Below are 109,370 nucleotides of genomic sequence, written 5' to 3'. Positions count from 1 at the left end.
ACTCGGCGTCGCCTTCGTCCCGTACTCGCCGCTCGGCCGCGGCTTCCTGACCGGCTCGTTCGTCAGCGCCGACAAGGAACTGGGCGACGACGACTTCCGGCGTACGCAGCCCCGGTTCACCGGCGACAACGCGGCCGCCAACGCGGCGCTGCTGGAGCCGGTGCGGAAGGTCGCCGAGGCCCATGGCGCGACGCCCGGCCAGATCGCACTGGCCTGGGTGCAGCAGCAGGCCACCGCGCGCGGCCTGGCCGTCGTGCCGATCCCCGGCACCCGCAAGCGCACCCGCGTCGAGGAGAACACCGCTGCCACGCGGATCGAGCTGAGCAAGGAGGACCTGGCCCTCCTGGAGCCCATCGCCGGACAGGTCGCGGGGGCGCGCTACGCGGATATGACGTTCACGTCCGCCGGGCGGGAGTAGGGCCCGTCGGGTGGGCGGGGCGGGCGTTCCCGGCCCCGCTCACGCCCACCCCAGCGCGAACACCGCGAACCCCGTGGCCAGCACGCCCGCGACCGCGCGACGGAAGCGGGTGACGCCGGTCCACGGTGCCTCGAAGCGGCGGGTGGTACGGCCGATGAGGATCAGGGCGGTGGCGAAGACGGGGAGCCAGGCGAGCCGGGCGAGGATCCAGCCGAGCGTGTCGGGCGCGACGGTCAGGCCGGGGACCGCGTTCAGGCCGAGGAAGGACGCGGGCACGGCGGCCGAGAGCATCGCGGTCTGGTGCCAGCACAGGATCGTCATCGCGGAGAGGTTGATCACGACGACCGGCGCCCACAGGGCGGGCCGGCGCAGCAGCCTCGCGAGCCGGTCGCGGAGCAGGATCGCCGCCCCGGACTGCGTCGCCGCCAGGGCCAGGACCAGCAGCGACGGCGGGTGCGAGTTCGTACGGTCGGTGCCGGGGACGCCGACCATGCTCGCCGGGTAGTGGAAGAACAGCAGCAGCGCGGCGAACAGGGCGGCGCCGCCGAGGAGAAGCGACCGGGCGGCGCGCACGCCGAGCCGCTTCTCGCCCCAGGAGACGCCGAGTTGGTAGGCGAACATCCAGCCGGGGAGCAGGTTGAGCAGGCTCAGCCAGGACGGCATGGCGTCGGCGAACGGTCCGTAGCGCAGGAAGTCCACGACGGCCACCGTGGCGAGGAGCGGTGCCGCGGCCCAGGCGCCCATCCGGCGCGCCGCACGGACGCAGTACGGCGTCAGCGCGGTGATCGCGGCATAGACGCCGACGAACCACAGCGGCTGGATCACCAGCGTCGCCCCGGTCCGCAGGGTCGCTTCCGGCGCCCCCAGCGCGTACAGGAGCGGGGCCATCGCCGCCCATACCGCGGTCACTCCCAGCACCGGGCGGCCCAGCCGCACGAGCCGCCCGCGCAGCCAGGCGCCGGCGGATTCGCCGCGCTCGGTGGCCCGCCGGAAGGAGAGCACCGAGGCATGGCCGCCGACGAGGAAGAAGATGCCGAGCATCTGGAGCGCCCAACTGGCGGGCGAGAGAAAGCCGAGGGCGGACAGCGGGCTGGCGTTGTGCAGTGCGCCGTCGGCGTCGACGGTGAAGCCGCCGAGCAGCCAGTGACCGGTGGGCACGGCGAGCAGCGCCAGTGCCCGCAGGCCGTCGATGGCGCGGTCGCGGTGCGCGGGGGTGCGGTCGTCGATGGCGCGGACCGCTTTCCTGGCGGCGCGCAGGACCGCTGCGGATTCCGGTGCCGGTTTCCGGCCCGTACGGCGGGTGGGGGCGAGGAGTGCGAGGGCCATGAGGCGTCCTTGAGGTGAGGAGTGGCGAGGCGGCCGGTGCGTGGCGCGGGCCCGGAGCGGGCGCTCAGCGCACCTCGCCGTAGCGGCCCAGGGCGATGGCGGCGAAGCTGCGCAGCGAGTCCGTGCCGGGGGCGAGATAGCCGGTGTGGCCCTCGGCCCGCTCGGCGGAGACGCGGCGGGCGCCGAAGTCGGGGTCGGTGGGGTCCGCGCCGTGGCCCAGGCCCAGCAGTTCGACGTTCGGTATGTCACCGATCCAGTCGGACGCGTCGCGGGCGGCCCAGACCCGTGCCGAGGTATGCAGCTCCGCCACGTCGGCGCGGCGCATACCGGGGGAGCCGAAGACGATCAGGTCGGCGATGGCGCCGCGGCCCGCCCTGGGGGCGGCCAGTCCGCAGACGACCGAGCCATAGCTGTGGCACAGGACCGTGGGCGCCGGGGCGCCGGTGGCGGCGAGGCCGGTCAGCAGGCGGGCCAGCCGTGGCGCACCGGCCTCCGCGAGCCGGCCGGTGGCGGCGTCCACACCGATACCGACCGGTGTGGTGTAGCCGGCCCAGGCGATCACTGCCGTACGGGTGCCGGGCGCGTCGGCGGCCATCCGGGCGCGCAGCGAGGTGGCCATGCCGGTCGGTGTGCCGTACGGGTCCTTGGCACGGTCGAAGGTGGCCAGATCGATGTCCGAGCCGGGCACGATCACCGCGGTGCGTTCGGCGGTGGTCAAGTCGCCGTGCGCTTCGGCGACCTGACCGCGGCCGCGCGGGTCGAAGGCGAGGATGTGGCGGCCCGGCTCCAGCAGGTCCGCGCAGCGGGCGGCCGCCTTCCTGGCCTCCCGCTGGTCCTGGAGCGAGCCGCCCTGTTCGGCGGCGCGGGCCAGCTGACGGTCCCGTTCGGCCTTCAGGGCAAGGGAGTTGGCCTCATACCGCAGTGTGACGGGAGCGCCGTCGAGATTGCCCACGGTCAGCGGATGCCGGGCCGCGAGCGTATGCCGCTGGGCTTCGGTCAGCGAGGCGAAGAAGCGGGCGACGTCGGCGGGGGCCGCGGTCGCGGGGTCCGGCAGCCGGGTGCCGAGGGAGTGGTCGGCGCGCCAGGCGGCGGCGCCGGGCGGTGGCCCGGTGATGGCGGTCTGCGCGGAACCGGCCGCCCAGCCGCCGGTTCCGGCGGCGATGGCCACCGCGAGTGCGGCGGCGATGAGCGTGCGCTTGCTGCGCCGAGCGGTGGCTCGCAGCACGGACATGGTGGCGTCTCCCTCTCCCGTTGGTGTGGCAGAGGGAAACGTAGGAAGCGGGTGTATGACGCGGCGTCACACCGGGGAGCCAACTCCCTTGTGATACCGGGGTATGGGGTGACCTGCTCCTTCGTCCTCAGGACGGAGCGGCCGGCCCCACCCCTTACCGGGGGGGCGGCCCGACCCCGCCACCGGGGGTTAACCCCACCCCGCTCAGCGTTCCCCGGGTGCGACCAGCCCCGACTCATACGCGAAGATCACGGCCTGGGCGCGGTCCCGCAGCTCCAACTTGGCGAGGACCCGGCCGATATGGGTCTTCACGGTCTGCTCGGCGAGGACCAGCGAATCCGCGATCTCCTGGTTCGACAGGCCGCGGGCGATCAGCTCCAGGACCTCCGTCTCGCGCGGGGTGAGGCCGTTGAGGCGGAGCGAGGTGCGGTCCTTGCGGGGGGCCGGGCGCTGGCGGGCGAAGTCGGCGATCAGCCGTCGGGTCACCGACGGCGCGAGCAGCGCCTCGCCGGCCGCCACGACACGGACGGCGGAGATCAGATCGGCCGGCGGCGCGTCCTTGAGCAGAAAGCCGGACGCGCCCGCGCGCAGCGCCTCGTACACATAGTCGTCGACGTCGAAGGTGGTCAGCATCAGCACCTTCGGGCGGTGGGTGACGCCGAGGGGCGGATCGAGCAGCCGACGCGCCGCCTCCAGCCCGTCCATCTCCGGCATCCGTACGTCCATCAGCACCACGTCCGGATGCACCCGGCGGCTCAGCTCCACGCCCCGCACGCCGTCCGGCGCATCACCCACCACATCGATATCGCTCTGTGCGGCGAGCAGCGCGGCGAAGCCCGCCCGCACCATGGCCTGGTCGTCGACGATGATCACCCGAGTGGTCATACGGAGGGAGAGTCCTTTGGCGAGGCGGAAGGAGCGGGGGAGGACGGAGACGGGGTGGCGGTGAGCGGGAGGCGGGCGGCGACCCGGAAGCCACCGTCCGGCAGCGGCCCGGTGTCCAGCGAACCGTCCACCAGCCGCACCCGCTCCCGCATGCCGATCAGGCCATGACCGGTCCCGGTGGTCTCCAGCGGCTCGGACGGCGCGGGCGGCGCGGAGTTGACCACCACGACGGTCAGTCGCGAGCCGTCCGCCGTCGTGGTCACCGACACCCGGGTCTGCGCTCCCGGGGCATGCCGCACCACGTTGGCCAGCGCCTCCTGAACGATCCGGTACGCCGACAGATCCACCGCCGGTTCCAGCGCCACCGGTTCCTCGGGCAGCGTCAACTCGACCGGCACACCGGCCCGTACGGTCCCCTCGACCAGCTTCGGCAGCTGCCCGATCCCCGGCTGCGGGGCCTTCTCCGGGCCGCCGTGCCGCTCCGACTCCTCGCTGCGCAGCACGCCCAGCAGCCGGCGCATCTCCGCCAGCGACTCGCGCGCGGTCGCGGCGATCGTCCCGAACTCCTCCTGGGCCTCCGGGGGTATCCCGCTGATGCGGTACGGAGCGCTGTCGGCCTGGACCGTGATCACCGACATGTGGTGGGCGACGACGTCATGCAGCTCGCGGGCGATGCGGGTGCGTTCCTCCAGCAGCGTGCGGCGGGCGCGCTCCGCCTCGCTGATGGTCTCCTGCTCCAGCAACTTCCGCTGGGCGTCGCCCCGTTCCCGCAGAGCGGCGCCGATCAGCAGCATCACGCCGGAGAGGACGAAGAGCAGCACCCAGGTGCTGATGCTGTGCGCGGGTATGAGCAACTCGGACAGGAAGCCCGCCACCCCGGTCGTCAGCCATACGGCGACGAGGGTGCGGCGGCGCTCGCGCAGGGACAACGCCAGCATCAGGACGGCGTAGCCGACGATCGCCGTGGGCGGCCAGGGCCAGGCGCGGCCCGCGACGCCGGCGGTGCCGAGGAGGGCCGGCGCGGCCACCACGTCCGCCGCGAAGATCACCCACCATGCCTGGAGCGGCCGGGTCACCGCGAGCAGCAGCGGCACGGTCTGCGCGATGGCGAGCCCGCCGGCCAGCCCGCCGTTCATCCCGTAGTCGTTGCCCAGGACGTTGATGGTCGACGGCAGCAGCGAGACCGCGAACGCGAACGCCACGACGTAGGGCAGCGTGCGCAGCCAGCGGTTCTGGACGGTGCCGAACAGCGGGGCGCCGGGATCGGCCGGGGTGCCGAGCTCGACGGCGAGCACCCGCAGCGCCTGCCGCGCGGCCCGCAGCGCCCGGCTGCGGGCCGACTCGTGCCCGGCGCCGCGGGCCGGCTCGCGTTCTGGAATGAGAGATCGTCTGGACATCGCGGGTTCAATGTAAGCGGCCCGCCCCGCCGAAGCGTCATACCAGGGTCCGGCTTCGGAGCCGTACCACCGTACGACCCGGCATGCCTAAAGTTCCGCCAGCAACTCCGCCTTCTTGGCGCTGAACTCGTCGTCCGTCAGCAGCCCCGCGTGGTGCAGCTCGCCGAGGTGCCGTATCCGGTCCGCGATGTCCGCCGGGTCGCGGCGCGCGTCCCCGGCCCGCCGCACCGGCTCGCGGGCCGTCGCGTCCTGCGCCGGCTCGGCGGCCCGTACGGCCTGCAGCACCGAGGCTGCGAACGGCAGCGACTCATGGACCGGGCCGTAGCCGAGCCCGAAGACCACCGCGGCCGGGTCCTGGTCGGCCTCGTCGGCGCCGGCTTCCCGGCCGCCGCGCTCCAGCAGCCGCAGATAGCCGTTGAAGATCTCCGGCGAGCGCCACTCCACACCGGCCAGCTCACCGACGGTGAAGGTCTGGTCGCCGCGCTTCCACTTCGCCGACGACGCGCCCGTCCAGAACCAGCGGAAGGCGACCGACTGGCCGTCGAAGGACGCCTTGCCGTCGTACGCCTTGAAGTGCAGCGGCGGCTCGGGAGCGGCCACCAGATGGCGGTCGGCGGGCTCCTTGGAGGCCGGCCCCAGCGCGGTGCGCAGTTCGTCGGCGTAGTACTCGGCCAGCGTCTCGCGCTCGGCGGGGAGCACCAGCCGGTAGGGATCGGCGTCCTCCTTGAGCTGTCCGTCCGCCGCCTCCATCAGCGGGTCGGCGCCGTGCCGGGGCACAGCGTGCAGCACCACCGTGCCCCGTCTGCCCTCGGACAGCTCGACGGACCTCAACGCCTCGTACGGAATGCGTCGCTCACCGAGCGCCTGGAACAGCTTCGGCCTGCGGATCCCCCGTTCGAAGCGGATGAGCACGGAGTCCGTGTCGAACTCCCAGACGGCGTGAAAACCGGCCAGCACATCACCCATGCGGCTCATCGTATGCGGGCGGTCGCCCGCTCGTCCCCCTTCCGACGCCTTGCGCTACGCGCGTCATAGGGCTCCCGGCCCTCCGCCCCGCCCCCGTCACCGCGGTTTCCGCAGGCCCGGCCCGTCCCCGGGCGCCGGGCCGGACCTGCGGCCGCGGGTCGTCGGATTCCCGCCCTCAGACGAGATCCGAGCTGCACTGGGGGTCGTCGGACGCGCACTCCACGGAGTCGACGGCGCCGACCCCGACGAGCGCGAAGTTGCGCAGGCTGCGGGTGCCGGGCGCGAAGTAGCCGGCGTGTCCGACGGCGCCGTCGGCGGACAGGACCCGGGACCCGAAGGACGGATCGACCGGGTCGGCGCCGTGGCCCAGCCCGCCGACCTCCAGGTACGGCACGTCCTGGATCCAGTCGTCGGAGTCCCGCATCGCCCACACCCGGGCGTGCGTGCCCAGTGCGGCGCTGCTGTCCGCGCGCATCCCCGGGCTGCCGGCGACCGCGATGTCCTCGACGTTGGACGGCAGCTTGCGGGCGGCGACGCCGCACACCACGGACCCGTAGCTGTGGCAGAACAGCGAGACGGGCCCGGAGCCGGGCAGCGACTTCACGAGCGCGCGCAGCCGGACCGCGCCGGCCTCGGCCATCTGTCCGGTGGCGGCCCCGACACCCAGGCCGGCCGGCGAGGTGTAGTCGGCCCAGGCGATCACGGCGGTACGGGTCTGCGGCCGGGCGTGTCGCTGCGCCGCGTACAGGGACCGCCCCATGCCGACGGGGGCGGTCGTGGCGCGGGCGGTGCGCTCGAAGGTCGACAGATTGGTGTCCACGCCGGGCACGACGACGGAGACCCGGCGGGCCTTGTCGAGGTTGCCGAAGACCTCCGCCGCCCGGCCGCCGGCGGCCGGATCGAAGGCCAGGATCTGCCGGCCGCCGCTCATCATCGACTCGAAGCGGTGCATCAGCCGCCCCGCCTCCTGGCGGCCGTACGGTGTCAGCCGGCGGTCGCCCATGCGCTGCTTCTCGATGGCGCGGGCGTCGTCGAGCGCCATCCGGTTGGCGCGGTAGCGCAGTTGGACGGGGGCGCCGCCCATGTTGCCGACGACCAGCGGGTACCGGGTCGCCAGCTGCCGGCGCTCGGCGCGGTCGAGGGTGGCGAAGAAGGCGCTGACGGCGGCCGGACCGGCATCGGGATCGGGCAGCTGCCGCCCGTGGAAAGTGGCGTGCTTCCACGCGGCTTTGGCGGTGGCCAGGGGGTTGGCGTCCTCATGGTTTTCTCTGATGGCCGTCCAGCCGGTCATGGCCAGCATCACGAACACCACCACCAGGGCGAGGGCCGCGCGCCAGGCGGTGGACTGCAGGAAACCGGAGGAGGGGCCGAGCCCTGGGAAGGAAGTCACCGCGAGCCACCCTAGGAGACTCGGCAGGGTACCCGCTGAGCCCGTGAGTCATATCACGTTTCGCGGCGGGTATTTTGCGCAAACCGGACATCGCTCGGGCGTTTCCCGTGCTCAGGCGTGCGGACCCGTTCTCAGGAGTCCGGCCAAATGATCACACTGGGGCGAGCTCCCGTCACCGGGTGTCGGCCTCGCCCGCCGTGTGCCAGTCGTCGTCGATCGCCGGCGCGATGTGATCCAGGTAGGACTTGGTCAGTTCGCGGATGGACGCCACGCTGCAGTCCTGCCCCTCGCCCCACACCTTGCCGGCCACCCGCATCACTCCGCTGAACGCCGCGACCAGCACCCGCGGCCGCGGATCCGTGTCCACGTCCAGGTCCTCGCGCCGGGCGATCAACCGGGCGATCTGCTCCTCCAGTTCGGAGGAGCGCCGCAGATGTACGGCGACCAGTGCGGGCGTCGACTCGATCATCCGGTACGAGCGCATGTGCAGCTCCACCGGGATCACCGACTCGATCGCGCCGCCGATGTCGTCCCAGGCCACCATCACGGCGCTGCGCAGCGCCGTCAGCGGGGCCTCGCTCGCCGGCCGCGCGCTCAACTCCTCCAGGAAGCGCGCCTCCACCATCTCCTGGACGGCGAAGACGACCTCCTCCTTGTTGGCGAAGTAGCGGAAGTAGGTGCGCTGGGAGACGTCCACCGCCTCCGCGATCTCGTCGATCGTCGTCGCCTCGTACCCCTGCTCCGTGAACAGCTCCAGCGCCGCACGGATCAGGGCGTCGCGGGTGCGCTGCTTCTTGCGTTCCCGCAGCCCGCCGGGGGCCGCCGTCTGCGGCGTCGGGGTCGCCATCCTGCGCCGCCTTTCCAGTGGCTTCTCGCTGATCAGAATACCTGTGAGGTAAATGACAGCTACCGACTCATGAATCGCTTTGTCAACTGTCAGTGGCTGACATTAGCCTCGATGTATGACCACCCACACCCCGGTCGCCGACCGCGCGCCGGACCTTCCCGTACCGGAGCCCCGCAAGGGGCTGCGGGGCCACCCGTGGCTGACCCTCATCTCCGTCGCCATCGGCGTCATGATGGTCGCCCTCGACGGCACGATCGTCGCCATCGCCAACCCGGCCATCAAGCAGGACCTGGGCGCCTCGCTCGCCGACGTCCAGTGGATAACCAACGGCTACATGCTCGCCCTGGCCGTCTCGCTGATCACGGCCGGCAAGCTCGGTGACCGCTTCGGCCACCGCCAGACCTTCCTCATAGGCGTCGTCGGTTTCGCCGCCGCCTCCGGCGCCATCGGGTTCTCCGACGAGGTCGCGCTGGTCATCATCTTCCGGGTGCTGCAGGGCCTGTTCGGCGCGCTGCTGATGCCCGCCGCGCTCGGCCTGCTGCGCGCGTCCTTCCCCGCCGAGAAGCTCAACATGGCGATCGGCATCTGGGGCATGGTCATCGGCGCGTCCACCGCCGGCGGCCCGATCCTCGGCGGACTGCTCGTCGAGCACGTCAGCTGGCAGTCGATCTTCTTCATCAACGTCCCGGTCGGCATCCTCGCCCTCGCACTGGGCCTTGCGATACTCAAGGACCACCGCGCCGAGAACGCCCCGCGTTCCTTCGACATCCCGGGCATCGTGCTGCTCTCCGGCGCGATGTTCTGCCTCATCTGGCCGCTGATCAAGGCGACGGAATGGGGCTGGGGCGACATGAAGACCCTGGGCTTCCTGATCGGCGCGGTCGTCCTCTTCGCGCTCTTCGCCGTCCTGGAGACCAAGGTCCGCGAGCCGCTGATCCCGCTGCGGATGTTCCGCTCCGTGCCGCTGACCGCCGGTACGGTCCTGATGGTGCTGATGGCCTTCGCCTTCATGGGCGGCCTGTTCTTCGTGACGTTCTACCTCCAGAACGTGCACGGCATGAGCCCCGTCGACAGCGGACTGCACCTCCTCCCGCTCACCGGCATGATGATCGTCGGCTCGCCGCTCGCGGGCGCCCTGATCACCAAGTTCGGCCCGCGGATCCCGCTCGTCGGCGGCATGGTCCTCACCGCCGTCGCCATGTACGGCATGTCCGGGCTGGACACCGGCACCGGCACCGGCCCCATGTCCGTCTGGTTCGCGCTGCTCGGCCTGGGCCTCGCGCCCGTCATGGTCGGCGCCACCGAAGTCATCGTCGGCAACGCCCCGTTGGAGCTCTCCGGTGTCGCCGGCGGTCTCCAGCAGGCCGCGATGCAGGTCGGCGGCAGCCTCGGCACGGCCGTGCTGGGCGCGGTGATGGCCTCCCGTGTCGACAACGATCTCCCCGGCAACTGGCAGTCGGCCGGCCTCCCGCCGGTCCCGCCCGCCCAGATGTCCCAGGCGGCCGACGCCGTCTCGGCGGGCATCGCCCCGGTGCCGAAGGGCACCCCGCCGCAGATCGCCGAGAAGATCACCTCCGTCGCCCACGACACCTTCGTCTCGGGCATGGGCCTGGCTTTCACGGTCGCCTGCGGGGTGGCGATCGTGGCGGCCGTCGTCGCGATGTTCACCAAGCGCGGCGCCAACGCGGAGGCGGGTGCCGGCGCCGGCCACATCTGACGGCGGCTGCCCACCTTCCGGCACGACAACGGCGCGTGGCCGGCCGAGACACCCCTCGGCCGGCCACGCGCCGTCGCGTTTCGCCGCCGAAGCCGAAGCCGAAGCCGAAGCCGAAGCCGAAGCCGAAGCCGAAGCCGGGCGGCGGATGTCAACGGCGCGCGTCAACCGGCCGCTTTGGGCCGCCGCCCGCCCCATCCGCCCTCTCCCCGGCGTCAGTTGACCTCCGTCGCGGAGCCGAATCCCTCATCCGGATGATCCGCCGCGGGAACCGAACGCCGCGCGCACGGCCTCCCGCGTACCGCGCGCGGACGCGGTCCACGGCCAGGCCCGGGAGGAACGGTTTCCGCGGCCCGCTTCCGCCACCCGCCCCGCGTCAACACCGCGCACCGGCGCCCCGCCGCGCGCCCTCCGCGCTGTCCACATACCTGATCCGGGTGGGCCCGCCGTCCCGGCCTTGGCAACCGCGCCGCGCCCTCGCGAAGCTCGACACCACAGCACCCGCCGCGGGCAGCCGGCTCGGGCGGGACGCCATCGTCGTACTTCACGGGGGAGAGATTCCTATGCGACCGCGTATGTCCCGCACCGCCGCGCTCTGCACCGGCCTCGCCGCACTGGCCACGGCCCTCGCCGTACCGCCCGCCCTCGGCAGCCCGGCCGCGCACGCGGTCGGCGGCGGCCGAACCACCGCCCCGGCCGAGTGCGCCGAAGGCCAGCTGTGCCTCTGGCCGGAGGCGGGCTACGGCGGCGAGCGCCGGACCCACGAGCTCTCCGACACCGACATCGAGAGCTGCGTCCCCCTGCCCGAGGGCGTCACCGCCGCGTCGCTCGCCAACCGCACAGGCCGGCCGGTCACCACGTACCAGAGCGGGGAATGCGCCGAGACCGGCGAGTTCGACACCTATCCGGGCGGCGGCACCTGGGTGCCCCAATCCCCCTACCGCGTACGGGCGTTCAAGATCTGGGAGAGCTGACGCCGGACGCACCTCGCCCCCGACAGCGGGCGCTGCCGGGGGCGAGGATCGCGTGCTGCGGGCTGCGCCTCAGGCGTCGCCGCCGGCCTCGCCCGCCTCCGCTGCCGCGACATCCAGCAGCTGGTACCGGTCGATCGCCTGCTTCAGCAGCGAGCGGTCGATCTTGCCCTCCTTGGCGAGCTCGGTGAGCACACCCAGGACGATCGACTGCGCATCGATGTGGAAGAAGCGACGGGCCGCGCCACGGGTGTCGGCGAAGCCGAAGCCGTCGGCGCCCAGCGACTGGTACGTGCCCGGGACCCAGCGCGCGATCTGGTCGGGGACGGCACGCATCCAGTCCGAGACCGCGACCTTCGGCCCCTCGGCGGCCTGGAGCTTCTGCGTCACATAGGGGACGCGCTGCTCCTCCTCCGGGTGCAGCAGGTTGTGCTCCTCGATCTCCACCGCCTCGCGGCGCAGCTCGTTCCAGGAGGTCGCCGACCAGACGTCCGCCTTGACGTCCCAGTCGTCCGCGAGGATCCGCTGGGCCTCGATGGCCCACGGCACCGCCACACCGGACGCCAGGATCTGGGCGGCGTGCGTGCCCTTCTCGGCGGGCTTGACGCGGTGCAGACCCTTGAGGATGCCCTCGACGTCCACGTCGGCGGGCTCCGCCGGGTGCAGGATCGGCTCGTTGTAGACGGTCAGGTAGTAGAAGATGTCCTCGCCGTGCGGGAACTCGGCGCTCGCGCCGTACATCCTCCGCAGACCGTCCTTGACGATGTGCGCGATCTCGTAGCCGTAGGCCGGGTCGTACGCGACACAGGCCGGGTTGGTCGACGCCAGCAGCTGCGAGTGGCCGTCGGCGTGCTGGAGACCCTCACCGGTCAGCGTCGTACGGCCGGCGGTCGCGCCGAGCACGAAGCCGCGCGCGAGCTGGTCCGCCATCTGCCAGAACTGGTCACCGGTCCGCTGGAAACCGAACATCGAGTAGAAGACGTAGATCGGGATCAGCGGCTCGCCGTGCGTGGCGTAGGCGGAGCCCGCCGCGATCAGCGAGGCGGTGCAGCCCGCCTCGGAGATGCCGTCGTGCAGCATCTGCCCGGTCGGCGACTCCTTGTAGGCGAGCAGCAGTTCCCGGTCCACCGACTCGTACTGCTGGCCCAGCGGGTTGTAGATCTTCGCCGACGGGAAGAACGCGTCCATACCGAAGGTGCGGTACTCGTCGGGCGCGATCGGCACGAAGCGCTTGCCGATCTCCTTGTCCCGCATCAGGTCCTTGAGGACCCGCACGAACGCCATGGTCGTGGCGATCTTCTGGTGGCCCGAGCCCTTCTTGGCACCCGCGTAGACCTTGTCGTCCGGCAGCGCCAGCGGCTTGCTGCGCACGACACGGGTCGGCACATAACCGCCCAGCGCGTTGCGGCGGTCGTGCATGTACTGGATCTCTTCCGAGTTCCGGCCCGGGTGGTAGTACGGCGGGGCGCCGTCCTCCAGCTCCTTGTCCGGGATCGGCAGGTGCAGCCGGTCACGGAAGCGCTTGAGGTCGTCGACCGTCAGCTTCTTCATCTGGTGGGTCGCGTTGCGACCTTCGAAGTTCGGGCCGAGCGTCCAGCCCTTGACGGTCTGCGCGAGGATCACCGTCGGCTGGCCCTTGTGCGCCTTGGCCGCCGCGTACGCCGCGTAGATCTTCTTGTGGTCGTGACCGCCGCGGCCCAGGTGCAGGATCTGGTCGTCGGTCATGTTCTCGACCATGGTGCGCAGCCGGTGGTCGTCACCGAAGAAGTGCTCGCGGATGTACGCACCGGTCTCGGTGGCGTACGTCTGGAACTGGCCGTCCGGCGTGCTGTTGAGCTTGTTGACCAGGATGCCGTCGCGGTCCTGCGCGAGCAGCGGGTCCCAGCTGCGGTCCCACACCAGCTTGATGACGTTCCAGCCGGCGCCGCGGAACTGCGACTCCAGCTCCTGCATGATCTTGCCGTTGCCGCGGACCGGTCCGTCCAGGCGCTGCAGGTTGCAGTTGACGACGAAGGTCAGGTTGTCCAGGCCCTCACGGGCGGCGAGGGACAGCTGGCCGAGCGACTCCGGCTCGTCCATCTCGCCGTCGCCGAGGTACGCCCAGACGTGGGACTTGGAGGTGTCGGCGACACCGCGCGCCTCCATGTAGCGGTTCATCCGGGCCTGGTAGATCGCGCCGAGGGGGCCGAGGCCCATCGAGACGGTCGGGAACTCCCAGAAGTCCGGCATCAGCCGCGGGTGCGGATAGCTGGAGAGACCGTGGGGGGCCTTGGACTTCTCCTGGCGGAAGGCGTCGAGCTGAGCCTCGGACAGCCGGTCCAGAAGGAACGCGCGGGCGTAGACACCGGGGGAGGCGTGGCCCTGGAAGAAGATCTGGTCGCCGCCGTCACCCTCGTCCTTGCCCCGGAAGAAGTGGTTGAAGCCCACGTCGTAGAGGGAGGCGGAGGACGCGAACGTGGCGATGTGACCGCCGACGCCGATGCCCGGACGCTGGGCCCGGGAGACCATGACCGCCGCGTTCCACCGGGTCGCGTTGAGGATCTTGCGCTCGATCTCCTCGTTGCCGGGGAAGAACGGCTCGTCCTTGGTCGCGATGGTGTTGACGTAGTCCGTGCTGCGCATCTCGGGCACGGCCACACGCTTCTCGCGGGCCCGCTCGATCAGGCGAAGCATGAGGTAGCGGGCACGTTCCCGGCCTCGCTCATCGACGGCAGCGTCGAGCGAGTCGAGCCATTCCTGGGTCTCTTCGGGATCGAAGTCCGGGACCTGGCTGGGAAGGCCACCAATGATGATCGGGTTTCGATCGGATCCGGAAGCCACGCTGTTCCTTCGTGTTCGGGTCGTGTCGTGCTCTGCACGCCATTGCTGCTGCGCACGTGGACGAATGCGGTCTGTACTGTCTGGGTGTCGGGGTCGCGCCGTCTTCCATCGTGTACCGAGCCACACGGATACGTCATCTCTACCGTTGGGTAACCACCCGCCGAGAGATGGGCGCTGAAAAGGCCGGGTTCTCAGGTCGGCCAAATCGCAACCATACGCCCATGTCGAATGTCCTTCGCATACGGCCGTACGGTGATCGAAAGCCGGTCCGGCGCGCGCTCCCCGCCCCCCAAAGGGCCCAGTCGCGCGCGTCTACCCCATAAACCCCGCAGAACGCTGTGGTGTGAATCACTTCGCCCTGTGCTGCTGGGATGGTGGTCGGTCGTAGTTGCGGCGAGACGCGTTCAATCGTCACCGTTTCGACGGTCTCGGCGGCCGGGTACTTGCGCGATCCGCCCGGCCCGTGTGGACTACGCCCAATGCTCCGCGCACGCGCGGGGTTCAAAAGCATTTTCCGAAACATGACAGGAGGCAATCCGTGAGCGCGACCGCGGACCACGCGGAGGAGCGGACCAACCTTGCCGCCAGGCTGGGGTTCGAGCCCGGACAGGTGGTCCAGGAGATCGGCTACGACGATGACGTCGAGCAGGAGCTCCGTGAAGCCATTGAGGCCGTGATCGGCCAGGAGATCGTCGACGAGGAATACGACGACGTCGCCGACGTCGTCGTGCTGTGGTTCCGCGATGACGACGGCGACCTCACGGACGCGCTGGTGGATGCCATCGGGCTGATCGACGAGGGCGGCGAGATCTGGTTGATGACGCCCAAGACCGGCCGTGACGGTTACATCGAGCCGAGCGACATCAATGAGGCCGCGCAGACCGCGGGTCTGTCCCAGACCAAGAGCATCAACGCGGGCAAGGACTGGACCGGCAGCCGACTGGTCACGCCGAAGGCGGCGAAGTCCGGCAAGCGCTGATCGGCACCACCCGAAGTTCGTTCCCCACCGAGCCCTCTCCGGCCTGTTCCGGAGGGGGCTCGGCCCTGTTCAGGAGGGGTTTCTCGGGGCGTCCCGCGCGGCGCGTAGGGTTGTCCGCGTCCAGTTGAGCGAGAGCGGAAGGGAAGCAACCCCATGGCGATCGAGGTCGGCACGAAGGCTCCGGATTTCGAGCTGAAGAACCAGCACGGCGAGCTGGTCAAACTCTCCGACTTCCGCGGCGAGAAGGCCGTCGTCCTGCTCTTCTACCCCTTCGCCTTCACCGGTGTGTGCACCGGCGAGCTGTGCGCGCTCCGCGACGAGCTGCCGAAGTTCGTCAACGACGACGTCCAGCTGCTGGCCGTCTCCAACGACTCCCCGTTCTCCCTGCGCATCTTCGCCGAGCAGGAGGGCCTGGAGTACCCGCTGCTGTCCGACTTCTGGCCGCACGGTGAGGCCTCGCGCGCGTACGGCGTCTTCGACGAGGAGAAGGGCTGCGCGGTCCGCGGCACCTTCGTCATCGACAAGGAGGGCGTGGTGCGCTGGACCGTCGTCAACGGCCTGCCCGACGCCCGCGACCTCAAGGACTACATCAAGGCGCTCGAAGCCCTCTGACCCGGCCGCGCCCCCAGGGCGTCCGGAGCCGCCGGACCGACATCCGCGTGCCTCGCGTGCGATATCTGTAACTCGGCGGGAACCCGTCACTAGGATCGATTCGTTGATCCGATGCCATGCACGCCGGGGGCGCAAATCTTTACGTACCCCTCGAATCTATGGGAGGACTCGTGGGAGTCAGCCTCAGCAAGGGCGGCAACGTCTCGCTGACGAAGGAAGCCCCCAATCTGACCGCCGTCCTCGTCGGTCTGGGCTGGGACGCGCGTACCACCACCGGTACGGACTTCGACCTGGACGCCAGCGCCCTGCTGGCCAACGACGCGGGGAAGGTCGCCAACGACCAGAACTTCGTGTTCTTCAACAACCTGAAGAGCCCGGACGGTTCGGTCGAGCACACCGGCGACAACACCACCGGTGAGGGCGAGGGCGACGACGAGGCCATCAAGGTGAACCTCGCCGGCGTGCCGGCCGATGTCCACAAGATCGTGTTCCCGGTGTCGATCTACGACGCCGAGACCCGTCAGCAGAGCTTCGGCCAGGTCCGCAACGCCTACATCCGCGTGATCAACCAGGCCGACGGCAACGAGCTGGCGCGCTACGACCTGAGCGAGGACGCCTCGACCGAGACCGCCATGGTCTTCGGCGAGCTGTACCGCAACGGCGCGGAGTGGAAGTTCCGCGCCATCGGCCAGGGCTACGCCTCCGGCCTGCGCGGCATCGCGCAGGACTTCGGCGTCAACGTCTGACCGAGCTCAGCACCCCGTCCGGCGCCGTACGCCCCCCAAGGGGAGTGCGGCGCCGGGCGCGCTTGAAAAGGGGAGGCGGGCCGCTCCTGGCGGCCCGCATCGACACCGGGGAGGAAACGAACACTATGGGCGTCACGCTCGCCAAGGGGGGCAACGTCTCCCTGTCCAAGGCCGCTCCGAATCTCACACAGATCATGGTCGGTCTGGGCTGGGACGCGCGCTCCACGACAGGAGCGCCGTTCGACCTCGACGCCAGCGCGCTGCTGTGCCAGTCGGGCCGTGTGCTGGGGGACGAGTACTTCGTCTTCTACAACAACCTCAAGAGCCCGGAGGGCTCCGTCGAGCACACCGGCGACAACCTCACCGGCGAGGGGGAGGGCGACGACGAGTCGATCCTGGTGGACCTCTCCCAGGTGCCGCAGCAGGTGGAAAAGATCGTCTTTCCGGTCTCGATCCACGAGGCCGAGCTGCGCGGCCAGAGCTTCGGCCAGGTCAGCAATGCTTTCATCCGCGTCGTCAATCAGGCCGACGGCGCCGAGCTCGCGCGTTACGACCTGAGCGAGGACGCCTCCAGCGAGACCGCGATGATCTTCGGTGAGGTGTACCGCCACAACGGCGAGTGGAAGTTCCGGGCGGTGGGCCAGGGGTACGCGTCGGGCCTCAGAGGGATCGCTCTAGACTTCGGGGTCAACGTTTCGTAAAGGCGCCGCGCCCCGCGCGCGGAGGACCCCCACACAGCGAGGGATTGGGTAGGCAGTGCTCCTGAAAACCTTTGGCTGGTCGTTCGCCATCACGGCGCTCGGTCTGGCCTTGGCCGGCGTCCTCTGGGGGTGGCAGGGGCTCGCGATTGTCGGAATCCTGTCCATCCTGGAGATCTCGCTCTCGTTCGACAACGCGGTCATCAACGCGGGCATCCTGCGCAAGATGAACGCCTTCTGGCAGAAGATCTTCCTCACCCTCGGCATCCTCGTCGCGGTGTTCGGCATGCGACTGGTCTTCCCGGTCGTCATCGTCGCGATCACCGCGAAGCTGGGGCCGCTCGAGGCCGTCGATCTCGCCATCCACGACAAGGCGCAGTACGAGGAACTGGTCACCAGCGCCCACCCGGCCATCGCGGCCTTCGGCGGCATCTTCCTGGTGATGATCTTCCTCGACTTCATCTTCGAGGAGCGCGACTACAAGTGGCTGGCCTGGATCGAGAAGCCCATGGCCAGGATGGGCAAGCTCGACACGCTGTCCATCATCATCGCGCTGGTCACCCTGCTGGTGACCGCCATGACGGTGGCCACCAGCGTCGCGCACGGCGGCGGTGACAAGAGCGCCACGGTCCTGCTGGCCGGCGTCGCGGGCCTGATCACCTATCTCATCGTCGGCGGAGTCTCCAGCTTCTTCGAGGACAAGCTCGAGGAAGACGACGAGGACGAGGACGACGAGGGCGAGGAAGCGGCCGAGGCTGCCGCGGCGCCCGAGAAGAAGGGCGTCGGGACCGGCGCGGCCGTGGGCCTGGCCGGCAAGGCCGCGTTCTTCATGTTCCTCTACCTGGAGGTCATCGACGCGTCCTTCTCCTTCGACGGCGTCATCGGCGCGTTCGCCATCACCAACGACATCTTCATGATGGCGCTGGGCCTCGGCATCGGCGCGATGTACATCCGTTCGTTGACGGTCTTCCTCGTCCGCAAGGGGACCCTGGACGACTACGTCTACCTGGAGCACGGCGCGCACTACGCGATCGGCGCGCTGGGCGTCATCCTGCTCATCACGATCAAGTACGAGATCAGCGAGGTCGTCACCGGTCTGGTCGGCATCGTGCTGATCGCCCTCTCCTTCTGGTCGTCCGTGGTGAAGAACCGGCGCGACGCCAAGCCCGAGAGTGCCTCGGGAGAGAAGGCGGAAGTCACGTCCGGAGTGTGACGCGGCGCTGATTGAGGAACGCTTTCTGCGGGGCGGCCGTGGGGTTTTGACCCTGCGGCCGCCCCGTAGCGATTCGGGGCCGGATATGGGGTGGGCAAGGTGTCGTTCCTGGGGAACTGGTGGCGTGGTGGTGCGCCGAAGTACGACAACGGCGGGGCGTCGTATGTCGTCGAGCTGACGAAGCGGAATCCGGTCGTCTCACTGACCAAGCAGGGGGCGGCCACCGGACATCTGAGGGTCAATCTGCACTGGCAGATGCGCACCTCGGACCTCGGCGAGCAGCGCAGGGGCAGTCTGCTGCGGCACCCGGGCAAGCTGTTCAAGCCCGAGGTGGTGCAGGCGCAGGGCCCTGCCGTGGTCAAGATCGACCTCGACCTGGCCTGTATGTACGAGCTCAAGGACGGCACCAAGGGCGTGGTGCAGCCGCTCGGCAACTTCCTGGGCGACCTCAACTCCCCGCCGTTCGTGAAGCTCAGCGGCGACGACAGGTTCGGCTCGCCGTCGGGCGAGACGCTGTACATCAACATGGACCACCGCGACGAGATCAAGCGACTGCTGATCTTCGTCTACATCTACGACGGGACGCCCGCGTTCGACCGTACGCACGCGGTGGTGACGCTCTATCCCAGCAATGGGCCGCGGATGGAGATCAAGCTCGACGAGCGGGCCCCACAGGCCCGGTCCTGCGCCATATTCATGCTCGAGAACACCAAGGACGAGCTGACGGTGCGTCGCGAGGTGAAGTACGTCTACGGCTTCCAGGCGGAGCTCGACCGGCTGTACGGCTGGGGGCTCCAGTGGGGGCGGGGGTACAAGTCGAAGGTCTGAGAGCGGGGCTGGGGCGTGGCTGTGATGCGGGGCCGGGGTGGCGCCTCCCCGGGCGGGGCGGCGCCGCCCCCGGCGGAGCGGCGGGTGCCGGCCGGCGCTGGGGCCTGTCCTGGTGCCTGTCCGACGGGTCAGGGTCGGACAGGCTGCCCTAGCGACGCTGGAACTGTGGGCCCTGCGGCGGCAGTACGAAGGACGGATCCGGCACGAAGGGCTGGTGCTGCGTCGGATACCCGTAGGCCGGGGCGGGGGGCGCCTGCTGCTGGGGCGGCTGCGGATAGCCGTACGCGGACGGCGGTTGCTGCTGGGGCTGGTACTGGGGCGGCGGACCCGGATAGCCGTAGGTGGGCTGTGACGGGGGCTGGGCGGGCGGCTGGGGCGGCGGCGGTGGAATGTCCTGCGGATAGCCGTAGCCACCGGTGGGCTGCGCCGGGGGCGGCTGGGAAGCCACGTCCCCCGATGGCGGCGGAGCGGCCGAGAGCGGCTCCGGCATCGGGTCCGGCACATGCTGGGTAACGGCGTCGGCGCCCGCCGCGTACGTCTGCGCGTCCGCCGCGGACGGCGCCCCGACGGCCTCTTCCGGCCAGGCGCTGGGCGGCGGGGTCATGGAGGCGGGGGACTGGGTGGGGGCGGACGGGCTGCCTGCGGCCGGGCTGCCGGTGGTCGGGCCGTTGTCGGGGGACGGTGCGGCGGGGGCGGGCGCCGGTGCTTGCGCGTCAGGCGCCTCCGCGGCGGGCGGGGCCGACTGTCCGGAGGCCGGGGAGTCCTTCTCGTCCACCGAGATCCCGAACTCCGTTGCCAGACCGACCAGACCGCTGTCGTACCCCTGCCCCAGCGCACGGAACTTCCAGGTCTCACCGCGCCGGTACAGCTCCCCGCAGATCAGCGCCGTCTCGTCACCCGTCTCGGGCACGACCTCGAACACCGCGATCGGATCGCCGTCACCGTCGCCCGCCGCGTCGAAGAGGAGTATCCGCAGATCCGGTACGAGCCCGAACGTGCCGCCGTCCGACGAAGCGGTCAGCATGACCCGGTCCACGGACGCGTCCAGAGCGGAGAGATCCGCCTCGATGGTGTCGGTCAGGCTGTCGGCGAGGCGGGTCTTGGGCCGATGCCGGACCAGGCCGCTGGGATGCCGCGGCTGGTTGTAGAAGACGAAGTCCTCGTCGGAGCGCACGCGTCCCTCGGTCCCGACGAGCAGCGCCGAGGCGTCGACATCGGGGACTCCGGCCCCGGGCGTCCAGCGCAGGACGGCCCGTACAGCCGTGGCATCGAGGGGTACGTTCGACCCTTTCAGCATCGCGTGCGTCATGCCGCAATCCTGCCTTCCCGGAGGTCGCAGCGACAACGCGGGGGCCCGTCCGGCGCGCACGAGCCGCGAGGACGGACACCTCGGCGACTCGTTCGGGTTACGAGATTTTCACGCACCGGGGAACTAACGCCACTGCGGCACACGTACGATTACCGGCTGGATCCAGACAGCGAGACGCAGCGGGGTGTGCCCGGGTCCCGCATGTATTACGGGGAGATGTATGCGTCATTTTGGGCACCTTCCGCCCGACATCCGGAAGGCACTGTTCCATCAGGAGCCGGGGGAATTCACGGCCGACTCGCCGGCCCGCACACTCGCGGTAGCCCTGGGCGCCACGCTCTACAGCCCTGCCACCCGGCCGAAACTCGCCGCCGACATCCTCAAACAGTCGGCACGAGGCGTGATGTCCATGGTGCTGTGCCTTGAGGATTCCATAGGGGACGGTGACGTGGCGGCCGGCGAGGAGAACCTCGTGCGGCAGTTCGCTCTGCTCGACGAGGCCGCCGCGGCGGGCACAAACCTTCCGCTGCTGTTCATCCGCGTCCGCGAGCCCGGCCAAATCCCGGACCTGGTACGCCGTATGGGGCCCACCACCCGCAGACTGTCCGGATTCGTACTGCCGAAGTTCACCGAGGAACGGGGAGTGCCGTTCCTGGAGGCGCTGGTCAAGGCCGAGTCCGCCTGCGGGCGGCGGCTCTTCGCGATGCCGGTGCTGGAATCTCCGCAGCTGCTGCACCTGGAGAGCCGCACCGAGACGCTGCAGGGCATCGCCAGGACCGTCGACAAATACCGGGAACGGGTGCTCGCCCTGCGGCTCGGTGTCACCGACTTCTGCTCGGCCTACGGACTGCGCCGGGCACCGGACATGACGGCGTACGACGTCCATATCGTCGCCTCCGTGATCTCCGACGTGGTGAACGTGCTGGGCCGGGCGGACGGTACGGGCTTCACGGTGACCGGCCCGGTGTGGGAGTACTTCCGGCTGCACGAGCGGATGTTCAAGCCGCAGCTGCGGCGCAGCCCGTTCCTGGGGCGGGCCGAGGAACTCCGCACGGCGCTGATCGAGCACGACATGGACGGTCTGCTGCGCGAGATCGAGCTGGACCGCGCGAACGGTTTGCAGGGCAAGACCTGCATCCACCCCTCGCATGTCGCGCCGGTGCACGCCCTCTCGGTCGTCAGCCACGAGGAGTTCAGCGACGCCGCGGACATCCTGCGGCCCGAGCGGGGCGACGGCGGAGTGCTGCGCTCGGCCTATACGAACAAGATGAACGAGGTGAAGCCGCACCGCGCCTGGGCCGAGCGGACTCTGCTGCGCGCCGAGGCGTTCGGCGTCGCGCGCGAGGGGATCGGCTTCGTGGAGTTGCTGACGGCGAGCCTCCCGCAGGCATAGCACGGGAGCCGGACCGGCTCGGGAACGGGCCGGCCCGCGAACCGGCCGGGCAGGAGGCACCGGACGATGACGACGACCAGGTCCACGACAGACGCGGTGAACGAGGCGATGAGGACCACGGGCGACGACAGGGCGGAGAACGCGCCGAGCAATTCGGCGGACGAAACGATGGAGGAGACGGAACGCGTGGTGTGGACCGGAGAGTGGGTCGCCGAGCGGCTCGGTGTCTCGCTGAGCGGCGGGCACGAACTGCCGAAGCTGCTGGGCCTCGCCCTGCGACGCAACCCCAAGCGGGCCCATCTGCTCGTGTCGAACGTGCTCGGCAAGCACGTACCGCAGCGGCCTGGTGTGGTCCACGGTGCCGGCGTCGGGCTGGGGCGCAGGGTGCGGGAGCTGCTGGGGGACGAGGCCGCCGCCCGCTCCGTGGTCCTTGGCTACGCCGAGACCGCCACCGGACTGGGGCACTCCGTGGCCGACGGGCTGGCGCTCGCGCCGTATCTGCACTCCACCCGCCGGCCGGTGACGGGCGTCGCGCAGGTGGGCGGCTTCGAGGAGGAGCACAGCCACGCGACCTCGCATCTGCTGCTTCCGGAGGACCGCGACCTCCTCGCCGGGGACGGACCGCTGGTGCTCGTCGACGACGAGTTCTCCACCGGCAGGACCGTCCTGAACACCATCAAGGCGCTGCACGCGCACTTCCCGCGCGAGCGGTACGTGGTCGTCGCACTCGTCGACATGCGCTCCGACGCGGACCGCAGCCGGCTGGAGAAGTTCGCCGCGGAGCTGGGCGCCCGCGTCGACCTCGTGGCCCTGGCCGCCGGCGGCGTACGCCTCCCGGCGGACGTCCTGGCGCGTGGCCAGGAGTTGGTAGCTGCCCATGAGTCCCTCGCGAAGTCCCCGGCGAGTCGACGGGCCACGGGCGCCGAACGCATTGCCCTCGACTGGCCTTCCGGCCTGCCGGACGGCGGGCGGCACGGCTTCACGCCGGCGCACCGCGAGCGGCTGGAGGCCGGGCTGCCGGCCATGGCGGCCCGGATCGCGGAGCACTTGGACGGCGCCCGCCGCATCCTCGTCCTGGGCAACGAGGAGCTGATGTACACGCCGCTGCGGATCGCCGAGGCACTGGACACCCACGTCGCCAGCGCGGCCGGAGCCACCGCGGCGCATGCCGGCGAGCCGGGCTGGCCCGGGGGAGCCGGGGTCTACTTCTCGACCACCACCCGCTCGCCCGTCCTCGCCGTGGACGACCCCGGCTACGCGATACGCACCCGGCTCTCCTTCCCCGCCCATGACCAGCCGGCCGACGGTCCGGGGGACCGGTACGCGTACAACGTCGCGGCCGGAGCCGACCCGGCACGCCGCTTCGACGCCATCGTGGCCGTCGTGGACTCGCACGGAGACCGCCCCGAGCTGCACGCCGCCGACGGGCTGCTGGACGGTCTCGCCGAGCACACCGACCGGCTGCTGCTCGCCGTCATCCCCTCGTACACCCCGCGATCCGGGACGTCTCCCGAAGCGCCGCCCCCCTCGCACACCCCGCAAGGACAGGCCCGACCCATGCCCCTCCCCGAGCCGCTGCGCGGCCCCGCGTTCTCCTCCTACGCCGCCGACGAGGTCGGCTGGCTGCTGCAGGACCTCTCCGACGTCACGCTGGAAGCGCCCACCGAGGAGCGCGAGGAGGCGATTCAGCGCGGCGGCGCCCACTACGCCGAGTCGCTGCCCGTCGAATACCAGCCGAGCGAGCAGTACCAGGCGCTTTTCCACAGCGCGCTGCAGGCCTCCGCGAGCCGGATGGCGCAGGCGGTCGGGACCGTCACCGAGACCGTTCTCGCCGAGCGCACGAAGAGCCCGGTCCTGGTGTCGCTGGCGCGGGCCGGCACGCCCGTCGGTGTGCTGATGCGCCGCTGGGCGCAGCACGCGCACGGCCTGGACGTGCCGCACTACGCCGTCTCCATCGTGCGCGGCCGAGGCATCGACACCACCGCGCTGCGCTGGCTGGCCGCCCACCACGATCCCTCGGACGTCGTCTTCGTGGACGGCTGGACCGGCAAGGGCGCCATCACCCGCGAACTCGCCCAGGCGCTGAAGGACTTCCCGGGTTTCGACCCCCGGATCGCCGTACTCGCCGATCCCGGCGGCTGCGTCGAGACCTATGGCACCCGCGACGACTTCCTCATCCCTTCCGCCTGCCTCAACTCCACCGTCTCCGGCCTCATATCCCGCACCGTCCTGCGCGACGACCTGGTGGGCCCGGACGACTTCCACGGCGCCAAGTTCTACCGCGAGCTGGCCGACAGTGATCTGTCGGGCGCCTTCCTGGACGCGGTCACCGCACGGTTCGACGATGTCGCCGAGGCCGTCGCCGCGGAGGTGAAGGAACTGGCCGCCGCCGACCGCGCCCCGACCTGGGAGGGCTGGGCCGCCGTCGAGCGGATCAGTGAGGAGTACGGCATCCACGACGTGAACCTCGTGAAGCCCGGTGTCGGTGAGACCACGCGCGTACTGCTGCGCCGGGTCCCCTGGAAGATCCTCGCCCAGCGGGGTGCCGGGGCCGATCTCGATCATGTGCGTCTCCTGGCTGAACAACGGGGTGTGCCCGTCGAAGAGGTCGACGAACTGCCCTATACCTGTGTCGGGTTGATCCACCCCCGCTTCACTCGCGGGGCCACGGGCGCTGACGGCAAGGCGGTGGCCTCCTGATGAGCGCGATCGTCGCCAGCGACCTCGACCGCACCCTGATCTATTCGGCCGCCGCGCTGAATCTCGCCATGCCCGACGCCGAGGCGCCGCGGCTGCTGTGCGTCGAGATCTACGACCGCAAGCCGCTTTCCTATATGACGGAGACGGCGGCCGGGCTGCTGGCCGAACTCGCCGGTTCCACCACCTTCGTGCCGACCACCACGCGCACCCGCGAGCAGTACGGTCGGATCCATCTCCCGGGCCCCGCCCCGGAGTTCGCTATCTGCGCCAATGGCGGCCATCTGCTCGTGCGGGGCGAGTCCGACCGGGACTGGCAGCGCACCGTCGCCGAGCGGCTCGCCTCGCAGTGCGCACCCCTCGACGAGATCCGCGCACATCTCATCCGCACTGCGGACCCGGCCTGGCTGCTCAAGGAACGAGTCGCCGAGGACCTCTTCGCCTACCTCGTTGTGGAGCGCTCGCTGCTGCCGGAAACCTGGGTGAAGGACCTCACCGGCTGGGCGGAAGAACGCGGTTGGACGGTTTCTCTGCAAGGCCGCAAGATCTACGCGGTGCCGAAGCCGCTGACCAAGAGCGCTGCCGTCGCGGAGGTGGCCCGTCGCACCGGCGCGTCCGAGATCCTCGCGGCCGGTGACTCTCTTCTCGACGCCGATCTGCTGCTGGCGGCCGACCGCGGCTGGCGACCCGGCCACGGCGAACTGGCGGACTCGGGCTGGCAGGCCCCGCATGTCACGGCGCTCGACGAGCGTGGTGTCGCGGCGGGCGAGGAGATCGTGCGGGCCTTCATCCGCGGCGCCGCAGCCCCGGGCCGCGCCTGCTGACGCGCACGAGCACAAAGGCCGCCACCGCCAGCGCCGCCGCCGCGAGCACCACCTTCGAATAGACATCCACATAACCGGTCACCTCTTCCCAGTTCTCGCCGAGCGCATAGCCGGCGAGGACGAAGATCGCGTTCCAGATGAGACTGCCGAGGGTGGTCAGAGCGAGAAAGGTCCGTATCGGCATGCGCTCGATGCCGGCCGGTATCGAGATCAGGCTCCGGAAGACGGGAATCATCCGGCCGTAGAACACCGCCTTGGACCCGTGCCGCTGGAACCAGCGCTCCGTCTTCTCGATGTCGGAGATCTTGACCAGCGGCAGCTTCGACGCGATCGCGATCGTGCGCCGGCGCCCGAGCAGTGCGCCCACGCCGTACAGCGCCAGAGCGCCGATCACCGAGCCGAGCGTGGTCCACGCGAGCGCGGTGGACAGCTGCATGGTGCCGCGGCTCGCCGCGAAGCCCGCCAGCGGCAGGATCACCTCGCTCGGCAGCGGCGGGAAGAGATTTTCCGCTGCGATCGCCAGACCGGCGCCGGGCGCGCCGAGCGCGTCCATAAGTTCCGTGATCCAGCCGGGTGCGGTGTTTCCGATGCTTTCGATCATGTTTCAAAGCTAGGAATTTCCGGTCGGCCGCACATTGCGGTCTACCGCACAAAAGAGTGCGGTTTTCCGCAGTGTGTGCGGACGCGAGCTGCGGCTAGCGTTCTGATCATGTTGGGAATCGCACGACGCGGATTGCGTCTGACGACAGGGCTGGTGTTCGGCGCCGCGATGGCGGTGGCCGAGCTCCCCTTCGTCGTGCTCTCCGGCTTCTCCCTGCTTCTCGTCCTCGCCTGGCCGCGCGGCCGCCGCGCGGTCCTCAAGCCCGTGACAACCGCCGCGCGAGCCCTGACCGAGACCAACCGCCGCCGCCTCCGCGGCTATTTCTCGGCCGACACCTCAGACACCTACGCCGACCACCGCATGCTGCAATATCTGTCGCTGCGCTGGTCGTTGGGCCTGCTGGGCATTCTCGTCGTCAGCGCGGCGCTGATCGGAACGGCGTACGGCATCGCCTGGATCTTCTTCCTGCTGCTCGGCGAAGTCCGCTATCCGCTCACCCTCGCGACGTCGAGCATCGGCGGACTCTTCCTCCTCTTCCTCAGTCTGCAGGGCAGTTTCGGAGTCGCCGACCTGGAGACAAAGCTGGCGCGGCGCTACCTCGGGCCACGCCATCAGGAGGAACTGGAGCGCCGCATCGAGCAGTTGGCGACCACCCGCGCCGGCGTCGTCGCCGCGGTCAACGACGAGCGCCGCCGCATCGAGCGCGATCTGCACGACGGAGTCCAGCAGCGGCTGGTGGCCCTCGGGATGCTGCTCGGTCGTGCCTTGCGCGGCAAAGACGAGATGCGCGCTGACCAACTCCTGCGCCAGGCACATGAAGAGAGCCGTCAGGCCCTGACGGAGCTGCGTGAAGTGGCGTGGCGGGTCTATCCGACGGTGCTGGACGAAGCCGGGCTGCGAGCCGCGTTGGAGACCGTCGCCGAGCGCTCCGCCATCCCCGTACGCCTCGATTACGACCTTGCCGGTGAGCCGGATACCGCCGTGGCGACGGTCGCCTACTTCGTGGTCTCCGAAGCCGTCACCAATGCCGTCAAGCATTCGGGTGCCGGGCTGATAGCGGTCCGCGTCGCCCCCGGCGAGGCCGGCGTGCTCGTGCGAATCGAGGACGACGGGCTGGGCGGCGCGGATGCCTCCGGCAGCGGCCTGTTCGGGCTGGCCCGCCGGGTCGCCGCCCTTGACGGCCGGTTCCGGGTGGACAGCCCGGCCGGCGGACCCACCATCATCACCGCGGAGCTGCCGTGCGCGTAGTGCTGGCCGACGATTCGACACTGCTGAGGGAGGGACTGGTACGCCTCCTTGCCGAGGAGGGGCACGAGGTGGCAGCCGCGGTCGGGGATGCCGACCAGCTGATCGCCGTGCTGGAGCGGTCAGTTGTGACGGGAGAGAAGCCGGACGCGGTGGTCGTGGATGTGCGGATGCCGCCCACGCACACCGATGAGGGGCTGCGGGCGGCCGTGCAGATCCGGGAGCGTTGGCCGGGCGTCGGCGTGCTCGTTCTGTCCCAGTACGTCGAGCGCCGCTATGCGACCGAGCTGCTGACCGAAGACAGCGAGGGAGTCGGATATCTGCTCAAGGACCGGGTGGTCCAAGTGGACGAGTTCCTGAACGCGCTGGAGCGGGTCGGGGCAGGACAGGCGGCCTTCGATCCGGAAGTCGTGCGGCAGTTACTGGTGCGCAGCCGCCGCTCGGATCCGCTGGGCACGCTCACCGCGCGCGAGCGGGAGGTGCTCGGGGAGATGGCACAGGGCCACACCAACGCGGCGATCGCCGGCCGGCTGCATATCTCGCAGAGCGCGGTGGAGAAACACATCAACGCGATCTTCGAGAAGCTCGATCTCACAGGCACGGCGGGATACTCGCGCCGGGTGCTGGCCGTACTGCGGTACCTGGGGACGTGAGGGAGTGGAGAGGGAGAGGGAGGGAGGGGAGTGATCGTGGGACGGGAATGAGAGTTGAGGCGAATGGGGCGGCAGTGCTCGGCTAGTCTCGCCGAGCGGTTGGCTGTGCCCTCCGGAAGCCGGCCGTGACCACTGGCCGGGATCAAGAGGAGACCGAGTGACCGAGTCCAAGAGCACGCCGATCACGGCGGAGATGTACGACTACGTTCTCGCCCACAACCCGCCGCTGGACTCCGTGCAGCGGGGTCTCGTGGAGACCACGCACCGGGAGTTCCCCGATGCGGCGGTGATGCAGTCGGCGGAGGAGCAGGGTTCGCTGCTCGCGTTCCTGGTGCGGCTGATCGGGGCACGGCACCTCGTCGAGGTGGGGACGTTCACCGGCTTCTCCTCGTTGTCCATGGCCCAGGCGCTGCCCGCGGACGGCACGCTGATCACCTGCGATGTTTCGGAGGAATGGACGGCGTACGCCCGTGAGGCATGGGCGAAGGCCGGAGTCGCGGACCGCGTCCAGCTGCGGATCGCGCCCGCACTGGACACGCTGCGGGCCATGGCGGCGGAGCCGCACATCGACCTCGCCTACATCGACGCCGACAAGGGGGGCTACATCGGCTACTGGGAGGAACTGGTGCCGCGCCTGCGCCCCGGGGGCCTGATCGTCGTGGACAACGTGCTGTTCCATGGCGAGGTCGTCGACACGGAGGCGACCGGGTCGGCACGGGCGATCATTGAGTTCAACGACCATGTGATGGCGGACGACCGGATGGAGGCGGTGATGCTCACCGTGGCGGACGGAGTGACGGTGGCCCGTCGGCGGTAGGGCGGCGGGCCCGCAGGGCGCCCCGCTCACTCGGGGCGCCCGTTGCCCGATCCCCTAGCCGCAGCAGCCGCCACCACAGCAGCCGCCGCCTCCGCCCGGGGCGGGCGCGGGGGCGCTCGCGGAGCCGCCGACGGCGACCGCGGAGAGCAGCTTCACGGTGTCCTCATGGCCTTCGGGGCAGACGGCCGGGGCGGAGGACTCGGCCATCGGCCGGTTCAGTTCGAAGGTGGAGCCACAGGGGCGGCACCGGTACTCGTAACGGGGCATGGCCACAGATTAGCCGTGGCTCAGGTCAGCGCACGACGGTGCCGGGATGTGCGCCCAGCATGCCCAGCTCGGCGCGGGTCGGGGCGCCCTCCCAGTCCCCGGGCGAGGCGACCGCGAAAGCGCCGGTGGTGACGGCTCGCTCCAGGCGCACGGCCGGCTCTTCGCCATCCAGCAGGGCCGAGAGATAGCCGGCTACGAAGGCGTCGCCCGCGCCCACGGCGTCCACCGCCCGGACCGGCTTGGCGGGCCGGTGCAGCGAGCCGTCGTGGGTGAAGGCGGTCGCCCCGTCGGCGCCGAGTTTGACGACGACCTCGCCGATGCCCAGGTTCAGCAGCTGTTCGGCCTGGGCGGCGAAGGCGGCGGACGGGTCGCCGGTGATCGCTGGCGCGCCGGTGGTCGCCGGGTCGCTAGTGGTGCCGGGGCCGCCGACGGTGGGCTCGACGGCCCCCGGCTCCGGGAGCCCGTCCTCGCCTGTCGGCAGGCACAGAGGCAGCTCGTCGTGGGAGGCGATCAGGATGTCCACGTACGGGAGCCACTCGCGCAGGACCTCGGAGGCCTGCCGTGCCGTCCACAGCCGTGCACGGAAATTGACGTCGAGGCAGACCAACGCGCCATGGCGGCGGGCGAGTTGGAGGGATCCGTGTGCCGCCGCACGGGCCGTGGGGCTCAGGGCGGGGGTGATGCCTGTCAGGTGCAGTACGCGGGGCGGGGCGGCGGAAAGGGCGCGTTCGATCGTGCCGGGATCGAGCCGCGAGCCGGCCGATCCCGCGCGGTAGTAGTGCACCCGGGTGAGCTCCGGCAGCCGCGGCTCGAAGAGGATCAGTCCGGTCGGGGCGTCCGGGTCGGTCGTGGCGCCGGAGACCTCGACGCCTTCGGCCCGTAGCGTGCGTAGTACCAGCTGTCCGGCCTCGTCCGCGCCGACCGCGCCCGACCAGCGGACGCGGTGACCGAGCCGGGCCAGGCCGATCGCGACATTGCTCTCCGCGCCGGCGATGGAGACATGCATCGTGCCGCCGAGCTTCAGCGGGCCGCTGCCCCGTAGGGCGACCATCGTCTCGCCGAAGGTGAAGACGTCCGGCCCTGGCTCCTGCCCCAGACTCTGCTCCGGCCCTTCATTCCGGTGCCCCGTCCGCTGCCCGTTCTGCCTGCTCATCCCGCGCACACCGCCTTCACTCCTTCACCCCTTCACCTCGCGTTCTTGGCCTGCGGCCGGCCGCAGGGCCGGGTCACCATTCCGCGAACGCGCCGTCCGCATAACGCCAGACGGGGTTCCGCCAGGCGTGGCCCTTCTCGTCGGCTGCCCGCACGGCAGCCTCGTCCACGTCCACACCCAGGCCCGGACGATCGGTCCGCAGCAGCGATCCGTCGTGGAAGCGGAACGGTTCCGGGTCCGCGACGTAGTCCAGCAGCTCGGCGCCGCGGTTGTAGTGGATGCCGATGGACTGCTCCTGGATGAGGAAGTTCGGGGTGGTGAAGGCGACTTGGAGGCTGGCGGCCAGTGCGACCGGGCCGAGCGGGCAGTGCGGGGCGAGCTGCGCCCCGTACACCTCCGCGAGGGCGGCGATCCGGCGCAACTCGGAGATGCCGCCCGCGTGCGAGATGTCGGGTTGCAGGATGGCCACCCCGGCTTGCAGCGGAGCCAGGAATTCCCGCCGGGTGAAAAGACGTTCACCGAGTGCCAGGGGGATGTTGGAGGCGTTGACGAGGTCGGGGAGGGTCTGCATGTAGTCGGGCAGGACGGGTTCTTCGACGAACATCGGGGCGTGTTCGGCCAGCAGGGGGAGGAGACGGCGGGCATTGGCGGGGGAGACCCGGCCGTGGAAGTCGAGCCCGAAGTCCCGTTCCTCGCCGAGTACTTCGCGTGCGGTCTCGGCGCGCCGCAGGCATTCCCGTACCTCGGCGCGGGTGGCCACGGGAGTCATCCGACCGCAGCCGTTCATCTTGACGGCGGTGAAGCCCGCTTCGAGCTGCGCGGTCAGTGCGTCCCGGATGGCCTGCGGTTCGTCGCCGCCGACCCATGCGTAGGCCCGGACCCTCTCGCGGACCGGCCCTCCGAGCAGCTGATAGACGGGTACGCCGTGCCGCTTCCCCTTGATGTCCCAGAGGGCCTGGTCCAGCCCGGCGACGGCGGACGACAGGACGGGGCCGCCCCGGTAGAAGCCGCCCTTGGCCATGACCTGCCAGTGGTCCTCGATGCGCGACGGATCCTGCCCCAAGAGGTACTCGGCCAGCACCTCCACGGCCGCCCGCACCGGCTCGGCCCGCCCTTCGACAACCGGTTCGCCCCAGCCGACGACGCCCTCATCGGTCTCCACCCGTACGAACATCCAGCGCGGCGGAGCGAGGAACGTCTCGATGCGGCTGATCTTCATGGACCGGACCGTCCTTTCGGCAACGCACTCATGCGTGTTCCCGGGCGTGTTCCCAGGTGTATCCCAGCACGGCGTCCTCTCGCAGACGGCGTCCTACGAGATACGGACGGCGCTACGAGTGGTTGCGCGCGGACATGTCCAGCAGTTCGAGCATCGAGACATAGGCGCCGTCGGGGTCCCGCTCGCGTACGGCCTCGACGACCTTGGCGTGCACGGCACGCGGCTGCTCGAATTCGCCGCTCGCGCGCACCGCCCGATCGCGCTGGATGAGCACCGGCACGATCACCCTGTGCATCTGCGCGTAGAAGCGGTTGTTCGACGCGGCCAGCATCGCCGTGTGGAAGGCCGCGTCGGCGCGCACCAGCATCACCGGATCGCGGTCGGTCGCGGCCATCGCGCGCAGCGCGGCGTCGAGGGCCGCGAGATCGTCGTCGGTACGGCGCTCCGCGGCGAGCGCCGCCGCGGCCGGCTCAATCGACCGGCGGAGTTCGAGCAGGTCGGCGAAGAAGTCGGAGGAGGCGCCGGCCGCGAGCTTCCAGCGCAGCACGTCGGCGTCCAGGAGGTTCCACTCCTCTCTGGGGCGGACGAATGTGCCGCGCTTCTGGCGGGCGTCGAGCAGGCCCTTCGTGGACAGCACCTTGATCGCCTCGCGCAGCACGGTCTGGCTGACTTGCAGCTCCGCCATCAGGTCCGGCAACGCGAGGGTGTCGCCCTCTCCATAGGTGCCGTCGAAGATCCGCTTCGCGAGCGCTTCGACCGCCACTTTGTGGATCCCGCGTCCCGCGTACGAGGCGGTGTTCCCCAACTGCCTCATGGTGCTGCTCCCTGGTCAGGTTGCGGCGTCCCCCTGTGCGCCCTGGTAAAGATCTGCGCGTTCGCCCGGCCCCGCCCCGGCCATTAATCGGCAATTAACACGCCCCTTCATTGACGCGCTTCTTCATGAGTAAGGGCGTACCGGGAATTCGCACCTCGGCACGCCCCTGACCTCATGACCTCATGACCCTCCGCTCGGAGGGGGCGCGACCGCGTCCTCGCTCCTGCCGTCGGCGAGTTCGCCGCGCTTCCTGTGACGTTCCTGCTGTTGCCTGGCGAGCGACGCCTGCCGCGCGGCCGTCATGCCCGGTGCGGGGTGCATCCGCCCGCGGTCGAACTGTTCCGCTTCCGAGGGGTGCCGGGCGCGCCAGTACGGATTGTTCTCCGGTAGGCCGCCGCTGACCCGTCCGTACATTCCGAATACCAGCAGCATCAGCCCGACCACAAAGCTGAACAGCACATTCTGGATTTTGAAGGCGAGGAAATTGGCGTCCGTCTGCAGAAGTGCCAGATTCACGAATCCGCTCAGCAGGAAGAGCACACCGAACACGATATTGGCGGTGGAGGCGAAATTCCCGCCGATCACCATGCAGCCGAAGAGCAGAGTTCCGACGACGATCGAGAGCACGCTCAGGGCGCCATTGGTGTTCAGGCCCGCGAGGGTGTCGCCGCCGGTGTCGAAGAAACCGATGTTGTGAGTGAGGCCGAGGATGCCGAACGCCACCAGCACCAGGCCCATCAGTCCCGCGCCGATGCGGTAGACCTTGCTGAGCCGGTGATCCACGGGGAGATGCTCATTGAGCCGGATGTGGTGCACCTTCATCCAGCGGATCGGGTTCGTGGGTCTGTGCAGGACCTGGTCGGGAGCCTCAGTAGCCATAATCCGGCCTCCTTCACGCAGAGGTGCCCGGGCCGTACTTCCCTCCAGGATCCGCCCACCCGCCGCTTCACGCCATCGCGCCCGGACCCCCTGTGCCCCCTGGCGAACGGTCCCCCTGTACCCCCCGCGCCCGGACCCGGCGGTCCCACTCCTTGAGCCCGCCCCTTGAGCCCGCCCCTGAGTCCGTCTCCTGAGCCCCCGCCTCAGCTGCCGGTACCGCCCGCGCCGCCCCGGGCCTCCCGGATTTCCTGCACCACCCGGGCCGCCGTCTGCCGTACCGCCTCGGTCTCGGTCAGGAAGTGCCACCAGTCCGGATGCCGCCCCTCCAGGCCCGCGACCGCGCGTTCCAGCCGCGCCACCGCTTCGTCCAGCGGTCCGGCATGCCGCGGATCCGGGGTGCTGCGGCCCGCCATGGCCAGCCGCTGGGCGTCCCGGACCGCGAAGCGGGTCCGGTCGATCTCCTTCTGCCGGTCGAACGACACCGAGTCCAGCCGCTGCAACCGGTCACCGGCCGCCGACACCGCGTCGTCGGTGGTGTTCAGCAGCGCGCGGACGGTCGCCAGCAGGCTCATGGCGTCCGCCCAGCGCTGCTCGTCCCGTGCCTGCTGCGCCTCCCGCAGCTTGATCTCGGACTGCCGGACGGAGTCCGCCGCCTGCTCCGGTACCCGCTGGAGGTCCTGCCAGCACGCCGCGCTGTACCGCCGTCGCAGCTCGCTGAGGACCGGATCGACCTTCCCGGCCCGCGTCGTGATCGCCTGCGCGCGGGTGCGCAGCGACACCAGCCGCTTGTCGATCTCCGCCGCCTTCTCCGGCAGCCGCTCGGCCTCGCTCCGTACGCCGTCGGCCTTGCGCCGCACCTCGTCGGCGCGCCGGATCGTTTCTTGTACGCCGTGCTGCCCGGCGCCCTGATTGAGCTTGGTCAGCTCCGGGGCGAGCGCCGCCAGCCGCGCCGCCAGGTCATCCGCCTTCAGCCCCTGCGCACGGACGGCGTCGAGCGCGTTGCTCGCCGCCAGCAGTGTCTGGCGGGCCCGTTCCACCGCCGGGGCGAGCCGCGCCAGCTGCGTCTCGGCGGTCTGCAGCAGCGGCCCCAGGCCCTGCGCGAACCTGTCGAGCTCGCCCTTGACGCGGTCCAGCTCCTCCTTGGCCCGCGTCAGATCGCCGCGCGCCCGCGACGCCGCCGCGGCATCGAGGTCGTCGCGGTCCAGGTCGTGGGCGTCGACGGCGGTGATATAGCCCTGGCTGACCTCGTCGATCCGGCGGCCGAAGGCCTCGTAGTCCTGGGCGGCCCGGCGCGCCGACGGCGAATCGTCGACCGCGGTGATCGTTTCTATGGAGATCCGCAGATCCCGGTGGGCGGTGTCCAGCTCGTAGAACGCCGCCGCCGCGGCATCCTTGGCAGCCTGCGCATCGGCCCGCTGGCTCTCCCCGCGCCCGAACCAGCGGCGGGTGCCGCCACCCGCGAACGCGGCCGGCGCCATCGCGGCCAACAACGGCAACGGCAGCAGCACGAGCGCCACGACATCCCGGACCGGACCCCCACGGGGTCGACGGCGTGCTCGCTGCTCATGCGGCTGCGTGTGTGTCGCCGTCACATCCCTCTCCCGATCGGATCGCTCCAGGGCCGTCATTCTCCCACCCGCGGAAACGAACGTGCTGGCCGGTAAGTTCGCAATTCGCGCACGGGTTTGCAGTGCAGGCCTGCGGGCAAGGTAGTCTGTCGGCTCGGCCAGGGCGCATAGCTCAGCGGTAGAGCGCTGCTCTTACAAAGCAGATGTCGGCGGTTCAAATCCGTCTGTGCCCACAACGGTAAAACGCCTGGTCAGCGGCCCTATCAACTGTTCCAGCGGGGGCCGCTGGCTTGGTCAAGAGTCCACTAAGAATCCACATCTCCAATGGATCATGCGGACGACCGCCCGTCGCAACGCAGCCGCCCCGCTCCCGGATCCGGGAGCGGGGCGGCTCGTTGACGAGATGGGCCGTGAGGCGGGACCTATTCGCTGTCAGCATCCTCGGGGGCGGACACGATGAAGCCGCGAAGCGGCGGACCCTCGTCACTCCCAATCGCCATCTCAGCCACCCGCAAGGACGCTACGAGATCGACATACTCCGGGTGAACCCACTCCATGACAGTCCTCTCGTCCGCTGGTGAATCAGGCTACGCGAATCCCTTGGGCTTCGGGATGGGCACGATCGGGCCGCGGTCGTCGGAGTGCTGGCAGTTCGCCGCCACGCGTACGCGGTCATCGTCCGGCCGGCGCCACATGTTCGGGTTGATGGAGTACCCGGCCTCCTCGATCAAGGACGTAGTTCGTGCGATCAGCGCCGCGTCATGGCGGGACGGGTCGGGGGACTCGGGCCGGTGGTGCACAACTGCACCGAGCCGGCTGCACAGCGCGGCATAGATCTCGGTGTGCAGAATGAGGGCGTGCCAGCCCTCATCTACGGTCCGGGACGGAACCAGGCGAACCTCGGGGAACAGGGCGCACGCGGCTACGAACGCGAGCGCCTCGTTGAGCACGGCGGCCGCGACCAGTCCATGCATCTCAGGGTTGTTGTCCGCGATGGTGGTCCTGACAGCCTCGAACTGTTCGTCGGTCAGTAACTCGCTGGCAGACTTGCTCATGGTGCTCTCCTTGTGTGGTGATGCCTCGCTTTGGAGGCCCGGTCCCGTCCCGGTCAGCGATCCGGCCAGATCACGACTGACCGGGACGGGGTTTGCGTACGGCCAGCCGCCGCCATAGTGAGGTTGCGGCGGCTGGCCTTCCCGCGGCGCCTCGGGGGTCGCAGCGCCACGGAGTCTTAGGGGCTCAGGATCGGCGGGTCGCCCGGCAGTCGGACACCAGCGCCGCGAGCCAGGATGCGGCCCACCGCCTCAGGCACCGCGCTAGGGCCAACCGTGCCGCGCGCGCAGATCCCGCACACGGTGATCCGGATGCACGGGCCGCTGGCAGAGTCGATCTGCACCTCGCGCAAGTCGAGATTCGAACCGCAGGCGCACGAGTCAGCCACGGTCGCCCCCGATGATGCCGACAACGAGCATGACCGGATCCGGGCGCTGCTCGTGGCTCACGGGGCAACCCGCATCGTGTATTCGTCCAGCAACCACAGGCAATCTCTGGCGAGCAGTTGGACCTGGACGAGACCCGAGAACGTACTGTCACCGAGCCCCTGCCTGGTCTGCCGCTCGATACCGTCAAGGCGTGCCGTTCTCCGGTGCCAGTCGATGCCGCCGCGCCACAGGCGCTCTGCCGCCTGGCGGGCGGACGGCAGTAGCAGGGCAATGTGTCCGCGGAGCATGCGTTCCAAGTCGACAATCTCGCCGGCGTGCATCGAGCTGGTGCCGCTACGGAGCGCCGCGGCGATTGTGGCCTCAATGGTGCCCACGTCTATCGGGTCTTCAGCGGCTGGCGCCGTCGGCGCGGCCGCCTGTTCGTCCACGGCACTCATGGTCATTTCCTGTCCACTCGTGGTGACTGAGGTAGGCCGAGCGTAGGGACTGAACTAGCACACACACAATCCCTCGACGTGAACTAGCTCAAAAGAGTGGCCGTGTGGGACCCTCGGCGCATGAGCACCCCGAATCTCCGCCTCGCCGAGCACTACCGCCAACAGATCCGGGACGGGAAACTGCGCCCAGGAGACAAGCTGCCCACCGTCCGTGACATGGCCGAGGAACACGGCGTCGCAACCGCCACTGTGCGCGCCGGCCTCTCATGGCTCCGCACCGAGGGATGGATCGTCACCACGCAGCGCGGCTCATGGGTCGCCGACGAGGTGGTCAACACCGCGGCGCCCGCCGACCGACTCGAACGCATCCGCCGCACCGGCTCCGTTCTCGGCGACGGCGAGACAAAGCGCGTGGTGTCTGCCGCGCTCATCATCCCGCCGCTCTACGTTGCCGAACTTTTCGATCAAGACCCGCGCGAACAGGTCGTTCGTCGCGAGTACGTCATCGGTACCGGCGCGCAACGCCTCGCCCTTGAGGTCGACTGGTACCCGGCAGCGTTCGCCGAGCAGGTGCCCGACCTCCTCGGCGCCGAGCCCGGACCGGCCACCGCTGAACACCCCGGCCGCGGCAACGATCTGTTGCGGCAAATCGAGCAGGCCACCGGACGAACCGTCACCAACGGACGTGACGCCATGCACGGACGGACAGCCGACCAGCGCGAGGCCGGACACCTCGGCATCGCCGTCGGCGCCCCGATCCTCGCCGGTACGCACGAGTGGAGCGACGATCAGGGCGTCATGGTCTATGGCGAATGGTGCCTTCCGGAACGGCTCACCATCGGCTACGAATACAAGATCTAGGATGCTCGGCAGATGAGCGCCCCACCTCGTACGGAGAGGTGGGGCGCTTGCGTATGAGCGGGTCACGGTCGACGGCGTTCCGGGGCGAGGATCGCAGGCGGCGCGCTGGTCGTCGGGGATGGATCAGGTGACGGGGCCCCGTCGCGGCGACAGACAAGCGCGTCGGGATCGTTTGCGGGCGGCTGGAGCGAGTAGCCGTCTGGGCAGGTCTGGCCATCCTTCCCGTCACGGCCGTCGGTCCCGTCCTGACCGTCGACTCCGTCCCGTCCTTGTGGGCCTGCGGGGCCTGCGGGACCGGCCGGGCCGGGAACGGTACTGTCCGCGCCGGGCTGCCCGTCGGCACCGTTCTGGCCGTTCTTGCCGTTGGTCCCGTTCTTCCCCGGCTGGCCAACTCCGTTCGTGCCGTTCTTCCCCGGCGGACCCTGCTCCCCTCGGGGGCCGGGGATCGGCACCGGCACCCGCGCCCGATCCCGTAGGCCGTCGATGGCCTGAGATGGGTCCGGCGCGGCCGGCGTCCGACCCGCGGCTTTCACCTGCGCGCGGAGTGTCCGTACATCAGCGGCGAGGGTCGTCACAGCCGATCCGCGCCGGTCGGCCTCGGCGGCGAGTTGGTCGGCACGGTCGGCCTCGGTCGTGATGCGGGCCCAGATGACGATGACGGCACCGGCGAGCGCGACGAGGGTGCAGACGAGCGCGAGGGAACGCCATCGGTGCGCAAGAGCCCGCTCGGTGCGGGTCACGGGGTACCTCCGAGTTGGATCACGAGGGCACGCAGCCGGATCAGCTCTGCCTGATCGGCGGCGCGTAGCGAGTGGGACTCGGTGAGCTGAAGGCGGAGCGCGTCGCGCTCCTCCTGTAGGTCTTGGGTGAGGGAGCTGTAGCCGGTGATGGCGTTCTCACCGCGCTTTCCCACGAACGCCACCACGCCGCCGACGACCGCGCCCACGCCCACGAGCAGGCTGCCGAGGGTGGTGGCGTCCAAGGCGACTCCTATTCGGGCAGGGACGTCGAGCCGATGCGCGGCGTGTGGCGAGCGTTGTAGCCGCTGAGGAACACCACGAGCGGCGGCACTATCAGCGTCGCGAGGTGCTGCAACCACGCAGGAGCGGAGCCGAGCAACTCGGCGTCTCCGACAGTGGCGTTGAGAACGGTGATGGCGACGGCGGCGGCGACACTGCCGAGCGTCGCTGCGCTCACCTTCTTTTCGACGGGGGCGGTTGGCATGGCGTGTCTCCTCACTTGAGCCTGAGCTTTTGACCGACGCGAATCACGTCGGGGTCCTTGAGGCGGTTGAGCTTCACGAGCGCGGCCACCGTGGTCCTGAACCTCCTGGCGATGGCGCCGAGGGTGTCGCCGGACTTGACGGTGTACGTCGAGGACGTGCCGCCGGGCTTCACCTTGAGGCGGGCGGCCACGTCGTCCCGGTACTCGTCCATGTCCGCGAATCGCTCGCCGCGGGGGTCGATCTTCCCCGGCTGCCACTCCTTGTGACCGATCACCGACCGCGCCGACCAGCCATGCGCCCGGCACAGTGCAGCCGCGGCCTTGACCATGGCGTCGTACTGGACGGCCGGCCACGGGTCGCGGCCGTCGCCGAGGTTCTCGCACTCGAAGCCGTAGAAGCGCGAGTTGCCGTCGGTGTTCGCCTCGTTCGCGGGCGGCGGTCGGTCGCCGTACGACTCGGCGATGACGGCACGGAGGACGTCGTCGTCGCCGAGTCCCGCATGGTTCGCCCTGCCGTAACCGACGACGTGAACGGTGCCGTCCTTGGCGATGACTCCGTGGCACAGCGGGCCGGGCAGGGAGCTGTAGCCCTTGCGGCATATCGCGACGGTTGCGTCAGTCCCGGATGTCACGGTGTGGTGCATCATCACGCCGTTCATCGGGCCCCACGCGCCCTTGCTGTTGCGGTTGTGGTGTTCGGCGTCGCCGACGATTTCGACGGTCAGGCCCTCGGCCCGCAGGGCGGAGATGAAGCGGGTGAAGGTGAGGGGAGTTGCCATGGCGTTCCTTTCAGAGTTGGCGAGCGAATCGCGGGGCGGACCCGATGGAGCCGCCGCCGCCGAACTTGCCGCCGGTGGTGGCGCCCGCGGTCCGCTTGGTCTGGATCTGGATCTTCAGATCGGGGGCGTTGCGGTACGGGGAGAGATCGAGGGTCACCGTGGGCAGCACGTACGTCAGCGAGGCGGGGACCGAGCCTGAGCCAATGACGGTCGTGTCGTTGACGACTACCTGCCATAGGCCGCCGGTGTAGTTGGGGCTGACGTAGTCGCCGATGAAGACCAAGCCGAGGGACAGCAGCGCCGTTCGCGGGCTGATGATCGTTTCCCACGTCGTTGAGAAAGACGTGCTCGTGTCGTCGTAGACCATGACCCGGCTGTTCGTCGGGTAGAACGGGACCTCGTCGACCTCACGGCCGGAGCGCTCCAACCGGTCGAGGCGACCCTCAAGGATCGCGAGGCGCTCCATCGGGTCGCGGCTCTTCGAGTACTGCGGCATGTCACACCGCCCCGCACATGAGGGTGATGCGCTCCGCGCCGGACGTGGCTGTGGTCTCGATGGACAGGATGCGTAGCTCTTGCTGGCGGCCGGCCGGAGTCTTTTGATCCGGCTCGATCACGAACAGCGCCACGTCCCCAACCGAGTAGCTACCGAACACCGGGTCGGCGTCGGCCATCACCTCGAACGTGGGCTGTACGTCCGCCTGCGACCGGGCCGCCACGTCCGCGCGCGCGAGGCCGTCGATACGGGACTGTTCGAGGACATCCGAATACGTCGTCACGGACTCCAGCAGCGGGTACCCCGCGGCCAGTAGGTCTGTCGCCTGCGCCGTGCTGGTGAGCCGGGCCTCGCCGTTGCCGGCGCCGAGCGCGCTGACCTCGGTCGCCAACTCAACACCGTTCTCCGGCCACTTGTAGTCGAGGATCGACGGCTCCGGCCCACCGTTGGAGAACACGAGGCCGCTCTCAGCCGCGCTCTGCCGGCCGCGCCGCGGGTACCACACCCGGGCCCGTTTGACCCTCGACGGTGGGTCGTTGTTGGCGGGCTGCGTCCAGAACACATCGACGCCGAAATCAAACCCGTCGTCGGCCGCGGCGAGGGCGGCGATTGCGTCGTAGATCACGGGCCGCTCGTAGCCGTAGTAGGCAGCCACACGGTTGATGCCGGTGGGCGACTCGGCGGCAATGTTCGAGACGGTGATACCGATCTCGCCGTACGGCTGGACGTTGGCGTACCGCAGCAGCGACCACGCCAGATATCGCTGATCTGTGTACAGTCGCTGGCCGTCCGGAACGTAATCGGTATCGGTGATCAGACTGGTATCGGTGGCCAGTGTCGTTTTGACGGTGCGTCGCTGGTAGTACGACATGAACTCGGCCGCTTGGATGCTGCGGCCGGTGGTGGTCGGGTCGTCGCGGGTCCACACGATCCCGGCCCACACGATCACCCCGTCTCGGTCGACATACAGCGCGGTCCGGGACGGGCGCGTGGCGGTGTCGGGGTCGAGGGGGATGGTGTCGTCGGTGTACGGCACGAATGCGGACAAGGTGCCGATGCCGTTCAGTTCCGTCGTGTACTTGACGTCGCTGAGCGGGAGCTCGGCGAGGACTGCGTCTGTGACGAGGTCACAGAACAGGTACGTGTAGGTGTGGGCCATCACGCACACCGCTGGATGCGCAGCCACGAGTCCGTACGCATGATCGTCGCGGTGGTGTCCGATGCGGCCTGCGCCCACTGCACCACGAGAGACCCCGCGGTGCCGGCGGTCCGGAGGATGCCGCGCAGATGCAGCGTCTCGTCTACGGTGTCCGCGCCGTATGAACGCGGCTGGACGCTGACGATGCTGTTGGGGTTCATGCGGATGGTGTGGCCGCCCGTCGCCACGTTGGCCGGTACGTCGCGGCCGTAGCCGACGGCGGACCATGAGCCGTCGGCCGATGTCGGCGCAGAGAGGGCGACGTTGACATCACCGGTCGTGCCGCCCGAGTAGATCAGGTAGGCGTCAACTGTGTATGTGGCGAACGTAGCGACGGGCACGGACAAATGCGGGTCCGCGGACATGGTGACCGTGGATGCCCGAGACGTGTCCGCGCTCTTCCTGGCGAAAGCAAACGCACCGCTACCGAGGGCGAGCGGCACGACGGTGCCATCGGACTTGCCGTAGACGAACAGATCGCCGTCGACCAGATACATCGTCTGGCCGGGGTGCGGCCGGTTCGGGTAGGTGTTGAGGGTGGTCGGCAGGATCCCGCCTGCGGCAACGCTGTAGTTCCGACTGTCGGTGATGTTGCCGGCCGTGATGCTCGTGACCGAGGGGTTTACGGTGACGCTCGCGAGGATCTGTGCGTTATTCGGCAGCGTGGGCAGGACCGCGGCGCCGGCCGACGCGGCGTACGCACCCTGGATCACCTCAAGGCGCCATTCGTTGGCGCTGCCGCTGGTCTCCGCGTCGTACACCGACGCGACGACCGCGTCCTTCCGGTACTGCCCGGCCCCGCCCGCCGGGGCGATGGTCAGGATTTTGTCGGCGTCGTTGACGCATGTGTATGCGCCGTAGCCGCCTACGTCGTGGTTGTCGATCCAGCAGAACCCGGCCGACACGATCACGGTCATGTTCGGCGTGGCCGCGGCCCGCACCTTGAGTTGATAGTTCTGGTAGCTCGGCTTCACGCCCTGCCGGATGCGGAGCGGCGTCGACTCATCGGCCAGAAACCCGGGGTAGCACAGTCCCGCACTGATCGCGCCGAGCCGGTCGTTGCGAGCAGGGTAAGAGCCTGCCTGCATCCATGCCGGCGGAGTTACTTCGGCCATTGCTGGCCTCCCTTCCTACAGGCTCGTGTCCCGCCACGTGACGGTGAGCAGGCTGGTTTGGCCGGGCGCGCCCGGCAGGGCAGCGCCGCGGTAGGCGATCTCGTTGTCGCCGGGGGCGAGGACGGGCCACGTCGAGCCGGCCCGCACCCAGTCACGGCGGGGCGTCGATCCCATGAGCAGGACCGACCGAGTGCGGGTGTCGATGAGCAGGAACTCCCCGGTCTGGAGAGTTCCGGTGAGGCTGAGCGTCGCGCCCGTCCCGGCGTCGTCGGCGTCGTCCGCCGAGCCGACCAGCTCGACGACGGGCGCGGCGACGGGGCCGTCAATGCGCAGCACGGGGTACGCCTCGGAGTCCCCGGCGTTGGTGATGGTGAGCCGGCCGGACGAACCTGCGGCGCCGTACACCCGCGGGAACGCGAGCGGGTACGTCCGGCCGGCGCTCGGGCTGTAGGCGGTGGTCGAGGCGGTGTGCTCGGCGAGGGAGTACAGGCGCGGGTCCGGGCAGTAGATCTCAAGGGCGGCCTCGCCCGTCCGCCACAAGTAGTGGGCGTCATACGGGATCGCGCGCTTGCGCACCTTGCCGTAGGCCAGTAGATCCCAGTCGAGGAACTGGAGCGGCGCCGGAACCCGGCCCGGCTGCGTCGCCGCCCGCAACGCCACCTTGAGATCCCGCAGTTGGTACGGGTCATCAGCACGGATCACCAGGCCGAGCTGGATGGTGCGGGCCCCGGTCACGTCCGGTCCGGAGTACGCACCGTGCTGGAACGGCCGGTCGGTGTCGTCGCCGCGGACCTCGGGCATATCGTCCACGCCGGTGACGGACTCGACGCCGTACGGGCTGCCGGGACCCATGACCAGGTCACCCCATTGGATACGGCCAACGGCCTCTGAGGGCATGCTCATCGCCTCCCTACGAGGCCCTGCCAGGACAGGGCACGCAGGATGCCGTCCGGGCTGGCGTCGGTCTGGTAGAGGTTGAAGGTGTTGTTCGTCGAGCCGGCCGCCGCTCCTGCGTAGGCGCCGCTGAGCGCACCGACGGCCGGGACCCCGGACGCTGCGCGGGTCGCCGCGGTGGCGAGAGTCCCGGATGCTGCGGCTACGGCGCCGGTCGCGCCGAGCATGCCCCGGCGCAGGCCCTCGGCGGTCTGCGCGCCGATGTCGGCGAACACCCGACTCGGGCTATGGATCTTCAGCTTGGATTTGATCGCCCGCACCATCGAGACGGCGATCTTCTCCATCTGCCGCTCGATGCTGGCCTGACTCCGCTTAAGGCCGTCTACGAGCCCCTGCGCGGCGCGGACACCCGAGCCGTACATCTGGTCTGCCACCGTCGAGCCGACCTTGCCTGCGGCTGTAGAGAGCTGCGATTGCAGCAAGTTGATGCGGGCGAGGTCTGCGGCAGACGCGCGGGATAGTGCGGTCGCAGTGGCGCTACCGCTTTCGACTCCGGCATCGGTGATCTGCTGCAACAGATCGGCGCGCAACCCGCGCTTGCGGAGCGCGGCGATCTGATTGGCGAACGCGCCGGTCTTCTTCAGCGCCTGTTGCAGACCGACGGTAATTGCGGTGACGCTGTTCACGTCGGCGCGACCCTCGGCGATATTGGCCTCGCCGAGGATTCGACCCTTCGTTTCCGAGGCCAACTTGTCGCGTTCTTTGGTGATGTCCGTCAGTTTCTTCGTGGCGGCGGCGAGGCTCTTTGCCGCGGCGTCCCGACGAGCGGCCAGCCGGAGAATGCTCGTGTTGTCACGTTCGATGCGAGACAGCAACGAACCGAGCCCTGAAGTCTTCCGGCGATTCTTGGCGTTGATTCCGATAGACCGCTCGATGAGCGTCGTAACCTGTCCCAGTTTGCTTTTGAGGGATTTGGTGCTTGCGTCGATTCCATCGATGAGGCCCCGGATCAGGGTCTTACCGGCGGGCGTGAGCAGCGTGGCGTCTCGCCTCGGCGGTCCCTTCCAGTCCGGGATCATGTTGGTGAGGCCGTTGAGAACGGATTGCACGCCGGGGATCGCCGACCGGATCCCGGTGATGAGGCCGCGGACGATCGACGTGCCGGCATTCCACAGCAGGCCGCCGAGGTTGCCGAGGGCGCCCGCGATCCGGCCGGGCAGGCCGCCCACCCATGACACGGCCTGACTCATGCCGGACCGGATCATGCCGGTAAACCGCGCGGCTGCGTCACCGGCGAGGGACGCGATCCGGCCCGGCAGACTGGCCAGAACACCGAGGGCTTTACCGGGCAGGCTGGCCAGCCACGAGACGATGCCGCGGACCATGTCCGGGATGACGCTGTGTCCGACGAGGTGATCGTAAAGCCATTCAAAGCCGGAACTGATCTTGTTGACAAACCATGTGATGGCTTTGATCCCTGGGGCCATGTATTTCTGTAGGCCGCTAATGAAGGTGATCAGCTTTTGAAGCGCCGGAATCGCGTATTTGGTAACGGCATTGACCGCCATGGCGAAAAGCGCGGAGGCCAGTTTTACGATGGGTGGTATGAGGGGGACGATCGCCGGGAGGAGTTGATTTATAACCGTCATGCTCAATTTCGTGAGCTGCGGAAGAAGGGGGGCTATGGCAGACAAGAGATCCCCGCCGGCTTTTCCGACTTCACCCAGGGATTTCGCTATCTGCGGCATCATGGGTTGCAAAGAATTGAAGATCACAGATAGTTCATCAAGGTTACCCTTTATCAAACTGGCTATGATTTTCACCAGCCCACTCAGCACGGGGGCCAAGTAACTACTCAAACCCACGGCTAGCTGCGTCACTACGGGTGCGAGCGACTGGAACAGCCGACTCAAGGCGCCGAACACGGGCTGAATGGCAGGGAGCAGGGCGGCGACGATCTTGCCGATTCCGGTCAAGAGCGGCGCTAGTGCGACAACGAGCTTGCCTACCGCGCCCGCCACAGACGCGAGTAGCGGACCGAGCGCACGTATGACGGGCTGAAGAGTGGCCCCGAGGGCCTTGATCAACGTTTGTGCCGGCGGTCCCAGCTTTTGCAGCACACCGCCCACGACGCCGAGGGCCTGCCCGAGGAGCGGCCCGGCTGTCGTAGCGAGTTGCGACATCGTAGAGAAAAGGCTCTTCAGTCCTCCCTGCACTTCGGGACCGGCGAACGCCTTTTTGAGGCTGTCTGTGATTTTCGAGATGACTCCGAGGAATCCGCCGCCGCTGGTCTGCGCGGCAGAGAAGATGGAGCGGAAGATGTCCGCCACGTTGCCAGCTACGTGAATGAGTTGCCCCGCCAGACTCACGGCCGTTTCAATGGCGCGCTCCATGGCGCCCGACTTGAAAGCCGTATTCATTTTGGCGGAGAGCTGATCCAGCTTCTCGCCCGCGAACTTACTCAGTCTCTGGAATGCGGGCGCGGCAGCGGCGCCCACCTGCCCGAGCCCCTGCACCACAATCCCGGGCAGTTTCGAGAACTGCCGCATGCCTGCCGTGGCTCCCTGCAATGCCGTGCCGAGGGTGCCGTCCCGGGCGAGCGTCCGCGCCGCCGACAGGGCACTCTGAGCCATCCGGTTGAGGGTGCCGGCCGAGGTGTTGAGGGCCTGCCGCAGCGCGGGCAGGGTAGCGCTCGCCGTGGCCTTGAGCTGAGTATCAAGGCCCGCAAAGACCTTGTCCTGGACACTGCGCCGTAGGGCGTCGAGCGCGGGCTGTGCCTGGTGGATCGTCTCGACGAACGCCCGCGCATGCGGTGAAAGCTTGGCGAGTGCCTCGCCGTACTTGGTCGCGGCCTCGGGGTCGAGGGCGGCCGTGACCGCGTCGCCCACGCCCGTCATCGCGAGTTTCAGCGTGCCGGCCGTCGCCGCCACACCGAGCACGCCCGTAGCGGCCAGCCCTGCGGCCGGGGCCATCTGCTGGAGGGCCGCCACGGCGCCCGCGGCCACTGGCACGATCGAGCCGACCGCCGTGCCCACCCTGGCCAGCGTCGCGGACAGGCCGCCGAGACCGCTTGTCATTGCGCTGAGCCGGCCGAGGGCGCCTCGCAGGCGCTCCGTGTTCTCCTCGGCGTCGTGCACCTCGACGTGCACATCGATCTCGGGCTCGACGGCGTCCACCGCGGTGGCGGCGGCGCGGATGTCCGCGAGGTTCGCGGCTGCCTCGGCGACGGACGCGCGTACGTCGATGTCGGGGTGTGTGCGGGCGAGGCGCTCGATGTGGGGTTCGAGCCGATCCATCTGCCGGAGCGCGTCTTCGATGCTGATATCGACGCCGATGCGCTGGTTGCCGAGGCGCTGGAGTTCCCGCCGGACGCGGTCTAGGTCCCTGTCGAACCCGTTGGAGTTGGCGTCGATTTCGACGGGTGGGATGTCGTTCGTCGCTGCCTGCACCCGGCGTTGCAGGGACTCGCCGAGGGCCTGCCCGACGGCGGAGCCTTGCCGGGTGGCGTCCGCGACGATCCCCGAGGTGTTCTGGAGATCTACTTGCAGGTGGCTGACCAAGTTCGGCAGGTTGATCTCATCGGCCATCGCGGTCACCTCCTATGCGCGGCGCATCATGGCCAGCCCCACCAGGGAGCTACCGTCGGACGGTTCGGGACGCTCCGAGCCGGAGCGGTGCGCGGCTCGGTGCTGGTCAGCCAGCGTCATGAGCTGGCACAACGTCATGTCCCAGAACTGGACGGGTGGAATGTGGAGGGCACCGACGGCGAGGTAGTAGCACTCAGACCAGGGGAAGGCGTCACCGTCTCGACCGGCCGGGCGGCCGCCGCCGCCTCGCCGTTTCCCTCGGCGCTCTTGAGGGACTGCTCGAACGCCTTGGTGAAAGCGGTGGTGTACTCGTCGAGCCGGCCGGGGTGCAGCAGGTCACCGAGCTGTTTGCCGTCGCGCCGCTTGTAGACGATCTCCGTCACGTGGCGTTTGCCCTTGGCGTCCTGGTGCTCACGGATGTGCGGCTCGAACTGGCCGCTTGCGACGGCCCCGGCGCCGATGATCTCGATGAGCGGGCCGAACGCGGCGCCGTCCGCCCGGATGGCGCCCTGGACGGCGGAGACCGACCCAAACCGCGCCTCGATGAGGGCGAGGCCGCGGAAGCTGTAGACGAGCGGCAGTGCGGTTCCGTCGGTGAGAGTGATGGTGACGCCCGGTGCGAGCAGGTCAATGCCAGTAGTCATGGTGGGTACCTCGGTTCAGTGCCGGGTTTCGGCCTGCGGATGGTGCGGGGCCGGGCGGGCGGCGGCGTGGGATTGCGGCCCGCCCGGACGCTTATGCGATGGCGGCCGCGGTCTCGTTGATGACGACGGACAGCCACTTGCCGGTAGAGATCAGCGGCACCGCGCGGGCCTCGACCTCGGGGGTCTTGTAGTCCTCTTCGGCGAGGCCGATCGTCGGGAAGCTGGAGAGGATGCACTTGTGTAGAGCGAAGTGAACGTCTCCGCCGATGAGGTCGCCGCCGCTGATGGGCGTCACCGCTTCGAGCTTGAAGGGGCTCGGCTTGGCGGTGTTGTCCATCTCCCATGTGCTGGTTTCGACGGCGCCGGTACCGGCGTCAGTGACGGTGCTAGTCACCAGCGCGGCCATCACATCGAGGCTCAGCTTGGCGTGCGGGAACGAGACCGAGATGTTCGAGATCGCCGAGTCGCTGTCGAGGAGCGTGTTATCCCCCCGCAGTTCCTTGACCTCGACATCCCCGGAGATCTCCACTTCCTTGATGCCGGGCACGTCGATGAGCGCCCCGTAGGTCGGGGTCCCTCCGGCGGGGTCGGCGGTGAGCGGCGCGATCTTGCAGTCCTGCACCGCGTACAGCTTGGTCACTCGGCTGATGGCCATGGTGTTCGTCCTTCCTGGTGCCGGGGTCCGGCCCGGATCGGGGGTTACTCGGTGGGGGCGTCAGTGCGCAGGCCCGCGGGGTCCCACGGCGGATCAGACGGCGAGGTAGGCGGAGTCTCCGGCGGGATGTCGCCCGGCACGGTTTCCAGCACGCTGCCGGGGATCAGCGCGGCCAGAGCCTCATCGACCGGGCCGGCGTCTTGCTCGACGATGAGGCCATCGAGCAGGTAGTAGAGGTAGCCGGGGCGGCCCTCGATGGGGAACACGCACACCCCGCCCGTCTGTACCTCGGCGTCTGTCGGGACGCGGAGCACCGGCCGGCCGACGCGGGGAGGGAGCCGGTTGCCGAGGCAGCGCACGACCTCGTCACGGTCGAGGGGGACGTATATCGGGGGCATGCTCATGCGGGGATCACCTCGGCGCGGGAGAGGGGGCGGTGTACCTCGACCGTGATCGAGTGCCGTACGCGGTTATCGGCGATCGGAAACCGGTCGATGCCCCGGACGCGGACGGCAGTCACCGGTACCGGGGAGTCCGGGAGTTGACAGCCGTGTAGAGCGACGGCGATCGTCTCGGCGAGGCCGTACCGCTCGGAGTTCTTTGCCAGGCGTGCGCTGACCTTGGTCCGGGCGCGCTGGATGAGGTCGACAGTAACGATCTCGATGACGGTGATCTCGGCGTCGGGGTCGCCGAAATCGCCGGACGCTGCGCTGTTGATAGTGATGTCTTGCGACTCGATGAGTCCGTACGGCTCGGCCTGACCAGGGCGGGGTCCGTCTCGGAAGAACGGCACGCCGGAGCCAAGGGATTCGAGGTGGGCCTTGATGGCGCTCTCCGTGGTCGCGGCCATCAACGCCCCCTGAGCTGTTCGAGGTTCCGGCGGAAGAAGAACTCCGTACGCTCGACGGCCGGCCGGAGGAAGGGCCTCGGCTTGGTCCCGGGGTGGTTGACCTTGGCGACCGGGTGAGCCGCGCCCGGCCAGTAGAGGGCCTTGCCGTTCTTCGGGGTGATGACGTGCGGCGCGGTGCCGAACTCCACATCCCGCGCGTAGTTGACGTTTGTGCCGACCTCGTAGCCGACGCCCCGCCCGTTGGTACGGCGGGCGACGATGGACGACCGCAGCCGGCCGGTGTCGACCGGCGCGAGGCGCCTTGCTTCGTTCTGTACGTCGGTGCCGGTCCGCTCGACCGCCTTCCGTACGTCGGCGGACATGCGGCCGAGGTAGCGCCGTAGGCCCCGCTCGTAGGCGCGAGTGTCGATGCGGGCGCTCGCCGAGGCGTCGAAGTAACGGGCCATCACACACCCCCGAGCAGGCCGAGGCCCGCGTTCACGTACGATGCAAGCAGCGCGTCGACCTGCGTCGAGCCGGTCGACGCCGAGGCGCTGACGGGATCCGACGGGGCGTCGTCGGCCTGGTCCTCGATGCGGACGTTGTTGCCCTCGTCGTCCACGTCGAGGCTCGGGTCCTGCGCTGCGTCCGCGTCGGACGGGGCGGCCTGCGCCTGGATGTGCGCGGAGAGGAGCGCGGTTGCCTGCGCCACCACCGGCGGCGCCGCGGCGTAGCCGAACTCTCCGGCCACCTCGACTTGTTCGGCGCTCCAACCGTCGAGCAGGCCAGCCCATCCGCCGTTCCACGACTCCGCCCCAACGACGAGATCGTCATAGCCACCCCATGCGAGGTAAACGGCGTCGACCTGTCCGAGCAGGTCAGACGACGTGACGCGGTAGGCCGACGACGGGAGAGACGGGGCGTCGTCGGCCCCGTCGGTGACGGGCGTCACCGACGAGACCGACCGGACGCGGCGCGGGAGGAGCACCAACCCGCCGGGCGCCACGTCCCCCACCACCACCATGGAGAGGGGTTCGAACTGCTGACGCGTGTAGGCAGTGATCCGCTCCATGGCAGCCTCAATCCACGTGGTGACCTCCGGGTCGGTTCCGGTGCACCCCGCGGATCGGGCCTGCGCCACAGAGCAGTACACCGGCGTCAGTCCTCGGTGCTTGCGGCGGCGTCGAGTTCGCGCTTGACGCCCTCGGTGATCAGGCCGCCCTTAGCGACGATCTGCCGGGCGTAGCCGCCGGGGTGTGAGTGGACCACCGGGCCGGTCGGCTCGCCGGAGCCGGCGGCGTCGAGAGCCCTGAATGCGTCGTCGGGTGCGGTCTGGCCGATGTCCCATCCGGTGCCGGCCGCGTACTCCTTGGTGCGGACGGCGGCGGGGGTGGGCTGCGGCTCGGGCTTGCTGCGTGTGGCCATCTCTGGCCTCCTCGCGATGTCGTGTCGGACGGGGACCAGGCGGATCAGGTGGCCGCAGCGAACGTGATCTTCACGAAAGCGGCGGGGGTATGGACGGCCACGTTCGCGCGCCGCTCGGCGAGAATGACCAGCGTGTTCGCGGTGAAATAGTCCGCGTGCGAATCGGTCATGAGGATCGTGATCCCCTGCCGCTCCCACAGGGTGGCGCCGGTCCGGTAGCCACCGAGGAGCGCGGTACCCGCGGTCATGGCGACGGTGGTCACGACGGTGAGGCCCCACAGGCGCGTGGGGGCACCGGGGTCGGTCACGTTGGCGATCACACGAAACTGCCCGTTGGCGTCCTCGTCGAGTTCGATGTCCTGCCAGTCGAGCGGGTTCATCACGACGGCCGTGGGCGGATAGAGCGCCAACTCTCCCTGTGTCTTGGCCTTCCGTACCGTGATCAGCTTGGCGTCCGTCGAGCCGACGCCGGGCTGATACGTCCCGATGCCGGGCGTCGTCAGGATGCCCTGCATCTCGGTCGTGCCGTTGCCTGTGAGGATTTCGCGGTCGAGCTTGTACTCAAGGCCGTAGGTGAGCCGGCCGTTGATGTAGCCCATGAGCTGCGCGTTGTCGTCCGCGGCCTGCCTCGTGATGGGCACCCAATGCGCCACGGTCTTGAGGGTGGTGGTGATCAGGTCAAAGGTGAACGGCCCCGTCTTGGGCTTGTCGGCGCCCTCGGCGACGACCGCCGCCTTGTTCCATGTGGACTGCGGTCCGGACGTGTCCCGCATGTATTCCAGCGTTGTCCCGTCCGAGGTCTGCCGGTCGAGAAGGTTCGCGACGAGCAGCGGGAAGTCAGGATTCTGCGGGATGATCCCCGGGACCCTGGTGTTCTGCTGCGGCTGCGTGCCGGTGGTGACGGTGCCGGCCGGGGCGGCGCGGTGGTCGACGGAGAACTGCCCGCGCTTGCCGTTGGCGCGGAACGATTCCAGCGCCTTGGACCGGATGAATGCCTCGGCCACAGAGACCGGGTGCTGGTTGCCCTGGTCGTCGGGCTGGTGACCGGGCTCGGTGCGGCGGCCCTGCTGCGGGGCGGGGTCGCCGGCCGGGAGAGATGCGGCGCGCAGCGAACGCAGGCGGGCGTCCCGGGTGTTGGCCTGCTCGATGGCGGCGGTGAGGTCGTCAGCCCGCTTGATCAGGTCGTTAAGGTCGCCGTCGTAGTTCTCGTCCTGGAGAAGCTTGACGATCTCGTCGCGCTGCTCGGTGAGGGTCGGTGCCCCGCCCTTGATGGGGTAGATCGGCCGGCCGTCCTTGCGCCGACCGATGGGGCGAACGCGGTTGCTCATGGCGTTGCCTTCCGGTCCGTGGGCGGGTCGCAGCCGCCCAGATGTCTGGGGTCTGCGGTCCGTCTTTCACGGCCGGTGGATCGCGCCCGGCGGCGCCCGTGGCTTTTACGTCCGGTACGGGCTGCCCGGATCATCACGGTGAGAGTAGATCGAATGCGGTGATGCGCGTCGCCGAGGGGTGCGATACCGGGCGACGACGGGCGTCTACCTGCGTCGTCGGCTGCCGCGCGCCCGGCGCGGGAGTGTCTGGTACGAGCGGGTGCGGCGGGCCCAACGACGCGCGAACGGCTGCCGGGTGGCGAACGCCCAACGCCATTGGGCCCTACTGCGGAAGCGGCCCATCACTCGCCGCCGATCGTCGTCAGCCGCAGCACCGCCGCCCGGCGCGCCCGCTCGGTCAACTTCCGCTGCTCCTCCTGCTCGTGAGCGAGCGCCGAGTCCCGGCCGTGCTCACGGTCGTACGCGGCCAGCCGCTCGACGAGGGTCGGCTCACCCGTCGCGGCGTACAGCTCGCCCAGCGCGCTACGCACGGTCTTCAGCTTTGATCCAGGCACGGCCGCCATGCGCGCCGTGATCTGGCTGACCTCGACGAGCCGGGCGGACCGGATGTTGTTGAGGACGTCGTCACGGTCCTCGTCGCTCATCTCGGCGAGCTTCTCCCAGTCGGGCAGGTCGGTGCGCACGAACCCGACGGACAGTTCCCGGGCCGAGCCGCTGCGGGCCATAGCTCGCTTGTCGCGGCCGTCGGCCGTGTCGTCGTAGAGGCCCTCGATGTGGAGCAGGTTCGACTGCTCGTCCGCGCGGAAGGTGCCTATGGGAGTGAAGGGGCTATGCATCCACAGGTAGGCGTAGCTGCCCTTGTCTATGCCGCGCTTGAAGACGCCGGGCTGGAAGGTCGTGCCGTACGAATCCCTCTTGCCGTACTGGCAGGCGATGCCGTTGAAGCTGCCATCCTGGCTCGTGTCGACGCGGAATTCGGCGGTGTCGAAGATGCGGAACTCGATCTCTGCCATCACTGTCCTCCCTTGAGCTTGTGCTCGGCGTAGACCTCGGCCACGCCCTGCATGACCTTGGTGTGGGACGGGGACAGACGCGGCGCGTACCGGTACACCGCCCGGCCGGTCTTGTCTCGGCCGTCGTACTCGTAGATCACCGCGCCGCCCCCGAATGACATGTGTCGCGGCAACCCGCCGTCCGCATCCGGTCGTACAGCGATGTCGTCCTTACCGTCGAACGGCCCGCGGCGCACCTCGCGAAACGGGACACCGGGCGGGCAGTAGGCGCCCTGATACTGGGCGGTGCCTGCGGGTTGCAGGATGGCGCGGACCTCGCCGCGCAGCAGCGTTGCCACGTCAGTTCTCCTCGAATTGGTAGGTGAGGGTGCAGCGGCACTGGATCGACTGGGAGGCGGGTGCCGTCGGGTCCGCGGGCCACCGGCTTTTGGTGAGCGTGAACCGCTTGTTCAGCGGCACGGATCGGCCGTTCTCCTCGCGGTGCGTCTCTCGGGTGCGCTGGTCGTTGGTGGCCAGCCATGTTTTCCGTACGGCGCCGGCGTCGAGGGCGGCCATGTGTGAGGCAGCGTTGTACCCGCCGACGGTCTCGGTCCGCGCGATCATCGTCGCCCGGAAGTCGGACAGGTTGCTGAACACCTTCTGAATCCGCGCCCGCAGCTCAGGCACCGACTCACCCTCGGCGACACCATGCGCGAGGATCTGCGACCGGATCACCTGCTCCGTCGTCGCGGTGACCCGCCCGGCAAGTTCGTCGATGCGGTCCCGCAGAGCGTCGGCCACCGCCGGTTCGTCGAGGTCGAAGGATGCGGAAATCGAGGCGCCGCCGCGCCGCCATGCGCGCTCGACGAACGGGCGCAGCACCTCGGCCGTCCGACGCCGCCAGTACCGGCCGTCGAACAGATCCCGGACCTTGATGCGCTCCTCCCACCCGGCCGGGCCCGTCGCCACGTCGAGATCCGTCATGCGGTCCGCGGTCGTGGTGTCGGGGTTCGGCGGGGCGAGACGGATGGTGTCCTCGCGGGCGAGGGCACACGCCTGCTCGCGTATCTCGTCGAGCCAGTCGGCGGACCGGTTCGGTTTGCCCATGAGCCGGTCGAAATCACGGAGCACGCGGGTGGCCTGTTCCTTGGCGAGGGTCCGCACCGCGGCACGGCCTGCGCTCTCCAGCACGTTATACGCCGCGTTGATCTCGTCGGGGGACGGTGACGACGGGGCGTCGTCGGCGCGTTCCAACTCGGGGCGACGGGGGGCCGGACGGGCGTCTACCTGCGTCGTTCCGAACAGACGGGCAAGTGTGTCCTCGACGGCCTGCGCGACGACCTGCCCCATGTCCGGGGCCCGCAGGCGTGAGAAATCCGCGTCCCACGACCGGACCGCGTCACCGGCCGGCGCACCCTGGACGGGGGCGAACTGTGCCCGGTACGGCGTGAGGGTGTGTTGCCCGATCCCGTCCGGCAGGGGGTCGTAGCCGAGGACCGCGCGGGCCTCGTCGACCATGGTGATGTCGGCGTACATCGATGCCCTCGCGCGGTTCGCCTTGCTGTCCTGAGCCTCTTGCAGCGCCTCGACGCCGGAGAGGTCGAACTCTGCTTCTTCGGCGTCCGACGGGAGTAGGACGCGGTCGATCTCCGAGCCGATGATCTCCAGCTTCGGCTTGATCGTCTGCGACCACAAGGCAGCTACCGCCGCCTGCTGGTTCTCGTAGGTGCTGCCACCCATGAGCACGTCCCGGCGGACACCGAATGCCATGGCTACTTCGTCGGCGTTCGCGACGCGGGATTCGAGGTAGTCCATCTCCTCGGCTGTCAGCCCGACCCGGACGTACTCGACGCCCTTGCCTTGGCTGCCGGGCGGTGAGGCGACGAGGAGTGTCTTGCCGGCGTTCTCCGGCCCCTGCATGCTGCTGCGCCACGATGCGCGGGTTGCGGCGAACTGCTGCTCTGTCTGGTCACCGACGTACAGGACACCGGTCGGCGCGGCTCCGTTGGCGTAGGACTGGCGCTGCCACTCACGGGCGTAGGCGTCCATGTCCACGGCGTGCCGCGCCGCCTTCCAAGGGGCGAGGCAGCCGAGCGGGTCGAACGGGTGCGGATACCTCAACCACAACATCTCTTCGGGCAGCACGGGGACGCGTTGCCCGTCGGCACGGTTGATGACGAACCCGACGATGTCCGCCGTCGTTGGCCGAGCCGCGATCGGCTTGTTCACCACGACCTGAACGTCATCGAACACCGGATGCGCCTCGCCGATCGGGCCGAGGCCGGTCTCTCCGCGGTCGAGCCAGACGAACGATTGCCCGGCCAACTCGCCCTGTTGCAGGATGAGCGACTTGAAGACCCTCGCGCTCATCTGGGGGTTCGGGCGCTTGTTGAACAGCCTGGCGACCTCGTGACCGTCGATGGCCTCACCATCCGGCCGGCGCACCACCAGCGGCACGGACGACCCGTTGTCAGCGATGGCCGCCACGCACCGGTACGCCACCGCGGAATGGGCGTAGCCGCGGGCCTCGGCGTCGAGGTCGAGGGTCAGGGACTGCTGCCCGCCGATGCTGGCGACGGTGATCGGGCGGCGGTCCCGGATGGCGTCGAGGCCACCGCCCGCGGCGCGCCGACCCATGGCGGCGTCAAGCACGTCTCGGAATCGTCCCACTGGAGGCCTCCTATGCGACCGCGGCGAGGTTGCCCGCGGGGGCGAGCATGAGATCGGTAAGCGCCCAGACGAGGGCGTCGAGCCGGTCAGGGGAGTCGTCGCCCGGCACCCAGGTGGCAAGCTGCTCCTCGACGGTGGGCAGGCTGTTGACGATGTGCGCGGCTCGCTGCTCGAACAGCGCGGCGACCGGCTCGGCTCGGGTCGCCTTCCCGCGGCTGGCGTGCACTGTGCGGTAGTTCACTGTCGGATCTACCTGTCGGACCACCGTGCCGATCCACTCGCCGCCGTTGTTGACCTCGGCGACGATGGCATCGGCACGGTGTGCGTGGTACGCCTGCACCGCGCGACGTACCGCCTCGATCGGGGGCATCCGGCCGGACAGATCATCGAGCACGTAGCCGTGCTGCCGCATCGTGCGGTTGAGGTCGGGGACGTACGCCTGCGAGAGTCCAGCCACGATGATGCCCATCTCGTCGGCTTCATCGGTCGAGGTGGCCGCGGGGTCCACGGCGACGACCAGGCGGGCCGTGTTGGGCATCGCGCCTACGCGGGTGGCGTCGAGCAGGCTCCACGACCAGAGTGCGCCCTCAACATCCGTGATCAGTTCGCCGTCCAACTCTTGCCGTTCGAGGCGGGTGCCCGCGTACTGCGCGATCAACTTGGTGCGCATGAGGGCGGGCAGGTGGATCGCGTCGCGGGTTCGGCCGCGGGTGACGTGCACGTCGTCCCGGCCGACGAGGTCCCGGATTTCGCGGCGAGGCTTGGGCGTGGTCGACGCGATGTAGTGCGGCCGAGACCCGATGCGCAGCCCCATCGCGGAGTGAGTGATCGCCTCGCTAAGCCGGCGCATGGCGGCTGCCTCTTCCATCCAGACGAGGCACCGGTTACCACCAGCGCGCAGCCGCTCGACATCGTCCGGGGAGTGCGCGCCGAACAACTTGGCCTCGGCCCCGCTCGGCCAGCGGGCGAACGTGCCGCCCGCGGTGGTGCGCAGCATGACGCGCGGGTCATGACCCTTGAGCCCGGACGGGCCGTTGACGCACGCCTCGACGGCGTCACCCTGCGTCGGGGCAACGATGGCCATACGATGCCCGCCCTTGAGCCGCGGGTCGCACGGGGGCCCGTTGACGTGCTCGACCATGTAGCGGGCGCAGCCGTCCGTCTTACCGGTGCCTCGGCCGCCAAGTTGGAGCCACCACCCGAGGGTCTCGATGTGCTCGGGGGCCACCTGCCACGGGTACGGCTGCCATCTGCCCCACCGCTTCGCCCAGACCTTGGCCCGTAGTTCCTCTTCCAGCAGGGCGAGTTCCTCGGGGCTCATGCTGGCGAGGCGCTCGTCTAGATCATCGAGCGTCGTCATATCTCGGCGAGTTCCTCGGCGAGGGCCTTGATGCGGGCGGTCATCTCGTCCGTGACGGTGACGTTCGCCCGGATGGGTGCGTCGCTTCCGATGGTCTTAGCAGTGCGTTCGAGGGCCTTGATGATGACCTCGGCCGCGCGGGCGTCGCCCGCGATGGCTTTGGGCATGAGGCCGTCGATGATGGCGTCGAGAACGGCGAGTTGCTCGCCGCGCCATGCGTCGAGGTGGGCGGCTGCGTCTTTGCCGTAGGTGGCGCGGGCGCGCTTCCACGCATCGTGGGCCGTCTTCACGTCGCAGCCGAGGCGGTCGGCAATCTCCCGGAATTGCAGGCGGTCACGGGTACGGAGGATCGCTACCTCGTCGGCACGGTGCGCCCCGAGTGTGAGGTTCTTGTGTGTTGCTGCCATGTCCGCTCGCCTCCCTGGTGGGGAGGGTACGGATTTTCGGCTTTGCCGGATCTTGAGGGGTGCGATACCGGGGGACAGCGGTTCCTGCCGGGCATGGGTCGGCCCCACCGCGACGGGGGGACGCGGTGGGGCCTAGCCAGTGTGGCAGTGATCCAGCTGCTCGGGGTCAGTTGCGCAGGCCGCGAGTCTTGCTCTTCGACTCCTTCTGAAGTCGCTCAGCGGCCTTCAGGGCGCGCTCGGCCGTGTCGAAGTCCCCGCGGGCGATGGCGTCTCCAGCAGTGTCGCAAAGGGCACTGCCCTCCCGGCTGAGAGACGTGGCCTCGCGGACCGTATCGAGGTCGATGGGGCGTCGGCGTCGGAACACAGTTCTCCTCGGTTGGGTGTACGGGTTTTCAGCTCTGCGCGGTGTCGCCGGCGCTGTATCAGCGCGCCGGTTGGGTGCCCTTTTGGACCGAGTAGCCCCCCTGCCCGATCTTGGTGATGGTCGTGTTGTTGGCGTTGGTGTTGGCGTCCTCACCTGCGGCAACAACGCCAACCGGCCCCTCGTCAGAAGGGGAGGGGAGAGGCGGAAGGTCATCACGGTGGACGCCCGGCCCGTTCCCGCGGGTGGTCCGTACGCCCTCACGAACCCGGATGTCCGCCTCGGCGAGGAGCGCCCGAACCTCCTTGGTGGTGGAAGCGCAGAACACGTCACGCAGGACGGTGAGCAGCGCGCCGCGGTCGTCGCCGACGGCCTTCCATACCGCGGCGAGAACGTCGACGGGCTCGGCGTCCTCGGCGGCCTGCTCCCCCTCGTCGAGCCGGCCCGCGTAGTAGGCGGCGGCCAGTCCCCCGCCCGCGGCCACCCATATCAGCGGCCGGGTGCCGTCGAGGAGCATCACGGTGAACGCCCCTCCCGCGACGGAGCCGACGAGACGTTTCACGCCGGTGGCGGGGCCGTCCGCGCCGAGCCACTGACTGTATGAACGGGCCAGTGCCCCGGCCCCGTCGCCGAGCCGGGACAGATGGTCACCGGCGCTCACTGGACGCCCCCTGCCCACCACGCGCCGGACAGGTTCGCGAAGTTGGCCAGCGGCACCGCAAGCGCGCCCGCCACACCGGCGTTGAGGCCGAGCAGGATTCCTGTTGTGCTCCCCAACACGACCTTGGCTTTGGGGATCTTCTTCGACCACTTGAGGGCGCCGATGAGGAGCGCGGTGGCGAGCAGCACCATCACGTACCCGCCATCTGTCAGGGGGACGATGCGGTGCGAGGTGGCATTGTGGGTGTGGCCGCCGACGCCGTATACGAGCCCGGCGTCCCCGATGGTGTTGCCGCCCCATAGGACGATGTGGCCCGCGCTCCCGAGCAGGCCGCCCGCACACAGGACGACGAGGACGCCGTAGAAGCCAGCGAGGATGTAGGGGATGAGCGCGGGGACCTTGTGGCCTTCCTTGATCCACCAGCGTTGGACGACTACGGCGAGGATGATGGTGCCGGCGGCGGCGCCGCCGAGGCTGACGGTGGTTGCTCCGAGGTTCATGGGTGATTCCTCAGCGGTAGAGGGCGGCGGCGAGGGCCGCGAGGGTGAGGATGACGGCGGTAGTCGCGGCGGCCGGTCCGGCGTAGCGGCCGGGGTCGCGGCGGGGCGCGGTGCGCACCAGCCCGACGAACGCGCCAGCCGCGGCGAGCGCGAAGAACACGAGCGCGAGGGCGGGCATCACGCGGTCCGCGGCGCATGCAGCGCGGGCGGGTAGTCGCGGAGCGCCGGTTCGTGCTGCTCGACCTCGGCGCGGAGTTGCCCGCGGATCGTCGAGTCGCCCACGCGGCCGTGCCCGGCGGCGATGAGCGCGTCACGCATGGCGGCGGTGCCGGGCCGGGTGCCGCCGTCGTACAGGGGTCGAACGGCTGCGCACCGGGGGTCGCGGTAGACGATCGCGGGCGCCGCCTCCGGCTCGGCGGGCGGAAGCTGCGGGGCCGGAGCCTGGTCGGGGATCGGCGGGACCGCCGGGGCCGGGGCCGGCTGTTCCTTGACGCGCTCGACGACGGGGGCGTCAGCCGGGGTGTCGACGCTGGTCGACGGGGCGGCGACGGGCGTCGCTGCGAGGTGGAGCAGATGGCCGAGCACGAGCGGCGGCACGCAAGACACGGTGATCACGAGCCACGCGGGGGCGTGCGGGGTCGCCGACCAGTGGCCGGTCACGAACAGGTGACTCACGGGCTGTGCGGCCATGGCGGCGCCGAGGGCGAGCCATGCGCCGATGACGGCCGAGGTCTTGCCGGGCGCGCCGGCCGGGCGCCGTGAGGCGACGACCGCGGCGATACCGGCGTACGCGGCGAGGACGGACGCCATGCCCCATGCGAGGCGGGTGTCCCATCCGGCGAGTACGCCGAGGTGGTGCTCACCTGGGGCGCACATGACCATGACGAGGATGGCGACGATGGGGCGGCCGGCGTCGGTGAACAGGGTTGCCCACCAGGGGATGCGCGGGGCGGGTGCGGTGCGCTGCGGCTTGGGGGCGGTGCCTGAGATGCGGCGGAGCAGGCGCCTGCGGAGTGTGGGGCGGCTACGCTTTGCGTCAGCCATGGAGACTTCACCTCTCCTGGTCAGACCCCTGTTTCGGTGTAGGCGCACCGGGCGGGGGTCGTTGTCGTTGAGGGGTCGACGGGCGTCGTCGGCCCGTCGGAACGCCCAAAGGGTACCCCTTGGACTAGCTCAAGAGTACCCCTTGTGTGATCCAGGCGCGGTGGTGAATTCCCGGATGGGGGAGATGAGTTGGCCGGTGAGGTTGAGCGGGTGCGTGCTGCGCTGCGCGCCGTCGAGGAGATCGAGGACCCCGCGGAGCGGGCCGCCGCGTGCTCCGAGTTACTGCATGCGTGGCCGCAGCTGCACCGCCAAGTGGCGGACGTGCGGCAACAGGCGGTTAACGAGGCGCACGATGATCGCGGCATGACGTATGTGGCGCTCGGCCGGAGGATGGGCGGGATCACGGGCGAGGCGGTTGGGCAGATCGCGCGGGGCCGAGGGCGGGCGCGTACCCCGTCGGACGGGCGTTGACGTGCGTCGTCGCCGCGACGGGCGCACGCTGGCGGTATGGCCGAGCGTCCGCCCGTGGTGGTGCATCCTCCGTCGCCGTCCGGCGGCCGGCGCGTGACGGTCGACGCTGAGATCCTCGGTATGGCCTACGGGCCGGGCGACCTGATCGAGTTCCTCCGGCGGGCGGGGATGGATCCCGACGAGATCCAGCTCGACGACCGGGCCCTGATCGAGTGGCGGGGCGGCGGGCCGGACGTGTGGATGTGACGGCGCCCCGCCTGTCCGGGGACGGGCGGGGCGCTGCGGTGGGTGGGGCCACTGGCCGCGCCAGTCGGCCAGCGCTCCGGCGATGATCTCCCCATTCGTCGCCCCTGGCTCCTCCGAGAAGTCGAACCAAGTCTCGTTCAGCCACTGGGCGAACGGCCGGGCGGACTCCTCGGGCAACTCGCGGGCCTCGATGACGTATTCACGGATCATGTCGTCGTCGACCGGTTGCACGCCGGGTCGAACGTCCTCGGGCGCGGCACCAGCCTCGTCGGCGATCTCGGCGAGCGCGTTGGGGTCGAGCGTGGGCATGGCGCCTCCCTGGTGTTGGTGGTCGTGCGTGAGTGCCCCGCCGCGGAGTCGAACCGCGAGGCCCGGCGCTGGGGGCGCCGTCGGGCCGGCCGGTTGCGGGACGGCTGGTCAGCGCTGCTTGGACTCTTCAAAGGCGCGGACGCTGGCCACTGCGTCTCGCTTCGTTCCGAACTCTGCATCGGCGGTGTACTCGCCGGGGTACGTCAGCATCCAGCGGGGTCCGGACGGGAGTCCGGTAGCGCGGGGGTTCTCTGCCGGGCAGTTCTCTAGTCCATAGATGCCACTCGCGGTGTGAACCTCGTAGCTTCCAGCGGCGATGCGCTTGACCTTCATGACCCCTCCTACGGCCTGCCTCATCAGGGGTCGGCGGCCAGCCCGCACCCGACGCCCCGGAGGGCGTTTCGGCTTGTCAGGTTGCGTCGGGCGTTTACCGGTTCACCGCGTCCCAGATGGCACGGCCGACGGTGCCCGGCTTCGCGTCGGGTCCGGCAGTCCGGGTGGCACCGAAGCGCATCCCGTCACGCTCGGACCAGTAGTCGACATACGCCCTGGGCTCCCAGCCCTTCGGGGCGCCCGTGTGGACCGGTCGGTCCGCCGGGACGATCCGGCTTACCACGTAGTCCTTTCCCTTGACGGTGACTACGCGGCCCATCAGGTCGTGGCCATCGGCCCGGCGCTGGATCAGCGCGGTGCGCTCTTCCGCCGGCTGCTCAGGGCTCTTCATCTCCGGCTCGAACGGCCGCACGTCCGACTCGTGCGCGTAGATCTCCCCGCCCGTGTCCAGCTCGACGTCGTACCGGGTGATCCGCGTTCCGTTCCGGCGCGGAACACTGATGACCTTGGCCACCTTGCCAAGCCCTTGATCCGTCATGACGAGGTCACCGAAGGCGAATCGCGGGGAGGTCCGCTCGGGAGCGTCGACCAGCACCAGGCGAACCTTCCGGCCGTCCTTGTACTCGATGGCGAAGTCTGTGCGGGTGATCGATGACATCGTTCGCACGTCGCGCTTACCACCCATCTGTGCGTGGTTGATCTCATCCAGCCCCTCACGCTTGCTGACGGTGCTGGTTACGCCGTTCTCGGTGCGCTCGAAGACCTTCATTTCTCCTCCTACGACTTTTCCGTGGATCCCTCACCCTTGCGGGTGTACGTACACCCTAGGGGTGGGTGTACGTACACCGCAAGTCGCTGGATGGCTTTGCTTTGAACTGAATGTCGCTGCTACTGGCCGCTGTCGACGATCTCGACATCCGGCGACCAGCCGCCGTCGGTGCGCTCGGCGACCACGGCCACGGTTCGACCCTCGCTCTCCTGCATAGTCGCCTCGGCGGGGGCGCGGACGGTGCCGACGTAGAAGCCCTTGGCGGCATTGTTCCGGCGGCGCGTCTCGGCGTTCTTGGCCTTGGACTCGTTGAACCAGCCGGCGCGGCGCCCCTGTCGCAGCAGCTCCCACGACCACCCGTACTGACCCTGCACGCGTCGGGCGGGGACGAGGTTGCCGTCCAGGTCGAACAGGCCGGGGAACTCGGCGACTCCGCCGTCCTCGGCGATGCGCGCGGCGAGGCGGTCCTCGCGGGCGCACAGGCCGTGCGCCCACTGGCTGCGGAACCCGTCGGTGTCGGATGCCTCGACGCTTTCGCGCGCCGCCTCCTCGCGCGCCTCGGCGCTCTTCCGCAGGGTGGCTGCCGCTTCGGCCTGCTCACGCGCCTCGGCCTCACGCGCCTCGGCCTCCTTCCGCTCCCTGTACTCGCGGGCCACCTGGCGAACCGCCGCACTGAATGCCTCTTGGCGGAAGTTCCGGATCGAAACGCGGGCCATAAGTGATCCCTCTTGTCAGGGCGGGCGTGAGGCCCACCTCTCCCAAACGGTGTACGTACACCGTAAGGCTTGGTGTACGTACACCGCAAGTCCTGAATATGGATTCCTGTACGTACACCCCGCTACCATCGGTCCATGCCAAACGCCCCGAAAACCCAACACAGGTCCGTGCGCATCGACGATGACGACTGGCGGGACCTCAAGACGCGCGCCCCCGGCGGTGACCGCTCCGCCGCCATCAAGGAACTGCTGGCCTGGTACCTGCGCCGACCGGGTGCCAAGCTGCCCAAGCGACCCGACCCACCGGCCGTCGACGCCCCGCCCGTCGAGGGCTGACGGGGCGTCCACCTGCGTCTACCCGCCGTCGACGGCCAACCCGTCGAGGGCGGCGAGCAGGGCTTCGCGCTCGACGTAGTCCCGCATCTCCATGCCGCCCTCGGCCACGGCGCGCACGCGAACGAGGGCGGCCTCAGCCTGCTCGGCGCGGGTGCGCATCTCGTCGAGCTGCTCCCACCACGGCCGTTCGACGGTCTGCGCGAGGACGCTGCGCCACCGCTCGAACTGCTTAGGATCGATGGGGCTCTCGGTCTGGTAGAACGCCATCTCACCGGCCACAACAGCACGGGAGAACACGGCCAGTACTTCGGCGAGTACGACGGCGTGCTGGTCGCGGTCGCGTTCCATCTCCTCCCCCTTGGCCTTCCACGTCGCGCGGCCGGCGGCGGTCTGGTCGAGGCGGCGTATGAGGTGCTCGACCTGGTGCCGGAGTAGCGGCCCCTCATCGGCGGTGAGGACTCCGCGGGCGGCGCGGGACAGGAGTATGCCGAGGGCGTCGCGGTACTCGTACCCGAACGGCTCTGGCGGCGCCTGGTCCGTGGGGCAGCCGCATCCCCAGTTGTGGGTCTCAGGCGTCGGGCAATGCGCGTCGTGCGGGATGCCTGCGTCGCATGCCGGGCAGTCCCGGGCCGGGTCGTCGGTCGTCGGCGCGTCGTCGGTGGGTGTTGTCATGGCGTCGGCGATACGTCTGACCTGCGTCGTCAGCCCGTCGAGGTGACGGGTGAGGGCGTCGAGGTGGCGTTCGAGGCGGCGGGTGGGATCCGTGCTCACGGTCGGTGCTCCTCGCCAAACGCGGGCCGGTCGTACGCCCGCTGCAACCGCTGCTGCTCACGGGCGCGCCGCACACGGAGCACGCTGGCCCCCGCGACGCCCACCAGATTGGCGATGACCAGGGTGAGCCATACCTCGGGGAGGTGGCCGGTGATCAGCCACAGCGCACCGGTCGTGATGGCGCCGACGAGGGTGCCGAGCAGGAAGATATGCAAGAGCTGGAATCGCATGGTCAGTTCTCCTCGGTGGTGATGTCGACGACCCGTACGGCCGAGCTGCGGGGTGTGGTGGGGTCGTTGCGGTGTCGCCACGCGTGGACGGTGGCGGCGGGGCGTAGGAGGGCGTGAACGGCCAGCACGCCGAGTTGCCCGCGGCGGGTGCACGTCCATCGGCCGCCGAACGTGAGCCGGCGCCATAGCCAGGTGTCGAGCCGATCCCACGGGCGCAGCCGGCCGAGGAAGTACCCGACAGTGAACGAGGCGGCGATGAGCGCGCTCACGACGCCACCGCAAACCGCGCAGCACGCGCCGCACAGCGGGCCTTGGATGCCTGAGCCGCCGCCGAGGCAGCCCGCTTGCACGGCACGCACGGCGTCTCATCGAGCATCCGATGCAGCTCGTAGCCGCGACGGCTACCGCCCTCGGGCGTGGCATGCGCAGTGGCGAGACGCTCCCGGCGGCCGGCCTCAACACGGTCTGCCTGCGCCTGCGTGCACGTCTCGCACGTCTCGCCGTATCGGTGATGCCCGGTGAGGGCGGCGGCGGTACCGCAGGCAAGCCGGATACGGCCCTCGTCGTCCAGCCATCGGCCATCACTCAGCTTGAGTTGGCCGCGCTCCTTGGCGGTGAGGCCGCCCCAAACGCCGATCCTCTCGTCGTTGTCGAGCGCCCAAGAGAGGCAGTCGGGGCGGAGCCGGCAGCCACCGCAGATGTCCTTGGCGGCGGCCTGGTCGGCGCCGGTGGTGGCGTGGAACAGCTCGGGGTCTGCGGTGGCGCATGCGGCGGTCCCGTGGGCGAGGAACGCGGGGAGGTTGAGGTTCATGGTCACTGCTCCTCGGTGTCGGGGTGGTTGGTCTTGGGGGTGTTGGGGTGGCCGCCGGTGGTGGGGTCGCATCCGATGTGGGTGTCGTATCCGCGGGCTGCCCAGTCGGTGTTGAGGGGCCTGCCGCATACGGCGCAGAGGGGGGCTGTGGGGGTGGTGTTTTCGTCGTCCTCCCCCACACCTCCCCCCTCCCTAGAGGGGGAGCGGGGGGAGGGAGGTTTTGATGGGGCATCCCCCGGACCTCCCCCGGCGTTTGGGGGGATGTTTGACCTGGGGTTTTGGGCTATCTCCCCCGGGGTCCCCCCGGTTTTGGGGGGAGTTGGGGTTTCAAGATCGTGGGGGAGGTTTGGGGGGAGGTCATTTCGGACATCGAGAGCCTCGTCCAGGGACCCCCGGCGCTTGCGCAGCCGGACGGCTTCTTCGATCTTCTCCTTGCGCATCTGGATGCCCTGCTCTGCGCACCACTTGATGACCCGGGGACCGCCCCATTTGATGTCGACGGCAGCCTTGTCGAGGGCTGCAACGAGCCATTCGGGGGTGCCGTAGGTGAGTGGCGTGGGGCGGGCGTCGAGGGACTCCAGCACTACCGATGTGAGCGGCCGGCCGTCTGGCTTGGCCTCGCCGTCGAGGGTGATGACCTTGAGGCCGAATTGAAGATCGCGGCCTTCCTCGTCGTCTTTCTGTTTGCCCACCTTCATCGTCACCACGATGTTTCGGGCGCTGTCGCCCTTCTTTGAGACGTGCAGCTCAGACTGCAACGCGCCCTTGGCGGCCGAGGCACCGCGGCCGTGCTCGCCGATGTGGCCGGTGTGGTGGATGACGAGGACGCATGCGCCGGTGGCGCGGCGGAGATCCTCGATGCGCTCTATAACAACACCGAGTTCGGTGTTGCTGTTCTCCTCGACACCGACGGATACGCGGGCCTGCGTGTCGATGACGATCATCTGCGGTTGCAGGCGGCGCATTGCCTCGATCAGGGTGTCCCACTCCGGGCCTCGGGTCTGGACGGGCCGGGGCAGGAAGAGGACGTTGTCCATCTTGAGGCCGTAGTGCTGCTCCCACGCGCGGACGCGCTTGCGGATTCCGCGGGCGCCCTCGGCGACGAGGTAGACGACGGTCCCTTGCCGGACGTGGTGGCCGTGCCAGTTCATGCCGGTGCCGACGTGGGCGGCGAGGTCGATGGTCACGAACGATTTCATATGCCCGGACGGGCCGATGATCCGGGCGAGGGAGTCAAGGTGCAGCAGATCGCCGACGAGGGGTTCGAGAGCGGGCATGGCGTCGAGGCTGGCTGCGTCGAGGAGTTCGGCAAGCAGCGCGTCTGCCGGATCCCCGGAGCGGCCGGCAGCGCGCTCGGCTTGCCGCTTGAGGTAGTCGTCGATGAACGTGGTGGTTCCGCCGGGGACAGCGTCTGGGGCGGTGGCGCGCTGGACGATGCGGCGGCCTAGCTCGGCCTCGGCGCGAAGGTCGGCAAAGTGGCGGACCTTTTCGGCGTAGTACCCGGGGTCGGATGCGCCGTATTCGTAGAGGTGGTGGAGGTAGCCCCTACCTCCAACTCGCTTGAGGTCCTTGGTCTTGTCCAGCTCGATGGAGAGGGCAACGGCCTCGGTGGGTTCGCCCCTGGCGTGGAGGCGGAGGATCGCGTCCCAGATCGTTTCGTGGGCGGGGCGGTAGAAGTCGCTGCCTTGGATGATGCCCGCGGCCTCGGAGATCTTGCGGGGGTTGTACATGCAGCCGCCGAGAACGGACTGTTCGGCCTCAAGGTTCTCGGCCTGCGAGTCTGTAAGGCCGTCCGGGTCCGCCGAGTCGTACGGCGCGAGGTGGCGGACGTTGTCCACGGGGGCTCCTTGCGGTCAGAAGAGCGTTTCTGCGGGCTGCGCGGGGGCCGGCCGGGGGCCGGTGCAGGCGTGTTCTGCGACGTGCTCGTGGGGGCAGCGCGCGGGGTGGTGCTGGTCGATCCAGCGGAGCCGTGCCGGGGCATGGGGGCCGAGCCGGTAGAGGCACCAGATGAGGCGGTTGGGGGTTCGTGCTGCGGCCTGCTCGGTGGGGGTGAGGGGCTGGAGGTCCGCGGTGACGTTGAGGGCGGCGCGTTGGCCGACGAGTTGCCGGATGATGGGCGCGCGGCAGCCGGGGCATCGGGTGGTGCCGTCGGTTGCCGCGCGCCCGGTCATCAGCTGGCCACCGAGTCGAGCGTCCCGCCCGCGGTTCGCTGGCGGTACATCGTCTGTGCCTGCTGCCTGAGCTTCTCCTCGGTGAACTCGTCACCGGCGATCTCGATGCCGACGACGCGGACCTTTACGGCGTCGTCCTTCTCCTCGTCGGGGCCCTGCTCGGTGCGCTCGACGGAGGCGATTTCGACGATGGCCATGACGTGGTGGCCGAGGTCGTTGAAGAGGTCGGCGGCGTGGGGGCGGATGGCTTTCTCGACGTCGGCGAGTACCTTGGCGTCGAACTTGATGGTGGTCATGCGGCTTGCACTCCCTTGTAGTTGGCGGTGCATCGGGTCGGGTGGTCGGTGCGGATGGTGGCGACGAACCGCGCGACGGCCTCGGCGCCGGTGACGGGGCCTTCGACGGTGCGGCAGAGCAGGCACTCGTAGCGGGCGCGCGGGGGTTTGATCCATCGGACGCTGCGTACTTCCTGGCCCGTGTCCACGTAGAGGGCGCCGGTGATGCGCTGCGGCCGGCCGGTCATCGGGTCAGCCTCGGTACGCCTACGGGCCACTTGGCCTTGGTGAGCCGTGCGCGTTGCGCGTCGGGGAGGTCGAACAGTGGGGTGCCCCACCAGTCGTGTCCGGCGGCGCGGAGCCACCAGGCGTCACACCGATCTCCGCCGGGGTCGTCGGGAAACTGGACGCCGGCCGCGAGGTACGCGGCGGCGGCCATCTGGGCTTTGTCGGCGCGGCCGTTGTCGGCGGCGTACGCCTTGAGGGTGGCGGCGGCGATGAGTGCCCGCGGTACCTCGGCGTCGGCGAGTTCGGCACGGACGATGCCGTGGACCATGCCGGTGATGCCTGCGCTGTTGGCGGTTATGGGCAGGTCCTCGACCACGGCGAGGTGCGGCCGGTGGGTGGCGAGGGCGCGGCGGATGTTGTCGCGGATCAGGACGAGTCGGTTGTCCGCGTCGACGGCGCGGGTCTTGATGCGGTAGGTGGTGCCGTCGGGGAGGGCTACGCCGGTGCTGGTGAGGGAGAGGTCGAGGCCGATGATGCGGGGCCGGGGTCCGGCCGCCGTGATGGCGGTCGGGGCGGCGTTGAACAGGGCCGGTGTGGTCACTGCTCCCCCTTGGTGATGTGGCCGCAACCGTGGCCGGTGCAGCGCCATGCGCCGTCGGCGGTCGGCTCGTGGCGGGTCGTCATGTGGCCGCATGTGGTGGTGTGGCAGGGCAGCCACCGCGTCCCGTCAGCGATCGTGTGGAACGGAGCGGCCTTGGCCGCGGCGAGCCGGCGCCCGCCGATGTACCGGGGCAGGGCGATGAGGCCGACGAGGGCGAAACCGAGCAGGCCGCCGAGGATCAGGGTCAGGGCGTCGCTCACTGGTCGTCACCGCCCGTCTGGTGCGGGATGACCGGCCATGCGCCCTCGACGACCGCCGCGGGGTCCTTCTTCCGGAAGTACTCCTGAAGGCTCGCGGCCTGCTCTGCGGCCCATCCGATTTGCGCCGTGTGCAGCTCATCGAGTGTCATGGCGGCCAGCCGTGGGTAGCGGGTGCCCTGCCGCCATGCGACGCGGCATGCGGCGATGGCGTCGGCGTCGGCCTGGTGCGCGTCGCCGATCGGCACGTCGTAGTGCTCGCACAGCGCGGTGAGCTTCCGCGAGCCGCGGCGGTAGCGGTCCACTTGCTTGTCGATGACGAACGGGTCGACCACTCGCAGCTCCCCGCCGAGGCGGTCGGTGAGCGGCGTCATGCCGTACCGGCGGGCTTCGCGGTCGAGGACAGTGAGGTCGTAACGGGCGTTCATCGCCACAACGGGGATTCCGTCGGACAGGGCCACCTGCGAGAGGGCGCCGATGATCTGGTCGACGGCCTCGCGCAGGTCGGTGCCCTGCGTGTGGGCGATGCCCGTTGTGACGCCGTGGATGGCGGCGGCTTCGGCGGGGATCTCCTCGCCGTCCACGTCGGTCAGCCATGTCGCGGACTCGGTGGGGTGTCCGCCGCCGCACTGGACGACGCAGGCGGTGACGATGCGGGCGGTGAGGGGGTCGGGGCCGGTGGTTTCGAGGTCGAATCCGGCGAGGCGGCCGGTGTGCCACGTCATGCCCGCACCCCCTTAAGGGTGGCGAGGAAGGTGCGGAGCCGGTCGGCGTTTGCGGTCGAGGGGTGCAGCCCGTCGTTTGAGGCGGCGAACTCGGCCTCGACCTGCTCGGTGGTCATGCCGTGCGTACCGGCGGCGGCGATGATCTGGAACCAGATCGCGTCGGTGTCGTCGTCCGAGACGATCTCGGCGTCCACTGCGCCGTCGTCGTCGGGGAAAGGCCCGTCCTGGTGCGGCTCGTCCTGCCAGCCGGACTCACCAGCCTCGTCGGAGACCTCCACGGCCTGCTGTTGGGCCGGCGTCTTCACCTTCGCGCCGAGTGCTGCGGCCTTCGCAGTCAGCGTGTCCGCAAGCGCCTTGTCCATGTGCCCGGCGTCCACGGCCTGCTGATACAGCGCGCGGACTTCCTCCGGAGTCTTCGCAACCGAGGCGAGCGCCGCATAGTCCGGCCGACCGCCCGTGATAGCGACGCGCTCCGGGCCGGAGGCGACGGCAGCCGGGGCGCCGGTGATGTTCCCGGCCATCAGCGCGGCCGGGGTGATCTCCACATCGAGGGTCGGGACCATGAAGCGGGCCGGCCCCTCCTCGCGCTGGACCAACTTCTCTTCCATACCGAGCCATCCGGCGACGTACCCGCCCGCCTGCGACAGCAGCTCGGCCGCGGGCGGCAGGGTGACAGCGGCATAGAAGCCCTTGGAGATCAGCAGCCATTGGCCGAGGGCGGGGACGTCACGGAGCATGACGTTCACGCGGGTGGTGATCTTGCATTCGCGGTTGTCCGGGTCGCACATGCACGGCCGGTCACGCTTGTGCTCGGTCACGCCGTCACACCGCCGCTGGCACTTCGATCCGGCGTACAGCTCGTACCACTGCGAGACAGCCTCGCGCGGGGGGATGAGGACGGGGAGCCGGTTGGTGGTCGAGTACACCTCGAACTCCGACGGGCCGCCGTTCGCGGGGGTCCACGGCTTGACCTCGCCGCCGTACAGCCCCGCAACTTCGGCGAGGATCTCGCGGGAAGGGGAGGTGAAACGGAAGTGGTTCAGCTTGGCCGGGCGGGTGTAGGTGTTCCCCTTCTTGGACACGCCGGAGACGACGTGGCCGATGCGGATCTCGCCGAGCTGACGCATGCGGCGCTGAAGATCGATGATGGGCATCAGGCGGCCCTCTCTTCGGTGGTGGTGGGAAGTTCGAGGGCGGGGCGAATGACCTTCTTGGACAGGCCCGTCGCCCACTCGGCGGCTTCCTGGATGACCAGAAAGGCGCGGTAGACGTCGTCGTCGCAGGTCACCGGGATCAGCCGGTATCCCTCGGGGCGCAGGTGCAGCACGATGCCGGTGGAGTACGTCGCCGGCATGGGGACGGTCGAGCCGTCCCGCAGCCACGCGACGCGGGCGTTGCGGTACGCCGCCATCTGCAAGGCGGCCTCGGGGTAGACGCCCTTGACGTCGAGTTCCCCGCCGGTCTTGGTGTCGCCCATGAGGGCGACGTCCGGCGGCACCGGGACGCCGAGGTGCTCGGCGAGCGCGGCGGCGATGAGCCGGGAACGGAGCAGGTAGTCGAGCGTCCCGGCGTAGCCCTGCTCGTAGTTGCCGACGACCATTTCGGACGCCTCGAACGTGACTTGCCACTCCTCGACGAACCTCAGGAAGTGCCGCAGGAACGGCCGCATCTCGGGGTCATCGAGCAGTTCGGCGGGCATCGGCTGGCCGAGGACGTGCGACTCGATGATCCGATGCACGGCGGTGCCGATGTCGGCGCGCTCGTCCTTCTTGCGCATGTGCGCCCGCTTGAGCCACGTCGTCATCTCGGCGCGTTGCTCGGGCTGGCGGGACGCGGCGACGAGTTGCGGCAGATGAGCCATCGCTGTTTCGGCGGTGATGTTCCCGGCCCAGATGGTGAGGGCTTCGCCCTTGGCGCAGCCCTGTTCGAGGATGGTGGTGACGCGGCGCAGCTTCTGGCCGGTGACCTTGTCGCGGTACCAGCCCTGTGAGGGGCGGGGGATGCGGTCGGCGCCGGTGGGTGCGGGCTGTTGCTTCTTGGTCCGGCGGGGGCCGGAGGCCGGGGCCGTAGCCCCGGCCTGCGCGGTGTTGGTCATCCGAGCAGCACCCCCAGAATGGCGGCGATGGTGAGGGCGAGGACCAGCAGCGGGGCGACGCAGCCGTCCGGGTCCTGGTCGAAGGTCGCGGCGTCCAGTGCCTCGCGGCGGGTGTGGGCACGGCCGGTGTCGGTGCGGCGGAGGTGGTGACGGTCGCCGAACGTGTCGGTCATACGGCGTCACCGCCGATCTGGCCGAGGGCGTCGCAGCCGCCGCACTCGACGTTGAGGGAGGTGCCGTGGATGCAGCGGTCACGCTCGTAACGCGCGGCGGGGGCGGCCTCGGTGGCGCGGCACACAGGGCACTCGTGACCGACGTCGGTGGACTCGTGGCACCGGTCGACGCAACCGCGGCAGAACGGCGTCTCGTGGTGCCGGGCCTGCCCGTCGAATCGTGTGTCGGCCGCGTCGAACGGACGGCGGCACTGGCCGCAAGTCTCGGGGGCTCGGGTGGACTCGCCCTTGCGGGTGTCCTTCCCGGCGTCCTCGGACATCGTGGCGAGCGCGTCAAGCACGTCCTCGGGGTCGACGAGGATTAGGTGACCGAGACTCCGAGCCGTACGGATTTCTTCGGCGGCCTCGCGCAGCACCTCGGCGCGGGGGATCCAACCGGCGCCATGAAGGGTGTCAGCGAGGTGCTCCGCGAGATAGTCGCGCTGCGAGTACTCCCGGAGCGTGACGGTCTGAGCGGTCGCCTGATACTCCCGCAGGGCATTCCTGATCACGCGGTGCAGCTCACGGGCGCTCATGCGGCGGCACCACCCTCGGCGGCACGCTGCTGCGGCATGACCTTGGGAGCGGCCACCGCCCGGATACGGTCGGCCAGCGCGAGGCACTGCCCGCCGTACACCGGGATACGGGTGGAAAGCTGAGCAACCAGCCGCTCGACGAGCAGCCCCTCGGCGGCGAACCCGTCGTACGGCCGGCCGTCGGCCTGCTCGTCGAGGATCTCGGCGAGCGCGTCGGCGTGCTCGGTGACGAGGTCGAGGACGAGGGCCTCGACGAACGAGGTGATGTCGAGGGTGACGCCGGTGGGAATCGCCTCGACGGAGATACGGAACGGCCCTGTGACGGGCGGGACTTCAGCGGGCATCGGATCCCCCGAGGATGAGTTCAAGGAGCCAGAAGGCGAGGACGGCGAGGCCGAAGATGAGCAGCCACATCACGGGCGATCACCCCGCGCGGCGAGCCGCTCGGCGCGGAGCGCCTGCATGCGGGCCTTGATCTGCTCGTCGGTCGGCGCCTTCCACTTGTGCCAGCCGGCCGGCAGCTTCCACTGCTGCATGTGCGGGCGTCGTGGGATGCCGCAGACAGCGCAGGCGTACGGCTCGGGAGTACGGGACACGGTCGACGGAGCGAGCACAGAGCGCAGGCGGGCGACGGACTCGGCGACTGTCGGGCCGGGCGCGTCCTCATCGTGGGTGAGCGTCCAGCGCTCGGCGTCGCGGTCCCATTCGATGTGCTCGCCGTCGGGGCCCGCGATGTGGCCGTCCGGCTCGATGTGGAACCCGATCCCCGCGTCGACAAGGGCATTGAGGCCGTCGGTCGCGCGTTGCCACGGGTCGCCCCCGGTGTTCAGCGCCGTCCGAGCCTCGGCCTGCGCCCGCTTCAGCAGACTCACCTGCGTGACGACCTGCCCCCGCAGCCGCTTCAACTCCGCTGCGGTCTCCGGAGGCTGGAGCATTCCCGACGCATCCAGCGCCATCGCAATGCCGGCCGCCGTCTGGTGCGTCTCCATCGCCCGGCAGATCAACTCCGCCGCCTCGTTCACGAGCCGCACGTTCATGCGACCACCGCGGCACCGGCCGTCGGCCACTCGTAGCCGTTCGCGTCCCTGTGCATCGGCGCGGGGTGGTTCTCGTCGAGGACGCACGGCAGGACATCGCGCACGGAGCCGCACGGCGCGGCGGACTGGACGTACCCGACCGGCGCGCAGCCCGGCACCACGACCGTCGAATCCGCGTCGAGGTCGTACATGTCGTGTGCCTGCGCTGCGAGTTCACCAGCCCGCTTTGTCTGCCGGGCCAGCCACTCGCCATCCGAATGCAGTGCCCAGGCATGGAAGGGCGTGCCCCGGAATTCGCCGAGCGCGGTGGTCCCGTACATGCCGTCGCTCCGCAGCTCGGTGGTCACGTGTGCGCCGATCCAGCGGGCGAATGCGGCCACGTCCGCCGGCTTGCGCAGGTGGACCGAAAGGCCGTATCGCCCGAACTCCCACTCGCCGTAGGCGCGGATGTCGAGAGAGGCAGGGATGGCCGGGGAGTCGCTGATGAGGTGCTCGGCCACGCTCAGCGCTCTGAGGTACAGCGACCGGGGGTCGGTGCCCCCGCGGGCGGGGTGGATAAGGTTGATGCTCACGGTGAGCCTCATTTCTGTGATTGGTGAGGTGAGCCGGAGGGGTCGCGCCGGGTGTCGTCCGGTTGCGGCCCCGACTCACGTCGGGGAGAGGGAAGTTCAGGCGGACTCGGCGTCGGCGGACGTGGCGATGTCCTCGGCGATCCAGGCCGCTACGCGGTCGAGGTTGAAGCGGTGGCCCCGGACCGGCACCGGCTCCGTCGGGCAGCCGCGCTGCACCCACTGATTCACCGTCCAGGCGCTGACGCCGTAGTAGGCCGTCAGCTGAGCGGTGGTGAGGAGCGGGGTAAGGCCGACAGTCGCGAGGACGGCGGTGCGCTCGGGGAGCGTCTGAGTGGCCATTGGGGTGCTACCTTTCCACTGTGTCAGTTGAAGTTGTGGGCATGGCGAACAGGCGTTGCAGCGGTACGTCCAAGGCGTCGGCGATGAGCCATGCCGTCCGCAGCCGGCACCGATCCTGTGCGCTGACTCCGCGGCCGGTGATGCATCCGACGGCGGCCGGGCTGACGCCCTTCCCCCTCGGGTCAACGAGCCTTGTGGCCGCGGACAGTGCCGGCCCGGACAGTCCTGCGGCGCGCATTGCGTCGCGTATCGGCTGGCCGTCGGCCTTGCGGATCAGAGTGGTCATGTGGTGGACCTCGCGCCGGTGGTAGCTGTGCGCCCCGGTGGGGTGCTGACACATTTCTACTGTGTGAGTGTCAGGGTGGTCAAGAGTTCCGGCGAGTTTCAGTGAGTCTCGATCGCTTGCGAACTTTCGTTCTATTCTGGGGCCGCGCGGGGAGCGCATAGAGGTGTGTGCGTATTGGCCATGCTTCTACTTTTACTTGCGAAAAGTAGAAGCGAAGGACATCCTTACCGCGTGGGTAACGAGGAGCGCACCGAAGATCTCGCGCAGCTGATCAAGAGGCTCAAGGACCACTACACGGTCACTGAGTCCGAGATCGCGCGCCGTATCGGCGTCGCCCCTGCCACCGTGAACGCATGGGTTAACCGCAAACGCGGCACCGGACGCGGCCCCAACACGGATAAGCTGCGCGCCCTCGCGAGCGAGTTTCCTGCGTTCAGTGAGGTTGAGATCTTCGCCGCGGCCGGCCGCAAGGCCCCCGGCCCGCTCAACCCGGACGCCGAGGAACGCATCCTCGCCCTGTTCCGCGGCCTGACCGCCGAGCAGCAGGAGATGAAGGAGATCGAGATGAGGGCGCTCAACGAGCGCAACCAATCCGCTCTCTCGTGAGTCTCCGCTAACTGGAGTTCGTCACTCCCTGTGCCTGATGCGTCGTCATATTCTGTTCGGGTAGTCGCATATTCCACTAACACGCGCTACCGTCATGCGGGCAGCGCTGCCATCCCCCCACGGCACTAGGTCCGCTCTGTCCAGCACTGTCGGGGGTCATGGCAATGTGCGTGCGCGTTGAACGGGTCCCGTCTCCGGCCCTGCCGTACGACTCGGAACGCCGGGTGATCTCCGTTCCAGACTGCCTCTCGCCGCAACTGACGGTTATCGCCGTGCGGGCGATTTTGGATGAACTCGCCATCCCACAGCCTGAGTTCGGTGCAGTCTGTTTCTGCGGGACTCCGATCGGCGTGTCCGAAGAATTGATCCCGCCTCAGCGATTGACCGACGAGGTGATCCACATTGGCGCGTAGAGCCACCAACAACCCCCGGCAGGTCCGCAGCAAATCCTGCGGATGCCAGTTGTGCATCGAGGAGTACCCCGACCCCAAACGTAAGAGCCGACGCGACTGCATTGGCTCATGGCAGGCCCGCTATCGCGACCCGGCTGGCAAGCAAAAGGCTCGAAACTTCGCCAAGAAGGCGGAAGCGGAAGACTTCCTCGATGAGGTCCGTACCAGCGTGCGGCGCCGCACCTACCACGATCCGAAGCGCGGAAAGATCAAGCTGAGTACGTGGTGGGAAACCTGGTGGGAGATCCGCCAACAGACGGGGCGCGTCACCACGCGAAACCGCATCCTCGCCGTGTGGCGAGCGCACATCAAGCCGAAGTGGGGCAACTTCCCATTGATCAATCTGGAGTTGATGGAACTCCAGCGGTGGCTGACTGGGGAAGTGAAGGGATACGACACTCAGAAGAAGTGCAAAGAGATCCTCCGCGCACTACTTGAGGCCGCAGTCAAGGACGGAAAACGGATTCCGGAAAACCCTGCTGCTGGACTGGTGATCACCGCAACGAGGAACGAGAAGCACCCGGACGACCTCAAGCCACCCACCGCCGCGCAGTACGCCATGATCCATGCGGCACTCGATCCGTACTATCAGGTGATCTTCCGAGACTTCGCAGATGAAACCGGGATGCGGCCAGGTGAGTACGCCGGGCTGCGCCTGCACTGCGTGGACGAGGAAGAAATGGTGGTCCACATCAAGGAAATCATCGTCAACGACGGTGGCCGGCTGCGGCGCCAGGCGGCGCCCAAGACGAAAGCCGGTTTCAGGACGGTGCCGCTCACTCCGCGAGCGGCCGGGGCCATCGCCTTCATGAAGGCGAAATGGAAGCCGGCGCGCACTCGGTCGGCGATCGGTGACGGGTTTGACCTCCATGTGGAGGAGCTGATTTTCCGGGGGCCGAGGGGGGCTGCCCTCAACATCAACAACCTGTCTCGGCCGTGGAAGGCTGCGACCGTGCAAGCGGGCGTCGCCCGGAAGGTGGTGAACCCGGAGACCGGGCGTACGGAATGGTGGCCCAAGATCAACGCCTACCGGCACGATGTCACGACACGGCTGCACCGGCTGGGGATCCCGGAAAAGGACGCGCAGGCGGTGTTGGGTCAGGAACGCGGCGGCCGGGTGACCTGGGTGTATACGCACGAGAGTGAAGGGGCGCGGGAACGCGTTCGCGCAGCTCTTGGCGGTGAAAGTGGACTCCGGGTCGTCTCGTGAGGGCGTGGCCGCGGAATCCGCAAAGAGTCCACAATTCCCCCTCACCGAGACTCGTCGAAACTCGATGAGACTCATTCTTGGGCCCGAGGTTGGAACGCCTCGAAACTCGCCGCGCCTCATCGAGACACACCACCACACAAGATCACTACATAAGCCCTTACAAAGCAGATGTCGGCGGTTCAAATCCGTCTGTGCCCACCCTCCCGCCAGCATGAATGGCGACGAAAGCCCAGGTCAGAGAACTTCTCTGCCTGGGCTTTCGCTATGGTCTCCCGTTCTGCGCGCTCCCCCGTTCGTTCTGCACGCTCTCCTAGTCTGCGCACGGTCGTCGACGCCCTGGGCACGGGGTGAAATCCGCAGCCCGTCTCCCAGGCGGCTCCCAGGCGTCCCTCATCAGCCGGCGGTGACGCTGTGCGACCTGCCTGCCGGCAGCCCTGCCACCGGTACGGCCACGGAGGTCACCCGCTGTGCACCTGTGCACCTGTGCACCAGCCGTCCGGTGATCCAGCTGTCCGGCGCGTGGAAGCCCGACGGGACAAGGCGCCGGCCAGTGCGAGCCGGCGCTCTCCAACTCTCCCGTGACGTCAGGCGATTGCCGCACGGGAAATCACGGGGCCCGGAGCGGATCTGCGCGTGCCGGCAGGCGCGGCGACGCGAAATGCGCCGGGCGGGGCGCCCTACCTCGGCGGGGCGCCCTACCTCGGCGGGACACCGGCCCGGAGCCTGACTCCGGTGAGTGTGACGGCTCCGATGAATGATCGCGATGTGGCTGATACAGGGCCTCGGGACGGCCGCAACATCCGCTGCCTAGCTTTCCGGGCATGGGTGCTTTCCGGCGCCCTGCCAGGTCCGAACAGGCTCGGACACACCGTGTATCCCTGAAGGAGCAGTCATGTCCAAGCACGCCATGTCGAATGCCGGCCGTAAGCGCACGGGGCTGCGCGCCGCCCTCGCCGTCGCGGTGACCGGCGCGGCCCTCGCCGTACCCGCCGGCGCGGCGTTCGCCATGCCCACGGACTACGTCAAGGAGGTCAAGGTCGACAACGGCGACACCCTCGAGCTGGACGGCAACAACGACACCGTCACCGTCAAGGATCCCGAGCACGGCGTCACGGGTGAGCTGAACGTGAACAAGACCGGTCCGGTGCAGAGCCGGATGGACCCGAACGGGACGTACACCCTGGCCTTCCCGAAGCCCGCGGCGCAGGCCGATGCCACGCCCAAGGTCGTCTACAAGCACGACGGCAAAACGGTGAAGACCTTCGCCCTCCCGCACGGCCCCGGCTGAAACTGATCGTCCCGCTCGACGGCGGCTCCCGGCTCCACTCGCGGCCGGGGGCCGCCTCGCCGTACCGGCCGGCTGGTGGACCGACCACCGGGGCCAGGTCGGTTGCCGATGCGCCCTTGGTGTTGACCGCCCCGGTCCGCCCTTGGGGGAGCGGCGTCCGTCTCCTCCGCATTTGGCGAATGTCACATCCCGGCAACGGCGTCAAAAACGGACAATTCCCCTCGTTCTTCCGGGGTGTCGGCACTCGCGACACGTAAGGTCACCGTGGCCCACGGGTGAGGTCACCGCGACTGGTACGCGGGGATGCGGGCCGCATATGGCCTCAGACACGAGTGGGACGAGACGGAACCTTCATGCGTGGACAGCAGGACAAGCGCCGATCGCGCATATCGCGACGCGCCCGCCGGGGGCTGGTCGCGGTCCTGGCCGGCGGCGCGGTGGCCGCGGGGTCGGTGATCGCGGTGTTCGGCACGGCGGGCCCGGCCTCGGCGAGCACCGCCACCGCTCCGGTGGACGGTGCGAAGGTCGTGTGCACCTCGGAGAAGCCGGGGCTGGCTCCCCGGCTGTCCCAGGACATCGCGCGCGCTCTGCACGGGCGCGCCGGCACGTCGGCGCTGGCCTTCTACGACCGGGGTACCAGGACCACCTGCGAGTTCCGGTCCGGTACCGCCTTCGACTCGGCGAGCGTCGTCAAGGTCACGGTCCTCTGTGCCCTGCTCAGGCAGGCGGAGGAGGCACGCCGCACGCTGACGCCGCAGGAGGTGCGCTGGGCCACCGACATGATCACCAAGTCGGACAACAACGCGACCACCGCCCTCTGGCGCGAGCTCGGGCCCGCCGGCATCCAGCGGTTCCTGGGCCTGGCGGGGATGTGGCACACCGTCCCGGGCGCTCGCGGAGCGTGGGGACTCACCCAGATCACCGCCGGCGACCAGCTCAAGCTGATGCAGCTCCTCACGGAGCCGAACCCCGGGGCGCAGGCGGTGCTCAGCCCGTCGTCACGCGCCTACGTGCTCGACCTGATGCGGCGCGTCGTACCAGGTCAGCGGTGGGGAGTGCCCGCCGGGGCGCCTCCCGTGGTGACCACCCACGTCAAGAACGGCTGGCTGCCGCGGGCCGCCAATGGCTGGCGGGTCCACAGCGTGGGCGTCTTCACCGGCGGCGGCCACGATTACGGCATGGCCGTCCTCTCGCACGGAAACCGCACCATGGAATACGGCGTGGGCACCGTCGAGGCGGCGGCCCGGGTCATCCATCGCGATCTGCAGGCGGCGGCGAGCGGGGGCTGAGGGCCGCGCCGGGGCCCGTCAGCACGGATTTCTCAACTCGCCGCTCAGAACGCCGAGTTGGTGAACCAGAGCGTCAGCAGATCCGCGTCCCCCGAGACGTCGAAGGCGTCCGACTCGCGGTTCAGGCGCCCATAGAGGAGCAGCAGCAGATCCGCGGCGGCTCCGTGGACGGTGGCGTCCGCGGATGCGAGGGCCGTGCCGGTGTCCGCACCCGTACCCGTGCCCGTATCCGCGCCGCTGCCCGCACCCGGGCCCTCGGTGACATCGAAGCCGTCGGGCCGTAGCCGGATCAGCCAGTCGCCGTCCGTGTCGGTGCACCGGAAGCGAAGCGTCTCGCCGTTGCCGCGCAGGTTGGCGACCTTGGGGGCGAAGAATGCGGCGAAGGGCAGGTTGACCAGGAATTCGTCCACTCCGTCGGCGGCGAGAACCCGGTCGATCGCGGGGTGGCGGCCGAGGGCGAGCTCCGCGTCGACGCGGTGCACCAGCGTCTCGAACAGCATCCGCCGCACCCAGAACCTGGCATGCTGATCGGCGCCCCACGCCCACATCGCGGCATTGGGGTCGGTGACGGCGAAGGCGCCCGCGGCTTCCGCGGCGCTCGCCGCCAGCCATTCTCCGTAGCCGCTCGCATCCTCCGGAATCCGCAGATCCACATCGCGGCTCCGCGGTGGTTCCTGGATGAGCCGCCGCAGCAGGACCGAGAACATCCGCTGCACGCTCCCGATGTGCTGGACCAGGTCGAGCAGCGTCCAGCCGGGACAGCTGGGCACCGGAGCCGACAGATTCGCGTCCTCGATCATCGCCACGATCCGGGCGGTCTCCGCGGCGATGGAGTCGCGGTGTACGGCTGGGGGCGATGCGGCGGGTCCCGCGCCCGCGCGATCCCAGTCGCTCGGCTGCTCGTTCCCGGGCTCGCCGAGATGCTCGCCCGTATGCCCGTCCTTGTTCCCGCTCATATGCTCTGACCTGCTCATTTCATCGCTTTCGGGAGCTTTGCCCGCGGTCCGGCCGGCCGGACCCTGGCTCGCAGCCTGCCACAGCGGGGGCCGCGAAACACGGCCGACGGGTCGGGGAGCGGGATGGCGGGGAACCGGCTTGCGGGGAAGCAAGACGCCTTCGCTGTGGTTGTTCGCGGTGAGGGTGCGTGTATGGTCATGGATAGAGACTTGAAGTTTCAATTAATACTTCAACCGTCGGCGCCGGCCCACCGTCGGCACCGCCGGCGACTGTTCCGCGGCGCGCGGCCCCGTCCCCGACAAGGGAAGGAGTGCTTGTCATGACGTCCCCCCAAGAAACACCGGCGCGGTACGAGCCCTCTCAGCACGGCTATGACGTGGGGCTGCTCGTGCTGCGGCTCGTGCTCGGGCTGACCATGGCAGGCCATGGCGCCCAAAAACTGTTCGGCTGGTTCGGTGGTCCCGGGCTGGACACGACCGGGCACTACTTCACGTTGAGCGGCTATCCGTCAGGCAAAACGATGGCCCTCATCGCCGGCCTGAGCGAGACGCTCGGCGGGCTCGGGCTGGTGCTCGGGCTGCTCACCCCGCTCGCCGCCGCGGCCATCTTCGGCACGATGATCAACGCGCTCGCCGTGCGGTGGGGCGGTGGCTTCTTCGCGCCCAAGGGCGTGGAGCTCGAGCTGCTGATCATCGCCGGCGCGGCCGCCCTGGCCCTGACCGGCCCCGGCCGCTACGCCGTCGACCACTTCCTGCCCGTCCTGCGCGCGCACCGGCTCGTCCACGGCGTTGTCGCGTTGGTGATCGGTGCGGTGGCCGCGGGCGTGGTGCTGGCGTTCCGGGAATAGTGGGCCGCGGGAGCGGTTCGGCAGAAGCAGAAGCAGAAGCAGAAGTAGGAGCAGTGACGCGGTGTCGTCCGACGGGGCGTCACGGCAGGAGATCGGAGGCCCCATGTCCGTACGACGTCTCAACCACGCGGTGCTCTACATCCGCGATCTGGTGCGGTCCGTCGCCTTCTACACCGACGCCCTCGGGCTGGAGGTGGACATCGAGATCCCCGGACGGGCCGCGTTCCTCAGCGCCCCGGGCTCGCTCAACGACCATGACCTGGGGCTGTTCGCGGTGGGTTCGGACGCGCCGGGCCCCGAGGAGGGCCGGGTCGGGCTCTACCACCTGGCGTGGGAGGTCGGCACGCTCGGCGAACTCGTCGCCACGCAGGCCAAGCTCAGCGCGAACGGCGCCCTGGTGGGCGCCAGCGATCACCTCGTGTCCAAGTCCCTGTACGCCAAGGACCCGGACGGCAACGAGTTCGAGGTGATGTGGCGGGTCCCGCGGGAGGACTGGCCGGCCGCGGACGAGCAGAACCGTGTGCGGCCACTCGATCTCCCGGCGGCGCTGGAGCGCTGGGGCCCGGACCTGCTGACGGGCGCGGCGGCCGGCTCCGTCACCTGAGGGCTGAGCGCGGGCCCTTCGGCGGCAGGGGACACCCAGCCGGCAGCCCCAGTTGGCACGCCACTCGCCGCGCCCCTCAGTTCCGTACGCCGGCCGGTCGGCGCGCCGCTCAGTACCGCAACGACGACAGGAAACCGTGCAGCTCCTGGTCGAAGAGCGCGGTGTTCTCCAGATTGACCATGTGGCCCGCCCCCGGTATCCGGACCCTTCGGGCGCCGGGGACGGCGAGCGTGATCGCATGGGCGTTGGCGGAGATGTCCCCGCTGTCGAGGTCGCCGTCGAACACGACCGTCGGCACCCGGATCTCCGACAGGCGTTCCGCGGCACCGACCTCAAGGGGCATTCCGGCGCCCAGGCCGTCGGCATGCACCTCCGCATTGGCCTCGGCCGAGGCGCGCAGCCGCTCACGCAATCCGGGGTGCACGGCGGACGGTTCGCGATGCGGTCCGTCCACCCACATCCGCAGGAAGTGCTCGACATACCGCTCCACGCCGTCCGCCTCGCCGATCGCCGCGACCTGCTCCCTGATGTGCTCCAGAAGGAACGGGTCGGTGAACGCACGGCCGCTGACGCCGGGTGAGGCGAGTGCCAGGGCCGTCACCCGGTCCGGGTGGGCGAGGGCGGCGTCGAGCGCGACCCGGGAGCCGTGCGAGAGCCCGACCAGGACGGCGCTCGGGACGTCCAGTGCGTCGAGGAGCACCCGTAGGTCGTCATGGTGGGCGTAGTCGCCGGTCACGGAGGAGGAGAGGCCGTGGCCGCGGAAGTCGTAGCGGATCGCGCGGAGGCCGGAGTTCACGAGCCAGGCGAACTGCTCGTCCCACATGTGCTGATCCAGCATGCCGCCGTGCAGCAGTACCACCGCGGGACCCGAGCCGGCCGTCTCGTAGAACAGCTCGCCGTCGTCGATCGGCACGATGCCGTTGTCGATCTCGGACCAGTCGCTGATGACGTGGGTCATTCTCCGTGTCGTCCTTCGTGTGGCGGATGCGGTGGGCGGGTCGGGACGGTCGGGAGGCCCGGGATTTCCCGCTGGTGCCGAACCACCCGAACCTCCCGAACCGCCCTTTTCCTCCGGTGGAACGCACGAGCCGCTCGCCAGGTGCCGGAATTCCTCACCGGGACTCGACCGGCGGCGGAGCCTCTCCCGGCGCGAAGGTGATGACGAGGTCGGCGCGGTCTCTGGTCGCCGCCACCACACGGGCGTTGGCCTCGTCCGACGCGTGCACGAAGCGCTCGGCGTCGGCACGCGGCCGCCCGAACCGTTCATGACGGTCGATCAGCCGCCGGACCCGCTCGGGGCCGTCCAGCTCCACGTACCAGACCTCGTCGAGCAGTGCGCGGACGCGCGCCCAAGGGGCGGAGTCGAGGAGGAGGTAGTTGCCCTCGGTGACGACGAGCGGGATGCCGGGCGCCACCGGGATGCTCCCGGCGACCGGCTCCTCGATGCGGCGGTCGAAAGCCGGCGCGTAGACGGCGGCGTCCGGCTCCGGGGAGCGCAGGCGCGCCAGCAGCGCCGTGTAGCCGGCGGGATCGAAGGTGTCCGGCGCGCCCTTGCGGCCGGCCCGGCCGAGCCGGCGCAGCTCCGCCTCGGCCAGATGGAAGCCGTCCATCGGGACGAGTGCCGCCTGCCCGGCCAGTTCCGCCACGACATGGGCGGCGAGGGTGGACTTGCCGGCGCCGGGCGGACCGGCGATGCCGAGCAGGCGGCGTCGCCCGGGGGTGGCGGAGGCGGCCAGCCGACGGGCGCGCGACAGCAGGTGCTGGAGATCCATGGTCCGTCCATCGTGCCTGATCGGCAGCCGCTCGGTGCCGTCGCTCAGCCGCGCTGCTCCATGCCGTGCCGGGCGTCCCATACGGCGGGCCGGCTTGAGCGCCTCGCGGGCCGGCCTGAGCGCCTCGTGGGTCAGTCGGCCCGCTTGTCCGCACTGGTCGCGGCGCCCAGCCGCCACAGGGACGTCACCTCGGCCGCGCGGGCCACATGGAGCGGGTCGGAGGTGTCCCGGGCGCGCGGATGGCGCGGTGTGATGTCGAGGCGGTCCAGGACGGTGAGCCCGGACCTGGCGAACGCGTCGACGAGCTCGGCGTGCGGCCGAAGTCCGAGGTGTTCGGCCAGGTCGGAGAGGATCAGCCAGCCCTCGCCGCCCGGTGCCAGATGGTCCGCCAGGCCGTTCAGGAAGCCGTGCAGCATCCGGTTGCCGGGGTCGTACACCGCGTGCTCCACGGGCGAGGTCGGCTTCGCCGGGACCCATGGGGGATTGCAGACGATCAGCGGGGCGCGGCCGGACGGGAACAGATCCGCCTCGACCACCTCCACCTGGCCGGCCACGCCGAGCCGTTCGGTGTTCTCACGGGCGCACGCCAGCGCGCGGGGGTCCTGGTCGGTGGCCACGACCCGTCGGATGCCGCGCCGCGCGAGCACCGACGCCAGTACGCCGGTGCCGGTACCGATGTCGAACGCGAGGTCCTGGCTGGGCAGCGGGGCCTCGGCCACCAGGTCGACGTATTCGCCGCGGGCCGGTGAGAAGACGCCGTAGTGCGGATGGATCCGGTCGCCGCCGAGCGCCGGGATCTCGACGCCCTTCCTACGCCACTCGTTGGCGCCGATGAGGCCGAGGAGTTCGCGCAGCGAGACCAGGGAGGCGGCGGGAGCGGAGAGCTCGGCACCGGCCGCGGACTCCTTCGCCGGCGGTCCGTACGCCCGCGTGCAGGCCTCGCGTACGTCGGGAGCGCGGTGCAGCGGGACCTCGTACGCCGCGTCGAGGGGGATCAGCAGCATGCCCAGGATGCGGGCGCGCTGGTTCTGCGCGGCGCGGTGCAGGTGGAACGCCTGGGTGACGTCGGCCGGGGGCGTCTTGCGCGGGCGGCGGTCGATACGGCGGGCCAGTGCGGTCAGCAGCTGGCGGGCGTTGTGGAAGTCGCCGCGCCACAGCAGCGCGGTGCCCTCGCAGGCGAGTTTGTACGCGTCGTCGGCCTTCGTCCGGTCGTCTGCGATGACGATCCGGCGGGGCGGCGGGGCGCCGTTCTCGGAACGCCAACGGGCGGAACGGGCCTCGTCGGCCTCGGTCCATTCGACGACCGGCGGAGAGTTCACCGAAATGTGCCTCGCGTTAGTGGTTCGTACCCTCCTCCGGGAGCCGCGGTGGCAACGGCGCGGGGCCGGGTCCTGGGAGCGCGGCGCCGCGCCCGTACGGGGCGGCGGAGGTGGGGTGATGACGGTCGACTCTACTCCGTGGCGGGACGACGCCGGGCGGGCCGCCGTCAGCGGATACCGAAGGCCGCGGCGTAGCGCACCGTGCCGCGCGGGGGTATCGAGCCGTCCAGGGACAGCGCCATGAAGGCCTCGTCCGGCCAGGCCTGCGGGGGCAGGACGCCGAACCGGCTTGCGGCCGGTTCGAAGCCGAAGCGCGGGTAGTACGGCGGGTGACCGAGCACGATCGCGGTCCGCTCGCCGGCCGCCCGCGCCGCCTCCAGGAGCGCCCGGATCACCGCACCGCCGGCGCCCCGCTTCTGATACCCGGGCAGCACCGCGCAGGGGGCGAGCGCGACGGCCGGCACCTCGCCGATATGGCAGCGGGTCAGCAGCGCCTGGGCCGCCAGGGTGCCGTCCGGTGCGTCGGCGACGTACGACAGTCCGGGCAGCCAGGCCGCCGGATCGCGGCGCAGCGCGTCGACGAGGTCGGCCTCTGTGCCGTCCGCCCCCTCGACATCGTCGAATGCCGCGAGAACGAGCCGGCGGACGGCCGGTATGTCCTCGGGCGCCTCGGGACGGGTGCGCCAGCCGCGGCCGGGTGCGCCACCCGCACTCCACACGCCGCCCGCACCGGCCGAACCGGCCGCACCGCGCACGCCATCCGCACTGCTCACCCTGCTCGGGCCGGTATCCCCGGTTACCCCGCTCTCACTGCTCTCCCCGTTCATGTCCTTCATCGTCGCACCGGGGTCTGACAACCGGCCACGGGATTTCAGTGGGCGGCGCGGCGGTCCGGACGGCGCATCAGGAACGCCGCGGCGGACCCGGCGGCGAAGAGGGCGACGACGGAGAGAGCCGTGCTCACCCAGGACGTGCCGAGCCACTGCCCGCCGAAGTAGCCGAGGCTGACGCTGTACGCGGCCCAGGTGAGGCCGGCCAGCGCGGACCAGGGGAGGAACTCGCGCACCGTACGGTGTGCCACGCCGGCGCCCAGGCTGACCACCGAGCGCCCGGCGGGCGCGAAGCGGGCGAGTACGACGATGCCGCCGCCCCCTCGGGTGAGCGCCGTGCCGAGTCGTTTCTGCGCGGCGGTCAGACGGCGGGAGCGGCCGATGGCCCGGTCGAAGCGGTCGCCGCCCCGCCAGGCCAGCCGGTAGGCGACCATGTCGCCGAGCACCGAGGCGCTGGCGGCGCACAGCACCAGGGAGAGCATTTCGGCCAGGTGGGTCCCGCCGCGTACGGACGCCCCGACGCTGACCGCTTCGACCGCGTCGGCGGCCGTGCCGGTGCCGGCGGCCGTGGTGGCGGCGGCGATCACCAGGACCCCGCTGGGCAGGATCGGGACGAAGACGTCGAGGACGATCGAGAGGCTGACGATCAAGTACACCCACGGGGTGCCGCTGAGGGACCCCAGGCTCTCCAACAACGTCCTACTCCCGTCCGACACCCCGCCGCGACGTCGCGTGTGGCGGCAGGGGCGGCTCTACAGCCGTACAGCGTACGCCTGGCCTCGGCGGGCGCGTGATCTGGGGTGCGATGTGTTGCCGGCCCCGGATCACCCGTCTCCCGGCCTCATCACCCGACTGCCCGGCGGGTCCGTCCCGGCGAACGGGAACGGTATGAGCGCCGCGCGCTGTTGCGCTGGGCACAGGGCGGCTCGGAACGGAGGACCGGACGATGACAGCAGGACGAACGGTGCGGGCGGTGGGGCTGGCGGTGGCGGGAGTGTTCGCCGTGACCTCGACGATGACGATAGCGACGGCGATGAACACGACACCGGCGACGGCCGCGTCCGCAACGCCCGCAGGCACCACTTCCGCGCCCACCACGGCTGTTCCCGTGCCGATCAAGAGCCACCCGCGGCCCGTCTGGTTGCATGCCCATGGCCGGTTCGCGCCCCCCACGGCGCACATCCGCTCCAACGCGGTGACATACGACCAGAAACGGGTGCACGCGGGCGCCCGCATCGCCGTCGGCGAGTTCGCCAGACACCACACCACGATGGTCGCGCTGCGGGTGACCGGGCTGAGCCCCGGCCGTACCTACGGCGCCCATGTGCACACCAAACCGTGCGGGGCGAAGCCCGACGACTCCGGACCCCACTACCAGCACCGCAAGGACCGTCACCAGCCGTCCACCGATCCGGCCTACGCCAACCCGAGGAACGAGGTGTGGCTGGATTTCAAGACCGATCGCCGCGGGTACGCCGCCGCGCTTTCCCGGCATGACTGGCGCTTCCGCCAGGGCGCGGCGCGGTCGGTGGTCATCCATGAGCACGGGACCGCGAGGAGCCCCGGCAAGGCGGGCACCGCGGGCTCCCGCCTCGCCTGTTTCACCGTGCCGTTCGAACGGTCGGGGCTCCACGGGCCGTTCAGCAGGCACTGAGTTCAGCGAGTTCAGCAAGCACCGAGTTCGGCAACCGCTCGATTCGGCACCGCGCAACGCTCGGCACCACTCAGTGCCGCTCAGCATCACTCGGCACCCCGGAAGCGGCGAACGCCGGTGTTCGGGGAACACCGGCGTTCGGATGCTGAGAGCTCGCGGGCGCCGGGACCCGAGGGTCCCGGCGCCCGCGCGGGGACGTCAGGCGACGCTCGGCTCGCGCTCTGCCGAGGCGACCCGGGCCTTCTGCCGCGCCCCGAAGAAGAGACCGTCCAGGGACCAGGCGCCGGGGCCGATGAAGACGATCAGCAGGAAGGCCCAGCAGAACATCACGGACGGCTCGCCGCCGTTCTGTATCGGCCACAGCGCGGTGCCCTGGTGGGCGGAGAAGTACGCGTAGGCCATCGAGCCGGAGCTGATGAACGCCGCCGAGCGGGTGCCGAGGCCCAGCAGGACGAGGACGCCGCCGGCCAGCTGGATGACGGCCGCGTACCAGCCGGGCCAGCTGCCCGCCGGGACGGTGGCGCCGGTGCCCATCGCGCCGCCGAGGACGCCGAAGAGCGAGGCCGCACCGTGGCAGGCGAAGAGCAGCCCGACGACGACGCGGAAGAGCGCGAGGGCATGCGGTGCGGATCGCTGGGTGAGCGCGTTCAGCGGAGATGTCTCAGGAGCGGACATGCGTGGGACTCCTCGGTTTCTGGTCGGTTTCCGGGGACATGGTGAACCGATGAAACCCTAGATTAGGGACACCTAAGCTTTACTTGCAAGTTCAACCTCTGGCCAATGTGCAGCTTTTTGTTCGGGCCGCCGAGCGGAATCAATCCGTCCGGAATCGGACAGGCCGGAATCCGCCAAGCCGGAGCCGGACAGGCCCGAGTCGGACAGCCCGGATTCGGACAGCCCGGAGCCGGTGGCACCCACCGCCACCCGCAGCGCCGCCCGCGCCACCGCGTCCGTGTCGGACAGCGTCACCGACCCCACGCCGGGCCGCGCCCCCGCCGCCGTCACCCAGTGCACGCCCTCCGTGGGCACGCCCACCGCGAAGCGCCGCGGATGGTGCCTGCCGTCGGCGTCGACCAGGTGGTACGGGCTCGCCGACACATCCAGCCCGCCGGTCTCGTAACCGTCCACGGTGTGCGGCCGGCAGCCGCCGTCGGCCAGCAACCGGGACAGCAGCCGGTCCCCGGTGCGCCGCAGATCCGGCTCCGGCAGCCGCGCCTCGATCAGCGCCTCCGCCGTCACCCGCGCCCCCGGAACGTCCGGCGAGTGCGCCGTGAAACCGGGCTCGCCGCCCTCGGGGGCGCCGGTACATATCTCCATCCGGGGGCCGAGCACCTCCAGCACCCCCGCCTCGATCAGTGCCGCCATCTCCTCTATGCGACGCCGCGGCGGCCCGATGGACAAAAACGCGTTGAGCGGCGTGTACCAGCGGTCCAGGTGGTCGCGGCGGGACGTGCCGGCCAGCCCGCCGTGGTCGACGATCTGGCGCAGTTCGTTGCGCAGGTCCCGCAGCACGTCCAGCGCCGCCTTCACCGGGCCCGCGACGTTGTCCTGCCGGGCGTGTGCGACGTCCTCCCGCAGGTAGGCCAGCAGCCAGTCCCGGAAGGCGGCCGGGCCGGCGAACCGCCGGCCGGTGTGCGGCCGGGTGACCCGCTCCCAGTCCCAGCGTTCGGCCGCCGCGATGCCGAAAGCGTCGAGCACGGCGGTCTTTTCGGGCCCGCCCTGCGCACCGCCGAGGAATCGGTCCCGGAACCGCTCCCGGAGCGCGGCACCTCCCGTTCCTCCCGTTCCTCCAGCTCCTTCCGCGCCGTCCACGGGGCCACCCGCCCCGCGCCGCGCCAGCAGCGCCTCGTAGTAGACGGTCTCCACTTCCTTGGCCACCAGAGGCCAGACCTCCGTCAGGAAGTCGGGAAGATCACCGGAATCGGCGCGCTTACGGAAGGCGGCGATCACATCCGGTGTGAGCAGCAGCGGCAGATGCCGCCCGTGCGGGCCCTTCGCGTTGTCGCCGCGCGCCTGGTACGGGATGCCGCGCCGGGAGCCCGCGCACAGCCGCGGCTCGCGCCCGGACGGCAGATAGGCCAGGGTGCCGTCCTCGCCGCGGACGAACCGGCCGCCGCGGCCCGTCGTCAGCAGCGCCATGTGATCGAAGAAGTTCAGCCCCAGGCCGCGCAGCACCACCGGGCGGCCCGGGGGCAGCGTCGAGAGCGCGGCAGCGAGGTCGGCGGGGTTGGCCGGCGGCAGATAGCGCAGGCCGTGCCCGGCGGCGTACTCGGCCAGGCGCCGCTGTTCCGGATCCGGAAGGGTCGGCAGATGGCCCTGTGCGAGGATCACCGCCCCCAGGCCGCGCAGCGTACGGCCGTCGTCCAGGGTGAGCGACTGGGTGCCGCCGGGGGCCTCGTGCAGCCGCACCGCGCGGGCGGCGTGCGGGACGACCGTCACGTTCTCCGGGGCGGTGCGCACCGTGTGACGGAAGACCCACTCCAGATAGCGGCCGTACAGCGCCCGCCCCGGGTAGTCGTCCGGGCCGACGTCGCAGCCCTCCCAGTCGTACAGGCTGGGCCCGGTGCGTATCGGGCCCGCGCACTCCACGCTCGCGTCGGTGAACAGCGTGACCTGCGACGCCACGGTGTTCATCAGCAGCTCGGGCGACTGGTCGGTGCGCCACACCTGGCCCGCGCCGGGCGGGGCCGGGTCGATCACATGCACCGTCAGGCGGGCGCCGGGGGCCAGTTCGGCGGCCGAGGCGCAGATCCGCTCCAGAACGCTCGTCCCGCGCGGCCCGGCGCCGACGATGGCGATGGCGGGCTGGGCGTGGCGGCGGTCGGCGGTGTGGTCGGCGGCCAAGAGGGGCTCTCCCTGGGGCGGCAGATGGCCGGCGAGCGGGGCGCGGCCATCGGAAAGGTCGGTCGACAAGGGAACGTCCGCCCCATCATCACCGCCCGACCCTGCAGAACAGCACCCGGGAAGACTAGGAAATCGGCCACATCCACAGGTGATTCACACCGTGGTCGCCCCGTGAGAAGCCGCCGAACCTCCCGCATCATCGCTTTCACCGGAAAACCGAGCACCGGCCAGTGAATCCTCCCAAACCGGCACAAGCTCCACGTCGCCCCGCCTCCCTTTGCGGGCCTGATCCAGCCGCAGTCGCGCCGTACGGCCGCGCAGCGTCAGCGTCATCAGCTGATTGCCGAACCACGGGCCGCCCGTACGCCGCCACTTCAGGGGCGGCCGCCGCAGCCGCCCGTGCCGGGTCAGCACCTTGCCCAGCCACCGGCCGGACCGGCTCCAGCCGAAGCGGAACCCGGCCCGTATCGAGGCGTGGATGCTGTTGTGGACGGGGGAGCAGGTCAGCTGGAGCACCCGGCTCACGGGGCGGGTGCCGTCGGGCGTACGCACCGCCGTGGCGTGCGGCCGGTGGCCCACGCCCCGCCAGTGCGGCTCCGCCACATACGCATGGTGCACATCCCCGGACAGCACGCACACGGTGGCCGGCGCGCCCTCCCCCGACCCGGCCTCCGCGATCAGATCGGTGAGCGCGGCGAACGACTCGGGGAAGGCCGCCCAGTGCTCCAAGTCGGCCCGCTGCCGCAGGAACTCGCTGCTACGGGCCCAGCGGGCGCCGCGCTCCCCGGCGCACAGCGCGGCGTTCCAGCCCTCCGCCGCATGGACGAGATGCGGCAGCAGCCAGGGCAGCGAACTGCCGATGAGCAGGTGGTCGTAGGAGCCGCGCCCGTCCAGCACCGCATCGCGCAGCCATTCGGCGTCGTCCTTGCCGAGCATCGCCCGGCTGCCCTCGTCCAGGACACGGCCGGCCCGGGTGTCGACCATGACGAGCCGGGTCCGGCCCAGGTCGCGCCGGTAGCTCCAGCGGGCGCTCGCCTGATCCGCGTCCGCGCGCGCCGCGAACTCCCGCACCGGCTCCGTGCCGTCGTCCGCCGCCCGCACCCGGTTGTAGAGCTCGTCGGCGGCCAGCTCGGCGGGCGAGAGATTCCCCAGGTGCTGGTACACCCAGTACGACATCAGACCGCCCAGGATGCGCTCGTGCCACCAGGAGGTCGCGCGCATCCGGGTGAGCCAGGCAGCGGAGGTGTTCCAGTCGTCGATCACATCGTGGTCGTCGAAGATCATGCAGCTGGGGACCGTGGACAGCAGCCAGCGGACCTCCGGATCGAGCCAGGACTCGTAGTAGAGGTGGGTGTATTCCTCGTAGTCGGCGACCTGCTTCCACGGCGGCTCGGTGATGTCGCGGCGGCCGGCCAGCAGCCGGGCGGTCGCCTCCGAGGTCTGGTCGGCGTAGACCTGATCGCCCAACAGCAGCAGGAGGTCCGGGCGTTCGGGGCCGTGGCCGGCGCCCAGGGCGGCGGCGAGGGTGTCCAGCGCATCCGGGCCCACGCGGTCGTGCGCGGCCTTCGAGGGCGTCGCCGACCAGCGGCAGGACCCGAAGGCGATGCTCAGCGGGTCCTCCGCGGTGGCCGGGAGGGTACGGATGGTGCTCGCCGGGAAGCGGCCGTCGGGCAGCGGCCAGACCTGCCGGCCGTCCAGCAGCACCCGGTACGGCGTCTCACCGCCCGGCGCCAGACCGGTCACCGGCACCAGGGCGTAGTGGTGCCCGCCCACCTGCCAGGTGCGCTCCGTCCCGCCCGCGCCGTCGTCGCAGCGGATCCGTACCTCGCACGGCCGGTCGGTCTCCACCCACACGGTCGCGCTGTCCGCGTCGACGTACCGCAGCAGCGGCCCCAAGCGCAGTCCGGGCATCGGTGCCTCCCTAGTCGTGGTCAGAGGATAGGAGCACCGGGTGCGCGGCGGGCGGCCGGGACGGCGGCGCGCCCGCCGGCCGGTGGTGCCGGCCGACGGGCGCGCAGTATCGATTCACCAGGTGGCCGGGTCAGCACCCGTCCAGGATCTTCTTCAGCGCGGCCTTCTCCGCGGAGTCCGCGGTCATGTCGTACTCGTGCTTCACCCACACCCACATCCGGGCGTACTCGCAGTGGTACGACTCCTTCGGCGGCAGCCACTTCGCCGGGTCCTTGTCGCCCTTCTCCTGGTTGAGGTTGTCGGTGACGGCGATCAGCTGGGAGTGGGTCAGGTCGTTGGCCAGCTCCTGGCGGCGCTCGGTGGTCCACTGCGCGGCACCCGACTTCCAGGCTTCCGACAGCGGGATGACATGGTCGATGTCCAGGTCGGCGGCCTGGGTCCAGGTCGCGTCGTCGTACGCCGACACCCAGGTGCCGCTGGTCGCCGCACAGCTGCCGTCCTGCTGGACGTCCTTGCCGTCGCGCTTGAGCACCACCTCGCGGGTGTTGCAGTTGTCGCCCTGGTCGATCCAGTGGGGGAACTTGTCGCGGCTGTAGCCGTCCTGCGGGCCCTCGGCCTGCTCCTTGATCTCGGCGAGATAGGTACGGGCGGTGGCCGCGTCGGGCGGGCTGGGCGGCGCCGCCTGGGCGGTCTGTCCGCTGAGCGTCAGCGTGCAGACCAGGGCCGCTGCCGAACCCGCTGCGAGGGATACGCGACGCGCGTAGATCTTGGGCATCGAAACTCCCATGATGTGGGGGGAAGTTGACGTGCGGTCGGGCCCATGGTGGCTACGTGGGGTTTCCGCCATATGGGCGCCAGGTAACAGGGTGACGACATGCGCACGTCAGTTCAAGGGTTGACGGGTCGCCATAACTGTGGTGGCGTACGCCGGTTGGCCCTCGAAGGGCCGGTCTGCCGCCGTCCCGCGCCCTAAGGTGTTCGCGTGCTGCTGCCGGTCAACGCCACCCTCGCGGTCGTCCTCGCCGTCCTGCTGGTCGCCGCCGTGGCCCTCGCCGCGCTGGCGCACCTCGGCCACGCACGGGCCATCGCCGTCGCCGGTCTGCGCGCCGCCGCCCAACTCGCCGCCGTCTCCTACCTCATCGGCTGGGTCGTCGGCGCGCTGCCCTGGCTGCTGTGCTTCCTCGCCCTGATGTACGCGGTGGCGGTACGCACCGCCGGCCGCCGGATCACCCGCAACCACACCTGGTGGTGGGCCGCCCTGCCGATCGCCGCCGGCGTCGTCCCGGTCGTCGGCCTTCTGCTGCTGACCGGCCTGCTTCCGCCGCGCGGCCTCACCCTCATCCCCGTCGCCGGCATCCTCATCGGCGGCGCGCTGACCGCCACCGTCCTCGGCGGGCGGCGCGCGCTGGACGAGTTGGCGATCCGGCGCGGAGAGGTGGAGGCCGGCCTCGCGCTCGGGCTGCCGGATCGCGACGCGCGGATGGAGATCGCCCGCCCCGCGGCGTCGGACGCGCTGCTGCCGGGGCTCGACCAGACCCGGACGGTGGGGTTGGTCACACTGCCGGGCGCGTTCGTCGGGATGCTGCTGGGCGGCGCCTCGCCCGTACAGGCCGGTGCGGTGCAGCTGTTCGTGCTCATCGCCCTGCTGGCGGTCCAGGCGGCGGCGTGCGCGGTGGTGCTGGAGCTGGTCGCCCGCGGCCGCATCCACCGCGTAGGGTTGCCGCCAGCAGAAGGGGAGTAGCTCTTCGCCGGACCGTCGACATACTGCGGGCCCTCGTGGCCCGCCGGCGCCCGGAGGCCGGCAGGGAACCGTTACGTGTTCCTACCGCGCCAGCGAGACCTTCGGCCGCAGTGTTTGACGCTGCCGTGCCGAAGCGACCCCTCTTCCCGGGCTTTTCGGTGCGGCGGCCCGACCGATCGAGGTGTTCCGCCCCGTGTTCAGCTTCACCGTCGCAGCCGTCGTCTTCGGCGTCGTGTTCCTCGCCGAGCTGCCCGACAAGACCGCCCTCGCAGGACTGATGCTCGGTACCCGCTACCGCGCCTCGTACGTCTTCGCGGGCGTCGCCGCCGCCTTCCTGGTCCATGTGGCGCTCGCCATCGCCGCGGGCAGCGTGCTCACCCTGCTTCCGCACCGTCTCGTGCAGGCGGTGGTCGGCACGCTCTTCCTGGCCGGCGCGGCCGTCCTGCTGTTCCGGAAGGACGGCGCCGAGGAAGAGGTGAAGAAGCCCGCCGACCAGAGCTTCTGGAAGGTCTCCGGGGCGGGCTTCATGATGATCCTGGTCGCCGAGTTCGGCGATCTGACCCAGATCATGACCGCCAACCTCGCGGCCCGCTACGAGGATCCGCTCTCCGTCGGCGTGGGCGCGGTGCTGGCCCTGTGGACGGTGGCGGGCCTGGGCATCCTGGGCGGCCGCACGCTCATGAAGTACGTACCGCTCAGGCTCATCACCAAGGTCGCGGCCTGCGCGATGCTGCTGCTGGGGGGCTTGAGCATGTATGAGGCGGTCGCGGGGTGAGGTTTCCGGCGGGCCGGCTTCTGGGTTTCCCCGCTGCCCAGCTTCTGGTTTCCCTCGCCGCAGACCTTCTGGTTTCCCCCCGGCTGCCCAGCTTCTGGTTTTTTCCCCGCTGCAGACCTTCTGGTTTTTCCCCCGCCGCCCACGCTCCGGACATTTTTTCCCCGCCGCCCACCCCCCTTCGGGGGGTGGGCGGGTGTGGTGGGAAGGTTGTGCGCTTGTGCGCGCCGCCCGGCCCCGCCTCAGCCCGCGACGTGGACGGCGATCCCGCCGTCCGCCAGCGCCTCCACGCGCACCTCGGTGAGGTCCCGTACGTGGGCGTCCGGCGCGAACTCGGCGGCGCGGTCGCCGACTCCGACGACGCGCATCCCCGCGGCCCGGCCCGCCGTGATGCCCGCCTCGGAGTCCTCGAAGACGAGGCAGTCCCCGGGGGCGAAGCCGAGCTCGGCGGCGCCCTTGAGGAAGCCCTCAGGGTCGGGCTTGCTGGCGCTCACGGACTCCGCGGTGATCCGTACGGCCGGCATGGCCAGCCCGGCCGCGCCCATCCGGGCATCGGAGAGGGCGACATCGGCGGAGGTCACCAGGGCGTGCGGCAGGCCGGCTATGGCGTCCATGAAGGCGGGCGCGCCCGGGACCGGAACCACGCCGTCCATGTCGGCGGTCTCCTGCTCCAGCATCCGGCGGTTGTCCGCCATGTTGAGCTCCGTCGGACGGTCCGGGAGCAGTGCGGCCATGGTGGCCCAGCCCTGACGGCCGTGGACGACCTTGAGGACGTCGTCCGCCGGCAGCCCCTGCTCGGCCGCCCAGCGGCGCCAGCAGCGCTCGACGACGGCCTCGGAGTTCACGATCGTGCTGTCCATGTCGAGCAGCAGGGCGCGGGCGGTGAGCGTGGTGGTTGCCGTCATCGGCGGGCTCCTGGGCGCTACGAGCGGAGGCTGCCCCTCGGGCGTGCCGCGAGCGGGGCAAAAAAGACAAGCGGCCCCGCCCGCCGGTCAGGGAGTGCGGGCGGAACCACTTTGTTCCTACACGATACAAAACGATGGGGCGTGCCGACAACCGCCCCCCTGTCACCGCTCGCTCCACGCCCCGCTCGCCCCCGGCGAGCGCGCGGCTCATGACCCGCTCGTCCCCCTCTCGGGAGGCGGCTCACGCCCCGCCCACGCCCTTCACGGCTGGCTGGTGCGCGCCTCCAGGGACGCTCGTGTCGCCGCGCCATAGACGCCCTCCGGGTCGCCCTGCACCCCGTACGCCTGCTGATATCGCGCCACCGCGTCCCGCACGCCCGCGTCGTACCGGCCGTCCGCGGCATCCAGATAGATCGCCAACTGCCGCAGCCGTTCCTGCAACTCCACCACCTCCGGACCGCTCGCCCCCTCCCGCAGCACGATCGGCCCGGTGGGCGGGGCGCTCGGGCCGGGCCCGCCGGGGGTGTGCGTCACGCTTCCGACGGCCTGCGTGGGGGCGGGAGGCGGCGCCGCCGACCGGGACGGCCTCGCCGTGGGCTCGGGGGTCCGCGCGCCGCTCGCGCCCGGCGACGGCGAGCGGGTCGTGGCGGGGGAGGAGGGCGCCCCGCTCCGGGAGGGGCCGTCGCCACCGTCCGTGGGGAAGGCGGCGGTGGGCGCCACCGTGCCACGATCGGGGAGCGTCGTACGGTCCTGCTCCCCGCTGGACAGCACCTCGCTGCCGATCATTACCGCCGCGGCGGCCACCGCGGCCCCGGCGACCGCCAGTATGGCCGGAAACGCGCGTTTGGCATGGGCGGTGGACGCCTTACGGGAGCGCCCGGACGGACCGGCGGCCGGCGGCTCGGCGGCCGACGAGACCGTCGACGAGACCGTCGACGAGACCGTCGACGGGACCGTCCCGAAGGTCGGCCCCGAACGGCGATACACGCGGGGGGCCAGCGCCGTGGGGGCGGGGCTTGGCGCCGGGGCGGGCCCGGGGCGGACCTCCTGAGCGACGGCCCTCTCCACGGCGCCGTCCACGGACCTGTCCAGGGACCCATCCATGGCCCCGTCCACGGCACGGACGGCCGCCTGCACCGCACCCGAGCCGCCTAAGCCGACGCCCGCGGCTTCGGCACCCCCGTCCCCGACGTCCCCGTCCAGCAGCGACACATAGGGCCGTACGCGCAGCGGATCAAAGTCCTCCGCTTCGGCCGCCGCGCACAGACACGTCGGCCGGCCGCCGCCGCGTACCGGCGCGAAGCAGTGCGGGCACATCTCTGCCGTCACGAGTGGTCGCCTCCCCGGGGTGAGCCCTCGAACCGGCAGCGATTATCCAGAGACCACCCCGGTCCGCACAGGCATTCCCGGACATCCGCCGGGCATCCGCGAGGTGTCTGCCGGGCAACCACCGATGCGCGAACACGCAACCCCACCCGAGCGCCCACAGGTGCGTACGACCGGCCCAATCCCCCGCGACCACCCCATCCCAACGACCGCGACAGTCCGCGACATCCCCGCGTCACCCACTCCACCCCGCCCGCACGAGCGCCCTCCCGGCAGGCCATATCCGCCCGCACCGCCCACGATGGAAGAAGCCCGACGGCGCTCCGGAACCAGCCCCGAACACCTCAGGGAGACGCTCATGGCGCAGCACACCAGCGCTCCCGCCGTCCCCGGCGAGGGCCACTCCCAGCGGACGGTCCTCGTCGCCATCGGCGCGCTGCTGCTCGGCATGCTCATCGCGGCGCTCGACCAGACCATCGTGGCCACCGCGCTGCCCACCATCGTCAGCGACCTCGGCGGTCTCGACCACCTCTCCTGGGTGGTCACCGCCTATCTGCTGGCCTCTACGGCCGCGACCCCGCTGTGGGGCAAACTCGGCGACCAATACGGCCGCAAGAGGCTGTTCCAGACGGCCATCGTGATCTTCCTGATCGGCTCGGTGCTGTGCGGCATCGCCCAGAACATGGGCCAGCTCATCGCGTTCCGGGCGATCCAGGGCCTGGGCGGCGGTGGCCTGATCGTGCTGTCGATGGCGATCGTCGGAGACATCGTGCCGCCCCGCGAACGCGGCAAATACCAGGGCCTGTTCGGTGCGGTCTTCGGCGGTACGAGCGTCCTGGGACCGCTGCTCGGCGGCCTCTTCGTCGACCACCTCAGCTGGCGCTGGGTCTTCTACATCAACGTCCCCATCGGCGTGATCGCGCTCGCCGTGATCGCCACCGTGCTGCACATCCCGGCTCACCGCACCCCGCACCGGATCGACTACCTGGGCACCGCCCTGATCGCCGGCGTCGCCGCCTGCTTCGTCCTGATGACCTCGCTCGGGGGCGTCAGTTACCCGTGGGACTCCTGGCAGATCGTGGGATTCGGCGTGCTGGGTGTCGTCCTGCTCGCCGCATTCGTCCTCGTCGAGCGCCGAGCAGCGGAACCTGTCCTTCCGCTGCACCTGTTCACGCTCCGCACCTTCACCCTCACCGCGGTCATCGGCTTCGTCATCGGCTTCGCGATGTTCGGTTCCATGACGTACCTGCCGACGTTCCTACAGGTCGTCCAGGGTGTCTCGCCGACCATGTCCGGTGTGCACATGCTGCCGATGGTGCTCGGCATGCTGCTCTCCTCCACCGGCTCCGGGCAGATCGTCAGCCGCACCGGCCGCTACAAGATCTTCCCGATCGCCGGCACCGGCGTCGTGGCCGTCGGCCTGCTGCTTCTGCACCAGCTCGACCCGTCCAGCAGCGTCGCCGTCATGAGCGCCTATTTCTTCGTCTTCGGCTTCGGCCTCGGCCTGGTCATGCAGGTCCTGGTGCTCATCGTGCAGAACGCCGTCGCCTACCAGGACCTCGGCGTCGCCACCTCCGGAGCCACCTTCTTCCGCTCCATCGGCGCCTCGTTCGGCGTCTCCATCTTCGGCACGATCTTCGCCAACAAGCTCGGCCCCCGGATCGCGGACGCCCTCGCCGGACAGCAACTGCCGCCCGGCATCGACCCGTCGAGGATCGCCGAGGACCCGCGCACGGTCGCACGACTGCCCGCCGACCAGGCGACCGGCGTCCTCAACGCCTACTCGATCTCCATCACCGACGTCTTCCTCTACGCCGTTCCCGTGGTCCTCGTCGCCTTCGTGCTGGCCTGGTTCCTCCGGGAGGAGCCGTTGCGCGGCAGCGTCACCGCACCCGAGACCAGCGAGGTGCTCTCCTCCAACCCGGTGGAGCGTTCGTCGCACGACGAGTGTGCCCGCGCGCTGTCCAAACTGGGCAGCCTGGAAGGCCGGAAGCACATCTACGAGAAGATCACCGCACGGGCCGGCCTGGACCTCAAACCGGCCGCCAGCTGGCTGGTCCTGCGCATCCACCGCTACGGCTCGGTGGAACCGGGACTGCTCGCGGAACGCAGCAAGGTGCCGCTCGGCGTGATCTCCGAAGGCGTCCGCCAGATCGAGGAGCGCCATCTCGCCGTACGGGAGGGCCTGATGCTGCTGCTCACCGACAGCGGGCGCGAGACGGCGGGCCGGCTGTCCGCCGCCCGGCAGGAGTCCCTCGCGGAGATGCTGGGGGACTGGTGGACCAAGGACCGGCCCACCGATCTCACCGAACTCGTCAAGGAGCTGACGGCGGAACTCTGCGGCTCGGACGCGGAGGAGCCGCACAACGGCGACGCCCGGACGCCCATGCCGCACACCCCGGCCCGGACACCGCGGCCACCGGACCATGCGAAGTGAGGGCCGCCCAGGGGCAAGTGGGGCCGGGGGCAATTGAGGCCTGCCCGGGGGGCGGGGGTATGGGTATCCCCTAGGGGTTGGTCGAACAGATCCCCTAGGGGATGCATGGCCCCCCTGCGGGGCCACAACGCGCCGGCGCCGGGCGGTATTCCCGCGTCCGTCCTAGGTGTTGTGGACGTGGACGGCCGCGCCGACGGCCTTGTCCACGGTCGCGCCCACCGCACCCACGCCCTTGTCGCCTGCCTTGTCGACTGCCTTGTCCACTCAGGGCAGGCGCCTCTCGAAGAAGATCTCCGCATACGGATCGTCGTGATACGGAGCGATCTCGACGAAACCGTGCCGCCGGTAGAGCGCGACCGCCTCCACCAGATCCAGCCGGGTGTCCAGCCGGACCCGCTCGGCGCCCATCCCGACCGCGGCCGTCCCTGCGGCCGTGAGCAGCTCGCTCGCGCCGCCGAGCCCCCGCTTCGAGGGCCGTACGAACATCCGCTTCAGCTCCGCGGTCCGCACGTCCAGCATCCGTACGCCGACGCAACCGGCCGCCATATCGCCGTGCCGGGCCACCAGCAGCACACCGTTCGGCGGCACCAGATCGCCGCTCGGGTACTCCGCCAGCCCCTCGTCGATCTCCTCCGGCGTCGAGCGGCGCCCCTCGTGCAGCTCGAAGTACCGGTCGGCGACCTCGGTGTAGTACTCCCGCAGCAGCGCCCTGGCGTCCGGCGAATCGATCGGTTCGGCGGAGACGGCCCAGGGGAGGCGGAGGGTGACGGCGTTGCTCATGGCGTCATTGTGGCCGCAGGGCCGGCCCGGAACGCAACGCATTTCGGCCCGGCATGATCGGTGCGCAGGTGCCGGCCTGCCGCGCGAACGGCACGAAGACCAGAGCCGGTACAGGGAGGCTCAACCACCCCGGAATCACGGCGAGTTGGATTTCTTCCCGTCAATCTCAGACTGCGGTAAGCGGTCTGTCCGTGCCCTGGGCGGCCCGATGAATGTTGGGGTGCCAGGAAGGATTCCACAAACTTGCTCGGGCCTCCGACGCGGGTGGGCGAGGGTGGGCCTTCCGCTGGACGTCGTTGCTGCGGGCACAGTGCGCCGGGTCGAAACCAGCGGCGCGACCGCCCTGACTGCCGCGCCATCGGCGGTTGTTCTGCCGGCCCCATCAAACCGCTCAGCCGATCAAGTTGCAGGCTCGGTGTGTCCGCAAGTTGCAGGCTCGGTATGTCCGAGAGACCCTTATTCTGACGGGCATATGACAGGGGGAGGGCTCGGCAGGAAATGGGAGGGGCGGGAAAGAAATCACGGAACAGGGAAGCGCCATGAGCACCGAGCAGCCCCAGAACCCCCAGCACCAAACTCCCCAGAATCAGTACGCCCAGGGACAGTTTCCGCCGTATCCGCAATACCAGCAACAGCCGAGTACGAGCGGCAAAGCCGTGGCTTCCATGGTTACCGGAATCGTGTCCATCGTCGTACCTTTCGTGGGAATCGTAACGGGGCCCCTTGCGATTATCTTGGGCGCCAAGGCGCGCGGCGAGATACAGCGCACCAGGCAACAGGGCAACGGTTTGGCCATAGCCGGGCTGGTGACCGGCATCATCGGCTGCGTCGGCTACGCAATCTTCTTGCTGATCATCATCATCGGTGCCCTTTCCAGTACAACGACTGGAACGTGAGGCAAGGGGGACACAGAGACGTCCCAGAAGTCTCGTCGCTGGAACCGCCAAGGCTGATCCGGGCTGGAGCACCCCCTCAGCGGACGCGCCTTCACCTGCTCGTGGAAGACGCGTCCGGTGTCGTCTGGCGCGGTTCTATTCGCCCTTCGGCCCGGTCTGCTGAACGACCTCGAACGACCACACGGTAGAGCCGCTGGCTGCCGGCTTCGGCCGGTCGCTGCCGCCCTGGTGCGCTGCCTTCATCGGCCCCTCCATCCACGCCTGGAACGACTCCTCGTCCCGCCAGCGCGTGTACACAAGGTAGTCGTCGGTGCCTTCGACAGGGCGAAGGAGTTCGAACCACTCGAAGCCGTCCGAGCTTTCCACGGCGCCGGCGCGGGACGCGAAGCGCTTTTCGAGGGTCTCCCTCTGCTCGGCGGGAACGGTCAGAACGTTGATCTTCACGATGCTCATGCCGACCATCGTGCCGCATGCCGCGAAACGGGCGCAGGTCAGGTCCGGGAGCGCCCTGGTGCCTCACCCGTGCAGCCGCAACCCCCGGGTGGGCTGGCCGATGGTGATCATCCCGTAGCCGCCGGCGCCGCCCGCCGACGACGCGACCGCAGCATCACGATCACCGCCACCGCCGCCCACGCCAGCACGGACACTCCGCCGAGTACGAGAATCCAGGCGGGCATCCCCCAGACCTTGAGCAGCGAGTATGTGTAGGTGACCCGCTGATACGGCGTGTCGCCGGCCACCCGCCGCAACTCGTGGTCACCGCTGATCCGTTCCGGCTGTGCGAACGTCTGGTCGATGGCGGTCATGAAGGGCGTCCCGTGCCCGGCGAGTTCCCGGACCTTGCCCTCGGCCTTCACCCGTCCCGCGAAGAACACCTCGGGCGACGACCCTCCGATGGCGCTCCGCGGCTCCATCCGGTGCGGAGCGAAGACGTAGAGCCCCAGCGACTGCGGCGTCTTGGCGAGCCGCGACAACCGCATCGGGTAGACCAGCCGGTCACTGGCGAAGGACAGCCGCAGCGGATCCAGCGTGCCCGTCAGGTAGGCGCGCTTCTCCGGGGAGGCGGGGGCCAGCCGGACCGCCACGTACTCCCATTTCCGGGCCACATACGGGCGCAGCTCGGTCGCCAGCGCCGACGGCAGCTGGAAACCATTGGTTTTCAGCCACTTGCGCAACGCGTCGGGATCGGTGGCGGTCAGCCGGGCGACATCGAAGGGCCCCAGCCGCTCGCGGCCGACGACCCCGACACCCGGGCTGCTCGCGCCGGGCGGCGGGGCCGCGGCCATGTCCCCGCTCCCCCCGAACGGCCAGTCACTGCTGCGCGGCCAGAAGTAGTGGCGCGTCCTGACGGCCGGCGCGGTGAGACCGGCCAGCTCGGAGAAGAGGGCGGAGTCGCCCAGCTCCACAGTGGCGCGGTGCGGCACCGGCATGATCCAGGCGGCGTCCGGGGCGGTGCCGTTCACCGTCAGGCTCATCACGATCTGCTCGTGCCTGCCGTCCCAGCGCACCGCCGAGGTCTCACGGTTCACCGCCAGCGTGGTCTTGCGGTCGACCACCATCGCACCGCACCCGCACGCATACGCCGGCCTCGCCAGCCATACGAGCTGCACCGCCAGCAACAGCAGCACCACCACCAGGGCCCTTCGCCGCCCTGCTCCGCCACCGCGCGCCGTAGTGGCGCCGGTGGCGCCGGCAACGCCAGCCACGCCCATTCCCGTCCCCCGTTCGTCCCCTGCCGACCGACGTGATCAGCGCCGATCCACGTGATCAGCACGGTCTCAGACGGACGGAACGGCGCGTACGGTTCCGGTCTGCCGCTATGCGATCTCCCGGGCCTCCGCCTCCGTCTCCACCGCAGGCGGCGACCCCGGCAGCGGCTTCCGCGCGCTCTCGGACATCAGCAGTACGGCGATCCCACCGACGACGGCCGCCGCCATCATGTAGTACGCCGGCATCATCCGGTCACCCGTAGCGCCGATAAGCGCCGTGACGACCAACGGAGTCGTACCGCCGAACAGCGACACGGAGACGTTGAAGCCGATCGACAGCGAGCCGTAGCGCACCTTCGTCGGGAAGAGGGCGGGCAGTGCCGACGGCATCGAGGACGTGAAGCACACCAACAGCAGCCCCAGCGCGGCCATACCCAGCGCGATCGCGACCAGCGACCCCTGCCGGATCAGCAGCAGCGCGGGCACCGACAGCACCAGGAAGCCCACACAGCCCGCCGCGATGACGGGCCGGCGCCCGACCCGGTCGCTGAGCCGCCCGGCGAACGGCTGGACGCACATCATCAGGACCATCACCGCGAGCACGACCATCAGCCCATGCGTCTCGTCGTACTTCAGCTCCGACGTCAGATAGCTCGGCATGTAGGACAGCAGCATGTAGTCGGTGACGTTGAAGACCAGCACGAGCCCGATGCACAGCAGCATTGCCCGCCACTGACCGAAAATCATCTCGCGGATACCGATCCGCTTCTCGGCCTCGCGGCGCGCCTTCTCCTTCGTGCGTGCTTCCTTCTCCAACTGCGCGAACGCCGGCGTCTCTTCCAGTCGCATCCGCAGGTAAAGACCGATGATGCCCATCGGCCCCGCGATCAGGAACGGAATGCGCCAGCCCCACGAGTGCAGATCGTGCGTCGACAGCAGGGCGGTCATCAGAGTGACCAGGCCCGCACCACCCACATAACCGGCCAGCGTGCCGAACTCCAGCCAGCTGCCCAGGAATCCGCGCTTCTTGTCGGGCGCGTACTCGGCGATGAAGGTGGAGGCACCGCCGTATTCGCCGCCGGTGGAGAAACCCTGCACAAGCCGGGCGACCAGCAGCAGAATCGGCGCCCCGACTCCGATCGAGGCGTACGACGGGATAAGACCGATCGCGAAGGTGCCCGCCGCCATCATGATCATGGTGATCGCCAGGACCTTCTGACGGCCGATCCGGTCACCGAGCGGCCCGAACACCATGCCGCCGATGGGGCGTACGAGGAACGCCGCCGCGAATGCACCGAAGGTCGACAACAACTGTGCGGTCGGATTCCCGGACGGAAAGAAGACATGTCCGAGAGTGACCGCGATATAGCTGTAGACGCCGAAGTCGAACCACTCCATCGCATTGCCGAGCGCGGCCGCCGACACCGCACGCTTGACCATCGCTGGGTCGACGACGGTGACCTCGGTGGCCTGCCCGGCCTTGCCGGCCTCGGCTGGGTCACCGGACGTGCGCTTCTCCAGGACGGCCCGGTCGGGTGCTACGGGGGACTGCGTCGGCACGTGTTCGCTCGCCTGCGCTCTCTTGGACGACTGCATGACATCGCCCGCCGGCGTCAGAAGTGACACGGGGGCAAAGGTCGACCATAGGGGCAGACCGGGTCATCACGGACAGTGCGCGGATGACCGCGCAGTCGTCCGCATACCCGCTCGAGCTGGGGAAACGCCTCCCGTCGGGGCTTTTTGCGGGACTTTCGTCTGTGATCCATCTCGCGTAGATCAACTGCAACCATGGCGCCGTGTGACGCGCTGCACGCGGGCCGAAAGCGGCAGGAGAGCGGCGCGAGAGCGGTACGAGAGCGGCATGAGAGCGGCATGAGAGCCGCACGAGAACGGCGCGGCGGTGTGCGTGCACCGCCGCGCCGGTGGATCGTCGCGTTCCTCAAGGATCCGGCACCTGGGAGCGTCCCGCCACTCGACATCACGGAGAGTTATCCACAGGCGCCCCGTGCGTGCATGTGTTTGGCTACTCTGAGCCACGAACCGTACGACCGGGCTTCAACCCGCCCTCGCATCGGCGGAGTTGAGTGAAGGGAGCGCCCTGTGGCACACAAGATTCTTCGTTACGTTCACTTTCCCCCGGCCACTTCCCGGGACTTGGTCACCGCGGCCGCCGACGGTGCCCTGTGAAGTCCCGGCGGCTCGGAAACCCCAGATCAGCGGCCGGCCTCACGGTTCCCACCGCTCTCGCCCCTCCCACCGTTTCCGCGATCGGCCTCGGCTGTATGGGGATGTCCATCGCGTACGGGCCCGCCGACGCGGACGAGGCGCTCCGGACCCTCGACCGCGCCGCCGAGTTGGGCATCACGTTTCTCGATACGGCGGACGCCTACGGCCGCGGAGCCAACGAGGAACTCATCGGCGACTGGCTGCGCGACCGGGGGCGTCGCGCCGATGTCTTCCTCGCCACGAAGTTCGGCCTGCGGCACGACGCCGCCTCGGGGCGCGTCGGCGACGTCGACACCTCACCGGAGTACGTACCGGTCGCCTGCGACGCCTCACTGAGACGCCTCGGCGTCGAGCACATCGATCTCTACTACGCCCATCGCCGCGACCCCGGCACCCCCATCGAGGACACCGTAGGCGCGATGGCGGAACTGGTCGCGGCCGGCAAGGTGGGGCATCTCGGCCTCTCCGAGGTGAGCCCCGCGACCCTGCGCGCGGCGCATGCCGTACACCCCATCAGCGCGGTGCAGCTGGAGTACTCGCTCTTCACCAGGGGCGTGGTGGAGGGCGAGATGCTCGCCACCTGTCGGGAGCTCGGCGTCTCCGTCGTCGCGTACTCGCCGCTCGGGCGAGGCATGCTCGCCGGTGCGCTGGCCTCCCGCGAGGAGCTCACCGAACACGACAACCGCCGCCGGTGGCCCCGCTTCTCGGCGGACAACATCGAGCGCAACCTCGCCCTCGTCCGTGAAGTCCGGGCCATCGCCGCCGAAATCGGCATCACCCCGGCACAGGCGGCGCTCGGCTGGCTGCTGGCCCAGGGGGACGACATCCTGCCGATCCCGGGGACGAAGCGGGTGCCCTACATCGAGGAGAACGCCGAGGCGGTGCGGCTGAGTCTCACCGCCGAGCAGGCCGACTGGCTCCGGGCGGCGGTCCCGGGCACGTCCGTGGCCGGCGAACGCTATCCGGAGCAGGCGATGCGCCGCCTGGGTCACTAAGGCGTGTCCGATGGACGGGGGCGGGGCGGGGGTGGGGGCCGGGGGGGAGGAGCGGGGACCGGAAGAGCCGTAGCCGCACCCGGCGCCGATCAGGGCATCCACGCCTCGTAGGACAGCACCTCACCCGACTTGACCTCGAAGTCGGGAAGGTCCTTGGTGAACGTGATCTCGCTGCCCAGGAGTTGGCCGTTTACGGGGTCGAGGACGACCACCTGGCGGGTCGCGTTCAGGCTGCCGTCCGGGCCGTCGTAGACATACGCCTGGCCGCGGCGCCCGAGCCGGTCGGTGACGCTGCCCGCGGGGCGCAGCTCGCCGGTATCCGCCAGCATCCGCACCATGGCGGCCGTCTCGCGCGGGCCCGGTGTCCACTCCTGCCGGAACGCGGAAAGGGCCGGCAGCAGTTGCGGCGTGGTGACGTCGGCGGCGTCCGCGCCCCCGTAGACCGTCGCGAGAAACTCGCGCAGCTTCCCGGCGTCGGTCGGCGGCTTCGTACGGGAGGTGAACCCGCCGTGCCGCGCGCCCGAGCCCGCCGGATAGGTCTTGCGGTGCAGGACCTTTCCGTCGTTGACGGTGCGCCAGCGGCCGTCCGCGTCGTTGATCACGGGACGTCCCGGATGGCGCGGGTCGGTGGCCACCACGAGTTCCGAGCCGCTGCCATCGGCCCGCCAACGGGTGATCCGCTCCTCTGGCACGGTGACGGGCGGCGCGGCATCCGGGCCCGCCTCCATGCTCATGTACCAGCTCTGCAGATGGCTGCCCCGGCGAGGCCCAGCGTGCGCACCGGCGGTTCTCGCCCGCGCCTCGGCCCTGCGCGCGAGCTCGTCCAGCGACAGGGGCGGGGCATCGGTACGCAGCACGAGCGCGGCGGGCGCGGCGGCGGCCGTACTGGTGCCGGCATCGGAGAAGGCGAAGGCGAGCACGGCGACGAGCGCGAACACGGCCGCTTCCGCGCGCAGTGCGAGGCGGCGCCCGGCCCGCCGGGTGCGCCTGCTGTGCAGCAGACGGTTGAGGCCGCGTTCGGCGTGGGCGTCCAGCGGGCGATCCCGCCAGGGGCCCGCGTCGGCCCGTACCGGATTGGCCGCGCGCAGCAGATCCAGTTCGTCAGTCATTGCCGTCACCTCCTGCTCGTGCGGACACCGTCATCCGCATCCGGTCGATCTGCGTACGGAGCCGGGCGCGCGCCCGGTGCAGCCGCATGGCGGCCGCGCTCTGCCCGCAGCCGAGGGTCACCGCCAGCTCCTCGATGGTCAGTTCCTCCCAGGTGGCCAGCCGCAGCACTTCCTGGTCGGCGGGGGAGAGGCGGGCCAGTGCCTCGTGCACCCAGGAGCCGGGCCGCTCCGCGTCCGGGCTCTCGACGGCCTGCCGGCGGTGCGCGACCTCGTGGTTGCCGAGCCGGTGCAGCAGGCGTCGGTAGCGGCCGAGCCCTCGCACCGTATTGGCCAGGCAGTTGCGGGCCACTCCGTAGAGCCAGGGCAGCGGCGCGTCGGGCAGGTCGGCGCGGCGTCTCCAGGCTATGGAGAAGACCTCCGCCACCACTTCCTCGACCTCGTGTGCCTGCCCGTCCAGCCGCCGCGCCACGAAGCGGCTGACCGCCCAGTAGTGCGCGCGATAGGCATCGGCGAAGGCGTCGTCCGTGCTCATGAACCGTTGGTGTCCGGCATGCCCCCGATCTTCACACCCATTTTCCGGTGAATATCTCCGGGGCCCCGGACACCTACCGCACATGAAGCACATGACGCACATGAAGCACACGGAGCGCGTGAAGAGCTTGAAGCGTGCGAAGAGCTCGGAGCGTGCCGAGAGCTTGGAGCGTGGGAAGAACATGACGCGGGTCGGGCGCGCTCCCGTGAAGTGGCTCACCACCACCGACCACAAAACGATCGGCACGCTGTATCTCGTCACCGCATTCGGGTTCTTCTGCGTGGCCGGTCTGATGGCGCTGGTGATGCGCGCCGAACTGGCCCGGCCCGGCCACCAGCTCATCTCGAACGAGCAGTTCAACCAGGCGTTCACGATGCACGGCACGATCATGCTGCTGATGTTCGCGACGCCGCTGTTCGCCGGATTCGCGAACTGGATCATGCCGCTGCAGATCGGCGCGCCGGACGTGGCGTTCCCCCGGCTCAATATGTTCGCGTACTGGCTCTATCTCTTCGGCTCACTGATTGCCGTGGGTGGATTTCTCACACCCCAAGGTGCCGCGGACTTCGGCTGGTTCGCCTACGCCCCGCTCTCCGACTCGGTGCATTCCCCCGGTGTCGGCGCAGATATGTGGATCATGGGCCTGGCATTTTCGGGATTCGGGACCATCCTCGGTTCGGTCAACTTCATCACCACCATCATCTGTATGCGCGCGCCCGGCATGACGATGTTCCGGATGCCCATCTTCACCTGGAACGTCCTGCTCACGGGGCTCCTGGTCCTGCTGGCCTTCCCCGTGCTGGCCGCCGCGCTCTTCGCCCTCGAAGCGGACCGTCAATTCGGGGCGCATATCTTCGACGCGGCCAACGGTGGTGCGTTGCTCTGGCAGCACCTCTTCTGGTTCTTCGGCCACCCGGAGGTCTACATCATCGCCCTCCCGTTCTTCGGCATCATCTCCGAGGTCATCCCGGTCTTCTCCCGCAAACCCATGTTCGGCTACATCGGGCTGATCGCCGCAACGGTCTCCATCGCCGGCCTTTCCGTCACCGTCTGGGCCCACCACATGTACGTAACAGGCGGCGTGCTCCTCCCCTTCTTCTCCTTCATGACGTTCCTGATCGCCGTCCCCACGGGCGTGAAGTTCTTCAACTGGATCGGCACGATGTGGCGGGGCTCCCTGTCCTTCGAAACGCCGATGCTGTGGGCGGCCGGCTTCCTGATCACCTTCACCTTCGGTGGCCTGACCGGAGTCATCCTGGCGGCGCCGCCACTGGACTTCCATGTCTCCGACACCTACTTCGTCGTGGCCCACTTCCACTACGTCATCTTCGGCACCGTCGTCTTCGCGATGTTCTCCGGATTCCACTTCTGGTGGCCCAAGTTCACCGGCAAGATGCTGGACGAGCGACTCGGCAAAATCACGTTCTGGACCATGTTCATCGGCTTCCACGGCACCTTCCTCGTCCAGCACTGGCTCGGCGCCGAAGGCATGCTGCGCCGCATCCCCGACTACCTGGCCGCCGACGGATTCACGGCGCTCAACACCCTCTCCACCATCTTCTCCTTCGTCCTGGGCCTCTCCCTCCTCCCCTTCCTCTACAACGTCTGGAAGACGGCGAAATACGGGGAGCGGGTGACGTCCGACGACCCATGGGGTTATGGCCGCTCGCTGGAATGGGCCACTTCCTGCCCACCGCCGCGCCACAACTTCCGTGCCCTGCCCCGCATCCGTTCCGAATCCCCGGCATTCGACCTGCATCACCCGGAGATCGCGCACGAGATCGAGCCCTCGCGAAACAACGGGATCGGGGCGTCCGTATGACCCGGAAAATCCGTATTACCGAGCAGAACCGGATGGACGAAGCCATCAACGAGATCGAGGGATATCTGCTCTGGGAGGCGGAGACGGGGCGGGCACGCACGAGGGCGGACGCCTTCTGTTCCCGTCTGCCATGGCTCACCGACACCCAGCGCGGCGAAGTGGAACTCCACTATTGCCAGGACCAGCGGGAAACCTCGCGCGCCTACCTGGAACGTGTCGCGGCACGCAGCGCCGCGCTGCGTGCCGAATACGAAGCCGTTTACCGCGCGCTCCGGCGACGGCTCGTCACCGTCTGCCTGAGCGGCACGGTGGCCGTGGCAATATTTGTCGCCGTGGCCACCGTGTGGCTTCGTCAACCGTACTGAACCCGAAGCTCCTTGACGCCGTTGAGCCAGGCGGAGCGGAGCCGGCGCGGGTCACCCGCCAGCGAAATGCCGGGCATGGCATCGGCGATGGCGTTGAAGATCAGGTTGATTTCCAGAACGGCGAGGGACTTGCCGAGACAGAAGTGCGGTCCACCGCCACCGAATCCCAGATGGGGGTTGGGATCGCGAGTGATGTCGAAGACTTCGGGGTGGTCGAACACCTCGGGGTCGTTGTTGGCCGAGGAGTAGAAGATCCCGACGCGCTGTCCCTCCTTGATCTTCGCGCCGCCCAGTTCGGTGTCCTGGGTGGCGGTGCGCTGGAACGAGACGACCGGCGTCGCCCACCGAACAATCTCCTCGGCCGCCGTCGCGGGGCGCTCACGCCGGTAGAGCTCCCACTGCTCGGGATGCGTGAGAAACGCGTGCATCCCATGCGTAATCGCATTACGTGTCGTCT

Annotated in this window: 121 protein-coding genes, 1 tRNA gene and 1 other RNA gene (2 of these 123 only partly in view); 33 read left to right on the top strand and 90 right to left on the bottom strand. The window is 69.9% G+C overall.

Features of this window, described 5'->3' with window-relative positions; genetic code table 11:
- Positions 1-418 carry the end of an aldo/keto reductase gene (locus FCH28_RS09990; protein ID WP_136739464.1) on the top strand. 638 nt of this gene lie to the left of the window's left edge, so the window shows 418 of its 1,056 coding nt (coding positions 639-1,056); the start codon falls outside the window, past its left edge; its stop codon occupies positions 416-418.
- A gap of 39 nt (positions 419-457) precedes the next feature.
- On the opposite strand, the gene FCH28_RS09985 is transcribed toward FCH28_RS09990, so the two are convergent.
- From FCH28_RS09985 to FCH28_RS09955, 7 genes are all read right to left on the bottom strand, one after another.
- A complete protein-coding gene (locus FCH28_RS09985) occupies positions 458-1,744 on the bottom strand; it encodes an acyltransferase family protein (RefSeq protein WP_246102624.1) in 1,287 nt (428 codons plus the stop codon).
- Between the two features lie 64 nt (positions 1,745-1,808).
- Positions 1,809-2,975: an alpha/beta hydrolase gene (locus FCH28_RS09980; RefSeq protein ID WP_136739462.1), complete on the bottom strand. Its 1,167-nt coding sequence runs from the start codon at positions 2,973-2,975 to the stop codon at positions 1,809-1,811.
- A gap of 204 nt (positions 2,976-3,179) precedes the next feature.
- Entirely contained in the window at positions 3,180-3,860 is a 681-nt protein-coding gene (locus FCH28_RS09975; protein WP_136739459.1) for a response regulator, read from the bottom strand.
- Complete coding sequence (locus FCH28_RS09970) at positions 3,857-5,257, bottom strand: sensor histidine kinase (RefSeq protein ID WP_136739457.1); 1,401 nt, start codon at positions 5,255-5,257, stop codon at positions 3,857-3,859. The genes FCH28_RS09975 and FCH28_RS09970 overlap by 4 nt, the downstream gene beginning before the upstream one ends.
- 87 nt (positions 5,258-5,344) lie before the next feature.
- Positions 5,345-6,223 (bottom strand): DUF4429 domain-containing protein, encoded by an 879-nt coding sequence (locus tag FCH28_RS09965; protein ID WP_136739455.1) that lies wholly within the window; start codon positions 6,221-6,223, stop codon positions 5,345-5,347.
- Positions 6,224-6,398: 175 nt separating this feature from the next.
- Positions 6,399-7,613 carry an alpha/beta hydrolase gene (locus tag FCH28_RS09960; RefSeq protein WP_136739453.1) on the bottom strand — a complete coding sequence of 405 codons (1,215 nt, stop codon included), beginning with the start codon at positions 7,611-7,613 and terminating at the stop codon, positions 6,399-6,401.
- 172 nt (positions 7,614-7,785) lie between these two features.
- Positions 7,786-8,460: a TetR/AcrR family transcriptional regulator gene (locus tag FCH28_RS09955; protein WP_136739451.1), complete on the bottom strand. Its 675-nt coding sequence runs from the start codon at positions 8,458-8,460 to the stop codon at positions 7,786-7,788.
- Positions 8,461-8,575: 115 nt separating this feature from the next.
- Between FCH28_RS09955 and FCH28_RS09950 the strand changes: the two genes are divergently transcribed.
- Entirely contained in the window at positions 8,576-10,177 is a 1,602-nt protein-coding gene (locus FCH28_RS09950; RefSeq protein ID WP_136739449.1) for an MFS transporter, read from the top strand.
- 572 nt (positions 10,178-10,749) lie between these two features.
- On the top strand, positions 10,750-11,148 hold the full coding sequence (locus FCH28_RS09945; RefSeq protein ID WP_246102622.1) for a peptidase inhibitor family I36 protein: 399 nt from the start codon (positions 10,750-10,752) through the stop codon (positions 11,146-11,148).
- Between the two features lie 69 nt (positions 11,149-11,217).
- Here FCH28_RS09945 and aceE read toward each other — a convergent pair whose 3' ends face one another.
- Positions 11,218-13,965 carry a pyruvate dehydrogenase (acetyl-transferring), homodimeric type gene (gene aceE / locus FCH28_RS09940; protein ID WP_136739445.1) on the bottom strand — a complete coding sequence of 916 codons (2,748 nt, stop codon included), beginning with the start codon at positions 13,963-13,965 and terminating at the stop codon, positions 11,218-11,220.
- A gap of 538 nt (positions 13,966-14,503) precedes the next feature.
- Here aceE and FCH28_RS09930 point away from each other — a divergent pair.
- The 6 genes from FCH28_RS09930 to FCH28_RS09905 all read left to right on the top strand — a co-directional run bounded on the left by FCH28_RS09930 (position 14,504) and on the right by FCH28_RS09905 (position 19,041).
- Positions 14,504-14,944 (top strand): DUF3052 domain-containing protein, encoded by a 441-nt coding sequence (locus FCH28_RS09930; RefSeq protein WP_136739443.1) that lies wholly within the window; start codon positions 14,504-14,506, stop codon positions 14,942-14,944.
- A 153-nt stretch (positions 14,945-15,097) separates the two neighbouring features.
- Positions 15,098-15,556 (top strand): peroxiredoxin, encoded by a 459-nt coding sequence (locus FCH28_RS09925; RefSeq protein ID WP_136739441.1) that lies wholly within the window; start codon positions 15,098-15,100, stop codon positions 15,554-15,556.
- A gap of 170 nt (positions 15,557-15,726) precedes the next feature.
- Positions 15,727-16,302 carry a TerD family protein gene (locus FCH28_RS09920; RefSeq protein ID WP_136739439.1) on the top strand — a complete coding sequence of 192 codons (576 nt, stop codon included), beginning with the start codon at positions 15,727-15,729 and terminating at the stop codon, positions 16,300-16,302.
- A gap of 125 nt (positions 16,303-16,427) precedes the next feature.
- Positions 16,428-17,003 carry a TerD family protein gene (locus FCH28_RS09915; protein ID WP_136739437.1) on the top strand — a complete coding sequence of 192 codons (576 nt, stop codon included), beginning with the start codon at positions 16,428-16,430 and terminating at the stop codon, positions 17,001-17,003.
- Between the two features lie 55 nt (positions 17,004-17,058).
- A complete protein-coding gene (locus FCH28_RS09910; protein WP_136739435.1) occupies positions 17,059-18,213 on the top strand; it encodes a DUF475 domain-containing protein in 1,155 nt (384 codons plus the stop codon).
- Between the two features lie 99 nt (positions 18,214-18,312).
- Positions 18,313-19,041: a TerD family protein gene (locus FCH28_RS09905; protein WP_136739433.1), complete on the top strand. Its 729-nt coding sequence runs from the start codon at positions 18,313-18,315 to the stop codon at positions 19,039-19,041.
- A 148-nt stretch (positions 19,042-19,189) separates the two neighbouring features.
- Here FCH28_RS09905 and FCH28_RS09900 read toward each other — a convergent pair whose 3' ends face one another.
- A complete protein-coding gene (locus FCH28_RS09900; protein ID WP_136739431.1) occupies positions 19,190-20,350 on the bottom strand; it encodes a TerD family protein in 1,161 nt (386 codons plus the stop codon).
- A 220-nt stretch (positions 20,351-20,570) separates the two neighbouring features.
- Between FCH28_RS09900 and FCH28_RS09895 the strand changes: the two genes are divergently transcribed.
- From FCH28_RS09895 to FCH28_RS09885, 3 genes are all read left to right on the top strand, one after another.
- Positions 20,571-21,743 carry an HpcH/HpaI aldolase/citrate lyase family protein gene (locus FCH28_RS09895; RefSeq protein ID WP_136739429.1) on the top strand — a complete coding sequence of 391 codons (1,173 nt, stop codon included), beginning with the start codon at positions 20,571-20,573 and terminating at the stop codon, positions 21,741-21,743.
- A 168-nt stretch (positions 21,744-21,911) separates the two neighbouring features.
- A complete protein-coding gene (locus tag FCH28_RS09890) occupies positions 21,912-24,443 on the top strand; it encodes a phosphoribosyltransferase (protein ID WP_246102690.1) in 2,532 nt (843 codons plus the stop codon).
- Positions 24,443-25,264 carry an HAD family hydrolase gene (locus FCH28_RS09885; RefSeq protein ID WP_136739426.1) on the top strand — a complete coding sequence of 274 codons (822 nt, stop codon included), beginning with the start codon at positions 24,443-24,445 and terminating at the stop codon, positions 25,262-25,264. The genes FCH28_RS09890 and FCH28_RS09885 overlap by 1 nt, the downstream gene beginning before the upstream one ends.
- Here the strand turns inward: FCH28_RS09885 and FCH28_RS09880 are convergent.
- Positions 25,227-25,817 (bottom strand): DedA family protein, encoded by a 591-nt coding sequence (locus FCH28_RS09880; RefSeq protein ID WP_246102620.1) that lies wholly within the window; start codon positions 25,815-25,817, stop codon positions 25,227-25,229. The two genes, FCH28_RS09885 and FCH28_RS09880, sit on opposite strands and share 38 nt — an antisense overlap.
- 156 nt (positions 25,818-25,973) lie before the next feature.
- On the opposite strand from FCH28_RS09880, the gene FCH28_RS09875 reads away from it, so the two are divergent.
- From FCH28_RS09875 to FCH28_RS09865, 3 genes are all read left to right on the top strand, one after another.
- Positions 25,974-27,113, top strand: a complete 1,140-nt coding sequence (locus FCH28_RS09875) for a sensor histidine kinase (protein WP_136739422.1) — start codon at positions 25,974-25,976, stop codon at positions 27,111-27,113.
- Positions 27,104-27,763, top strand: coding sequence for a response regulator transcription factor (locus tag FCH28_RS09870; RefSeq protein WP_136739420.1), 660 nt, complete (start codon positions 27,104-27,106; stop codon positions 27,761-27,763). Before FCH28_RS09875 ends, FCH28_RS09870 begins: the two co-directional genes overlap by 10 nt.
- A 193-nt stretch (positions 27,764-27,956) precedes the next feature.
- Positions 27,957-28,580: an O-methyltransferase gene (locus FCH28_RS09865; RefSeq protein ID WP_425471919.1), complete on the top strand. Its 624-nt coding sequence runs from the start codon at positions 27,957-27,959 to the stop codon at positions 28,578-28,580.
- Between the two features lie 54 nt (positions 28,581-28,634).
- On the opposite strand, the gene FCH28_RS09860 is transcribed toward FCH28_RS09865, so the two are convergent.
- From FCH28_RS09860 to FCH28_RS09835, 6 genes are all read right to left on the bottom strand, one after another.
- Entirely contained in the window at positions 28,635-28,847 is a 213-nt protein-coding gene (locus tag FCH28_RS09860; RefSeq protein WP_136739417.1) for an FmdB family zinc ribbon protein, read from the bottom strand.
- A 25-nt stretch (positions 28,848-28,872) separates the two neighbouring features.
- Positions 28,873-29,898, bottom strand: coding sequence for a sugar kinase (locus FCH28_RS09855; protein WP_246102688.1), 1,026 nt, complete (start codon positions 29,896-29,898; stop codon positions 28,873-28,875).
- 175 nt (positions 29,899-30,073) lie between these two features.
- On the bottom strand, positions 30,074-31,219 hold the full coding sequence (dgoD, locus tag FCH28_RS09850) for a galactonate dehydratase (protein WP_136739414.1): 1,146 nt from the start codon (positions 31,217-31,219) through the stop codon (positions 30,074-30,076).
- 112 nt (positions 31,220-31,331) lie between these two features.
- Positions 31,332-32,033 (bottom strand): FadR/GntR family transcriptional regulator, encoded by a 702-nt coding sequence (locus tag FCH28_RS09845; protein WP_136739412.1) that lies wholly within the window; start codon positions 32,031-32,033, stop codon positions 31,332-31,334.
- A gap of 180 nt (positions 32,034-32,213) precedes the next feature.
- On the bottom strand, positions 32,214-32,855 hold the full coding sequence (locus FCH28_RS09840; protein WP_136739915.1) for a DUF4383 domain-containing protein: 642 nt from the start codon (positions 32,853-32,855) through the stop codon (positions 32,214-32,216).
- 260 nt (positions 32,856-33,115) lie between these two features.
- Positions 33,116-34,504: a hypothetical protein gene (locus FCH28_RS09835; RefSeq protein ID WP_136739410.1), complete on the bottom strand. Its 1,389-nt coding sequence runs from the start codon at positions 34,502-34,504 to the stop codon at positions 33,116-33,118.
- Positions 34,505-34,641: 137 nt separating this feature from the next.
- Here FCH28_RS09835 and FCH28_RS09830 point away from each other — a divergent pair.
- Positions 34,642-34,713: transfer RNA gene (locus FCH28_RS09830), tRNA-Val, on the top strand.
- A 354-nt stretch (positions 34,714-35,067) separates the two neighbouring features.
- Here FCH28_RS09830 and FCH28_RS09825 read toward each other — a convergent pair.
- Together FCH28_RS09825 and FCH28_RS09820 are read right to left on the bottom strand one after the other, a co-directional pair.
- A complete protein-coding gene (locus FCH28_RS09825) occupies positions 35,068-35,535 on the bottom strand; it encodes a glycine-rich domain-containing protein (RefSeq protein WP_136739408.1) in 468 nt (155 codons plus the stop codon).
- Positions 35,536-35,978: 443 nt separating this feature from the next.
- On the bottom strand, positions 35,979-36,359 hold the full coding sequence (locus FCH28_RS09820; protein WP_136739406.1) for a DUF6415 family natural product biosynthesis protein: 381 nt from the start codon (positions 36,357-36,359) through the stop codon (positions 35,979-35,981).
- A 120-nt stretch (positions 36,360-36,479) separates the two neighbouring features.
- On the opposite strand from FCH28_RS09820, the gene FCH28_RS09815 reads away from it, so the two are divergent.
- Positions 36,480-37,220: a GntR family transcriptional regulator gene (locus FCH28_RS09815; protein WP_136739405.1), complete on the top strand. Its 741-nt coding sequence runs from the start codon at positions 36,480-36,482 to the stop codon at positions 37,218-37,220.
- A 62-nt stretch (positions 37,221-37,282) separates the two neighbouring features.
- Here the strand turns inward: FCH28_RS09815 and FCH28_RS09810 are convergent, their stop codons facing one another.
- The 33 genes from FCH28_RS09810 to FCH28_RS09650 form a co-directional block, all read right to left on the bottom strand.
- Positions 37,283-37,960, bottom strand: a complete 678-nt coding sequence (locus tag FCH28_RS09810) for a collagen-like protein (RefSeq protein ID WP_136739403.1) — start codon at positions 37,958-37,960, stop codon at positions 37,283-37,285.
- Complete coding sequence (locus tag FCH28_RS09805; RefSeq protein WP_136739402.1) at positions 37,957-38,202, bottom strand: hypothetical protein; 246 nt, start codon at positions 38,200-38,202, stop codon at positions 37,957-37,959. The genes FCH28_RS09810 and FCH28_RS09805 overlap by 4 nt, the downstream gene beginning before the upstream one ends.
- Positions 38,203-38,210: 8 nt before the next feature.
- The gene (locus FCH28_RS09800; protein ID WP_136739400.1) at positions 38,211-38,444 is read right to left on the bottom strand and encodes a holin; all 234 of its coding nucleotides are present in this window, start codon (positions 38,442-38,444) and stop codon (positions 38,211-38,213) included.
- An 11-nt stretch (positions 38,445-38,455) separates the two neighbouring features.
- Positions 38,456-39,223 (bottom strand): N-acetylmuramoyl-L-alanine amidase, encoded by a 768-nt coding sequence (locus FCH28_RS09795; RefSeq protein ID WP_136739399.1) that lies wholly within the window; start codon positions 39,221-39,223, stop codon positions 38,456-38,458.
- Between the two features lie 10 nt (positions 39,224-39,233).
- Positions 39,234-39,719 carry a hypothetical protein gene (locus tag FCH28_RS09790; RefSeq protein WP_136739397.1) on the bottom strand — a complete coding sequence of 162 codons (486 nt, stop codon included), beginning with the start codon at positions 39,717-39,719 and terminating at the stop codon, positions 39,234-39,236.
- A gap of 1 nt (position 39,720) precedes the next feature.
- The gene (locus FCH28_RS09785; protein WP_136739396.1) at positions 39,721-40,878 is read right to left on the bottom strand and encodes a hypothetical protein; all 1,158 of its coding nucleotides are present in this window, start codon (positions 40,876-40,878) and stop codon (positions 39,721-39,723) included.
- Positions 40,878-42,032, bottom strand: coding sequence for a hypothetical protein (locus FCH28_RS09780; protein ID WP_136739395.1), 1,155 nt, complete (start codon positions 42,030-42,032; stop codon positions 40,878-40,880). Before FCH28_RS09780 ends, FCH28_RS09785 begins: the two co-directional genes overlap by 1 nt.
- A gap of 15 nt (positions 42,033-42,047) precedes the next feature.
- The gene (locus FCH28_RS09775; RefSeq protein WP_136739394.1) at positions 42,048-42,935 is read right to left on the bottom strand and encodes a phage distal tail protein; all 888 of its coding nucleotides are present in this window, start codon (positions 42,933-42,935) and stop codon (positions 42,048-42,050) included.
- Positions 42,932-46,513, bottom strand: a complete 3,582-nt coding sequence (locus FCH28_RS09770; RefSeq protein ID WP_136739393.1) for a phage tail protein — start codon at positions 46,511-46,513, stop codon at positions 42,932-42,934. Before FCH28_RS09770 ends, FCH28_RS09775 begins: the two co-directional genes overlap by 4 nt.
- Positions 46,514-46,525: 12 nt before the next feature.
- Positions 46,526-46,675: a hypothetical protein gene (locus FCH28_RS40050; RefSeq protein WP_425471918.1), complete on the bottom strand. Its 150-nt coding sequence runs from the start codon at positions 46,673-46,675 to the stop codon at positions 46,526-46,528.
- On the bottom strand, positions 46,648-47,157 hold the full coding sequence (locus FCH28_RS09760) for a hypothetical protein (RefSeq protein WP_136739391.1): 510 nt from the start codon (positions 47,155-47,157) through the stop codon (positions 46,648-46,650). Before FCH28_RS09760 ends, FCH28_RS40050 begins: the two co-directional genes overlap by 28 nt.
- 91 nt (positions 47,158-47,248) lie before the next feature.
- Positions 47,249-47,812, bottom strand: a complete 564-nt coding sequence (locus FCH28_RS09755; protein ID WP_136739390.1) for a major tail protein — start codon at positions 47,810-47,812, stop codon at positions 47,249-47,251.
- Positions 47,813-47,856: 44 nt separating this feature from the next.
- Complete coding sequence (locus FCH28_RS09750) at positions 47,857-48,216, bottom strand: hypothetical protein (RefSeq protein ID WP_136739389.1); 360 nt, start codon at positions 48,214-48,216, stop codon at positions 47,857-47,859.
- Positions 48,213-48,662 (bottom strand): hypothetical protein, encoded by a 450-nt coding sequence (locus FCH28_RS09745; protein ID WP_136739387.1) that lies wholly within the window; start codon positions 48,660-48,662, stop codon positions 48,213-48,215. The genes FCH28_RS09750 and FCH28_RS09745 overlap by 4 nt, the downstream gene beginning before the upstream one ends.
- Positions 48,662-49,108, bottom strand: coding sequence for an HK97-gp10 family putative phage morphogenesis protein (locus tag FCH28_RS09740; RefSeq protein ID WP_136739385.1), 447 nt, complete (start codon positions 49,106-49,108; stop codon positions 48,662-48,664). Before FCH28_RS09740 ends, FCH28_RS09745 begins: the two co-directional genes overlap by 1 nt.
- Positions 49,108-49,713: a hypothetical protein gene (locus FCH28_RS09735; RefSeq protein WP_222852408.1), complete on the bottom strand. Its 606-nt coding sequence runs from the start codon at positions 49,711-49,713 to the stop codon at positions 49,108-49,110. Before FCH28_RS09735 ends, FCH28_RS09740 begins: the two co-directional genes overlap by 1 nt.
- Positions 49,714-49,799: 86 nt before the next feature.
- Positions 49,800-50,066, bottom strand: a complete 267-nt coding sequence (locus FCH28_RS09730) for a hypothetical protein (protein ID WP_136739382.1) — start codon at positions 50,064-50,066, stop codon at positions 49,800-49,802.
- Between the two features lie 44 nt (positions 50,067-50,110).
- Positions 50,111-51,394, bottom strand: coding sequence for a phage major capsid protein (locus tag FCH28_RS09725; protein ID WP_136739381.1), 1,284 nt, complete (start codon positions 51,392-51,394; stop codon positions 50,111-50,113).
- A 341-nt stretch (positions 51,395-51,735) separates the two neighbouring features.
- On the bottom strand, positions 51,736-52,407 hold the full coding sequence (locus tag FCH28_RS09720; protein ID WP_136739379.1) for an HK97 family phage prohead protease: 672 nt from the start codon (positions 52,405-52,407) through the stop codon (positions 51,736-51,738).
- Positions 52,407-52,745 (bottom strand): hypothetical protein, encoded by a 339-nt coding sequence (locus FCH28_RS09715; protein WP_136739378.1) that lies wholly within the window; start codon positions 52,743-52,745, stop codon positions 52,407-52,409. The genes FCH28_RS09720 and FCH28_RS09715 overlap by 1 nt, the downstream gene beginning before the upstream one ends.
- A gap of 1 nt (position 52,746) precedes the next feature.
- Positions 52,747-55,038, bottom strand: a complete 2,292-nt coding sequence (locus FCH28_RS09710; RefSeq protein WP_136739377.1) for a phage portal protein — start codon at positions 55,036-55,038, stop codon at positions 52,747-52,749.
- A gap of 28 nt (positions 55,039-55,066) precedes the next feature.
- Complete coding sequence (locus tag FCH28_RS09705; RefSeq protein WP_136739375.1) at positions 55,067-56,416, bottom strand: phage terminase large subunit family protein; 1,350 nt, start codon at positions 56,414-56,416, stop codon at positions 55,067-55,069.
- A complete protein-coding gene (locus FCH28_RS09700) occupies positions 56,413-56,823 on the bottom strand; it encodes a hypothetical protein (protein ID WP_136739373.1) in 411 nt (136 codons plus the stop codon). The genes FCH28_RS09705 and FCH28_RS09700 overlap by 4 nt, the downstream gene beginning before the upstream one ends.
- Positions 56,824-56,989: 166 nt before the next feature.
- Positions 56,990-57,187, bottom strand: coding sequence for a translin family protein (locus FCH28_RS09695; RefSeq protein WP_136739371.1), 198 nt, complete (start codon positions 57,185-57,187; stop codon positions 56,990-56,992).
- Positions 57,188-57,245: 58 nt separating this feature from the next.
- Positions 57,246-57,845 (bottom strand): hypothetical protein, encoded by a 600-nt coding sequence (locus FCH28_RS09690; RefSeq protein WP_136739370.1) that lies wholly within the window; start codon positions 57,843-57,845, stop codon positions 57,246-57,248.
- Positions 57,842-58,345 (bottom strand): hypothetical protein, encoded by a 504-nt coding sequence (locus FCH28_RS09685; protein WP_136739368.1) that lies wholly within the window; start codon positions 58,343-58,345, stop codon positions 57,842-57,844. The genes FCH28_RS09690 and FCH28_RS09685 overlap by 4 nt, the downstream gene beginning before the upstream one ends.
- Positions 58,346-58,355: 10 nt before the next feature.
- Positions 58,356-58,523 carry a hypothetical protein gene (locus FCH28_RS38025; protein ID WP_169314112.1) on the bottom strand — a complete coding sequence of 56 codons (168 nt, stop codon included), beginning with the start codon at positions 58,521-58,523 and terminating at the stop codon, positions 58,356-58,358.
- Positions 58,523-59,389 (bottom strand): hypothetical protein, encoded by an 867-nt coding sequence (locus FCH28_RS09680; protein WP_246102618.1) that lies wholly within the window; start codon positions 59,387-59,389, stop codon positions 58,523-58,525. The genes FCH28_RS38025 and FCH28_RS09680 overlap by 1 nt, the downstream gene beginning before the upstream one ends.
- 279 nt (positions 59,390-59,668) lie before the next feature.
- Entirely contained in the window at positions 59,669-60,415 is a 747-nt protein-coding gene (locus tag FCH28_RS39850) for a hypothetical protein (RefSeq protein WP_169314111.1), read from the bottom strand.
- A 108-nt stretch (positions 60,416-60,523) separates the two neighbouring features.
- On the bottom strand, positions 60,524-60,748 hold the full coding sequence (locus FCH28_RS09665) for a hypothetical protein (RefSeq protein ID WP_136739363.1): 225 nt from the start codon (positions 60,746-60,748) through the stop codon (positions 60,524-60,526).
- A gap of 9 nt (positions 60,749-60,757) precedes the next feature.
- An RNA gene (locus tag FCH28_RS09660) (hammerhead ribozyme type II) lies at positions 60,758-60,822 on the bottom strand.
- A gap of 20 nt (positions 60,823-60,842) precedes the next feature.
- Positions 60,843-61,517, bottom strand: coding sequence for a hypothetical protein (locus tag FCH28_RS09655; protein ID WP_136739362.1), 675 nt, complete (start codon positions 61,515-61,517; stop codon positions 60,843-60,845).
- A 119-nt stretch (positions 61,518-61,636) separates the two neighbouring features.
- Positions 61,637-62,233 carry a hypothetical protein gene (locus FCH28_RS09650; protein ID WP_136739361.1) on the bottom strand — a complete coding sequence of 199 codons (597 nt, stop codon included), beginning with the start codon at positions 62,231-62,233 and terminating at the stop codon, positions 61,637-61,639.
- A 135-nt stretch (positions 62,234-62,368) separates the two neighbouring features.
- On the opposite strand from FCH28_RS09650, the gene FCH28_RS09645 reads away from it, so the two are divergent.
- Positions 62,369-62,569, top strand: coding sequence for a hypothetical protein (locus FCH28_RS09645; RefSeq protein WP_136739360.1), 201 nt, complete (start codon positions 62,369-62,371; stop codon positions 62,567-62,569).
- An 18-nt stretch (positions 62,570-62,587) separates the two neighbouring features.
- Here FCH28_RS09645 and FCH28_RS09640 read toward each other — a convergent pair whose 3' ends face one another.
- From FCH28_RS09640 to FCH28_RS09550, 20 genes are all read right to left on the bottom strand, one after another.
- Positions 62,588-63,340 carry a hypothetical protein gene (locus FCH28_RS09640; protein WP_136739359.1) on the bottom strand — a complete coding sequence of 251 codons (753 nt, stop codon included), beginning with the start codon at positions 63,338-63,340 and terminating at the stop codon, positions 62,588-62,590.
- Positions 63,337-63,570 carry a hypothetical protein gene (locus tag FCH28_RS09635; RefSeq protein WP_136739357.1) on the bottom strand — a complete coding sequence of 78 codons (234 nt, stop codon included), beginning with the start codon at positions 63,568-63,570 and terminating at the stop codon, positions 63,337-63,339. Before FCH28_RS09635 ends, FCH28_RS09640 begins: the two co-directional genes overlap by 4 nt.
- Positions 63,571-63,572: 2 nt before the next feature.
- The gene (locus FCH28_RS09630; protein ID WP_136739356.1) at positions 63,573-63,839 is read right to left on the bottom strand and encodes a hypothetical protein; all 267 of its coding nucleotides are present in this window, start codon (positions 63,837-63,839) and stop codon (positions 63,573-63,575) included.
- Complete coding sequence (locus FCH28_RS09625) at positions 63,836-64,381, bottom strand: WhiB family transcriptional regulator (RefSeq protein WP_136739355.1); 546 nt, start codon at positions 64,379-64,381, stop codon at positions 63,836-63,838. The genes FCH28_RS09630 and FCH28_RS09625 overlap by 4 nt, the downstream gene beginning before the upstream one ends.
- A 2-nt stretch (positions 64,382-64,383) precedes the next feature.
- Positions 64,384-66,219 carry an AAA family ATPase gene (locus FCH28_RS09620; protein ID WP_136739354.1) on the bottom strand — a complete coding sequence of 612 codons (1,836 nt, stop codon included), beginning with the start codon at positions 66,217-66,219 and terminating at the stop codon, positions 64,384-64,386.
- A 15-nt stretch (positions 66,220-66,234) separates the two neighbouring features.
- Positions 66,235-66,552 (bottom strand): hypothetical protein, encoded by a 318-nt coding sequence (locus tag FCH28_RS09615; RefSeq protein WP_136739353.1) that lies wholly within the window; start codon positions 66,550-66,552, stop codon positions 66,235-66,237.
- Positions 66,552-66,848, bottom strand: a complete 297-nt coding sequence (locus FCH28_RS09610) for a hypothetical protein (RefSeq protein WP_136739352.1) — start codon at positions 66,846-66,848, stop codon at positions 66,552-66,554. The genes FCH28_RS09615 and FCH28_RS09610 overlap by 1 nt, the downstream gene beginning before the upstream one ends.
- The gene (locus FCH28_RS09605) at positions 66,845-67,075 is read right to left on the bottom strand and encodes a hypothetical protein (protein ID WP_136739351.1); all 231 of its coding nucleotides are present in this window, start codon (positions 67,073-67,075) and stop codon (positions 66,845-66,847) included. Before FCH28_RS09605 ends, FCH28_RS09610 begins: the two co-directional genes overlap by 4 nt.
- Positions 67,072-67,656, bottom strand: coding sequence for a crossover junction endodeoxyribonuclease RuvC (locus FCH28_RS09600; RefSeq protein WP_246102616.1), 585 nt, complete (start codon positions 67,654-67,656; stop codon positions 67,072-67,074). Before FCH28_RS09600 ends, FCH28_RS09605 begins: the two co-directional genes overlap by 4 nt.
- Positions 67,653-67,916, bottom strand: coding sequence for a hypothetical protein (locus FCH28_RS09595; RefSeq protein WP_136739349.1), 264 nt, complete (start codon positions 67,914-67,916; stop codon positions 67,653-67,655). Before FCH28_RS09595 ends, FCH28_RS09600 begins: the two co-directional genes overlap by 4 nt.
- The gene (locus tag FCH28_RS09590; RefSeq protein ID WP_136739348.1) at positions 67,913-68,638 is read right to left on the bottom strand and encodes a 3'-5' exonuclease; all 726 of its coding nucleotides are present in this window, start codon (positions 68,636-68,638) and stop codon (positions 67,913-67,915) included. The genes FCH28_RS09595 and FCH28_RS09590 overlap by 4 nt, the downstream gene beginning before the upstream one ends.
- Complete coding sequence (locus FCH28_RS09585) at positions 68,635-69,792, bottom strand: recombination directionality factor (protein WP_136739913.1); 1,158 nt, start codon at positions 69,790-69,792, stop codon at positions 68,635-68,637. Before FCH28_RS09585 ends, FCH28_RS09590 begins: the two co-directional genes overlap by 4 nt.
- Positions 69,792-70,733 carry a hypothetical protein gene (locus FCH28_RS09580; protein WP_136739347.1) on the bottom strand — a complete coding sequence of 314 codons (942 nt, stop codon included), beginning with the start codon at positions 70,731-70,733 and terminating at the stop codon, positions 69,792-69,794. The genes FCH28_RS09585 and FCH28_RS09580 overlap by 1 nt, the downstream gene beginning before the upstream one ends.
- Positions 70,730-70,906: a hypothetical protein gene (locus FCH28_RS38015; protein ID WP_169314110.1), complete on the bottom strand. Its 177-nt coding sequence runs from the start codon at positions 70,904-70,906 to the stop codon at positions 70,730-70,732. Before FCH28_RS38015 ends, FCH28_RS09580 begins: the two co-directional genes overlap by 4 nt.
- Complete coding sequence (locus FCH28_RS09575; RefSeq protein ID WP_136739346.1) at positions 70,903-71,481, bottom strand: RING finger protein; 579 nt, start codon at positions 71,479-71,481, stop codon at positions 70,903-70,905. Before FCH28_RS09575 ends, FCH28_RS38015 begins: the two co-directional genes overlap by 4 nt.
- On the bottom strand, positions 71,478-71,825 hold the full coding sequence (locus FCH28_RS09570) for a hypothetical protein (protein WP_136739345.1): 348 nt from the start codon (positions 71,823-71,825) through the stop codon (positions 71,478-71,480). Before FCH28_RS09570 ends, FCH28_RS09575 begins: the two co-directional genes overlap by 4 nt.
- Before the next feature lie 69 nt (positions 71,826-71,894).
- On the bottom strand, positions 71,895-72,518 hold the full coding sequence (locus FCH28_RS09565; protein WP_136739344.1) for a hypothetical protein: 624 nt from the start codon (positions 72,516-72,518) through the stop codon (positions 71,895-71,897).
- On the bottom strand, positions 72,515-73,090 hold the full coding sequence (locus tag FCH28_RS09560) for a hypothetical protein (RefSeq protein WP_136739343.1): 576 nt from the start codon (positions 73,088-73,090) through the stop codon (positions 72,515-72,517). The genes FCH28_RS09565 and FCH28_RS09560 overlap by 4 nt, the downstream gene beginning before the upstream one ends.
- Positions 73,091-73,186: 96 nt before the next feature.
- Positions 73,187-73,429, bottom strand: coding sequence for a hypothetical protein (locus FCH28_RS09555; protein ID WP_136739342.1), 243 nt, complete (start codon positions 73,427-73,429; stop codon positions 73,187-73,189).
- Between the two features lie 7 nt (positions 73,430-73,436).
- Entirely contained in the window at positions 73,437-73,715 is a 279-nt protein-coding gene (locus tag FCH28_RS09550) for an XRE family transcriptional regulator (RefSeq protein WP_136739341.1), read from the bottom strand.
- Between the two features lie 231 nt (positions 73,716-73,946).
- Between FCH28_RS09550 and FCH28_RS09545 the strand changes: the two genes are divergently transcribed.
- From FCH28_RS09545 to FCH28_RS09525, 5 genes are all read left to right on the top strand, one after another.
- Entirely contained in the window at positions 73,947-74,321 is a 375-nt protein-coding gene (locus tag FCH28_RS09545) for a helix-turn-helix domain-containing protein (protein WP_136739340.1), read from the top strand.
- Between the two features lie 158 nt (positions 74,322-74,479).
- Positions 74,480-74,734: a hypothetical protein gene (locus FCH28_RS09540; RefSeq protein WP_136739339.1), complete on the top strand. Its 255-nt coding sequence runs from the start codon at positions 74,480-74,482 to the stop codon at positions 74,732-74,734.
- 49 nt (positions 74,735-74,783) lie between these two features.
- A complete protein-coding gene (locus FCH28_RS09535) occupies positions 74,784-75,983 on the top strand; it encodes a site-specific integrase (RefSeq protein ID WP_246102614.1) in 1,200 nt (399 codons plus the stop codon).
- 892 nt (positions 75,984-76,875) lie between these two features.
- Positions 76,876-77,271, top strand: a complete 396-nt coding sequence (locus FCH28_RS09530; RefSeq protein ID WP_136739337.1) for a hypothetical protein — start codon at positions 76,876-76,878, stop codon at positions 77,269-77,271.
- A gap of 353 nt (positions 77,272-77,624) precedes the next feature.
- Positions 77,625-78,560 carry a serine hydrolase gene (locus tag FCH28_RS09525; RefSeq protein WP_136739336.1) on the top strand — a complete coding sequence of 312 codons (936 nt, stop codon included), beginning with the start codon at positions 77,625-77,627 and terminating at the stop codon, positions 78,558-78,560.
- A gap of 44 nt (positions 78,561-78,604) precedes the next feature.
- Here FCH28_RS09525 and FCH28_RS09520 read toward each other — a convergent pair whose 3' ends face one another.
- Positions 78,605-79,516, bottom strand: coding sequence for a maleylpyruvate isomerase family mycothiol-dependent enzyme (locus tag FCH28_RS09520; RefSeq protein ID WP_136739335.1), 912 nt, complete (start codon positions 79,514-79,516; stop codon positions 78,605-78,607).
- Between the two features lie 320 nt (positions 79,517-79,836).
- On the opposite strand from FCH28_RS09520, the gene FCH28_RS09515 reads away from it, so the two are divergent.
- Both FCH28_RS09515 and FCH28_RS09510 read left to right on the top strand, forming a co-directional pair.
- Positions 79,837-80,364: a DoxX family protein gene (locus FCH28_RS09515; protein ID WP_136739334.1), complete on the top strand. Its 528-nt coding sequence runs from the start codon at positions 79,837-79,839 to the stop codon at positions 80,362-80,364.
- A 103-nt stretch (positions 80,365-80,467) separates the two neighbouring features.
- Positions 80,468-80,968: a VOC family protein gene (locus tag FCH28_RS09510; RefSeq protein ID WP_136739333.1), complete on the top strand. Its 501-nt coding sequence runs from the start codon at positions 80,468-80,470 to the stop codon at positions 80,966-80,968.
- Between the two features lie 109 nt (positions 80,969-81,077).
- On the opposite strand, the gene FCH28_RS09505 is transcribed toward FCH28_RS09510, so the two are convergent.
- The 5 genes from FCH28_RS09505 to FCH28_RS09485 all read right to left on the bottom strand — a co-directional run bounded on the left by FCH28_RS09505 (position 81,078) and on the right by FCH28_RS09485 (position 85,584).
- The gene (locus tag FCH28_RS09505; protein ID WP_136739332.1) at positions 81,078-81,926 is read right to left on the bottom strand and encodes an alpha/beta fold hydrolase; all 849 of its coding nucleotides are present in this window, start codon (positions 81,924-81,926) and stop codon (positions 81,078-81,080) included.
- A 154-nt stretch (positions 81,927-82,080) separates the two neighbouring features.
- Positions 82,081-82,740 carry a nucleoside/nucleotide kinase family protein gene (locus tag FCH28_RS09500; protein ID WP_136739331.1) on the bottom strand — a complete coding sequence of 220 codons (660 nt, stop codon included), beginning with the start codon at positions 82,738-82,740 and terminating at the stop codon, positions 82,081-82,083.
- Positions 82,741-82,871: 131 nt separating this feature from the next.
- Positions 82,872-84,059, bottom strand: coding sequence for a methyltransferase (locus tag FCH28_RS09495; RefSeq protein WP_136739330.1), 1,188 nt, complete (start codon positions 84,057-84,059; stop codon positions 82,872-82,874).
- Positions 84,060-84,226: 167 nt separating this feature from the next.
- Positions 84,227-84,832 carry a GNAT family N-acetyltransferase gene (locus FCH28_RS09490; RefSeq protein ID WP_246102612.1) on the bottom strand — a complete coding sequence of 202 codons (606 nt, stop codon included), beginning with the start codon at positions 84,830-84,832 and terminating at the stop codon, positions 84,227-84,229.
- Positions 84,833-84,930: 98 nt separating this feature from the next.
- Positions 84,931-85,584 (bottom strand): DedA family protein, encoded by a 654-nt coding sequence (locus FCH28_RS09485; RefSeq protein WP_136739328.1) that lies wholly within the window; start codon positions 85,582-85,584, stop codon positions 84,931-84,933.
- Positions 85,585-85,835: 251 nt separating this feature from the next.
- Here FCH28_RS09485 and FCH28_RS09480 point away from each other — a divergent pair, with 251 nt between their 5' ends.
- Positions 85,836-86,543 (top strand): superoxide dismutase family protein, encoded by a 708-nt coding sequence (locus FCH28_RS09480; protein ID WP_222852407.1) that lies wholly within the window; start codon positions 85,836-85,838, stop codon positions 86,541-86,543.
- 198 nt (positions 86,544-86,741) lie between these two features.
- Here the strand turns inward: FCH28_RS09480 and FCH28_RS09475 are convergent, their stop codons facing one another.
- From FCH28_RS09475 to FCH28_RS09460, 4 genes are all read right to left on the bottom strand, one after another.
- Entirely contained in the window at positions 86,742-87,218 is a 477-nt protein-coding gene (locus FCH28_RS09475; RefSeq protein WP_136739327.1) for a DoxX family protein, read from the bottom strand.
- Between the two features lie 72 nt (positions 87,219-87,290).
- Positions 87,291-89,387, bottom strand: a complete 2,097-nt coding sequence (locus FCH28_RS09470) for an FAD/NAD(P)-binding protein (RefSeq protein WP_136739911.1) — start codon at positions 89,385-89,387, stop codon at positions 87,291-87,293.
- Between the two features lie 153 nt (positions 89,388-89,540).
- The gene (locus FCH28_RS09465; protein ID WP_136739326.1) at positions 89,541-91,298 is read right to left on the bottom strand and encodes an alkaline phosphatase D family protein; all 1,758 of its coding nucleotides are present in this window, start codon (positions 91,296-91,298) and stop codon (positions 89,541-89,543) included.
- Positions 91,299-91,428: 130 nt separating this feature from the next.
- Entirely contained in the window at positions 91,429-92,073 is a 645-nt protein-coding gene (locus FCH28_RS09460) for an HNH endonuclease family protein (RefSeq protein WP_136739325.1), read from the bottom strand.
- Between the two features lie 207 nt (positions 92,074-92,280).
- Between FCH28_RS09460 and FCH28_RS09455 the strand changes: the two genes are divergently transcribed.
- Both FCH28_RS09455 and FCH28_RS09450 read left to right on the top strand, forming a co-directional pair.
- On the top strand, positions 92,281-93,039 hold the full coding sequence (locus tag FCH28_RS09455; protein ID WP_136739324.1) for an ABC transporter permease: 759 nt from the start codon (positions 92,281-92,283) through the stop codon (positions 93,037-93,039).
- Positions 93,040-93,232: 193 nt separating this feature from the next.
- Positions 93,233-93,814, top strand: coding sequence for a TMEM165/GDT1 family protein (locus tag FCH28_RS09450; protein WP_136739323.1), 582 nt, complete (start codon positions 93,233-93,235; stop codon positions 93,812-93,814).
- A 239-nt stretch (positions 93,815-94,053) separates the two neighbouring features.
- Here the strand turns inward: FCH28_RS09450 and FCH28_RS09445 are convergent, their stop codons facing one another.
- Positions 94,054-94,716 (bottom strand): HAD-IA family hydrolase, encoded by a 663-nt coding sequence (locus tag FCH28_RS09445; protein ID WP_136739322.1) that lies wholly within the window; start codon positions 94,714-94,716, stop codon positions 94,054-94,056.
- A gap of 261 nt (positions 94,717-94,977) precedes the next feature.
- A complete protein-coding gene (locus tag FCH28_RS09440) occupies positions 94,978-96,045 on the bottom strand; it encodes a peptidoglycan-binding domain-containing protein (RefSeq protein ID WP_246102611.1) in 1,068 nt (355 codons plus the stop codon).
- Positions 96,046-96,400: 355 nt separating this feature from the next.
- On the opposite strand from FCH28_RS09440, the gene FCH28_RS09435 reads away from it, so the two are divergent.
- Positions 96,401-98,479 carry an MFS transporter gene (locus FCH28_RS09435; RefSeq protein ID WP_136739321.1) on the top strand — a complete coding sequence of 693 codons (2,079 nt, stop codon included), beginning with the start codon at positions 96,401-96,403 and terminating at the stop codon, positions 98,477-98,479.
- Positions 98,480-98,743: 264 nt separating this feature from the next.
- On the opposite strand, the gene FCH28_RS09430 is transcribed toward FCH28_RS09435, so the two are convergent.
- Entirely contained in the window at positions 98,744-99,259 is a 516-nt protein-coding gene (locus FCH28_RS09430) for a GNAT family N-acetyltransferase (RefSeq protein WP_136739320.1), read from the bottom strand.
- Positions 99,260-99,798: 539 nt separating this feature from the next.
- Between FCH28_RS09430 and FCH28_RS09425 the strand changes: the two genes are divergently transcribed.
- A complete protein-coding gene (locus FCH28_RS09425) occupies positions 99,799-100,155 on the top strand; it encodes a DUF4190 domain-containing protein (protein WP_136739319.1) in 357 nt (118 codons plus the stop codon).
- 135 nt (positions 100,156-100,290) lie between these two features.
- Here the strand turns inward: FCH28_RS09425 and FCH28_RS09420 are convergent, their stop codons facing one another.
- The 3 genes from FCH28_RS09420 to proP all read right to left on the bottom strand — a co-directional run bounded on the left by FCH28_RS09420 (position 100,291) and on the right by proP (position 103,460).
- Entirely contained in the window at positions 100,291-100,608 is a 318-nt protein-coding gene (locus tag FCH28_RS09420) for an antibiotic biosynthesis monooxygenase family protein (protein WP_136739318.1), read from the bottom strand.
- Between the two features lie 107 nt (positions 100,609-100,715).
- Positions 100,716-101,777, bottom strand: a complete 1,062-nt coding sequence (locus FCH28_RS09415; protein WP_136739909.1) for a DUF2330 domain-containing protein — start codon at positions 101,775-101,777, stop codon at positions 100,716-100,718.
- 195 nt (positions 101,778-101,972) lie between these two features.
- On the bottom strand, positions 101,973-103,460 hold the full coding sequence (gene proP, locus FCH28_RS09410) for a glycine betaine/L-proline transporter ProP (RefSeq protein ID WP_246102686.1): 1,488 nt from the start codon (positions 103,458-103,460) through the stop codon (positions 101,973-101,975).
- A 671-nt stretch (positions 103,461-104,131) separates the two neighbouring features.
- Between proP and FCH28_RS09405 the strand changes: the two genes are divergently transcribed.
- Positions 104,132-105,085, top strand: coding sequence for an aldo/keto reductase (locus FCH28_RS09405; RefSeq protein ID WP_281289693.1), 954 nt, complete (start codon positions 104,132-104,134; stop codon positions 105,083-105,085).
- An 89-nt stretch (positions 105,086-105,174) separates the two neighbouring features.
- On the opposite strand, the gene FCH28_RS09400 is transcribed toward FCH28_RS09405, so the two are convergent.
- Together FCH28_RS09400 and FCH28_RS09395 are read right to left on the bottom strand one after the other, a co-directional pair.
- Complete coding sequence (locus tag FCH28_RS09400; RefSeq protein ID WP_136739316.1) at positions 105,175-106,194, bottom strand: CU044_5270 family protein; 1,020 nt, start codon at positions 106,192-106,194, stop codon at positions 105,175-105,177.
- A complete protein-coding gene (locus FCH28_RS09395; RefSeq protein WP_136739315.1) occupies positions 106,187-106,726 on the bottom strand; it encodes an RNA polymerase sigma factor in 540 nt (179 codons plus the stop codon). Before FCH28_RS09395 ends, FCH28_RS09400 begins: the two co-directional genes overlap by 8 nt.
- 181 nt (positions 106,727-106,907) lie before the next feature.
- On the opposite strand from FCH28_RS09395, the gene ctaD reads away from it, so the two are divergent.
- Both ctaD and FCH28_RS09385 read left to right on the top strand, forming a co-directional pair.
- On the top strand, positions 106,908-108,548 hold the full coding sequence (gene ctaD, locus FCH28_RS09390) for an aa3-type cytochrome oxidase subunit I (RefSeq protein WP_136739314.1): 1,641 nt from the start codon (positions 106,908-106,910) through the stop codon (positions 108,546-108,548).
- A complete protein-coding gene (locus FCH28_RS09385) occupies positions 108,545-108,913 on the top strand; it encodes a hypothetical protein (RefSeq protein WP_136739313.1) in 369 nt (122 codons plus the stop codon). Before ctaD ends, FCH28_RS09385 begins: the two co-directional genes overlap by 4 nt.
- Here the strand turns inward: FCH28_RS09385 and FCH28_RS09380 are convergent.
- Positions 108,901-109,370 carry the final stretch of a cytochrome P450 gene (locus FCH28_RS09380; RefSeq protein ID WP_136739312.1) on the bottom strand. The gene runs 763 nt beyond the window's last position, so the window shows 470 of its 1,233 coding nt (coding positions 764-1,233); the start codon falls outside the window, past its right edge; it ends in the stop codon at positions 108,901-108,903. The genes FCH28_RS09385 and FCH28_RS09380 overlap by 13 nt on opposite strands.

The sequence above is a fragment of the Streptomyces piniterrae genome (genome assembly GCF_005048155.1).
In the GTDB taxonomy this organism is placed as follows: Bacteria; Actinomycetota; Actinomycetes; order Streptomycetales; family Streptomycetaceae; genus Streptomyces; species Streptomyces piniterrae.
Note: the sequence above shows the minus strand (reverse complement) of the source record. Positions and strands in the feature narration are given on the sequence as shown.

What these genes read in the sequence shown, in the direction of transcription:
- FCH28_RS09785 (WP_136739396.1), bottom strand. Translation starts at nt 40,878, where the DNA reads ATGGCCCACACCTACACGTACCTGTTCTGTGACCTCGTCACAGACGCA.
- FCH28_RS09840 (WP_136739915.1), bottom strand. Translation starts at nt 32,855, where the DNA reads ATGAAGGTGCACCACATCCGGCTCAATGAGCATCTCCCCGTGGATCAC.
- FCH28_RS09795 (WP_136739399.1), bottom strand. Translation starts at nt 39,223, where the DNA reads ATGGCAACTCCCCTCACCTTCACCCGCTTCATCTCCGCCCTGCGGGCC.
- FCH28_RS09525 (WP_136739336.1), top strand. Translation starts at nt 77,625, where the DNA reads ATGCGTGGACAGCAGGACAAGCGCCGATCGCGCATATCGCGACGCGCC.
- FCH28_RS09860 (WP_136739417.1), bottom strand. Translation starts at nt 28,847, where the DNA reads ATGCCCCGTTACGAGTACCGGTGCCGCCCCTGTGGCTCCACCTTCGAA.
- FCH28_RS09505 (WP_136739332.1), bottom strand. Translation starts at nt 81,926, where the DNA reads ATGACCCACGTCATCAGCGACTGGTCCGAGATCGACAACGGCATCGTG.
- FCH28_RS09500 (WP_136739331.1), bottom strand. Translation starts at nt 82,740, where the DNA reads ATGGATCTCCAGCACCTGCTGTCGCGCGCCCGTCGGCTGGCCGCCTCC.
- FCH28_RS09705 (WP_136739375.1), bottom strand. Translation starts at nt 56,416, where the DNA reads ATGACGACGCTCGATGATCTAGACGAGCGCCTCGCCAGCATGAGCCCC.
- FCH28_RS09760 (WP_136739391.1), bottom strand. Translation starts at nt 47,157, where the DNA reads ATGACTACTGGCATTGACCTGCTCGCACCGGGCGTCACCATCACTCTC.
- FCH28_RS09515 (WP_136739334.1), top strand. Translation starts at nt 79,837, where the DNA reads ATGACGTCCCCCCAAGAAACACCGGCGCGGTACGAGCCCTCTCAGCAC.
- FCH28_RS09425 (WP_136739319.1), top strand. Translation starts at nt 99,799, where the DNA reads ATGAGCACCGAGCAGCCCCAGAACCCCCAGCACCAAACTCCCCAGAAT.
- FCH28_RS09745 (WP_136739387.1), bottom strand. Translation starts at nt 48,662, where the DNA reads ATGGCCGCGACCACGGAGAGCGCCATCAAGGCCCACCTCGAATCCCTT.
- FCH28_RS09570 (WP_136739345.1), bottom strand. Translation starts at nt 71,825, where the DNA reads ATGCCCGCTGAAGTCCCGCCCGTCACAGGGCCGTTCCGTATCTCCGTC.
- FCH28_RS09925 (WP_136739441.1), top strand. Translation starts at nt 15,098, where the DNA reads ATGGCGATCGAGGTCGGCACGAAGGCTCCGGATTTCGAGCTGAAGAAC.
- FCH28_RS09895 (WP_136739429.1), top strand. Translation starts at nt 20,571, where the DNA reads ATGCGTCATTTTGGGCACCTTCCGCCCGACATCCGGAAGGCACTGTTC.
- FCH28_RS09975 (WP_136739459.1), bottom strand. Translation starts at nt 3,860, where the DNA reads ATGACCACTCGGGTGATCATCGTCGACGACCAGGCCATGGTGCGGGCG.
- FCH28_RS09665 (WP_136739363.1), bottom strand. Translation starts at nt 60,748, where the DNA reads ATGAAGGTCAAGCGCATCGCCGCTGGAAGCTACGAGGTTCACACCGCG.
- FCH28_RS09780 (WP_136739395.1), bottom strand. Translation starts at nt 42,032, where the DNA reads ATGGCCGAAGTAACTCCGCCGGCATGGATGCAGGCAGGCTCTTACCCT.
- FCH28_RS09950 (WP_136739449.1), top strand. Translation starts at nt 8,576, where the DNA reads ATGACCACCCACACCCCGGTCGCCGACCGCGCGCCGGACCTTCCCGTA.
- FCH28_RS09445 (WP_136739322.1), bottom strand. Translation starts at nt 94,716, where the DNA reads ATGACGGCAACCACCACGCTCACCGCCCGCGCCCTGCTGCTCGACATG.
- FCH28_RS09575 (WP_136739346.1), bottom strand. Translation starts at nt 71,481, where the DNA reads ATGAGCGCCCGTGAGCTGCACCGCGTGATCAGGAATGCCCTGCGGGAG.
- FCH28_RS09955 (WP_136739451.1), bottom strand. Translation starts at nt 8,460, where the DNA reads ATGGCGACCCCGACGCCGCAGACGGCGGCCCCCGGCGGGCTGCGGGAA.
- FCH28_RS09980 (WP_136739462.1), bottom strand. Translation starts at nt 2,975, where the DNA reads ATGTCCGTGCTGCGAGCCACCGCTCGGCGCAGCAAGCGCACGCTCATC.
- FCH28_RS09530 (WP_136739337.1), top strand. Translation starts at nt 76,876, where the DNA reads ATGTCCAAGCACGCCATGTCGAATGCCGGCCGTAAGCGCACGGGGCTG.
- FCH28_RS09475 (WP_136739327.1), bottom strand. Translation starts at nt 87,218, where the DNA reads ATGTCCGCTCCTGAGACATCTCCGCTGAACGCGCTCACCCAGCGATCC.
- FCH28_RS09400 (WP_136739316.1), bottom strand. Translation starts at nt 106,194, where the DNA reads ATGACTGACGAACTGGATCTGCTGCGCGCGGCCAATCCGGTACGGGCC.
- FCH28_RS09510 (WP_136739333.1), top strand. Translation starts at nt 80,468, where the DNA reads ATGTCCGTACGACGTCTCAACCACGCGGTGCTCTACATCCGCGATCTG.
- FCH28_RS09590 (WP_136739348.1), bottom strand. Translation starts at nt 68,638, where the DNA reads ATGACGTGGCACACCGGCCGCCTCGCCGGATTCGACCTCGAAACCACC.
- FCH28_RS09970 (WP_136739457.1), bottom strand. Translation starts at nt 5,257, where the DNA reads ATGTCCAGACGATCTCTCATTCCAGAACGCGAGCCGGCCCGCGGCGCC.
- FCH28_RS09680 (WP_246102618.1), bottom strand. Translation starts at nt 59,389, where the DNA reads ATGGCTGACGCAAAGCGTAGCCGCCCCACACTCCGCAGGCGCCTGCTC.
- FCH28_RS09740 (WP_136739385.1), bottom strand. Translation starts at nt 49,108, where the DNA reads ATGGCCCGTTACTTCGACGCCTCGGCGAGCGCCCGCATCGACACTCGC.
- FCH28_RS09520 (WP_136739335.1), bottom strand. Translation starts at nt 79,516, where the DNA reads ATGAGCGGGAACAAGGACGGGCATACGGGCGAGCATCTCGGCGAGCCC.
- FCH28_RS09815 (WP_136739405.1), top strand. Translation starts at nt 36,480, where the DNA reads ATGAGCACCCCGAATCTCCGCCTCGCCGAGCACTACCGCCAACAGATC.
- FCH28_RS09720 (WP_136739379.1), bottom strand. Translation starts at nt 52,407, where the DNA reads ATGGCAGAGATCGAGTTCCGCATCTTCGACACCGCCGAATTCCGCGTC.
- FCH28_RS09435 (WP_136739321.1), top strand. Translation starts at nt 96,401, where the DNA reads ATGGCGCAGCACACCAGCGCTCCCGCCGTCCCCGGCGAGGGCCACTCC.
- FCH28_RS09985 (WP_246102624.1), bottom strand. Translation starts at nt 1,744, where the DNA reads ATGGCCCTCGCACTCCTCGCCCCCACCCGCCGTACGGGCCGGAAACCG.
- FCH28_RS09755 (WP_136739390.1), bottom strand. Translation starts at nt 47,812, where the DNA reads ATGGCCATCAGCCGAGTGACCAAGCTGTACGCGGTGCAGGACTGCAAG.
- ctaD (WP_136739314.1), top strand. Translation starts at nt 106,908, where the DNA reads ATGACGCGGGTCGGGCGCGCTCCCGTGAAGTGGCTCACCACCACCGAC.
- FCH28_RS09650 (WP_136739361.1), bottom strand. Translation starts at nt 62,233, where the DNA reads ATGGCCCGCGTTTCGATCCGGAACTTCCGCCAAGAGGCATTCAGTGCG.
- FCH28_RS09625 (WP_136739355.1), bottom strand. Translation starts at nt 64,381, where the DNA reads ATGAACCTCAACCTCCCCGCGTTCCTCGCCCACGGGACCGCCGCATGC.
- FCH28_RS09465 (WP_136739326.1), bottom strand. Translation starts at nt 91,298, where the DNA reads ATGCCCGGACTGCGCTTGGGGCCGCTGCTGCGGTACGTCGACGCGGAC.
- FCH28_RS09480 (WP_222852407.1), top strand. Translation starts at nt 85,836, where the DNA reads ATGACAGCAGGACGAACGGTGCGGGCGGTGGGGCTGGCGGTGGCGGGA.
- proP (WP_246102686.1), bottom strand. Translation starts at nt 103,460, where the DNA reads ATGCAGTCGTCCAAGAGAGCGCAGGCGAGCGAACACGTGCCGACGCAG.
- FCH28_RS09965 (WP_136739455.1), bottom strand. Translation starts at nt 6,223, where the DNA reads ATGGGTGATGTGCTGGCCGGTTTTCACGCCGTCTGGGAGTTCGACACG.
- FCH28_RS09735 (WP_222852408.1), bottom strand. Translation starts at nt 49,713, where the DNA reads ATGGAGCGGATCACTGCCTACACGCGTCAGCAGTTCGAACCCCTCTCC.
- FCH28_RS09880 (WP_246102620.1), bottom strand. Translation starts at nt 25,817, where the DNA reads ATGGACGCGCTCGGCGCGCCCGGCGCCGGTCTGGCGATCGCAGCGGAA.
- FCH28_RS09585 (WP_136739913.1), bottom strand. Translation starts at nt 69,792, where the DNA reads ATGCCCATCATCGATCTTCAGCGCCGCATGCGTCAGCTCGGCGAGATC.
- FCH28_RS09890 (WP_246102690.1), top strand. Translation starts at nt 21,912, where the DNA reads ATGGAGGAGACGGAACGCGTGGTGTGGACCGGAGAGTGGGTCGCCGAG.
- FCH28_RS09605 (WP_136739351.1), bottom strand. Translation starts at nt 67,075, where the DNA reads ATGACCGGCCGGCCGCAGCGCATCACCGGCGCCCTCTACGTGGACACG.
- FCH28_RS09770 (WP_136739393.1), bottom strand. Translation starts at nt 46,513, where the DNA reads ATGGCCGATGAGATCAACCTGCCGAACTTGGTCAGCCACCTGCAAGTA.
- FCH28_RS09875 (WP_136739422.1), top strand. Translation starts at nt 25,974, where the DNA reads ATGTTGGGAATCGCACGACGCGGATTGCGTCTGACGACAGGGCTGGTG.
- FCH28_RS09900 (WP_136739431.1), bottom strand. Translation starts at nt 20,350, where the DNA reads ATGACGCACGCGATGCTGAAAGGGTCGAACGTACCCCTCGATGCCACG.
- FCH28_RS09420 (WP_136739318.1), bottom strand. Translation starts at nt 100,608, where the DNA reads ATGAGCATCGTGAAGATCAACGTTCTGACCGTTCCCGCCGAGCAGAGG.
- dgoD (WP_136739414.1), bottom strand. Translation starts at nt 31,219, where the DNA reads ATGAAGATCAGCCGCATCGAGACGTTCCTCGCTCCGCCGCGCTGGATG.
- FCH28_RS09750 (WP_136739389.1), bottom strand. Translation starts at nt 48,216, where the DNA reads ATGAGCATGCCCCCGATATACGTCCCCCTCGACCGTGACGAGGTCGTG.
- FCH28_RS09540 (WP_136739339.1), top strand. Translation starts at nt 74,480, where the DNA reads ATGGCAATGTGCGTGCGCGTTGAACGGGTCCCGTCTCCGGCCCTGCCG.
- FCH28_RS09615 (WP_136739353.1), bottom strand. Translation starts at nt 66,552, where the DNA reads ATGACCGGGCGCGCGGCAACCGACGGCACCACCCGATGCCCCGGCTGC.
- FCH28_RS09580 (WP_136739347.1), bottom strand. Translation starts at nt 70,733, where the DNA reads ATGACCAACACCGCGCAGGCCGGGGCTACGGCCCCGGCCTCCGGCCCC.
- FCH28_RS09655 (WP_136739362.1), bottom strand. Translation starts at nt 61,517, where the DNA reads ATGAAGGTCTTCGAGCGCACCGAGAACGGCGTAACCAGCACCGTCAGC.
- FCH28_RS09730 (WP_136739382.1), bottom strand. Translation starts at nt 50,066, where the DNA reads ATGGCCACACGCAGCAAGCCCGAGCCGCAGCCCACCCCCGCCGCCGTC.
- FCH28_RS09725 (WP_136739381.1), bottom strand. Translation starts at nt 51,394, where the DNA reads ATGAGCAACCGCGTTCGCCCCATCGGTCGGCGCAAGGACGGCCGGCCG.
- FCH28_RS09700 (WP_136739373.1), bottom strand. Translation starts at nt 56,823, where the DNA reads ATGGCAGCAACACACAAGAACCTCACACTCGGGGCGCACCGTGCCGAC.
- FCH28_RS09825 (WP_136739408.1), bottom strand. Translation starts at nt 35,535, where the DNA reads ATGAGCAAGTCTGCCAGCGAGTTACTGACCGACGAACAGTTCGAGGCT.
- FCH28_RS38015 (WP_169314110.1), bottom strand. Translation starts at nt 70,906, where the DNA reads ATGACCGACACGTTCGGCGACCGTCACCACCTCCGCCGCACCGACACC.
- FCH28_RS38025 (WP_169314112.1), bottom strand. Translation starts at nt 58,523, where the DNA reads ATGCCCGCCCTCGCGCTCGTGTTCTTCGCGCTCGCCGCGGCTGGCGCG.
- FCH28_RS09610 (WP_136739352.1), bottom strand. Translation starts at nt 66,848, where the DNA reads ATGACCACCATCAAGTTCGACGCCAAGGTACTCGCCGACGTCGAGAAA.
- FCH28_RS09385 (WP_136739313.1), top strand. Translation starts at nt 108,545, where the DNA reads ATGACCCGGAAAATCCGTATTACCGAGCAGAACCGGATGGACGAAGCC.
- FCH28_RS09460 (WP_136739325.1), bottom strand. Translation starts at nt 92,073, where the DNA reads ATGCCCAAGATCTACGCGCGTCGCGTATCCCTCGCAGCGGGTTCGGCA.
- FCH28_RS09820 (WP_136739406.1), bottom strand. Translation starts at nt 36,359, where the DNA reads ATGAGTGCCGTGGACGAACAGGCGGCCGCGCCGACGGCGCCAGCCGCT.
- FCH28_RS09685 (WP_136739368.1), bottom strand. Translation starts at nt 58,345, where the DNA reads ATGAACCTCGGAGCAACCACCGTCAGCCTCGGCGGCGCCGCCGCCGGC.
- FCH28_RS39850 (WP_169314111.1), bottom strand. Translation starts at nt 60,415, where the DNA reads ATGCCCACGCTCGACCCCAACGCGCTCGCCGAGATCGCCGACGAGGCT.
- FCH28_RS09645 (WP_136739360.1), top strand. Translation starts at nt 62,369, where the DNA reads ATGCCAAACGCCCCGAAAACCCAACACAGGTCCGTGCGCATCGACGAT.
- FCH28_RS09555 (WP_136739342.1), bottom strand. Translation starts at nt 73,429, where the DNA reads ATGGCCACTCAGACGCTCCCCGAGCGCACCGCCGTCCTCGCGACTGTC.
- FCH28_RS09800 (WP_136739400.1), bottom strand. Translation starts at nt 38,444, where the DNA reads ATGCCAACCGCCCCCGTCGAAAAGAAGGTGAGCGCAGCGACGCTCGGC.
- FCH28_RS09565 (WP_136739344.1), bottom strand. Translation starts at nt 72,518, where the DNA reads ATGAACGTGCGGCTCGTGAACGAGGCGGCGGAGTTGATCTGCCGGGCG.
- FCH28_RS09915 (WP_136739437.1), top strand. Translation starts at nt 16,428, where the DNA reads ATGGGCGTCACGCTCGCCAAGGGGGGCAACGTCTCCCTGTCCAAGGCC.
- FCH28_RS09635 (WP_136739357.1), bottom strand. Translation starts at nt 63,570, where the DNA reads ATGCGATTCCAGCTCTTGCATATCTTCCTGCTCGGCACCCTCGTCGGC.
- FCH28_RS09865 (WP_425471919.1), top strand. Translation starts at nt 27,957, where the DNA reads ATGTACGACTACGTTCTCGCCCACAACCCGCCGCTGGACTCCGTGCAG.
- FCH28_RS09945 (WP_246102622.1), top strand. Translation starts at nt 10,750, where the DNA reads ATGTCCCGCACCGCCGCGCTCTGCACCGGCCTCGCCGCACTGGCCACG.
- FCH28_RS09430 (WP_136739320.1), bottom strand. Translation starts at nt 99,259, where the DNA reads ATGAGCAACGCCGTCACCCTCCGCCTCCCCTGGGCCGTCTCCGCCGAA.
- FCH28_RS09855 (WP_246102688.1), bottom strand. Translation starts at nt 29,898, where the DNA reads ATGGTCGCCCTACGGGGCAGCGGCCCGCTGAAGCTCGGCGGCACGATG.
- FCH28_RS09845 (WP_136739412.1), bottom strand. Translation starts at nt 32,033, where the DNA reads ATGAGGCAGTTGGGGAACACCGCCTCGTACGCGGGACGCGGGATCCAC.
- FCH28_RS09790 (WP_136739397.1), bottom strand. Translation starts at nt 39,719, where the DNA reads ATGCCGCAGTACTCGAAGAGCCGCGACCCGATGGAGCGCCTCGCGATC.
- FCH28_RS09885 (WP_136739426.1), top strand. Translation starts at nt 24,443, where the DNA reads ATGAGCGCGATCGTCGCCAGCGACCTCGACCGCACCCTGATCTATTCG.
- FCH28_RS09775 (WP_136739394.1), bottom strand. Translation starts at nt 42,935, where the DNA reads ATGAGCATGCCCTCAGAGGCCGTTGGCCGTATCCAATGGGGTGACCTG.
- FCH28_RS09550 (WP_136739341.1), bottom strand. Translation starts at nt 73,715, where the DNA reads ATGACCACTCTGATCCGCAAGGCCGACGGCCAGCCGATACGCGACGCA.
- FCH28_RS09395 (WP_136739315.1), bottom strand. Translation starts at nt 106,726, where the DNA reads ATGAGCACGGACGACGCCTTCGCCGATGCCTATCGCGCGCACTACTGG.